The 115343-nt window shown below is 70.6% G+C and carries 94 protein-coding genes, 2 tRNA genes and 1 pseudogene (1 of these 97 running past the window's edge); 59 read left to right on the top strand and 38 right to left on the bottom strand.

All coding sequences use genetic code 11. From position 1 onward, the window contains the following. The 3 genes from ACIP8W_RS23290 to ACIP8W_RS23280 all read right to left on the bottom strand — a co-directional run. Positions 1 to 1085: the 5' portion of a serine/threonine-protein kinase gene (locus tag ACIP8W_RS23290; RefSeq protein WP_402204470.1), read on the bottom strand. 613 nt of this gene lie to the left of the window's left edge; 1085 of the gene's 1698 nt are visible here — the first part of the coding sequence; it begins with the start codon at positions 1083 to 1085; its stop codon lies off the left edge, out of view. Positions 1086 to 1174: 89 nt separating this feature from the next. Then, positions 1175 to 1657, bottom strand: a complete 483-nt coding sequence (locus ACIP8W_RS23285) for a MarR family winged helix-turn-helix transcriptional regulator (RefSeq protein ID WP_401955432.1) — start codon at positions 1655 to 1657, stop codon at positions 1175 to 1177. Further along, the gene (locus ACIP8W_RS23280) at positions 1654 to 2265 is read right to left on the bottom strand and encodes a type 1 glutamine amidotransferase family protein (protein WP_402204448.1); all 612 of its coding nucleotides are present in this window, start codon (positions 2263 to 2265) and stop codon (positions 1654 to 1656) included. The genes ACIP8W_RS23285 and ACIP8W_RS23280 overlap by 4 nt, the downstream gene beginning before the upstream one ends. 180 nt (positions 2266 to 2445) lie before the next feature. Here ACIP8W_RS23280 and ACIP8W_RS23275 point away from each other — a divergent pair, with 180 nt between their 5' ends. From ACIP8W_RS23275 to ACIP8W_RS23265, 3 genes are all read left to right on the top strand, one after another. Further along, positions 2446 to 3129, top strand: a complete 684-nt coding sequence (locus ACIP8W_RS23275) for a GntR family transcriptional regulator (RefSeq protein WP_401955434.1) — start codon at positions 2446 to 2448, stop codon at positions 3127 to 3129. Positions 3130 to 3158: 29 nt separating this feature from the next. Then, complete coding sequence (locus ACIP8W_RS23270; protein WP_402204468.1) at positions 3159 to 5828, top strand: dolichyl-phosphate beta-glucosyltransferase; 2670 nt, start codon at positions 3159 to 3161, stop codon at positions 5826 to 5828. A 245-nt stretch (positions 5829 to 6073) separates the two neighbouring features. Further along, positions 6074 to 6724: a hypothetical protein gene (locus tag ACIP8W_RS23265; protein ID WP_401955526.1), complete on the top strand. Its 651-nt coding sequence runs from the start codon at positions 6074 to 6076 to the stop codon at positions 6722 to 6724. Positions 6725 to 6847: 123 nt separating this feature from the next. Here ACIP8W_RS23265 and ACIP8W_RS23260 read toward each other — a convergent pair whose 3' ends face one another. Continuing rightward, positions 6848 to 7657: an SLATT domain-containing protein gene (locus ACIP8W_RS23260; RefSeq protein WP_401955435.1), complete on the bottom strand. Its 810-nt coding sequence runs from the start codon at positions 7655 to 7657 to the stop codon at positions 6848 to 6850. A 365-nt stretch (positions 7658 to 8022) separates the two neighbouring features. Between ACIP8W_RS23260 and ACIP8W_RS23255 the strand changes: the two genes are divergently transcribed. The 3 genes from ACIP8W_RS23255 to ACIP8W_RS23245 all read left to right on the top strand — a co-directional run bounded on the left by ACIP8W_RS23255 (position 8023) and on the right by ACIP8W_RS23245 (position 9694). After that, positions 8023 to 8358 (top strand): YbaB/EbfC family nucleoid-associated protein, encoded by a 336-nt coding sequence (locus ACIP8W_RS23255; RefSeq protein WP_401955436.1) that lies wholly within the window; start codon positions 8023 to 8025, stop codon positions 8356 to 8358. 78 nt (positions 8359 to 8436) lie between these two features. Next, positions 8437 to 9036, top strand: coding sequence for a recombination mediator RecR (recR, locus tag ACIP8W_RS23250; RefSeq protein ID WP_401955437.1), 600 nt, complete (start codon positions 8437 to 8439; stop codon positions 9034 to 9036). Further along, positions 9029 to 9694, top strand: a complete 666-nt coding sequence (locus ACIP8W_RS23245; RefSeq protein ID WP_401955438.1) for a DUF5063 domain-containing protein — start codon at positions 9029 to 9031, stop codon at positions 9692 to 9694. The genes recR and ACIP8W_RS23245 overlap by 8 nt, the downstream gene beginning before the upstream one ends. Positions 9695 to 9889: 195 nt before the next feature. Here ACIP8W_RS23245 and ACIP8W_RS23240 read toward each other — a convergent pair. Beyond that, positions 9890 to 10153, bottom strand: a pseudogene (locus ACIP8W_RS23240) (hypothetical protein); the annotation flags it as partial. A gap of 474 nt (positions 10154 to 10627) precedes the next feature. Further along, positions 10628 to 10825 (bottom strand): hypothetical protein, encoded by a 198-nt coding sequence (locus tag ACIP8W_RS23235; protein WP_402204466.1) that lies wholly within the window; start codon positions 10823 to 10825, stop codon positions 10628 to 10630. A 180-nt stretch (positions 10826 to 11005) separates the two neighbouring features. Between ACIP8W_RS23235 and ACIP8W_RS23230 the strand changes: the two genes are divergently transcribed. The 7 genes from ACIP8W_RS23230 (at position 11006) to ACIP8W_RS23200 (ending at position 18578) form a co-directional block, all read left to right on the top strand. Further along, complete coding sequence (locus ACIP8W_RS23230; protein WP_401955439.1) at positions 11006 to 11182, top strand: hypothetical protein; 177 nt, start codon at positions 11006 to 11008, stop codon at positions 11180 to 11182. A 315-nt stretch (positions 11183 to 11497) separates the two neighbouring features. Beyond that, positions 11498 to 12682, top strand: coding sequence for a hypothetical protein (locus ACIP8W_RS23225; protein ID WP_402204445.1), 1185 nt, complete (start codon positions 11498 to 11500; stop codon positions 12680 to 12682). 340 nt (positions 12683 to 13022) lie between these two features. Continuing rightward, positions 13023 to 13511: a hypothetical protein gene (locus ACIP8W_RS23220; protein WP_402204443.1), complete on the top strand. Its 489-nt coding sequence runs from the start codon at positions 13023 to 13025 to the stop codon at positions 13509 to 13511. 212 nt (positions 13512 to 13723) lie between these two features. Further along, complete coding sequence (locus ACIP8W_RS23215) at positions 13724 to 14995, top strand: aspartate kinase (RefSeq protein WP_401955442.1); 1272 nt, start codon at positions 13724 to 13726, stop codon at positions 14993 to 14995. Positions 14996 to 15010: 15 nt separating this feature from the next. Then, positions 15011 to 16069, top strand: coding sequence for an aspartate-semialdehyde dehydrogenase (locus ACIP8W_RS23210; protein WP_402148104.1), 1059 nt, complete (start codon positions 15011 to 15013; stop codon positions 16067 to 16069). Between the two features lie 587 nt (positions 16070 to 16656). Next, complete coding sequence (locus tag ACIP8W_RS23205; protein ID WP_401955444.1) at positions 16657 to 17232, top strand: SigE family RNA polymerase sigma factor; 576 nt, start codon at positions 16657 to 16659, stop codon at positions 17230 to 17232. A gap of 119 nt (positions 17233 to 17351) precedes the next feature. After that, on the top strand, positions 17352 to 18578 hold the full coding sequence (locus tag ACIP8W_RS23200) for a hypothetical protein (RefSeq protein ID WP_402204440.1): 1227 nt from the start codon (positions 17352 to 17354) through the stop codon (positions 18576 to 18578). A gap of 54 nt (positions 18579 to 18632) precedes the next feature. Here ACIP8W_RS23200 and ACIP8W_RS23195 read toward each other — a convergent pair whose 3' ends face one another. Together ACIP8W_RS23195 and ACIP8W_RS23190 are read right to left on the bottom strand one after the other, a co-directional pair. Next, complete coding sequence (locus ACIP8W_RS23195) at positions 18633 to 19385, bottom strand: SURF1 family protein (RefSeq protein ID WP_402148108.1); 753 nt, start codon at positions 19383 to 19385, stop codon at positions 18633 to 18635. Between the two features lie 158 nt (positions 19386 to 19543). Beyond that, positions 19544 to 21349 (bottom strand): S9 family peptidase, encoded by a 1806-nt coding sequence (locus ACIP8W_RS23190; protein ID WP_401955447.1) that lies wholly within the window; start codon positions 21347 to 21349, stop codon positions 19544 to 19546. An 81-nt stretch (positions 21350 to 21430) separates the two neighbouring features. On the opposite strand from ACIP8W_RS23190, the gene ACIP8W_RS23185 reads away from it, so the two are divergent. The 3 genes from ACIP8W_RS23185 (at position 21431) to mgtA (ending at position 25071) form a co-directional block, all read left to right on the top strand. After that, entirely contained in the window at positions 21431 to 21808 is a 378-nt protein-coding gene (locus tag ACIP8W_RS23185) for a twin-arginine translocase TatA/TatE family subunit (protein ID WP_401955448.1), read from the top strand. 139 nt (positions 21809 to 21947) lie between these two features. After that, positions 21948 to 22325, top strand: coding sequence for an ArsR/SmtB family transcription factor (locus ACIP8W_RS23180; protein WP_401955449.1), 378 nt, complete (start codon positions 21948 to 21950; stop codon positions 22323 to 22325). A 7-nt stretch (positions 22326 to 22332) separates the two neighbouring features. After that, positions 22333 to 25071: a magnesium-translocating P-type ATPase gene (mgtA, locus tag ACIP8W_RS23175; RefSeq protein ID WP_401955450.1), complete on the top strand. Its 2739-nt coding sequence runs from the start codon at positions 22333 to 22335 to the stop codon at positions 25069 to 25071. A gap of 31 nt (positions 25072 to 25102) precedes the next feature. On the opposite strand, the gene ACIP8W_RS23170 is transcribed toward mgtA, so the two are convergent. After that, positions 25103 to 26734 carry an LCP family protein gene (locus ACIP8W_RS23170; RefSeq protein ID WP_401955451.1) on the bottom strand — a complete coding sequence of 544 codons (1632 nt, stop codon included), beginning with the start codon at positions 26732 to 26734 and terminating at the stop codon, positions 25103 to 25105. 124 nt (positions 26735 to 26858) lie between these two features. Here ACIP8W_RS23170 and tatA point away from each other — a divergent pair, with 124 nt between their 5' ends. Beyond that, a complete protein-coding gene (gene tatA, locus ACIP8W_RS23165; protein ID WP_402148118.1) occupies positions 26859 to 27176 on the top strand; it encodes a Sec-independent protein translocase subunit TatA in 318 nt (105 codons plus the stop codon). A gap of 73 nt (positions 27177 to 27249) precedes the next feature. On the opposite strand, the gene ACIP8W_RS23160 is transcribed toward tatA, so the two are convergent. The 8 genes from ACIP8W_RS23160 to ACIP8W_RS23125 form a co-directional block, all read right to left on the bottom strand. After that, a complete protein-coding gene (locus ACIP8W_RS23160; protein WP_402204437.1) occupies positions 27250 to 27525 on the bottom strand; it encodes a hypothetical protein in 276 nt (91 codons plus the stop codon). A gap of 118 nt (positions 27526 to 27643) precedes the next feature. After that, positions 27644 to 31975 carry a TIGR02680 family protein gene (locus tag ACIP8W_RS23155; protein WP_402204435.1) on the bottom strand — a complete coding sequence of 1444 codons (4332 nt, stop codon included), beginning with the start codon at positions 31973 to 31975 and terminating at the stop codon, positions 27644 to 27646. After that, positions 31972 to 33309 (bottom strand): TIGR02678 family protein, encoded by a 1338-nt coding sequence (locus ACIP8W_RS23150; protein WP_402204434.1) that lies wholly within the window; start codon positions 33307 to 33309, stop codon positions 31972 to 31974. Before ACIP8W_RS23150 ends, ACIP8W_RS23155 begins: the two co-directional genes overlap by 4 nt. Beyond that, complete coding sequence (locus ACIP8W_RS23145) at positions 33309 to 34982, bottom strand: TIGR02677 family protein (protein ID WP_402204432.1); 1674 nt, start codon at positions 34980 to 34982, stop codon at positions 33309 to 33311. Before ACIP8W_RS23145 ends, ACIP8W_RS23150 begins: the two co-directional genes overlap by 1 nt. Before the next feature lie 60 nt (positions 34983 to 35042). Beyond that, the gene (locus tag ACIP8W_RS23140; protein WP_401955457.1) at positions 35043 to 36587 is read right to left on the bottom strand and encodes an ABC transporter substrate-binding protein; all 1545 of its coding nucleotides are present in this window, start codon (positions 36585 to 36587) and stop codon (positions 35043 to 35045) included. A 60-nt stretch (positions 36588 to 36647) separates the two neighbouring features. Next, the gene (locus ACIP8W_RS23135) at positions 36648 to 38723 is read right to left on the bottom strand and encodes a hypothetical protein (RefSeq protein WP_402204430.1); all 2076 of its coding nucleotides are present in this window, start codon (positions 38721 to 38723) and stop codon (positions 36648 to 36650) included. Positions 38724 to 38964: 241 nt separating this feature from the next. Next, the gene (gene htpG / locus ACIP8W_RS23130) at positions 38965 to 40887 is read right to left on the bottom strand and encodes a molecular chaperone HtpG (RefSeq protein ID WP_401955459.1); all 1923 of its coding nucleotides are present in this window, start codon (positions 40885 to 40887) and stop codon (positions 38965 to 38967) included. 153 nt (positions 40888 to 41040) lie between these two features. After that, the gene (locus ACIP8W_RS23125; protein WP_402204428.1) at positions 41041 to 45060 is read right to left on the bottom strand and encodes a hypothetical protein; all 4020 of its coding nucleotides are present in this window, start codon (positions 45058 to 45060) and stop codon (positions 41041 to 41043) included. 178 nt (positions 45061 to 45238) lie between these two features. Between ACIP8W_RS23125 and ACIP8W_RS23120 the strand changes: the two genes are divergently transcribed. The 6 genes from ACIP8W_RS23120 to ACIP8W_RS23095 all read left to right on the top strand — a co-directional run bounded on the left by ACIP8W_RS23120 (position 45239) and on the right by ACIP8W_RS23095 (position 51433). Then, positions 45239 to 45418: a hypothetical protein gene (locus tag ACIP8W_RS23120; RefSeq protein WP_402204426.1), complete on the top strand. Its 180-nt coding sequence runs from the start codon at positions 45239 to 45241 to the stop codon at positions 45416 to 45418. A gap of 818 nt (positions 45419 to 46236) precedes the next feature. Further along, positions 46237 to 47871: a type I-E CRISPR-associated protein Cse1/CasA gene (locus ACIP8W_RS23115; protein ID WP_402204424.1), complete on the top strand. Its 1635-nt coding sequence runs from the start codon at positions 46237 to 46239 to the stop codon at positions 47869 to 47871. Beyond that, positions 47864 to 48451, top strand: a complete 588-nt coding sequence (gene casB / locus ACIP8W_RS23110) for a type I-E CRISPR-associated protein Cse2/CasB (RefSeq protein ID WP_402204422.1) — start codon at positions 47864 to 47866, stop codon at positions 48449 to 48451. Before ACIP8W_RS23115 ends, casB begins: the two co-directional genes overlap by 8 nt. Further along, positions 48448 to 49806 (top strand): type I-E CRISPR-associated protein Cas7/Cse4/CasC, encoded by a 1359-nt coding sequence (locus ACIP8W_RS23105; RefSeq protein WP_402204420.1) that lies wholly within the window; start codon positions 48448 to 48450, stop codon positions 49804 to 49806. Before casB ends, ACIP8W_RS23105 begins: the two co-directional genes overlap by 4 nt. Beyond that, on the top strand, positions 49803 to 50684 hold the full coding sequence (cas5e, locus tag ACIP8W_RS23100) for a type I-E CRISPR-associated protein Cas5/CasD (protein ID WP_402204418.1): 882 nt from the start codon (positions 49803 to 49805) through the stop codon (positions 50682 to 50684). Before ACIP8W_RS23105 ends, cas5e begins: the two co-directional genes overlap by 4 nt. Beyond that, on the top strand, positions 50681 to 51433 hold the full coding sequence (locus tag ACIP8W_RS23095) for a type I-E CRISPR-associated protein Cas6/Cse3/CasE (protein ID WP_402204416.1): 753 nt from the start codon (positions 50681 to 50683) through the stop codon (positions 51431 to 51433). Before cas5e ends, ACIP8W_RS23095 begins: the two co-directional genes overlap by 4 nt. Before the next feature lie 429 nt (positions 51434 to 51862). Here the strand turns inward: ACIP8W_RS23095 and ACIP8W_RS23090 are convergent, their stop codons facing one another. From ACIP8W_RS23090 to ACIP8W_RS23075, 4 genes are all read right to left on the bottom strand, one after another. Then, positions 51863 to 52795, bottom strand: coding sequence for a hypothetical protein (locus tag ACIP8W_RS23090; protein WP_402204414.1), 933 nt, complete (start codon positions 52793 to 52795; stop codon positions 51863 to 51865). Beyond that, the gene (locus ACIP8W_RS23085) at positions 52792 to 53376 is read right to left on the bottom strand and encodes a DUF6932 family protein (RefSeq protein WP_402204412.1); all 585 of its coding nucleotides are present in this window, start codon (positions 53374 to 53376) and stop codon (positions 52792 to 52794) included. The genes ACIP8W_RS23090 and ACIP8W_RS23085 overlap by 4 nt, the downstream gene beginning before the upstream one ends. Positions 53377 to 53466: 90 nt before the next feature. Next, positions 53467 to 54510: a helix-turn-helix domain-containing protein gene (locus ACIP8W_RS23080; protein WP_402204410.1), complete on the bottom strand. Its 1044-nt coding sequence runs from the start codon at positions 54508 to 54510 to the stop codon at positions 53467 to 53469. Positions 54511 to 54747: 237 nt separating this feature from the next. Then, complete coding sequence (locus ACIP8W_RS23075; protein ID WP_401955466.1) at positions 54748 to 55221, bottom strand: ATP-binding protein; 474 nt, start codon at positions 55219 to 55221, stop codon at positions 54748 to 54750. 160 nt (positions 55222 to 55381) lie between these two features. Between ACIP8W_RS23075 and ACIP8W_RS23070 the strand changes: the two genes are divergently transcribed. The 6 genes from ACIP8W_RS23070 to ACIP8W_RS23045 all read left to right on the top strand — a co-directional run bounded on the left by ACIP8W_RS23070 (position 55382) and on the right by ACIP8W_RS23045 (position 59031). Then, entirely contained in the window at positions 55382 to 56260 is an 879-nt protein-coding gene (locus ACIP8W_RS23070; protein WP_401955467.1) for a helix-turn-helix transcriptional regulator, read from the top strand. Continuing rightward, positions 56257 to 56466 (top strand): DUF397 domain-containing protein, encoded by a 210-nt coding sequence (locus ACIP8W_RS23065; protein WP_401955468.1) that lies wholly within the window; start codon positions 56257 to 56259, stop codon positions 56464 to 56466. The genes ACIP8W_RS23070 and ACIP8W_RS23065 overlap by 4 nt, the downstream gene beginning before the upstream one ends. Before the next feature lie 109 nt (positions 56467 to 56575). Then, positions 56576 to 56767, top strand: a complete 192-nt coding sequence (locus ACIP8W_RS23060; RefSeq protein ID WP_401955469.1) for a hypothetical protein — start codon at positions 56576 to 56578, stop codon at positions 56765 to 56767. A gap of 13 nt (positions 56768 to 56780) precedes the next feature. Next, a complete protein-coding gene (locus ACIP8W_RS23055) occupies positions 56781 to 57149 on the top strand; it encodes a helix-turn-helix domain-containing protein (RefSeq protein ID WP_402204407.1) in 369 nt (122 codons plus the stop codon). Further along, on the top strand, positions 57146 to 57973 hold the full coding sequence (locus ACIP8W_RS23050; protein ID WP_402204464.1) for an ATP-binding protein: 828 nt from the start codon (positions 57146 to 57148) through the stop codon (positions 57971 to 57973). Before ACIP8W_RS23055 ends, ACIP8W_RS23050 begins: the two co-directional genes overlap by 4 nt. Continuing rightward, positions 57970 to 59031 (top strand): ParA family protein, encoded by a 1062-nt coding sequence (locus ACIP8W_RS23045; RefSeq protein WP_401955472.1) that lies wholly within the window; start codon positions 57970 to 57972, stop codon positions 59029 to 59031. The genes ACIP8W_RS23050 and ACIP8W_RS23045 overlap by 4 nt, the downstream gene beginning before the upstream one ends. A gap of 287 nt (positions 59032 to 59318) precedes the next feature. Here the strand turns inward: ACIP8W_RS23045 and ACIP8W_RS23040 are convergent. Both ACIP8W_RS23040 and ACIP8W_RS23035 read right to left on the bottom strand, forming a co-directional pair. Continuing rightward, positions 59319 to 59392, bottom strand: a tRNA-Pro gene (locus ACIP8W_RS23040). Between the two features lie 94 nt (positions 59393 to 59486). Then, on the bottom strand, positions 59487 to 60413 hold the full coding sequence (locus ACIP8W_RS23035; protein ID WP_402204405.1) for a metallophosphoesterase: 927 nt from the start codon (positions 60411 to 60413) through the stop codon (positions 59487 to 59489). 76 nt (positions 60414 to 60489) lie between these two features. Between ACIP8W_RS23035 and ACIP8W_RS23030 the strand changes: the two genes are divergently transcribed. Next, positions 60490 to 60954: a GatB/YqeY domain-containing protein gene (locus ACIP8W_RS23030; protein ID WP_402204403.1), complete on the top strand. Its 465-nt coding sequence runs from the start codon at positions 60490 to 60492 to the stop codon at positions 60952 to 60954. 143 nt (positions 60955 to 61097) lie between these two features. Here ACIP8W_RS23030 and ACIP8W_RS23025 read toward each other — a convergent pair whose 3' ends face one another. After that, a complete protein-coding gene (locus ACIP8W_RS23025) occupies positions 61098 to 63416 on the bottom strand; it encodes a transglycosylase domain-containing protein (protein WP_402204401.1) in 2319 nt (772 codons plus the stop codon). A gap of 397 nt (positions 63417 to 63813) precedes the next feature. On the opposite strand from ACIP8W_RS23025, the gene ACIP8W_RS23020 reads away from it, so the two are divergent. Further along, positions 63814 to 64158, top strand: a complete 345-nt coding sequence (locus tag ACIP8W_RS23020; RefSeq protein WP_030353248.1) for a WhiB family transcriptional regulator — start codon at positions 63814 to 63816, stop codon at positions 64156 to 64158. A gap of 295 nt (positions 64159 to 64453) precedes the next feature. On the opposite strand, the gene ACIP8W_RS23015 is transcribed toward ACIP8W_RS23020, so the two are convergent. After that, positions 64454 to 65905 (bottom strand): ArsA family ATPase, encoded by a 1452-nt coding sequence (locus ACIP8W_RS23015; protein ID WP_402204400.1) that lies wholly within the window; start codon positions 65903 to 65905, stop codon positions 64454 to 64456. Next, on the bottom strand, positions 65902 to 66867 hold the full coding sequence (locus tag ACIP8W_RS23010; protein WP_401955477.1) for an ArsA family ATPase: 966 nt from the start codon (positions 66865 to 66867) through the stop codon (positions 65902 to 65904). The genes ACIP8W_RS23015 and ACIP8W_RS23010 overlap by 4 nt, the downstream gene beginning before the upstream one ends. A 71-nt stretch (positions 66868 to 66938) precedes the next feature. On the opposite strand from ACIP8W_RS23010, the gene ACIP8W_RS23005 reads away from it, so the two are divergent. The 4 genes from ACIP8W_RS23005 (at position 66939) to ACIP8W_RS22990 (ending at position 69493) form a co-directional block, all read left to right on the top strand. Next, positions 66939 to 67100: a DUF4177 domain-containing protein gene (locus ACIP8W_RS23005; RefSeq protein WP_401955478.1), complete on the top strand. Its 162-nt coding sequence runs from the start codon at positions 66939 to 66941 to the stop codon at positions 67098 to 67100. Next, a complete protein-coding gene (locus ACIP8W_RS23000; RefSeq protein ID WP_401955479.1) occupies positions 67097 to 67567 on the top strand; it encodes a RidA family protein in 471 nt (156 codons plus the stop codon). The genes ACIP8W_RS23005 and ACIP8W_RS23000 overlap by 4 nt, the downstream gene beginning before the upstream one ends. 184 nt (positions 67568 to 67751) lie before the next feature. After that, the gene (locus ACIP8W_RS22995) at positions 67752 to 68666 is read left to right on the top strand and encodes an NUDIX hydrolase (protein WP_402148157.1); all 915 of its coding nucleotides are present in this window, start codon (positions 67752 to 67754) and stop codon (positions 68664 to 68666) included. After that, on the top strand, positions 68663 to 69493 hold the full coding sequence (locus tag ACIP8W_RS22990) for an MBL fold metallo-hydrolase (protein WP_402204398.1): 831 nt from the start codon (positions 68663 to 68665) through the stop codon (positions 69491 to 69493). Before ACIP8W_RS22995 ends, ACIP8W_RS22990 begins: the two co-directional genes overlap by 4 nt. A 254-nt stretch (positions 69494 to 69747) precedes the next feature. Here ACIP8W_RS22990 and ACIP8W_RS22985 read toward each other — a convergent pair whose 3' ends face one another. Next, complete coding sequence (locus tag ACIP8W_RS22985) at positions 69748 to 70422, bottom strand: Crp/Fnr family transcriptional regulator (RefSeq protein ID WP_015034542.1); 675 nt, start codon at positions 70420 to 70422, stop codon at positions 69748 to 69750. A gap of 315 nt (positions 70423 to 70737) precedes the next feature. Here ACIP8W_RS22985 and nth point away from each other — a divergent pair, with 315 nt between their 5' ends. From nth to ACIP8W_RS22970, 3 genes are all read left to right on the top strand, one after another. Continuing rightward, positions 70738 to 71604 (top strand): endonuclease III, encoded by an 867-nt coding sequence (nth, locus tag ACIP8W_RS22980; protein ID WP_401955482.1) that lies wholly within the window; start codon positions 70738 to 70740, stop codon positions 71602 to 71604. Between the two features lie 203 nt (positions 71605 to 71807). Continuing rightward, positions 71808 to 72512 carry an NUDIX hydrolase gene (locus ACIP8W_RS22975; protein WP_401955483.1) on the top strand — a complete coding sequence of 235 codons (705 nt, stop codon included), beginning with the start codon at positions 71808 to 71810 and terminating at the stop codon, positions 72510 to 72512. Between the two features lie 88 nt (positions 72513 to 72600). Further along, positions 72601 to 73800 carry a MarP family serine protease gene (locus ACIP8W_RS22970; protein ID WP_401955484.1) on the top strand — a complete coding sequence of 400 codons (1200 nt, stop codon included), beginning with the start codon at positions 72601 to 72603 and terminating at the stop codon, positions 73798 to 73800. 105 nt (positions 73801 to 73905) lie between these two features. On the opposite strand, the gene ACIP8W_RS22965 is transcribed toward ACIP8W_RS22970, so the two are convergent. The 6 genes from ACIP8W_RS22965 to ACIP8W_RS22940 all read right to left on the bottom strand — a co-directional run bounded on the left by ACIP8W_RS22965 (position 73906) and on the right by ACIP8W_RS22940 (position 82433). Then, positions 73906 to 74085, bottom strand: a complete 180-nt coding sequence (locus ACIP8W_RS22965) for a hypothetical protein (RefSeq protein ID WP_401955485.1) — start codon at positions 74083 to 74085, stop codon at positions 73906 to 73908. Between the two features lie 168 nt (positions 74086 to 74253). After that, positions 74254 to 75243: an alpha/beta fold hydrolase gene (locus ACIP8W_RS22960; protein ID WP_401955486.1), complete on the bottom strand. Its 990-nt coding sequence runs from the start codon at positions 75241 to 75243 to the stop codon at positions 74254 to 74256. Continuing rightward, positions 75240 to 75719, bottom strand: a complete 480-nt coding sequence (locus ACIP8W_RS22955; protein ID WP_401955528.1) for a phage holin family protein — start codon at positions 75717 to 75719, stop codon at positions 75240 to 75242. Before ACIP8W_RS22955 ends, ACIP8W_RS22960 begins: the two co-directional genes overlap by 4 nt. Before the next feature lie 199 nt (positions 75720 to 75918). Continuing rightward, positions 75919 to 77358: a Na+/H+ antiporter NhaA gene (gene nhaA, locus ACIP8W_RS22950; protein ID WP_401955487.1), complete on the bottom strand. Its 1440-nt coding sequence runs from the start codon at positions 77356 to 77358 to the stop codon at positions 75919 to 75921. Between the two features lie 139 nt (positions 77359 to 77497). Next, positions 77498 to 79456 (bottom strand): acetate--CoA ligase, encoded by a 1959-nt coding sequence (gene acs, locus ACIP8W_RS22945; RefSeq protein ID WP_401955488.1) that lies wholly within the window; start codon positions 79454 to 79456, stop codon positions 77498 to 77500. Between the two features lie 253 nt (positions 79457 to 79709). Then, positions 79710 to 82433, bottom strand: coding sequence for a bifunctional SulP family inorganic anion transporter/carbonic anhydrase (locus ACIP8W_RS22940; protein WP_402204394.1), 2724 nt, complete (start codon positions 82431 to 82433; stop codon positions 79710 to 79712). A 301-nt stretch (positions 82434 to 82734) separates the two neighbouring features. Here ACIP8W_RS22940 and ACIP8W_RS22935 point away from each other — a divergent pair, with 301 nt between their 5' ends. Beyond that, positions 82735 to 83991 carry a hypothetical protein gene (locus ACIP8W_RS22935; protein ID WP_402204392.1) on the top strand — a complete coding sequence of 419 codons (1257 nt, stop codon included), beginning with the start codon at positions 82735 to 82737 and terminating at the stop codon, positions 83989 to 83991. A 139-nt stretch (positions 83992 to 84130) separates the two neighbouring features. On the opposite strand, the gene ACIP8W_RS22930 is transcribed toward ACIP8W_RS22935, so the two are convergent. Beyond that, positions 84131 to 85117, bottom strand: coding sequence for an ATP-binding protein (locus tag ACIP8W_RS22930; protein WP_401955491.1), 987 nt, complete (start codon positions 85115 to 85117; stop codon positions 84131 to 84133). Between the two features lie 102 nt (positions 85118 to 85219). Here ACIP8W_RS22930 and ACIP8W_RS22925 point away from each other — a divergent pair, with 102 nt between their 5' ends. Beyond that, entirely contained in the window at positions 85220 to 86098 is an 879-nt protein-coding gene (locus ACIP8W_RS22925; RefSeq protein WP_401955492.1) for an oxidoreductase, read from the top strand. 371 nt (positions 86099 to 86469) lie between these two features. Here ACIP8W_RS22925 and ACIP8W_RS22920 read toward each other — a convergent pair whose 3' ends face one another. After that, entirely contained in the window at positions 86470 to 87306 is an 837-nt protein-coding gene (locus ACIP8W_RS22920; protein ID WP_401955493.1) for an HAD family hydrolase, read from the bottom strand. 510 nt (positions 87307 to 87816) lie between these two features. On the opposite strand from ACIP8W_RS22920, the gene ssd reads away from it, so the two are divergent. The 7 genes from ssd to ACIP8W_RS22885 all read left to right on the top strand — a co-directional run bounded on the left by ssd (position 87817) and on the right by ACIP8W_RS22885 (position 92775). Next, complete coding sequence (ssd, locus tag ACIP8W_RS22915) at positions 87817 to 88914, top strand: septum site-determining protein Ssd (RefSeq protein WP_401955494.1); 1098 nt, start codon at positions 87817 to 87819, stop codon at positions 88912 to 88914. Beyond that, positions 88911 to 90074 carry a TadA family conjugal transfer-associated ATPase gene (locus ACIP8W_RS22910; protein ID WP_401955495.1) on the top strand — a complete coding sequence of 388 codons (1164 nt, stop codon included), beginning with the start codon at positions 88911 to 88913 and terminating at the stop codon, positions 90072 to 90074. Before ssd ends, ACIP8W_RS22910 begins: the two co-directional genes overlap by 4 nt. Then, positions 90071 to 90928, top strand: coding sequence for a type II secretion system F family protein (locus ACIP8W_RS22905; RefSeq protein ID WP_402204388.1), 858 nt, complete (start codon positions 90071 to 90073; stop codon positions 90926 to 90928). Before ACIP8W_RS22910 ends, ACIP8W_RS22905 begins: the two co-directional genes overlap by 4 nt. After that, positions 90925 to 91701, top strand: a complete 777-nt coding sequence (locus ACIP8W_RS22900) for a type II secretion system F family protein (protein ID WP_402204386.1) — start codon at positions 90925 to 90927, stop codon at positions 91699 to 91701. Before ACIP8W_RS22905 ends, ACIP8W_RS22900 begins: the two co-directional genes overlap by 4 nt. A 123-nt stretch (positions 91702 to 91824) precedes the next feature. Further along, the gene (locus ACIP8W_RS22895) at positions 91825 to 92019 is read left to right on the top strand and encodes a DUF4244 domain-containing protein (protein ID WP_401955529.1); all 195 of its coding nucleotides are present in this window, start codon (positions 91825 to 91827) and stop codon (positions 92017 to 92019) included. Next, on the top strand, positions 92006 to 92395 hold the full coding sequence (locus ACIP8W_RS22890) for a TadE family type IV pilus minor pilin (RefSeq protein ID WP_401955498.1): 390 nt from the start codon (positions 92006 to 92008) through the stop codon (positions 92393 to 92395). Before ACIP8W_RS22895 ends, ACIP8W_RS22890 begins: the two co-directional genes overlap by 14 nt. Next, on the top strand, positions 92392 to 92775 hold the full coding sequence (locus tag ACIP8W_RS22885; protein WP_401955499.1) for an Rv3654c family TadE-like protein: 384 nt from the start codon (positions 92392 to 92394) through the stop codon (positions 92773 to 92775). Before ACIP8W_RS22890 ends, ACIP8W_RS22885 begins: the two co-directional genes overlap by 4 nt. On the opposite strand, the gene ACIP8W_RS22880 is transcribed toward ACIP8W_RS22885, so the two are convergent. Further along, positions 92693 to 95206 (bottom strand): DEAD/DEAH box helicase, encoded by a 2514-nt coding sequence (locus ACIP8W_RS22880; RefSeq protein WP_402204384.1) that lies wholly within the window; start codon positions 95204 to 95206, stop codon positions 92693 to 92695. The two genes, ACIP8W_RS22885 and ACIP8W_RS22880, sit on opposite strands and share 83 nt — an antisense overlap. A gap of 79 nt (positions 95207 to 95285) precedes the next feature. Here ACIP8W_RS22880 and ACIP8W_RS22875 point away from each other — a divergent pair, with 79 nt between their 5' ends. The 11 genes from ACIP8W_RS22875 to ACIP8W_RS22825 all read left to right on the top strand — a co-directional run bounded on the left by ACIP8W_RS22875 (position 95286) and on the right by ACIP8W_RS22825 (position 111944). Further along, a complete protein-coding gene (locus ACIP8W_RS22875) occupies positions 95286 to 95639 on the top strand; it encodes an STAS domain-containing protein (protein ID WP_401955501.1) in 354 nt (117 codons plus the stop codon). Positions 95640 to 95738: 99 nt separating this feature from the next. After that, on the top strand, positions 95739 to 96191 hold the full coding sequence (locus ACIP8W_RS22870) for an ATP-binding protein (RefSeq protein WP_401955502.1): 453 nt from the start codon (positions 95739 to 95741) through the stop codon (positions 96189 to 96191). Between the two features lie 277 nt (positions 96192 to 96468). Continuing rightward, positions 96469 to 98826 carry a sodium-translocating pyrophosphatase gene (locus tag ACIP8W_RS22865; RefSeq protein WP_402150438.1) on the top strand — a complete coding sequence of 786 codons (2358 nt, stop codon included), beginning with the start codon at positions 96469 to 96471 and terminating at the stop codon, positions 98824 to 98826. A gap of 239 nt (positions 98827 to 99065) precedes the next feature. Continuing rightward, positions 99066 to 99662 (top strand): small secreted protein, encoded by a 597-nt coding sequence (locus ACIP8W_RS22860; protein ID WP_401955504.1) that lies wholly within the window; start codon positions 99066 to 99068, stop codon positions 99660 to 99662. Between the two features lie 147 nt (positions 99663 to 99809). Further along, positions 99810 to 101315, top strand: a complete 1506-nt coding sequence (locus ACIP8W_RS22855; RefSeq protein ID WP_402204382.1) for a methyltransferase — start codon at positions 99810 to 99812, stop codon at positions 101313 to 101315. 221 nt (positions 101316 to 101536) lie between these two features. Beyond that, positions 101537 to 101734, top strand: coding sequence for a hypothetical protein (locus ACIP8W_RS22850; RefSeq protein WP_401955506.1), 198 nt, complete (start codon positions 101537 to 101539; stop codon positions 101732 to 101734). Between the two features lie 377 nt (positions 101735 to 102111). Next, positions 102112 to 104967, top strand: a complete 2856-nt coding sequence (gene topA / locus ACIP8W_RS22845; protein ID WP_402150441.1) for a type I DNA topoisomerase — start codon at positions 102112 to 102114, stop codon at positions 104965 to 104967. Between the two features lie 128 nt (positions 104968 to 105095). Next, the gene (gene tmk, locus ACIP8W_RS22840) at positions 105096 to 108659 is read left to right on the top strand and encodes a dTMP kinase (RefSeq protein WP_402204379.1); all 3564 of its coding nucleotides are present in this window, start codon (positions 105096 to 105098) and stop codon (positions 108657 to 108659) included. Positions 108660 to 108880: 221 nt separating this feature from the next. Next, the gene (locus ACIP8W_RS22835; RefSeq protein WP_402204378.1) at positions 108881 to 110086 is read left to right on the top strand and encodes a DNA polymerase III subunit delta'; all 1206 of its coding nucleotides are present in this window, start codon (positions 108881 to 108883) and stop codon (positions 110084 to 110086) included. A gap of 118 nt (positions 110087 to 110204) precedes the next feature. After that, positions 110205 to 111773, top strand: a complete 1569-nt coding sequence (locus ACIP8W_RS22830; RefSeq protein WP_402204376.1) for an alpha/beta hydrolase — start codon at positions 110205 to 110207, stop codon at positions 111771 to 111773. 97 nt (positions 111774 to 111870) lie between these two features. Continuing rightward, positions 111871 to 111944: transfer RNA gene (locus tag ACIP8W_RS22825), tRNA-Thr, on the top strand. A 615-nt stretch (positions 111945 to 112559) separates the two neighbouring features. Here ACIP8W_RS22825 and ACIP8W_RS22820 read toward each other — a convergent pair. Together ACIP8W_RS22820 and ACIP8W_RS22815 are read right to left on the bottom strand one after the other, a co-directional pair. Next, on the bottom strand, positions 112560 to 114173 hold the full coding sequence (locus ACIP8W_RS22820) for a tyrosine-type recombinase/integrase (protein WP_402204374.1): 1614 nt from the start codon (positions 114171 to 114173) through the stop codon (positions 112560 to 112562). After that, a complete protein-coding gene (locus tag ACIP8W_RS22815; RefSeq protein ID WP_402204372.1) occupies positions 114170 to 114829 on the bottom strand; it encodes a helix-turn-helix domain-containing protein in 660 nt (219 codons plus the stop codon). The genes ACIP8W_RS22820 and ACIP8W_RS22815 overlap by 4 nt, the downstream gene beginning before the upstream one ends. 91 nt (positions 114830 to 114920) lie before the next feature. Here ACIP8W_RS22815 and ACIP8W_RS22810 point away from each other — a divergent pair, with 91 nt between their 5' ends. After that, positions 114921 to 115208, top strand: coding sequence for a hypothetical protein (locus ACIP8W_RS22810; RefSeq protein ID WP_402204370.1), 288 nt, complete (start codon positions 114921 to 114923; stop codon positions 115206 to 115208). The last annotated feature ends 135 nt before the right edge of the window (positions 115209 to 115343 follow it).

The following is a 115343-nucleotide window of genomic DNA, read 5'->3' as shown; positions in this document are numbered from 1 at the left end:
TAGCGGTACGGGAGCGGCGGGGGCGGGGTCCTCGGTGGCGCCGACCGGGGGACCGGCGAGGGCGCGGGCTCCGGTATCGGCGCGGGCTCCGGTGCGGGTCCCGCTACCGGTGCGGGTCCCGCCTCCGGCGCCCGTATCCGGGCCGTCGGCTCCTCGTACTCCAGCAGCTCCACCGCGTGCTTGCCCAGCTGCGCCAGCAGCGCGCCCGGCAGCCACGGTTCGTCGGAGAGGCCCGCACCCGCGCTCGCACCCGTGGATCCGGCGACCTTCAGCAGGATGTCCCGGGTGGTCGGGCGGGCCGCCGGGTCCTTCCGGAGGCAGCCGCTTATGAGCGGGTAGAGGCTCGCCGGCAGGCCGGACAGGTCGGGTTCCTCCTGGGCGATACGGAACATCAGCGCGTGGACGCCCGTGTTCGCGCCGCCGAACGGCAGCTTCCCCGTGGCCGCGTACGCCAGGACCGAGCCCAGGCAGAACACGTCGCACGCGGCCGTCACCCGGTCCCCGCGTACCTGCTCGGGAGCCATGAAGCCGGGTGAGCCGACCAGCGCGCCGGTACGGGTCAGCCCCTCGTCGGCGGCCGTCTCCAGCGCGCGGGCGATGCCGAAGTCGATGACGCGCGGGCCGTCGATCGTCACCAGGACGTTGGAGGGCTTGAGGTCCCGGTGGATGAGGCCCGCCGCGTGGATGTCCTGGAGCGCGTGGGCGAGGCCCGAGGCGAGGAACTGGACGGAACGTTCCGGCAGGGGCCCGTGACCGCGCCCTCCCCGGCCGCCCGACACGACCGTGCGGAGGCTCGGGCCCGCCACGTACCCCGTCGCCAGCCAGGGCACCGGCGCTTCCGTGTCGGCGTCGAGCACGGGCGCCGTCCACGCGCCGCCGACCCGTCGCGCGGCGGCGACCTCCTGCCGGAACCGGCTGCGGAACTGTTCCTCCTCGGCCAGCTCCCGCCGTACGAGCTTGACCGCGACGGTACGGCCACGGTCCGAGCGGGCCAGATAGACCCGGCCCATCCCGCCCGTGCCGAGCCGGGCCAGCAGCCGGTAGGCGCCGATGCGCTGTGGATCGCCCGCTGCCAGTTTCTCCAGGGCCGCGCGGCCCCCTGCCCCGTATGTCACGCCCCGGATCATCTCGTATGAAGGGCGCGTGCCGTCGAGTGTCCCCGACGAAGGGCCGGTCAGCGGGCGGCCTGAGGCGTCCGGTCGGGGTCGGCCACCGTGTCCATGGCCGCCGACAGTCGCTCCAACACCCTTATGGTCTCGGCGAATTGCTCGGGGCCCAGCTCGGCCGTGAGCCGTTCCGCCAGCTCCGTGTATCCGGGGGTGATCCGCCGGACCGCTTCCAGGCCCTCGTCCGTGGGGCGCAGGAGCTTGGCGCGGCGGTGGGCCGGGTTCGGTTCGTACGCCGCGAGTCCGCTCTCCACCAGCAGGTCCGCGATCCGCTGCACGCTCTGCCGGGTGATGCCCATGGTGCGGGCGATGCCCGCGACGGGCAGGGGCCCGTTGAGTACGGCGCCGAGGACCTGCCAGCGGGCGGCGGTGAGCCCGGCGGGCCGGGCCATCTCCTCGAAGACGGCGAGGAACTGGCCGTTGAGGCGGAAGACGCCCAGGGCCGTCCCGCCGAGCAGCTCCTGGGGGCCGGGGGTGGGCGCCGGGCTCATGAGGACCCCTGGAGCACGTCGTACGCGCTCACGTCCGAGCGCTGGTACAGGCGGTACCAGGCGTCCAGCCGCTTGCCCTCGTACACCCCCAGCCGTCCGAACACCTCGCGCGCGAACGCGACGGGCTCGGTCGGGCCGGCCGTGATCAGGTCGCCGTCCGTGACGGCGTCCGCGTCGCGGTAGTGGGCGCTGCCCCGGTAGCCGGTGGCGGCGAGGTAGCGGGGGACGGCGCTCGTGTGCGCGCGCTCGTCCAGCAGCCCCTCGCGGGCCAGCCCGGCGGTCGCCCCGCAGATCGCGGCGACCGGTACGCCGGCGTCGAGGAAGACACGGGCGGTACGGGCGAACGGGGCCAGTTCGTCGCCGCTGTCCCAGAGGTCGGCGCCGGTGAGGATCAGCAGGTCGGCACCTTCCGGGCGGAGATCGGTGAGCGCCAGGTCGGGCTGGATCCGGAGCCCGGCCATGGTGGTGACGGGGTCGGTGGTGGGGCCGACGGTCCGCACGGTGAAGCCGTTGCGGGCGAGATGGGCGGTGGTGTGACCGGTCTCCCAGTCGGCGAAGGTGTCGTATACGGCCAGATAGGCGGTTCTGGTCTCTGTTCCGGCTTCCATGATTCCTCCCACGGCGCACCTGGGGCACGCAGTTATGACAGCAGGCTGTCACTTTGGAAGCATGCTGTCAATGAGCGTCATGCGTGCGCACTCCGTAATTTCCTGGCCAGAGCTATGCATGCCTTCTCCCCATACTGCTCGGTCTAAGGTGTCGGGAGCCGGACGAGGGGACGGAACGCCATGCCCGCCATCGGAGCTGTGACCCGCAGTACTTTGCGGCAGCAGATCGCGGACGCGCTGCGTGACGAAGTGCTCGCAGGGCGTTTACTGCCAGGCCATGAGTTCACCGTCAAGCAGATCGCCGAGCAGTACGGCGTCTCCGCCACCCCTGTCAGGGAAGCCCTGGTCGATCTCTCCGCGCAGGACCTGCTCGACTCCGACCAGCACCGGGGGTTCCGGGTCCACCGGTTCTCGGTCGGCGACTTCCGGTCCATGATCGAGGCCCGCGCGCTGATGGTGGACGCCGTCATCTGCAAGCTGGAGGCCGAGAGCCTGGCCGCCAGTGCGCACGGCGTGCCGCTGGTCTCCGTACGGCGGCGGTCCGAGGAGGCCGCGCGCGCGGCCGGGGCCGGGGATCTGAACGTTCTCATCGGCTACGACCTGCGGTTCTGGCGTGAGCTGGGCTTCCTGGTCGCCAACCGGTACGTATCGGACTTCCTGCACCGGTTGCGGGTGCAGGCGTGGGTGTTCTCCGTGCCGTTCCTGCGGGATGACACCGAGGGCGGGAAATGGCTGTGGAACGGCTACGGACAGCTCGTCGACGCGCTCACCCTCGGCGATGTGGCGGCGGTGCGTGCCGTGCTCGGCGAGTACAACAAGCACGCACTCGCCTGGGCGGACCGGCTGGAGCGTCCCCAGCGGTGACAAGCATCGAGGACGCGGGGGCAGCCCATATGGATATACGTACGAGCGACAGCGCCGTCTCCGCGGGCTCCGGCGCTGTCGACCTCACCGTCGTCGTCCCCGCGTACAACGAGGAGCGCCGCCTCCGCCCCACCCTGGACGCCATCCGCGACCACCTCCGCGCCAACCCGGAGCGGTGGGGCACGTGGGAGCTGATCGTCGTGGACGACGGTTCCTCGGACCGTACGGCCGCGGTCGCGGCGGACGCCGCCGCCGACGAGCCGCGCATCCAGGTCGTGACGGGCGGCGGCAACCGCGGCAAGGGCCACGCGCTGCGGCAGGGCGTGCTCGCCTCGCACGGCCGGCGTGTCCTGCTGACCGACGCGGATCTGGCGACCCCGATCGAGGAACTTGAGCTGCTGGACCGGCAGTTGTCGGAGCAGTCGGAGCAGTCGGAGCAGTCGGAGCAGTCGGAGCAGTCGGAGCAGTCGGAGCAGTCGGAGCGGTCCTGGCGGTCCTGGCGGTCGGAGCGGTCCGGGGGAGAGAGCGGCGGCGGTGGCGCCGCCATCGGCTCCCGCGCGCACCCCGACGCGAGCATCGAGGTGCGGCAACTGGCGGTGCGCGAGTGGCTGGGGAGGCTGGGGAACCAGCTGATCCAGCGGGTCGCGGTCGCCGGCATAGCCGACACCCAGTGCGGCTTCAAGCTCCTCGACGGCGAGCAGGCGCGGGCCGCGTTCGCCGATTCGCGGTTGGACGGCTGGGGGATCGACGTCGAGATCCTGCGGTTCTTCCGGCGCTCCGGCTGGCCGGTGACGGAGGTGCCGGTGCGCTGGGCGCATCAGCCGGGGTCGAAGGTACGGCCGCTGGACTACGGCCGGGTGCTGCTGGAGCTGGTGCGGCTGAGGACGAGGGGCGGCCGTACTCGTACCGTCGTGAGCGCCGGTGCTCGTACCAACCTCGCAGTGGCGGGGCTCTTCCTCCTCGCCTCCTTCCTCCTCTACAAGAACCTCTGGGCCGATCTCGACGGCGCCTATCTCGCCGACGCGGGCTCGGACCAGAACCAGTGGCAGTGGTTCTTCGCGGTCACCGCCGACAACGTGGTCCACCTGCGGAATCCGCTGTTCACCACGGTCCAGAACTTCCCCGACGGGGTGAACCTCATGGCGAACACCGTCATGCTCGGGCTCTCCGTCCCGCTCGCCCCGGTCACTCTGTTCCTCGGCCCGAGCGTCACGTGGGCGGTCGTCCTCACGTTCGGGCTCGCGGCGACGGCGTACGCCTGGTACTGGCTCTTCGCGCGCCAACTCGTCGACAATCGCCGGGCCGCCGCCCTCGGCGGGGCGCTCGCCGCCTTCGCGCCGCCGATGATCTCGCACGCGAACGCGCACCCGAACTTCCTGGTGCTGTTCATGATCCCGGTGATCATCGACCGGGCGCTGCGGCTCTGCGATCCGGAGAACGACAAGGTCGTACGGGACGGGCTGCTGCTGGGCCTGTTCGCCACGTACCAGATCTTCCTGGGCGAGGAGCCGCTGCTGCTCGCGGTGATGGGGACGCTGCTGTTCGCGCTCTCGTACGCGTGGGTACGGCGTGACCTGGCGCGGGCGGTCGTACGGCCGCTGCTGCGTGGGGTGGGGCTGGCGTTGCTGGTGTGTCTGCCGTTGGTGGCGTTCCCGCTGGGGTGGCAGTTCTTCGGCCCGCAGAGCTATCACAGCGTGCTGCACGGCGACAACGCGGGGAACAGCCCGCTCGCCTTCGTGGAGTACGCGGGACGCTCGCTCTTCGGCGACGACGCGACGGCCGACCCGCTGGCGATGAACCGCACCGAGCAGAACGCGTTCTACGGCTGGCCGCTGATCGCGCTTGCCGTGGGCATTGTGGTGTGGCTGTGGCGGCTCGCGGTGGTCAGGGCGCTGGCGTTCACGGCGGCCGGGGCGGCGCTGCTGTCGCTGGGGCAGCGGATCCGGATCCCGGGCACGGACGTGGTGCTGCCGGGGCCGTGGCGGATCCTCGCGCATCAGCCGCTGTTCGAGTCGGTGATCGAGTCGCGGGTGGCGATGATCTGCGCACCGGCGCTGGGGGCGCTGATCGCACTGGCGGTGGCCCGACTGCCCGCCGGTATCGGTTCCGTTTCCGGTTCCGTTTTTGGTGCGGGTACGGGTGCGGGTACGGGTACGGAATCGGCGGACCGGCGCAGGCACCGCACCGTCGCGCTGCTGGCGGTGGGCGCCGCGCTGCTGCCGATCGTGCCGACGCCGATTCCGGTACGGGAACGGCTGGAGATCCCGCGCTTCTTCACCGCCAAGATGTACAGCGGGTACGTCGCGAAGGGCGAGTCCGTCGTCCCCGTACCGCTGCCCAGCCCCGGCGACGCGGAGGCGCTGCACTGGCAGGCGGAGACCGGGTTCGGGTTCTCCGTACCGGGCGGCTACTTCAATGGGCCGTACGGCGACGACCGCACGGGCATTTACGGCGCCCCGCCCCGGCACACCTCGAATCTGCTGCGTGATGTCCGTTACAACGGCCAGGTGCCGGAGATCGGCGCCAACTGGCGGGCGCAGGCACGGGCGGACCTGGCGTTCTGGCGGGCGGGCGTGCTGGTGCTGGTGCCGCAGCCCAACGACGGGGCGCTGTACGCGACGGTGGAGAAGCTGCTGGAGCGGCCCGGGAAGCGGGTCGGCGGCGTCTGGATCTGGGACCTGCCGCCCCGGAAGGGATGAGAGCGGCGGGCGGGGTAGAAAAAGAGGAAACGGGATAGGTCTGTGGTGGGGGGCGGAGCGCGAACGAGGAAGCGGAAGGCGGATGTTTCCGGCCGTTTTCCTCGGTTTCCGTCGGTTTCCCGCAATTTTCCGGGTCTTCCGCGGATGAGGGGCCGACCGGGCCCTTCGCCGGACCGTGTCCACCGCATTACGCTGTCCCGACCATCGCGCGTATGCGTACGAACCCGTTGGAGAGCGAGCCTCCCTTGGCCTGTGACCTGTGGTTGGTCCCCCTCGTCGATGTGCTGTGCCACAGCCCCGACAACCCCTTCGCCGAAGAGATCGCCGTCTACGACAAGGCGCTCGGCGATGCCGGGCTGCCGTCCGTTCCCGTATTCGCCTATATGCCCGGCCTGTCGGGGGATGTCGCCCCGGTCGCCGGTTTCGACTACGACGCGCTGCACTTCCTGCGGCGCGCGTATCTGCTCCAGCTCTGCGGCCTCGCGGTGACGCCGGTCGGGGAACTGGGCGGTGACTACGAACAGTTGCTGGAGATGTTCGAGTCGACGGCTCAGGAATCGCATCTGGTCTGGCACTACGACCACGCGGGCGCGTACGTCCCCGTGGACTACGACGCGCCCCTCTCGAACGAGGAACTCCTCGCGGGCGGCGGCCCCTTGGGCTCCACGCAGGGTCTGCTGCGTGAACTGGCGATCGTCGCCCCGGCGATCGGCATCGACCCGGCCAACCCCCCGTCCCCCCCGACCCCGCCGGACCGCCCCACCTCCTTGGAGGAACCGGCGACCTCGATTCCGTACGACGACAGTCCGTTCGCCCGGGAACGGCATGTCTGGCTGGGGCTGCACGCGGCGGCGACGCGGAGCCTGGGCCAGGGGTCGATGATCATCTTCAGCTAGTGCCGGGCCGGGCAAAGCTTGCCGTGACGGCAACAGGGGCTGTCGGGCCGGCCTGGCGCGCGGACGGATCCATGACCGGCCCGGCGGGGCCCCTCCGGCCGGAGGGGCCCCGCCGGGCCGGCGTCACCGCGTCTCGGGCGGTCGCTGGCGCGGCATGTTGGGCCGGGTGCCGGGCAGGAGCGGGAAACGGCCCGGTGGCTGTACGGGGCCCTCCGGGCGCGTGCCGGCCATCGGCATCGACTGCATGGTCAGGGGCGCGGGGCCGGAGCGGAACTCGACCATCCAGTCCGCCGTCTCCACCCGTACCAGCTCCGTCACGTCCTCCGTGAACTTCCGCAGCACCGCGAGACACCGCTCCGCGGCCTCGCTGGCCGTGCCTTCGGTGGGGCCGAGAACCTCCCGTACACACTCCGACGCCCAGTCGAACTGGAGCGTCTGCAAACGGCGTTGCACCGCCTGTGCCGTGGCGACCGCCCGCATCCAGCCGGACGACAGCCCGCAGTACCGGTCGCAGGCCAGGCAGGCGGCGCCCAGCAGCAGCGAGACGTACCCCCAGCCCGCCGCGCCCGGCAGCGCGCCGGTCAGATCCAGCAGCGGCAGGACCGCGCCCGCGGCGACGGAGACGGCGGTGGCGGCGCGCAGGGCGCGGGCGAGGCGGCGTTTGCGTAACCGGTCGGCGAGGTACCAGTCGACCGTTCGCAGCGCGCCGGTCTCGACCCAGCGGTACAGCTCGTCGAGGCGCTCCGCGGGCTCGCCCCAGTCCCCGAGGGGGAACGGGCCGCCGGTCAGATCGCCGTACGGCGGGCCGGTCTCGCTCTCGTAGAACCGCTCGCCGGTTCCCTCCGGGGCCGGTGTCCCCTCCCCGGGCCCCTCGCCGGGCGGAGCCCCCTCCTCCCGGGCGGGCCCTCCGGGCTGCATCTCCGGCTGACTCACCGGGGTACTCCTCTGCGGTCGCGTACGCCTGCGGGTGCGTACGTGCGGCTGGTCACGGAAAGTGCGCGTGCGGATGCGCGGCGGATGTGCGGCGAGTGCGGTCGCGTATGCACTTCCTACCGCCAAATGGTGGGCTGTGTGCTTGAAATCCCGGCATTTCACCCTTGGTGAGGGCCGTGATCAGGTAGAGGAGCCGGAAGACTCTCACTCGAAAGAGTTCGCCCCGGTGGGGTGGGGCGCGCCGCGCGGTGAACACGTAGGCTCGGCGTACGGGCGGAGACACAGCCCGGGACCGTCATCGAAGACATCGAGATACCGGTCGAGACACCAGTCGAAAACAGTCAGTCGAGATACCAGGAGTGCCCGTGATTCCCGGTGGTGGCCAGCCCAACATGCAAGAGCTGCTCCAGCAGGCCCAGAGGATGCAGCAGGATCTCGCGCGGGCGCAGGAGGAGCTGGCGGCGACGCCGGTCGACGGCCAGGCGGGCGGTGGTCTCGTGAAGGCGACCGTGACCGGCGCGGGCGAGCTGCGCGCCCTGGTCATCGACCCGAAGGCGGTGGACCCGGAGGACACGGAGACACTGGCCGACCTGGTCGTCGCCGCCGTGCACGCGGCGAACGAGAACGCGCAGCGGCTCCAGCAGGAGAAGCTCGGCCCGCTGGCACAGGGTCTGGGCGGAATGCCGGGTCTGCCCTTCTGACAGGGCGGGACGGCGACTAGCGTACGTAGGGATACGTACCGGGATTCGGTCGGAACAGGCAGCAGGAAAGGCAATCCGTTGTACGAAGGCGTGGTTCAGGACCTCATCGACGAGCTGGGCAGGCTGCCCGGCGTCGGTCCCAAGAGCGCGCAGCGGATCGCCTTCCATGTCCTCCAGGCCGAGCCGACCGACGTACGCCGGCTCGCCCATACCCTTCTCGAGGTCAAGGACAAGGTCCGGTTCTGCGTCGTGTGCGGCAATGTCGCGCAGGAGGAGCGCTGTGGGATCTGCCGTGACGCGCGCCGCGATATGACGGTGATCTGCGTCGTGGAGGAGCCGAAGGACGTCGTCGCCGTCGAGCGGACCCGCGAATTCCGCGGGAGGTATCACGTGCTCGGGGGCGCGATCAGCCCGATCGAGGGCGTCGGCCCCGATGACCTGAGGATCCGCGAGCTGCTGGCGCGGCTCGCGGACGGGACGGTCACCGAACTGATCCTGGCCACCGATCCCAATCTGGAGGGCGAGGCCACGGCCACGTACCTCGCCCGCATGATCAAGCCCATGGGGCTGCGGGTCACACGTCTGGCCAGCGGTCTGCCCGTAGGGGGCGACCTGGAATATGCCGACGAGGTCACGCTCGGGCGTGCCTTCGAGGGGAGACGACTTCTCGATGTCTGACGCAACGCTGCACGCGGTCCACCAGGACCCGGACGACTTCGCGGTCCAGATCGCCGACCAGATCGAGAGCTTCATCGTCGCGGTCACGGAAGTGGCCAAGGGCGATGAGCCCGACAGCGCGGTGCCCTTCCTGCTGCTGGAGTTCTCCCAGCTCATGCTGGCGGGCGGGCGGCTGGGCGCGCACGAGGACATCCTTCCCGACGAACGGTACGAGCCCGATCTCGGCCCGGAACCGGACCTCGACGACCTGCGCGAGCGCTTCGCCGCGCTCCTCGAACCGATCGACGTCTACTCCGAGGTCTTCGACCCGTACGAACCCCGCAAGGCGCCGGTGCCGTCCCGTATCTCCGACGACATCGCCGACGTCGTCACGGACCTCCGCCACGGCCTGGCCCACTATCGCGCGGGGCGCACGACCGAGGCGCTGTGGTGGTGGCAGTTCTCGTACTTCTCCAACTGGGGCTCCACCGCCTCCGCCACCCTCCGCGCCCTCCAGTCCCTGGTCGCCCACGTCCGGCTGGACCAGCCCCTCCCGGCCCTCGACGGCCTCGACACCGACCAGGACCTGACCGACGACGCGGAAGCGGTCCTCGCGGAGGAAGCGGGCCGGGTCATGGCGGAAGAGATCGCGGGCCCCCTGGGCCTGCGGACGCCCTGAGCCTGTTCCTGGGCGCACTTCTGCGAGCGAGTGCTCTTGCGGGTCATCGATTTCCTCGAAGTGCTGGAGCCGCTCCAGCTTCCATGAATCGCCGTTATGGACCTCCGCTTCACGCTTCTGGAAGTCTTTTTTGTACATCTCGCGGGTGAGTCGCTCCCCCTGCTCGGTGGGGAGCGAAGGAGTACGCGGATCAAGCTCAGGAATGTCCGCTTTCGCCGCGCTCAACCTGTCGCCAGGAATGATCACTAATCGCTCAGCGGATCCGAGGATCACGCCTTCGGGCAGGTGCGGGCGGTAGTGAGCCGTGAGGTCCCGGCCGATGACGGCGATATCGCCGGTGTCGAGCTGCCAGATGTCGGGGCATTCGTCTCTGCCGGCGGAGTTGTTCAACTCCGCTGCCGATTTCCCCGGGCGTCGCGCGAACAGCGCTGATGGATCAGCCTCCCAGGCACGCCCCATGGTGACCTCCGCCCACCTGAATCGCTACGCACAGTAGTCGTTGCGATGCCCGGAGCGCTGTACGGGGGAAACTGCCTTACTGGCCATGCGCCGGCTTTCCTGGGGCCTGGGTTGCGTAGTTGGCGCCTGCCCGAGCCCCTTCCGGGACCCGGCCCACCGTGCGTTCCGGCTTCTGGCCCGCCGGCTCCCTGTGCGTACCTTCGTCGTCGTCCGGCGTTGATCGACCCGACCCGACCCGACCCGACCCGACCCGACCCGACCCGACCCGACCCGACCCGACCCGACGATGTCCTACTCGTCCTGGGCCCCGAAACTTGGTCGCGCGCTGGATTTCCTTGGGACGGGACCGGAGCCATGTGTGGGCCGAGGTGCGGCCGGGGCGCCCGAGGCCCTGCGCGCTGCTCGTTTCACCGAGCGTGTGGAAGCCCGCGTGGCCCCGGCGGAGAACGCTGTCGGGGCCACGCTGAGGGTGGCTCAGTTGGCCATGCTGAAGTCGCCGCCCACGGGGGCGGCGATCTTGTCGACGCCCGTCAGGGCGGTGAGCGAGGTGACCGGGGTGGTGCTGTCGGTGGTGGTGCCGTTGCCGAGTTGGCCCGAGGAGTTGGCGCCCCAGGAACGCACCGTGTTGTCGTTCAGCAGGGCGATTGTGTGGGCGCGGCCGCCTGCGACCAGCTGAATGCCGGTCAGGCCCGGTACGGGAACGAGCTTGTTGCGGGAATCAGTGGTGCCGTCGCCGCTTGGGTTCTAGCGGGCCGTTTTCGTGTTGCCTCGCAGGCGCTGAACAAGAGTCAGTTTAATGTTAAACTTGAAGTCAACTAGCAGTAAAAACTTCAGAGTTGGGGTGGCTGAGCCATGAGTCGAGAGACCGTTCTGGCCCTTGTCGCGGCAGTGGCGATCGGCTTCGCCCTGCACCCCGGCGGCGACATCACCTTTGCGCCGAGGGTGGCGATTACGACGGGCGACGTCGACATCCTGGAAGACGTCCTGGAGTACATCAACATCGGCGACGGTGTGATCACCGTCTTCTGAACGTCCCAGGTGGGCCCGGGGCTTGAGCCTTGGGCTGCGGGTCTCGGGGGGCGGGCTCCGGGCTTCGAGTCCTTCCATGGTTTTGGTGGTTGTTGGTTGGGTGTTGGGTAACCCACCTCCCTACCCGTCCTTCCGGAAGGGGGCGGCGGAGCAGAAAAGATGACTATCCGTGGTCGGCTTGCTGCGTAGCGTGGTGAAGGTTTAGCGTTCGCAGCATCTGCCGCATGAAGCGGCCCCGGCGGTGTGGCAACACCAATCCGGGGCCTGGCCTACGGGTCGAGTGCGGACGTCCGTCGACAAACGAGAGCACCGACCGTGGCTTCTGCCGACTCTAGCTCCGCCCTGCCCACTTACGCCCACCCCCACGCCAAACCGGGGTACGGAAAACGTTCCGCACCCGGTCAAACCCCGCGCGGGGAAGCGGACTTCGTACACCTGCGCCCCCGAGAAGCGGCTATCGCCGGCTATATCGACCGGCTGCCCGAGGGCGCCGCGATCGGTTACAAGCCCTTGGCCGCGAACATCGCCGCCTACGGCCAGCAGGCGTGCGCCAAGGCGCTGCGCTTCCTCTCGGACGCGGGCCATCTGCGGCTGGTGAAGGAGCACTTGCGGGTCGAGGACAACAGTTTCCGCTGGGTGACCCGGACGTACTTCTCGCGCACGGTACGGGACGACGCGTGGTGGAGGACGTTCGTGGCGAGCCTGCGCGGGGTCGATGTCACGGAGCGGGAGAGGCAACGGGAACGGGAGCGGGAGCGACAGCGGCAGCGCGCGGAACGCGAACGGGCCGCGCGGGAGCCCGGGGAGCCCGGGGAGTTCGGGGAGCCCGGGGAGGCTTCGGACGGCTGGGGCGAGCGCGAGGTGCGGGAGGCGCTGGAGCGGGCCATCGCCGGACCCGGTGCTTCCGTACCGAATGAGCCTGTTCCCGTTGCCGCCTCTGCTGCTCCCGACGCGCCCGTGGCGGGTGAGCGGTCCGACGCGTACCGCGTGCTCGCCGGGCTCAGCCGTACCGAACCGCTGATGACCCTGTCCGCCGCCGAGTGCTCCGCTCTCGAAGGGCTCGCCGCCGAGTGGCTGGCGCGCGGCGCGACGGCCGACCACCTCACCCGCGCTCTGACCACCGGGCTGCCGCAACCCCTGCACAGCCCGGGTGCCATTGCCCGTAAACGACTGGAGACCAAGATGCCGCCCGAACCGATCAGCCCGCCCCCTGCCTACGCCGACGAGGTGTGGATGGTCTGCATCAGCTGCGAGGCCGACGAGAGGACCACGCGGATCATCCGGGGCGTATGTGCCGAGTGCCGCGAGGACATGGAGACGTACGAGGCGGTCGACGACCCCGATTCGCCGGTCGGCGCCAACGGCGTCGTTCCCGGCTTCGTCCCCGAGATGTTCCGCGCGGGCCCCGCCGCTCGGCCGGAGGGTGGCGTCGATGTCGCCGCCCGAGCCGCCGAGGTGCGTGCTGCGGGTGGGTTGCGGACGTGGGTCAACCGTACATAAGCCCGAAACCCGAACGGGTGATTGTCGCCTGTTTAGCTGGATATCGACTGTCAGTTCCCCATAGATTCGTCGATATGGTCACATCAGCTCACGAGGCATCTCACCGGATCTTTCAGGAGCGGCCCGAGATCCTCGGTCCCGTCTTCGGCCTGCTGGGCGTGCCGATACCCGAGAAGATGATCGTCGAGGGGATCGGCGGCGATGCGACGGAGATCCGGCCGGTGTGGTCTGCCGCGACCGGGCGACCGCGAAGTGGGCGGCTGGGCCGTTCCGGTGCGAGGCCAGGGGCTGGACGGCGCTGAGCATGCATCCGCTGGTGCTGGGGCCGGACAATGTGCCCGTGATCACCGATATCGGGGAGGCGGCGCGGGATCTTGGGATGGCCGCCTTCTCGGTGCTGACACACAGCGACAGCCGCGAAGCCCCGGCCCTACTGGAAGCGCCGGCGCGGGCCCTGCGGACGACCGACGAGAAGACCGTTAGTTACTACGGAGACCTGGTGGATGTCGGCCTGGCGGACCTCCGGGCCCGGCAGAAATGGAGGGACCTGATGGCGTTCGTCACCCACTTCCCCGGCAGGGGCACGCTTCGCGAGGAGGCGTATTTGGAAGGCAGAGCCGAGGGGCAGGCGAAGATGGTTCTTCGTACGCTCGATCTGCGGTCGGTTGCTGTGTCGGATGAGGTCCGTGCACGTATCACCGAGTGCGCCGACCTCGACGTTCTCGATACCTGGTTCAACCGTGCGTTCAACGCGACCGAGGCCGAAGACCTGTTCGTCGACACCGACACCAGCGCCACCCCCAGCTCCTCCGTCAACACCGGCAAGTGATCTCACCCGATCGAGGCAACCCGAGCCGTGACGTAGGACACGTTTTCGCGTGCTCGGGGTTATCGGGGGCATGGATCCTGACCGGCGGCCGCAGTCCTTTTCGGTGATCACTTGGTGAGCGGCGCATCTCACGATGTGGTATTGCCGGGGCGTTGCGCGGCCGCTCGGTAAAATAAGCCGACAGTAGTAATGGACTGAGTCGAGGAGCGCACGTGGGCCTTGTCGTGCAGAAGTACGGAGGCTCCTCCGTAGCCGATGCCGAGGGCATCAAGCGGGTCGCCAAGCGGATCGTCGATGCCAAGAAGAACGGCCACCAAGTGGTCGTCGTGGTTTCGGCGATGGGCGACACGACGGACGAGTTGATCGATCTCGCCGGGCAGGTATCTCCTATCCCCGCCGGGCGTGAGTTCGACATGCTGCTGACCGCCGGAGAGCGGATCTCCATGGCGCTGCTGGCGATGGCGATCAAAAACCTGGGTCACGAGGCCCAGTCGTTCACCGGTAGCCAGGCCGGCGTCATCACCGACTCGGTCCACAACAAAGCGCGCATCATCGATGTCACGCCGGGCCGGATCCGTACGGCGCTCGACGAGGGCAACATCGCGATCGTCGCCGGGTTCCAGGGGGTGTCCCAGGACAAGAAGGACATCACCACCCTGGGGCGTGGCGGTTCGGACACCACCGCTGTCGCGCTCGCGGCCGCGCTGGAGGCCGAGGTCTGTGAGATCTACACCGATGTGGACGGTGTCTTCACCGCCGACCCCCGGGTCGTGCCGAAGGCCCGGAAGATCGACTGGATCTCCTTCGGGGACATGCTGGAGCTGGCGAGCTCCGGCTCCAAGGTGCTGCTTCACCGGTGTGTGGAGTACGCGCGCCGATACGATATTCCGATCCATGTCAGGTCCTCCTTCTCTGGACTGCCCGGCACATGGGTCAGCAACGAACCGCAAGGGGACCGCAAGGTGGAGCAGGCCATCATCTCCGGTGTCGCCCATGACACCTCCGAGGCGAAGATCACGGTCGTCGGGGTCCCCGACAAGCCCGGCGAGGCCGCGACGATCTTCCGTGCCATCGCCGACAGCGAGATCAATATCGACATGATTGTGCAGAACGTGTCGGCGGCGTCGACCGGTCTGACCGACATCTCCTTCACCCTCCCGAAGACCGAGGGCCGCAAGGCCATCGACGCGCTGGAGAAGACGAAGGCGACGATCGGTTTCCACTCGCTGCGCTACGACGACCAGATCGCCAAGATCTCGCTGGTCGGCGCGGGTATGAAGACGAACCCGGGTGTGACCGCCGGCTTCTTCGAGGCGCTGTCGGACGCGGGCGTGAACATCGAGCTGATCTCGACATCCGAGATCCGTATCTCGGTGGTCACCCGCGCGGACGAGGTCAAGGAGGCCGTGCGCGCCGTGCACACCGCCTTCGGGCTGGACAGTGACTCCGACGAGGCCGTGGTCTACGGAGGCAGCGGCCGGTAGAGCGGGAGCGGCGCGATGGACGGCAGGCCGACGCTCGCGGTCGTGGGGGCGACCGGGGCGGTCGGCGCTGTCATGCTCCGGATCCTGTCGCAGCACGCCGACGTCTGGGGCGATATCCGGCTGATCGCCTCGCCGCGCTCGGAGGGCCGCGAGCTTTCCGTACGCGGCGAGGCGACCGACGTCGTACGGCTGACCGAGGAGGCGTTCGACGGCGTCGACGTCGCACTGTTTCTCGTGCCGGACGACGTATCCCGCATGTGGGCGCCGGTCGTGGCGGCCAAGGGCGCGGTCGTCATCGACGGTTCGGCCGCTTTCCGTACCGACCCCGATGTTCCGCTGGTCGTCCCCGAGGTCAACCCCCATGCCGTACGGAACCGGCCACGTGGCATCGTCGCCTCCCCGGGCTGCGCCACGCTGTCGCTGATCGTGGCGGTGGGCGCGCTGCATGCCGGGTTCGGGGTGCGCGACCTGGTGATCTCCTCGTACCACGCGGTCAGCGCCGCAGGCAAGGACGGTGTCGCCGCGCTGCGCGACCAGCTCTCCCTTGTCGCCGGTACGGAACTGGGCTCGCACCCCGGCGATGTGCGCCGTGCCGTGGGCGATGCCACCGGGCCCTTCCCCGCGCCGCTCGCGCTGAACGTCGTGCCGTGGGCTGGCGTGCCCCGGGCGGACGGCTGGTCCTCGGAGGAGCTGGCGATACGCGAGGAGACCCGTAAGGTCCTGGACCTGCCCGAGCTGCGGATCGCCGTCACCTGCGTCCAGGTCCCGGTGATCACGGCGCACTCCATGGCCGTACACGCGCGTTTCGAGCAGGAGGTCACGGTCGGCCGCGCGCACGAGATCCTGGCTACCTCGCCGGGCGTGGTGCTGTTCGACAACCCGGAGACGGGCGATTTCCCCACCCCCGCCGATGTCGCGGGCACCGATCCGACCTGGGTGGGACGGGTGCGGCGGTCGCTGGACGATCCCATGGCGCTGGACCTGTTCGTCTGTGGCGACAACCTGCGCAAGGGCGCCGCGCTGAACGCCGCGCAGATCGCCGAGGCCGTGGCCGCGGAGCTGGCCGAGCGGTAGTGACGGCGGGCCGGCCTTGGGCGGTGGGACGTAGAGATGTGGTCCGTGGTGGTGGAGGACGGTCGATCGCCTGAAAATCTTCTCGTCCGGACGGTCCGGACTATCCGGATGGTGGGACGGCGGGTACGGGTCCGTGAGGATTCCGCAGGGGGGCAAATCCGCCCAAGTCGGTAACTCCGCTCGGTGGCGCCATAGTTGGCGGAATTCGGAAGTCGTGAATCCTCAAAGGTTTGTAGGATCGTTGTGAACATCCTGTGGGCAAGTCGGCTGTTATGGCACTTGAACTGGGGCGTTGCCATGTTCGACGATGCATGTGCGCCTTTCTGTGACAGCACTGCAACCGCCGGCCGGCCGGGAAGCGTCTCTGCGGTCGCCCCTGTGTGGTGCCGTAATGAATGGGGCATAGGGGGAGATCAGGTACACATGAGGGTATTTGGTGCAACGTCAAATGGGGTGGCGTATGCGTACAACCCTGGCCGGGGGAAGTGTGTCCAACAGGCGTGGCAGAGGTTCTCGACATCACAGCGATTGGCCCGGTACGCGGAGCGGTGCTCCCGCTCCGGCGGCCCCGCATGCCCGGCGGTGGGATGCCGGTGATCGCACCCATGCCTGCCGCGAGACCCACTCGTATACCGTCACCGCGCGACGGCGCTGACGGCGCGGTGGCGGCGGGAACCACCGTCGACCACCTGACCGAGACCTATCGCGCCCACTACCGGTCGCTGCTCGGTCTCGCCGCGCTTCTGCTGGACGACACGGCCTCCTGCGAGGACGTCGTCCAGGAAGCGTTCATCCGGGTGCACTCCGCGCGCAACCGCGTGCGGGAGCCGGAGAAGACGTTGGCGTATCTGCGCCAAACCGTGGTGAACCTGTCCCGGTCCGCGCTGCGGCGTCGCATTCTTGGTCTCAAGCTGCTGTCGAAGCCGATGCCCGACATGGCGAGCGCCGAGGAGGGCGCTTACGACCTGCTGGAGCGGGACGCGCTGATCAAGGCGATGCGCGGGTTGCAGCGCAGACAGCGGGAGGTGCTGTCCCTGCGGTACTTCTCGGACATGACCGAGGCACAGGTCGCCGAGACCCTGGGGATATCGCTGGGTTCGGTGAAGGCGTACGGCTCGCGCGGTATCAAGGCGCTGCGGGTCGCCATGGAAGCCACGAAATGAGTGGCCGCAAGGACCGGCGTGGATTCGGGCGTGGCGGGGGCCGTGACGAAGAGCGCGAGAACGAGCAGGACGGACCGGATACCACCGGACCGTCGCGCGACCTGACTGGAAACGGAATTGTGAACAACGGGCCGGAGAAAGAGCTGAACGGCCTTGGTGACACGGGCGCCGACCGTGCCGCCGCCGACGGGACCGTTGTTGGTGGTCCCTTTGGCGATCTGCGCAGTGTGCTGAACGGCGGCTCTGCCAGCGGTCTCGGCGGCGACCTGGACGGAAGCCTCGATGCCGGCCCCGACGGCGCTCTCGACGCCGACGAGCTGGCCCTGCGCCGTCTGCTGCACGGCGCCGTGGGTGGGCTGAAGCCGTCCGAGGGCGCCCTCGACCATCTGCGCAGGGCCGTGCCGACCCGGCGGGCCAGGAAGCGTCAGGCCGTCGTGGGCGCGGCGGCCGCCGCGCTGCTGTTCGGTACGGCGGTCCCGGCCTTCGTCCATGTCGCGAACTCCACCAGTACGTCGGAGGACAACTCCGTCGCCGCCGGTCATGGCGAGCGGTCGCACAGCGACGCGAGCACCGACACACGGCCGGACGACGGCAGGAAGGACGGCGAGGACACCCCCTCCGACAAGGTGTCGGAGGGCGGGAGCAGCTCCGTGGACACGACGGAGAAGCCGTCCGAGACGCCGTCCGACGCGGCGGCCAGCGGTGGCAAGGGCGACCCCGGTACGGCGTACGAGTCGGGCGGCGACGCCAAGAGCAGCGCCGCCGCGGCCTCGGCCTGCGACGCGAGCCGGCTCGCCGTGGCGTCCCAGGAGGTGGGCGCCCCCGACGCCACTGGCACGGTGTACGGGACCTTCCGCATCGCCAATACCTCCGACGCCGGCTGCGTGGTCAGCGGCGGCGGCTCGTTCGGCCGGTCCACCAGCGGCGCGGCCGACGCCACCAAGGTCGTCGTCGTCCCGCACGCGGCGGGCGACGCGGCGGCGGGCCTGCCCGACCCGTCCCTGTGGGCGGCGTCGCTGACGCTGGCGCCGAGCGCCTCGTACGAGGTGAAGTTCGCCTGGGTCCCCTCCGAGACCTGTCCCACGGTCGGTACGCCACCGAGCCCCACCCCCTCGGACGACGCCACGACGGGTACGTCCATGGGGACGGGCGCCACCACGGGCGGCGAGGACGGCGGCGGCTCCGGCACGGAGACCCAGCTCATGACCGACGAGGGCGTCCAGGACGGCAGCGTCACCGTGACGTACACCACGGACGCGGGGGCGCCGACCGCGGTGGCCACCATCCCCAATGCCTGCGCGGGCACGGTCTACCGGACGGGCCTCCTCGACACGTCGGCTCCGTAAACGGCGGGTGGTAGGCCGAGCCGGGGCGGGGCCCCGGCCGGGCGGGGGCGGCTCTCAGGCCGCCGTCTCCAGCCCCAGCGCCCGGTCCTTGAGGACCTCCGCCTCGCGCCGGACCAGCCGGAACCACATGAACACCACGAAGCCGGCGAAGACGAACCACTCGCCGGTGTAGCCGAGGTTCTGGAACGCCTTCAGATCCAGCCCGGTGTTCTGCGGCGCCGACGCGGGCACGGGCAGCAGCCCGTCCGACGCCTTGGTGACGGTCACCCAGGCGTTGTACACGTCGTACGGCACGACATTGACCAGCGAGGCCGCGCTGATCATCGCGAGCTGCCCCGGCGGCAGCCCGCCCCCGGTCCGCACCCCGTCCGACCCGACCGCCTCGGACGCCTGGAGCGAACCGGTCACGGTCACCTCACCCGCGGGCGCCGCGGGCGCCTTCCGCCCGGCGGCCAGCCAGCCGCGTACCACCGGCAGCGCCTTGCCGCCGTCGGTCCGCAGCATGGTCAGTACATACGAACCGTCCTTGCCGTCCAGCTCGCGGTCCGGGACCAGGAACTGGTCCTCGTACCGTCCGGCGGCCGTGACATGGCGGCCCGAGGTCTTCTGGTCGACCGGCAGCAGCGTGGTGAGCGGCACGGCGGTGCGCTCCGCGGGGTCCGGCACGGACTTGGCGGCCTCATGGGTGGCGAAGCGGTCCTCGAACCGCCCGAGCTGCCATGTGCCCATGAAGACGCAGAACGGGATCGCCAGCAGCACGAAGAGGTTGATCCCCCACCAGCGTGGAGTTACCAGGAACCGGTACACCCCCCCACCGTACGGAACGCCCTCCCGCCACCCGGTCCCGGGGCCCGGATCGGGCGACGGGGCGACGGGACCGGGTGAGGGGAGCCGGGTGACGGGCTGCCGGGAGACGCCGTCCGTCGGTCCATGCCGTCTTCGCCGTCTTCGCCGTCTTCCGTCGGTCAGTCCATGTTCAGGTGCTTCCTCGCGAAGTCCATTTCCAGTCGGACCTGCTTGATCCGCTCCTCCACCACCAGCGAGCCGTGCCCCGCGTCGTACCGGTACACCTCGTGGACCGCTTCGCGGGCCGCCAGCCGGTCCACGTAGTTCTCCACCTGGCGGATCGGGCAGCGGGGGTCGTTCACCCCGGCGGAGATGTAGACCGGGGCCTTCACCGCGTCGACGTATGTCAGGGGCGACGAGGCCGCGAAGCGCTCCGGCACCTCCTCGGGGGTGCCGCCCAGCAGCGTGCGGTCCATCGCCTTGAGAGCCTCCATCTCGTCGTGGTACGCCGTCACATAGTCGGCGACCGGCACCGCCGCGAGCCCGACCGCCCAGAAGTCCGGCTGGGTGCCGAGGCCGAGCAGGGTCAGATAGCCGCCCCACGAACCGCCCGACAGGACCAGCTTCGCCGGGTCCGCCAGGCCGGAGGTGACCGCCCACTCCCGGACCGCCGCGATGTCCTCCAGCTCGATCAGCCCGATCCGGTGTTTGAGGGCGTCCGTCCACTCCCGGCCGTATCCGGTCGACCCCCGGTAGTTGACCCGGACGACCGCGAATCCGTGGTCGACCCAGGCGGCCGGGGACGCGGCGAACGCGTCGCTGTCGTGCCAGGTCGGGCCGCCGTGGATCTCGAAGACCGTCGGGAACGGGCCGTCACCGGCCGGGCGCTGCACCAGCGCGTGGACCCGCCCGCCGGGGCTCGTGACCCAGGCGTCCTCCACCGGCACCGAGGCGGGCGCCCGCAGCCCCGGCGGATCCAGCACCACACCGCCCGCCGTGGACCGCAGCTCCGGCGGCCGGGCCGCCGACGACCACATGTACTCGACGCTTCCGTCCGGCCGGGCCGTCGCTCCCGACACCGTCCCGGCGGGGGTCTCCACCTGGCTCAGGGTCCGCTCGGCGAAGTCGTACCGCCACAGCTCGCCACGGGCCTCGAAGCTGTGGACGATCAGCAGCCCCGAGCCGTCCGGATACCACTCGGCGCTGACGTCGCCGGGCAGCTCGATCGCGAGCGGCGTCTCCTCGCCGGTCAGCGGATCCCAGACGACGGGCTCCCAGCGACCGCGCCGCTGGTGGCCGACGAGCAGCCTGCTGTCCCCGTCCACCGGGGCGAAGCCCAACACCTCCAGGCCCAGCTCGCGCGTACCGCCCTCGGTGTCGTCCAGCTCCCCGACCACCGAGCCGTCCAGCCGCAGCACCCGGACCGCCGAGTGCATCGCGTCCCCGTGCTCGGTGTGCTCGATGGCGAGCAGGGTGCCGTCATGCGACAGGTCCCCGACGCCGGCCGACTCCCGGTGCCGGTAGATCTCCACGGGCGCCTCACCGGGCCGGACGACATACAGCGTCGAGCCGTCCTCGTCGGTCGACCGCCCGACGACCGACGTGCCGTCCCGGCCCAGCGCGAGACCGGCCGGATAGGAGGGGTCGAGCCCCGGCGCCGCGGGCTCGTCCTGGCCGCCCGCCGCGAAGGGCTGCCGCATCCAGACCCCGAACTCGTCCCCGTCCGAGTCGGAGAACCACCAGATCCACTCGCCGTCCAGCGAGAGCACCCCGTCCGTCGTCCCGTTCGGCCGGTCCGTCACCTGGCGCTGCTCGCCGGTCGTGCGGTCCCACGCGTACAGCTCGTACGTCCCTGTCGCGTTGGACACGAAGAGGGCGCGCTCGGGCGCGTCCTCCGCCCAGTCGGGCAGGGAAACGCGCGGGGCCCGGAAGCGCTGCTCCCACGCGGGCATCGAATCCGGCGTCGAACCGGTGATCTCAGTCATGACCCCATTCTGCGCCGGGCGTCCGACATCGCGTCGAGGTCCGTCCCGACCTGTGGATAACTGCCTGTGGACAACCGTTCCGTGGACGGTCCGGCCCGCGCGAAGCGGCCCGAAGTCGCCCGCGAGCGGTGGGCTTGTTGCGGCGGGGTCCGTGCGGAATACTTCTACACAGTTGTAGACGCCGTGTGCGCGGTCACTTCCCGGGAGAGAGCAGATCTGATGTTCGGCTTGAGCGAGCTGGCCGTGATCCTCATCGTCATCGTCGCGATCCTCGCGGTGAAGAAGCTGCCCGAGCTGACCCGCTCCGCGGGCAAGGCGGCGCGCATCCTCAAGAGTGAGAAGCGCGCGCTGAAGGAGGAAGGGCGGGCGGATACCGCCGCTTCCGGAGAAGCGCAGGCGGGACGGCATGTCGTCGTCGGAAAGATCGTCGAGCGGAACGATCCTCCTGCTCGTTCCTGACACCCCGAGGGGCTGGCGCGTCCCCGTGGTGTGCCTCCGCGTCCGGTTCGGGACCCTAGACTGAGCCGCTGGATTCAGCTCGGTTATCGGGGAGCGGCGGGCCGCCGGGGCGACGGCCGCGCGGGACAGGAGAGCGATCGTGACGGCAGGTGTCGGCGGCTTCGTGGATCCTCCCGCCGAGGTGCTGGCGGACGCGGCCGCCGCGTTCGGACTGCTGGCCTCGTCGGCGCGGCTGCATATCGTCTGGGTGCTGGCGCAGGGCGAGTGCGATGTGACCGGACTCGCCGAGCGGGTCGGCGGCGCGCTGCCCGCCGTGAGCCAGCATCTGACCAAGCTCAAACTGGCCGGTCTCGTACGGTCGCGGCGTGAGGGCCGCCGCCAGGTCTACTTCGTCGACGACCCCGATGTGGTCACCGTGGTGCGGCTGATGGTCGGTCAGCTGACCGATCGCGCGGCGCACACGGCGCGCACTCCGGCGCAACGGCGTATCAGCGGCATCAGCGGCATCGGCGCTTGAGTCCGCCGTGCCCGTCGTGCCCGAGGCCGTACCCGATCCCCAGGGCGCGGACCGGGAAGCGGTGGACACGGTCCGTGACGGTACGGACCGGGTGGCGCGACCGGCGCGCGATCCGCAGGACCTGACCGGGCTCACCTCCCTCCAACTGCTGCGCCAGCTGGACAGCGGACCGCGCGGCCTCACCGACGCGCAGGCCGAGGAACGGCTGCTGCGGTACGGCGAGAACGCGGTGCCCGAGTGGCGTACGGCGTCCTGGTCGCGCCGCTTCCTGTGGAGCCTGCGGGACCCGTTCACCGCCGTACTGCTCTGCCTCGGGCTGGTGTCGGCGACGGTCGCCGCCTGGGGGACCGCGCTGGTCATCCTGGCGCTGGTCGCGGTCAGCTGTGTGCTGCGCTCGTCGGGGGAGCACCGCGCCGACCGGTCCATGGCCGGGCTGCGCGAGCTGGTGGCGACCACCGCGACCGTCCTGCGGCGCGGCGGCCCGGACGAGGGGCAGCGGGTCCGGGACATCCCCGTCGACCAGCTGGTCCCGGGCGATGTGATCCGGCTCGGCCCCGGTGATCTGGTGCCCGCCGATGTCCGGCTGCTGCGGGCGAGCGGGCTGACCGTACATCAGGCACCGCTCACGGGGGAGTCGGCGCCGGTCGCGAAGTACGCGGTGGACGCGCCGGGTCCGTACGCCGGAGCGGGGAGGTACACCGAAGCGGGCGCGTACGCCGGGGCGGGGGCGGAAACCGGGGCGCACGCCGGGGTGTTCGCGCAGCCGCAGCTGTGTTTCCAGGGCAGCAGCGTGGCCTCGGGCAGCGGCACCGCCGTGGTCGTCGCGACGGGGGCGCGCACGCGGTTCGGCGCCGCGCGCGGGCGCCCCGGCCGGCGTACGGCCAGCGCCTTCGACCGGTCGGTCAACGGGATCTCCTGGGTCCTCATCCGGTTCATGCTGCTGACCCCGCCGCTGGTCCTGATGGCCAACGCGGCGCTGCGCGGCCGTGGCCTGGAGACGCTGCCGTTCGCGGTGGCGGTGGCGGTCGGGCTGACCCCCGAGATGCTGCCCGTCATAGTGACGTCCGCCCTCGCCCGGGGCGCGGCCCGGCTCGCGCGCGACCACAGCGTCATCGTCAAGCGGCTGCCCGCGCTGCACGACCTGGGCGCCGTCGACGTACTGATGCTGGACAAGACCGGCACCCTCACCCAGGACCGGCCGGTCGTCGCGCGGGCGACGGACGCCCTGGGCAACCCCGATCCCGAGGTGCTGCGCTGGGCCGCCGTCAACGCCTGGTGGACGCTGCAACTGGCTGATCTGCCCGCGCCCGACGCCCTCGACGACGCGATACTCGACGCGGTCGGCGACGAGACGGCCGCCGAGGGCACCGAGGGGGTCGCGGCCCTGCCCTTCGATTCCGTACGGCGCCTCTCCACCGCCGTCGTACGGCGCCCCGGCCGGCTCGGCACCCACACCCTGGTCGTCAAGGGCGCCGTCACCGACGTACTGCAACGCTGCGCGCTCGACGACGACGAGCGCGCCCGGCTCGCCGCGCTCGCCGCGCGCGAGGCGGACAGCGGGCTGCGGCTGCTCGCGGTCGCCCGCGCCGAACGGCCCGCCCGGCACCGCGACTACACCCCCGCCGACGAACGCGGGCTGGAGTTCCTCGGCTTCGTCGCCCTCCGCGACGCCCTCGCCCCCACCGCCGCCGACGCGCTCAGGGACCTCGCCGCCCGGGGCGTCGCCGTCAAGGTCCTCACCGGCGATCACCCCGGCACCGCCGTGCGTGCCTGTCTGGACCTGGGCCTCGGCCCCGGCGAGATCGTCACCGCCGACCGGATCGACGGACTCACCGACCCCGAACTCGTCGAGCTGGCCCGGCGCACCACCGTCTTCGCGCGCTGCGCCCCCGAGCACAAGGCCCGCATCGTCACCGCCGTCCGCGCCGGGGGGCACACCACCGGCTTCCTCGGCGACGGCGTCAACGACCTGCCCGCGCTGTACGCCGCCGATGTCGGGATCTGCCCGCGCGACGCCGTCGACGTGGTCCGCGAGTCCGCCGATGTCGTCCTCGCGCAGAAGGACCTCACGGCGATCGACCACGCGATCACCGCCGGACGCCACTCCAGCGGCAACATCGCCACCTACCTGCGGATCACGCTCTCCTCCAACCTCGGCAATGTCATCGCGATGCTCGTCGCCGGGCTGCTGCTGCCGTTCCTGCCGATGCTGCCGGTCCAGGTCCTCGTACAGAACCTGTGCTTCGACGCCGCGCAGCTGGCCTTCGCGTACGACCGGCCGCGCTCCGAGGCGCTGCGTCGGCCGAGCGAGTTGCGGTCCCGCGCGTTCCTGCGCTTCATCACCGGCTTCGGGCTGCTCAACGCCACCGCCGACCTGGCGACCTTCACGGTGCTGGCGCTGGCGCTGCGTACCGCCACCGGCGCGGGTCCCGAGAGCGAGGCGGCCTTCCACTCCGGGTGGTTCACGGAGAACCTGCTCACCCAGGCGCTGGTCATGCTGCTGCTGCGGGCCGGCGCCGGACAGCCGACGGGCAGGCGCGCGCCGAGCCCGGTGCGCTGGGCCGCCGCCGGGCTCGCCGTGACCGGCATACTGCTGCCGCTCTCCCCGCTCGGCCCGGCCCTGGGCATGCCCGCGCTGCCCGCGCTGTACTACGGGCTGCTCGCCGTCGTCCTCGGGCTGTACGCGGCGGGGCTGGTCGTCGCCAAGAAGCGGTACGAGCGGCGCTACGCGGCCCGGCTGGTGTAGCGGCGCTACGCGGCCCGGCTGGTGTGAGGGGTCAGCCGTAGGACAGGTTCGAGCAGGGATCGTCGTCGGCCGACCGCGCGTCGTCGGCGACACCCGACGGTACGGAGGAGGTCCCGCCCGTCTCCGTACCGGCTGTGGGGTGGGCCGTGGGGTCGTCGGCGAACGAGGAGCCCAGGATGACGTTGATGCCCTCCGCCGCCGTCTGCCGGAGCTTCGCGCCGGGGAAGAGCCGCGCGGTGGTGCCCGCCCCGGCCTCCTCGCCGGGGCCGTACTCGATCACCGTGGTGCCGTAGTCCTGGGTGGCGGCGGTGGCGGTGCCGGTGACGACGAAACCGTGGTCCATGAGCGTACGGCCGCCGCGCGCGGCCAGTCCGGTGACCGTGGTGCCGTTGTAGACGGCGACGGCGATGCCCGCGCCGGACACCGGTCCGGCGGTGCTCCCGGAGGGGCCCGAGGGGGTCGGCTCGGCGGTCTTCTCCGCGCTGTCCTTGCCTTCCGTGCCCTTCTTACCGCTGGCGTCCGTGCCGTCGACCGTACGGTCGACCCTGAGCGCGGCCCAGAGCCGGGAGGCGTCCGGCTCGACGATGGCGACGCGCGCCCCCTGGTAGCGCCAGGGGATGGTGACGAACTTGGTGTTGTGCAGATCGATGTCCTTGAGCCCCATCATGAAGCCGAGCAGCTTGTCCGCCGAGCCGAGCCCGGAGTCGACGGTCATGGACCGGGTGGCGGCGTTGGCCAGGGGCAGCAGCTTGGTGGGGGTCAGCCCGTCGCTCTTGACCTGCTTGATCAGACTGCCGACGAACGCCTGCTGGCGCTTGATCCGGCCGATGTCGGAGCCGTCGCCGATGCCGTGCCGGATCCGTACGTAGTCCAGCGCCTTCACCCCGGAAAGGTTCTGGACGCCCTTCTTGAAGATGAGGTCGCCCCGGGTGGCGCGGTTGGGGTTGAGATCCCGCTGATAGATGTCCGTGGGCAGGCATACCTTCACACCGCCGACGACCTCGGTCATCTTCGCGAAGCCCTTGAAGTCGACCACGATCGTGTGATCGACCCGGAGGCCGGTGAGCTTCTCGACGGTGTTCTGGGTGCAGGCGGGGTTGCCCTTGGCGGTCTGCCCGACCGAGAACGCCGAGTTGAACATGGCGTTCGTCCGCTCCTCGGTCCAGCTGCCGTCCGGCAGCCGGCAGGGCGGTATGTCGAGGAGCGTGTCGCGGGGGATGGAGACGGCGACGGCGTGCCGGCCGTCCCCGTACACATGCAGCAGGAACGCGGTGTCGGAGCGGCCGATGTCGCCCTTGTCGCCGCCGCCGAGCGAGCTGTTCCCGTCGGTCCGCGCGTCCGAGCCGATGACCAGGACGTTCTGGCCCTTGGCGGTGGAGGGGGGCCGGTTGTCGGCGAGGCCCCTGGAGCTGAAGGTCTCGATGTTTCCGGTGAGCTTGAAGTAGACCCAGCCGATGCCTCCGGAGACGAGCACCAGGAGGGACAGGGCTATCGCGAGTGTGAGCCGCAGCCGGCTCCGCCTCCGCCGCCTGCTGTGGGAAGCGGCGGTACGGGCGCTGCGGGTACGAGCGTTGCCGGTACGGGCGTCGGCGCGGGCGTTGCCGGTACGGGCGTGGCTGGTGCGGGCGTCGCTTGTGCGGTCCTTCGCGCGGCTGCCTGGCATATGTGCGCCTTTACCCCTCCGGCCGACCCATGGTTGTACAGTTGCGCAATGTAGCAACTTTTATGAGGGGTGACGCCGGTGGGAGGTTGCCTCAGGGGTTCAACGAGAGGAAGGCGGGGCGAGAATGTTGCGTAACGGGTTGGAGCCCTGGCATCTGCTGGTCGTGGCCGTCGTGATCATCGCCTTGTTCGGCTCGAAGAAGCTGCCGGACACCGCGCGGGCCCTGGGCAAGTCCATGCGCATCCTCAAGAGCGAGGCCAGGGCGATGAAGGAGGACGGCGCCGCGCCGGGTCCCGCTTCGGCGGCCGCCGGTGCCGGTGTCGCTGCCGCTGGTGCCGATGTTCCGGCGGGGTCGGGTGCTCCTGTCGCTCCTGTCGCTCCTGTTGTTTCTGTCACTCCCGACCCTGTTACCCCCGTCACTCCCGGCGGCGCGGCCCGCTGAGGTTCCCGGGGTCGGCGTCCGGTGGGGCGCCGGCCCCGGGGGTGGGCTGTCTCCGGGCTGTCTCCCGGCTGTCTCAGGGGCTGGCCAGGTCGAGTCCGTACCGCAGGGGCTCGACCTTCACGCGCGGGTCCCTGCGGTAGACGAAGAGCGCGTCCACCTGGGCTCCGCCCGCCGGGCCGTCCAGCTCGCAGGGGTAGGTGACCTGCACGACGGACGGCCGGTCGGCGACCCGCATCCGCACTCCGTCCGCAGGCCCGCCGTCGAGCACCGCGGCCTCCCATCCCGTCGCAGAGCCCGGTTCTTCCGTCGCCGTCCGGGCTTCGGGTTCCGTTCTGCTGTCGTATCCCATGACAACACTTTAAAGGTTGCGCAATCTTTGAACTATAGGGATGGGTGACGCGGCGGGGCGGGGCGCCGGGTGGCCCGTTGCTTTCGGGCGGGAGCCCGTACCGCCGGCCCATACCGGCTCATACCGGCTCCAGGCGGCGTTGGCGGCCGTTCCATGTGTAGTGCAGCGTCGCCACGCCCCGTACATGCGGATCGCGCAGGCACTCGTAGATGTGCAGGGAGGGCACCTCGGGCCAGTTGCCCATCAGCCGCTCGCTGGTGAGGACGAAATCGAGGTCGAGGTCGACGAGGATCCGGCCGAGCCTGCCGTGGGTCGGCTCGTCGACCTTGGCGAAGGCGTCGTCCAGCAGGATCAGCCGGGGCGCGTGCGGCGCGGCCTCGCCGAGCGTGGTGAAGTGCGCGGCGGCGGCGGCGAAGAGCACGAGGTAGGAGAGCACGCGCTGCTCGCCCTGGCTGAGCCCGGTGCGCCCGGTGAGTCTGCGCTTGCGCTGCGGGGCGGCGTCCTCGACCACGAAGATGTGGAAGCGGAACCAGTCGCGATAGTCCAGCGCGGTCCGCAGATGCGCGGCGTAACCGGCCGAGGGGTCGGCTCTGCGGGCGTCCTCGATCCGGCGTTGCAGCACCTCGCGCAGGCGCTCGGTCTGCTCGCGGGTCCGCAGCCCCGAAGGGCTGCGCAGCAGCTCGACGGCGGCCCGCACATCCGCGTCCGCGTCCTCGTCCAGCTTCCACCGCAGCTCCACGCCGAGGCCGTGCGACGTCCGTACGGTCCGCAGCGTGTCGTTGAGCGCGGCGACCAGTTTGGCCGCGGCGATGACCTGCGCCGACAGATGGTCGCCCAGCTCGCCGGTGAGGAACCGCTGGAAGACCTCGCGCTCGCGCTCGGTGAGCCGCCCCCGGGCCTCGGCCGCGCGGTCCGCGATCCGCTCCCCGACGAGTGCCACATCGTGCGGCCCGTGGTCGTCGACCAGCCGGCAGACCTTGATGCCGTCGTGCTCCTCCAACTGGGCGTCGTAGCCGCCGGCCAGCTGGTCGCGCAGCTCCGTATGGCGGTTGAGCAGCGCGCTGTCGGACACCTCGCGTCCCGGCGCGGCCGGGCTCTCCCGGACCGCGTCGGCCAGCTCGCGCAGCGCCCGCACCCGGCTGCGGGCATCGGCGCCCGGCTCGTCCCCGGCGTGCGCGGGCAGGGTCCGCCGGTCGAGCCCGGCGCCGCGCACCACCTCGGGCCTGGCCAGGGCGGAACGCAGCCGGCCGCCCGCCGCTATGACCGCGGCCTCCTGGCCGATCAGCTCCTCGCGGCAGCGCTTCTCGCCCTCCTCCGCGCGCACCCGCTCCACCCGCAGCTCCTCGAAGGCGCGCTGGGCCGCGGGGAGGGCGCGGGCGGCGGTGGTGATCCGCTGCTGGGCCGCCTCCTCGCGGGCGAGGAGCTCGTCCCCGGCGGAGCCGACGGTCTCTTCGAGCGTCGTCAACGCCCTCTCGGCAGGGCGTAGTTGGTCCAGCCGTAGGCGGTACTCCTCCTCCGTCTCGGCCCGGTCCGCCCTGGCCCGGGTGTATCCCGCCGGCTCGGCGCGGCTGTCGTCGAGCCCCTCGGCCGTGGCGAGGACGGCGCGGCCCAGCAGGTCGAGACCGCCGAGCAGCGTCGTCAGCGCCGCCCGCACCCGCGCCAGCCCGTCGGGGGCGGTCGGCAGGTCGTGGGCGGTCGCGGTCGCCTCCGCCTCGCCGCGCACGGCGACCGCGTACGTACGCGCCTCCTCGGCGGCTCCGGTGGCCCGCGCCGTCCGGCCGGTCAGCTCCCGGACGGCGGACTCGTCGCCCTCCGCCCTCGTCCAGGCGCGGGCCAGCTCCTTCGCGCGGGGGAACTCCCGCCGGGCGAGGTCCAGGGCGCGCCGCCGGGCCTCGCTCGCGGCCAGCAGCTCCCGGTCTGCGGCGAGTCGACGGTCGGCCTCGGCGAGCCGCTCGGCCAGCTCCGCGAGCCCGCGGCGGCGGGTCGCGGCGCGCACGGCGGCGCCGACGTACTCCGCGCCGGCCTTCACGTACCGGCCGCGCAGCGCGCCCAGCCGCCAGCTGCCGTCGAAGAACACGGCGCTCGGCGGGGCCCCCGGCACGGTGACGGTCGGGGCCGTCGGGTCGAGCGCCACGGCGGCCAGCACCTGCTCCACCCGCTCCGCCGTGACCCCGCTCCCCGGATACGCGGCGGGCCGCAGCGCCATCCCCAGCGTCGGCCCCTGCGGCGCGCCCGGCGTCCCGAGCGGCACCGGCTGGAGCAGGGCGTCGCGGGTCGCCGGGTCGACCGGCGTGCCATCGGCGGTGATCCAGGCGTCGAGCAGCCCACTCGCCTCCAACGCCGCCTCCAGCCCCGCCCGCGCGTCGGGGGCCAGCCCCTCGGCGAAGTCGACCAGCCGGTAGAACGGCGCGCCGCTCCCCGGCGCGCGCTGTGCGACCCGGTGGTACGGAACCGGCGGCTCCGGATCCGTCCGCCGTTCCCAGGCCAGCCGCTCCCCGGTCAGCCGCTCCCGCTCCTCCTCGTGGCGCCGGACGGTGACCGCGAGGGCGTCGCGATGGGCGGTCAGCTCCTCGCCGTACGGGTCGAGCACCGCGCGGGCCGCCTCCTCCGCCCGCGTATCGACCCCGGCGGGCAGCACCCGCTCCGCGAACGGCGCGTACGCCGAGCTCTCGACCACGACCACGGCCAGGGCGGGGTCCAGCGGTGGGCAGCCGGGGCCGGTGGCGGACGCCAGGCGCCCGGCCCAGCCGGTCACCGCGCGGGCGTACGCGCCGCTCTCCTCGGCCACCGCCCCGCGGCTCTCCGCCAGCCGCTCCGCCGCCTGCTCCGTCTCCTCCTCCAGCCGCTCGCGCAGGGCGTCCGCGCGCGCGGCCTCGGCCCGCGCCTCACGGGCGCGCGCGGCCAGCCGGTCGACCTCCTCGACGGTCCTGACGCGGCCCCGCACCACCGTCCTGGCGCTCTCCAGCCGCTCCTTCCAGGCACGCAGCGCGGCCCCGGTGGCCGCCGCGTCCACGGCGGTCACCCGGCTGTGCCGTACGGTCGTGGCCGTCCCGTCCGGACCGATCAGCTCCGCCTCGAAGGCCCCGGCGGTGACGAAGGGACCGGCGGCGGGCGAACCGGCGGCGTGCGGTGGCGCGGCGCTCACGGCGGTCGGGGCCACCGGCTCCCCGAGATACCCGGTGGGCAGCCCGGCCCGCTCCGCCTCGGCGAGCAACACCCGGTGCTCCGTGGCCAGTTCGCCCAGCCGCCCGCGCAGCCGCGCCGCCCCGTCCGCCAGCCGCTCCGCCGCGCTCTCCTCGGCTCCGTGCGCGCGCAGCAGGGCGGTGAACGCCGTACCGGCCGCCGCGCGCAGCGCCACCACTGTCCTCCGGCGCTCCGCCAGCTCCTCCAGGCCGCGGTATCCGTCGCTCGCGCGCAGGGCGGCCAGCTCGGTGCGGGCCGCCGCGTGCTCCTCGCGCAGGGCGAGCAGCCGCCCGTCCGCCTCGCGCTCCCCGGTGCGCAGCCCGCTCGTCCGCTTCGCGGCGTCGCCGGTCTCGCGGCGGCGGCGGGCGAGGGTGTCCAGCTCCGCGCGCACGCCGTCCGCGCCCCTGAGGAGGACCCCGGCCAGATAGCGGCGATAGTCCGTGAGGAAGGTGCGCAGCGCGGTGTCGGTCCGCTCCAGCCGGCCCAGCTCGTCCCGTACCGCGTCGAGGTCGTGCAGATTGCGCGCGACCTTCTCGACGACCTCCTCGTCGAGCCCCGGGAGCGTCTCGCTGAGCAGGGGGACCAGCCCGCCGGACTCGATGCGGTCCCCGACCGTGGGACGGCGCAGCCGGTGCAGGAGCTGGGTGAGATTGCGGTAGCGCGTCGTATCGGTGATGCCGAACAGCTCGCGCGCCACCCTGGCGCGGTGTTCGACGGCGCGGTCCGTGACCTGGGCGGCTCCCACGGCCTCCTTGAGCCGGTCCAGGGGCAACGGCCTGCCCGCGTCGGCCAGATGGAGGTCCACGCCGATACGGAGCGGGGTGACGAAGAAGGACGGCACCGCTCTCCTGGTCGACCGCGAGGCGCGGATCGCGGCGCCCAGCGTGAGATGGCGCTCGCCGCCGTCCGGCGCGGTCATCCGGAACTCGACCCACAGATAGCCGAGGCGGTTCGTCCGCTCGAAGCCGTCGAGCATCAGCCACGCGAGCGTGGTCCGGCCCGTGCCCGTGGCGTCCAGGGCGCGGGAGTCGCCGTCCAGCAGGTACGGGAGCAGCATCTCCAGCGCCTTGGACTTGCCCGCGCCGTTCTTCCCGCGCAGCAGCAGCCGCCCGTCGCCGAACGCGAACTCCTGCTCGTCGTACTGCCATACGTTGTGGATGCCCGCGCGATGCAGCCGGAAGCGGTCACCGGCCCGCGCGCCGGAACGCTGCGGAGGGATGGCCGCGTGCCCGCCGGGGCCCGTGGCGGCCGTGGTGTCCTGGGTCATAGCGGCAGCTCCTGCTGTACGTCGTGGGGGGCGTCGGCGTCCGGGGCAGGCCCGGCGGCCCTCCGTACGGTGACACGCGTCGCGTACCGGGCGGCGGCGGCCAGCAGCACCCACTCCGCGCCGGGGCCGCGCGCCCCCCGGACGTCCGTGACCGCCCGGCCTTCGGGGAGCGGGGCCTCGTACCCCTCGGGCAGTCCGTGGCCGCCGGATCTGAGCGGTCCGGTCCGGGCCATCAGCCGCATCCGGACCAGCAGATCGAGGACGGCCTCCCGGAGCGCGGCGGGGTCCTCCAGATAGCCGCGCTGCCAGCTGCCCCGCCTGCCGTACTCGGCGACCGCACCGGCGAGCAGCTCCTCCACCAGCCCGTCCGGGACGGGCACCCCGACGACGAGCCGCCCGCCCGCCGCGGGATGGCCCGGATCGTCCGGGCGCAGCCGCTCCACCAGCCCGGCCACCAGGAGCAGCGCGGCCTGGGCGACGGTGCCCGTGCCGGGCAGCCGCAGATCGGTCAGCTCCTCCTCCGGATCCACCAGCACCACGCCCTCCGCGCGGATCTCGGACTCCAGCCCGAGCAGCTCGGAGAACGCCTGGGCCTCACGCCGCTGCCGGGTCCGCAGCCAGTCGCGCTCGGCGTCGGTCAGCTCGTCGAGATAGACGGCCGGTGTCTCCACCAGCCTCCGGCGCACATAGGTGCGCGGCCCGCCGAAGCCGGGATCCGCCGCCCGCCGGATCAGATCGGCGCCGTCCCTGCTCTGCGCGAGCGGTCCGGCGACCAGGGCGCGGGCGATCTCCCGGTCCACCGTGATCAGGGCCTCCCCGCCGTCCTCCCGCGCGACCGCGCCCACGCTGCCCTCGGTCTCCGTGAGCACGCCCCAGTCGACCAGCGCGCGCAGCGCCGCCGCCAGCGTCCGCTTCTCGGCCGCCCGGCCCGTACCCTCCAGCTCCACCCCGGCGTCGGCGGCGGCGGCCTTGAGGTCGGCGACGAGCCGGGACAGCAGCAACTGTTCGGGCGCGGTGACCAGTACGGAGAGGGCGAGCGCGAGGCACGCGTAGGTGTGCGGGGTGAAGGGCGTGCCGGTGGAGCGCTCCAGCCGGTGCCCCGAACCGGCGCCGAGACCGGCCTTGAACAGCCGGGCGTACGACGTGTCGACGAGCAGCCGGTACCCCAGCACCTGCTGGAAGCGTTTCCCCAGCCAGTCGGCGTGTCTGCGGATCAGCGGGAACAGATCCGCGTGCGGGCCGCCCGCCGTCACGAGCGGATGCGCGAGCAGCAGCCGCCCGGCGCTGCGGCGCTCGGCGGCCAGGGCGACATCGTGCGTCGAGGGCAGCGTCATCAGGTGTTCCCTTCCGGCTCTTCCGGCTCTTCCGGCCCTTCCGGTCCTTCCGGCTCTTCCGACGTGCTCTCGACGGTCAGCTCCAGGTCGTCCAGGACCAACTCCCCGTCGACCGACCGCAGTACCGTACCCGCACCGGGGACCCGCCGGACCGTGAGGCGTACGCCCAGCCCGGCGTCCCCGCTGCACGCCTCCTCCAACCCGAACCAGCCCCGCTCCCCGCCGTCCCCGTTCCGCCCCGCGCCCTGCCGCAGCCGGGCGTTGCCCAGCGCCGTCGCCAGCAGTTCGAGCAGCAGCGCCAGCGCGGCCGAGGACAGCTCGGCCCGGTCGAACACCCCGGACGCCGACCGCAGTTCGTCCGCGGCCTCGCGCCGCCGCGCCGCCTGCTCCCGCGCGGCCCGCTGTAGCGCCTCCTTCTGTACGGAGTGGTCCTCCACCGCCGAGGCCCGGCCCCGCTGCGCCCGGCTGCCCCGCTCCCGCAGCGCCACCGGCACCTCGACCACCGGGCCCGACCACCAACTGGTGTACGCGGGCACCATCTCGTCGGAGGCGGGCTCCACGCCCAGATGCCTCGCCCCGTACATGCCGAAGGCGGCGACCGCTATGTCGTGCGCCTCCTCGGGGCCCGCCTCGTCGAACCACCGGGCCAGCCGCAGCAGATCCTTGCGCCGCGACATCTCGCCCGACGCCGAGCGCAGCATCCGCTTGGCGTTGGCCAGCAGCGACTGCAACGCGCGCAGGGTGGCGTCCCGGAGCTGGTCGACCTGGCTGCCCTGACCGTCCGTATCGGCGAACCAGCCGCGCAGCCCCTCCCAGTCGGCGAGTACGCGGCCACGGCTGCGCTGCACCCGGGTCTCCGGCAGGGCGTCGCCCACCGCCCCCGACAGCCCCCGGGCATGGGCGTCGAGCCGCTCCAGCAGCGCGGGGAGCCGGGGCCACAGCCGGTCCAGCACCGCCGCGATCCGGGGCGCGCGGAACGCCACGTCCTCCGTGATCGCCTCCACGTAGTCGAGCAGCAGCTCCTTGAAGCCCTGGTACTCCGCGCTGTCCAGGTCGTAACGGGCCAGCACCTGCCCCAGGTAGGCGTAGAAGTCGCGGACGGAATCGGCGAACTCCGCGAACTGTACGAAGAGCGTGCTGACCCGCTCCAGCGCGTCCTGCGGCTCCACCCCACCGGGCCGCTCGACCCGCTCCGCCAGCTCGCGCAGCCCGCGCTCGACCAGCGCCAGCAGCTCGTTGCTCACCTCACGCGCCGCGTCCGCCCCGGTCAGGACCTCGTCGGCGTCCCGCTGGACGCGCTCGCCGACCTTCGACAACTGGTAGCGTGAGCGGGCCCGTTGGTACTCGGTGATGCTCGCGGCCCGCACCGTATGACTGCTGCGCAGCAGATTCCCCCAGCGCACCAGCTGCTCCAGCCGCGCGGTGAGCACCTCCGCCGTGGGACCGACAGCGGTCCCGGGCGCGGCCCCGGTCCCCGACAGCTTCGCCAGGATGTCGGGCACGGCCAGATCCGCCAGCAGGGTCGCGCAGAACACCCGCATGACCGCGACGTACTCCAGCCGCTCGGGGGCGCTGAGATAGGCGTACGCGGTCAGCCGCTGCCACGAGCCGTCGGCGTCCTTCTCCGCCCCCGCCGGCTCGTCACGCGTGACCTGTGCTGATTCCTGCCGCATGCCCAAGAGGTTACGCAGTGCCACTGACAGCGGCGCCGATCCCCGGCCAGGACCCGTCCCTCACCCCTGCCCCGCGGGCCTGTACGGTTCGCCGCTGCCCGCGCCGGAGAGGACGTCGACGGCCGTGGTCCTGCCGCCGGCGGCGATCTCGATGACGGGGATGGCCTTCCGCTCGGGGCTGCCGTTGTTCCTGAGCGAGATCCAGCCGCCGGCCCCCTCGACCGCGTTGGCACCGCTGAGCGCGGTCAGCATGTCCTTGACGCCGCCGCGCTTGACCTCCCAGCTGGTCTTCGCGTCGCTGTAGCTCATCCTGATGACCTTGACGGCGGTCCGTACGGCGTCGTGGCCCATGATGGCCTGCCCGTCGACGAGCTTGTCGTTGAAGCTCTTCCGGTAGATGCCGTCGGGCTCGCGGAAGGGCGCGACGGCGGCGGCGTCGAAGAACTCGGGTGCCAGCTCCCAGGCGTCGGGGTGCGCCAGCCCCGTATAGAGGAGCCTGATGTTCCCGTCCCGCAGGGACTGTTTGACGTCGTCGAAGCCGTCCGCCTGGAGGACCTGCGAGGTGTCGTCGCCGGAGATCACGGTCAGCCGGGTGTGTTTGCAGTGGCGGCCGGTGAGCGGGCCGAGGAAGTCCGGAAGGTCACGGCCCCGGCCCGCGAAGTAGACGACATCGGGCGCGGCGAGACAGAGATTGGACATCTGGTTGGTGAAGTAGGTCGCGATCTGACCTTTGTTGGCGGAGTCGTACTGCATCGTCTGGGCGTGGACGAGCCGGTTCCCGGGGAAGGTCCGGCCGAAGGAGGCGGCCAGTGACTTCGTATAGAGGTCGTCCTTGTTCGCGTCCTCGACGACGAGCACCTTCGTCGACCTGTACTCCGGTGTCCGCAGGAACTGTACGGCCGCCGCGGCCTGATCCGCGTTGGGCGGCGCGACCCGCACCAGACCGCGTATGGCCCCCAGCCGGTCGGCGGTGATGACGGAGCCGACGGACGCGATCTTCCAGGAGGCCAGCCGAGCGGCCATCTCCTCGGTGTCGGTGAGGCTGGTGCCGAGTCCGGCGATGGCGACGATTCTGGCCTCGGCGAGGCGCGCGTCGATCCGGCCCATGGTGTATTCGCGCTGCTCATCGGTGTTTCCGGTGTCGCCGAGCAGCAGCCTGATCTTCGGGGTGTCCCCTCCCTGGCGGTGGTGATTCGCCTGGTACTGCGCGGTGTACGCGCCCTCCAGCTCGTGGCGTACGGACTCGGGGTTCTTGCTGTCGCCCTTGCCGGGCTTCATGCCCATCAGGTACACGATGCTCACGTACGAGGCGGTGCCCTTCTCCGCGGCTCTCATGACGGCCCGGTTCTCCTCCTCGATCAGGCCGGCCACCGTCTTCAGGTTCTCGCTGAACAGGCTGCCGTCGTCGGTCAGCCCGACACAGTGCGCGCCGCCCGCCTCCTCGAACCGCTTCACATGCGGCGCGCAGCCGGCCGGCTCCGGCCGCATGAACCAGGCGAGGGAGCCGCCGACGAGCAGCAGTACGGTGAGCGCGGCGGCCACGTAACGCCACCGGGGGACGGGCGGGTTGGCGTCGGGTCCGTGCGGTGTGAGCGTTGATGTCATGGCACCGTGTCCTCTTCGTGAGGCCGCGTGGAGGCGTGAGCCGCGTAGTTTTCGTGGGGCTCATGGCCGGGGCTCGTACCTCCCCGCCTCCCGGAGGAGACCGGCGGCGCTGCTGCTGGGCAGGGCGGCGAGCCGGTGGAACATCGCCGCGATGGTGGAGTTCAGCTCGGGGGCGGCGTTCGCCACTCGGTTACGGGGATCCGCGGCCAGCCAGAGCGCGGTGACCAGCATGGTCAGCGACCAGTTCTCGGTGAGGGAGGTGGGCCCGAGCTGTCCGGCCAGCTCGCGGACCCGGTCGGACGGTGAGGACTGCGGCTCGTCGGGACCGAGCGGGACCACCGGCACGCGCATGGGCGCGGCGGTGATGGTGTACAGCTCGTACAGCCACTGATCGGTGGTGGGCAGGTCGGTGAACCGGTCGTGGAGATAGGCGACGGTCCCGTCGAGTTCGTTGAGGGCGAGGGAGTGGTACTGGGCGTCGAGCCGGTGTCTGCGGGCCCCTTCCCGGCCCTGATGCCAGGCTCGTAACGTCTGATGGGCGCTCTCCCAGCTCGCCCGGTCGCCGGCCGGCTGCGCCGCCAGGGCCTGGAGGAGGACGAGCCGCAGCCAGGGCTGGAGCGTCGACGGCGGTCTGTTCTCCTCCCGGCAGTACTCCAGATAGCCGCTGCCGCGCCCGCCGCGCGTGCCGGCGTCCTCGGGGACCGGCGGGATCAGCCAGAGCAGGGCGTCGATGTCCCGGTGCAGGCTGTCCTTGGTGTGCTGGTCGTACGCCTCCAACAGCCCGGCGTCGACGGCGGACTCGAAGGCGCGCGCGGCGGAACAGGCCACCAGGGCGCTCTGCTGGCTGGGGGAGAGGTCACGCAGGAGGTAGCGCCTGGCCGCCTCGTCGACCGTCCGGGGAACCTCCGGCGGTCCGGGGACCGACGTGAGCGTACGGAGCACCTGGCGCAGCTCGGGCGCCCCGCCGCCGCGCTCGACGATCGCGTACACGGCGTCGAGCAGGGTCCGCGCGCTCCACGGGTGTCCGTACGAGAGGCGGTGGACCAGCGGGGTCGTATGGACCGGGGGAGGGGCCAACTGCTCGGCCAGCACCATGATCTCGGGCTCGGTGAGATCGCGCAGCAGCACCGGGTACCAGTGCCACCGGGTGGTGGAGGCGGGGCGCGGAATGCTCCGCTCCCAGTCCGCGTACGACGCCTGCTCGGGGGTCCGGACGCGCAGCTCGGCCGGGAGCCCGGGGGCGTAGGGGCCGGGCACCGCGCGCGCGTTGGCGGCGGTCGCGACGACGAGCAGCGGATCGTGGACGCCGTCCGCGGCGGCGTTCGCGTCCCGGATCCGTACGAGCAGATCCAGGAACTCCCGCCCCTGCGGTACGTCGATGTTGTCCAGCAGCGCGACACACACCTTGTCGAGCGACTGGCCGTGGCGGGCGTCATGGGCGCGCAGATCCTCCAGGAAGGCCCCGCACAACTGCCGGTCGACCTGCGCCTTTTTCTCCGGCTCGTCGCTCTTGGCCAGCTGGTTCAGCGCGACGAGGGCGTCGACCGTACGGTGGGGAGTATCGCCGTACCAGGTCAGCCCGGCGCGCCACATCATCGTGACGGGCAGCCGGGGAAGGCTGAACTGCACCAGCCTCAGTACGAGGTTGATGCCGGGCAGCGGCACCAGATTGAGGTCCTGGAGGACCCCGAGCACCTCGCCCGCCTCGCCGACCGCCTCACGCGCCTCCGGACTCGACCGCGCCTGCCGCAGCCCGCGCTTCAGCTCGGCCCGCGCCTTGCGGGTGTCGGCGTCGTCCAGACTGAGCTGGAGCCGCGTCACCAGCAGCCCGAGCGCCAGCCGGGGGAACTGCACCGGAGGCTGCCTCGGGAACCGGTACGACAAGCCGAGCGCGAGCCGGGTCGCCACCTCGTGGGGGCGTTTGGCGGGCGCGGAGGCGAAGTCGTAGAACGCGTTGGGTCTGTTGGAGGCCAGATAACCGAGCCACCGGAGCGTCGTGGTCTTGCCACCGCCCCGCCGCCCGAGCAGCGCGACAACCGGCAACTCCCGGCCACCCGGCGCCCGTGCCCGGCACTCGCTGAACAGACGTACGACACCGTTGACGCCCTGAGGGCGCTCCTCGGGCATGGGCAGCATGCCGCCCCCTCCCCCGTTTTCTCTTCAGGTGTCCACCATGAGTGAGGACGTCCCGTATGGCCAGAGGGCGAGGGCGGTCGAACACCGGAAAACGCGAAACCCCTCCATAGGGTGATAACGCACCCAATGGAGGGGCTCAACGCCTCACACGGCCCCGGCCCGGTTCCGGCGGAGAGGCCCGCGCCGCACCTGGTCCTCAGCGCCTGACCCGGTCCTCAGCGCCTCACGCGGACCCCGACGGTCAGAGAGTGCGCTCCAGCCGATCGGCCATCAGCTTGATGAAGCGCGAGGGATCGCTCAGCTCGCCGCCGTCCGAGAGGAGCGCCATGCCGTACAGCAGCTCGGCGGCCTCCGCCAGCCCGGCGTCGGGCTCGCCCGCGGCGTGCGCCCTCCGCAGACCGCCGACCAGCCCGTGGTCCGGGTTGAGTTCGAGGATCCGCTTGATCCGGGGCACTTCCTGGCCCATCGCGCGGTACATGTTCTCCAGCGCCGGGGTCACGTCGTGGGTGTCCCCGACGATGCAGGCGGGCGAGACGGTGAGGCGGGAGGAGAGCCGTACCTCCTTCACCTGCTCACTCAGCTCCGACGTCATCCAGGTCAGCAGCTCGGCGTACTCCTGCTGCCGCTTCTCGCGCTCCGCCTCGACCTCCTTCTTCTCCTCGTCGGTGTCGAGGTCGACCTCGCCCTTGGCGATCGACTGGAGCTGCTTCCCGTCGAACTCCGGAACGGACTGGACCCACACCTCGTCCACCGGATCGGTCAGCAGCAGTACCTCGAAGCCCTTGGCCCGCAGGGCCTCCATGTGCGGCGAACTCTCGATGGCGGACCGCGACTCGCCCGTCATGTAGAAGATGTGCTGCTGGCCCTCCTTCATACGCTCCACGTACTCCCGGAGGGTGGTCGGCTTCTCCGCGTCCTGCGTCGAGGCGAACGAGGAGACACCCAGGATCGCGTCCCGGTTCTCGAAGTCGCTGAGAAGCCCTTCCTTGACGACCCGGCCGAACTCATTCCAGAACGTCGCATAGCCGTCCGGATTGGCGGACATCATGTCCTTGACCGTCGACAGCACCTTCTTCACCAGCCGCCGGTGCATCAACTGGATCTGCCGGTCCTGCTGGAGGATCTCCCGCGATACGTTCAGCGACAGGTCCTGCGCGTCGACGACACCCTTGACGAAGCGCAGGTATTCCGGCATGAGCGCTTCGCAGTCATCCATGATGAACACGCGCTTGACATAGAGCTGCACCCCGCGCTTGTGCCCCTGCATAAACAGATCCTGCGGGGCGTGCGACGGAATGAAGAGCAGCGCCTGATATTCGAAGGTGCCTTCCGCCTGCATGCGGATGGTTTCCAGCGGGTCGTTCCAGTCGTGGCTGATGTGCTTGTACAGCTCGTTGTACTCGCCCTCGGACACTTCGCTCTTGGAGCGGGCCCACAGCGCCTTCATCGAGTTGATCGTCTCGACCTCACGCGGAGTCCCGTCGACACTCTCGGACTCGGTGGACTCGGCGGCCATCCTGATGGGCCAGGTGATGAAGTCCGAATAGCGCTTGACGATCTCCCGGATCTTCCAGGCCGAGGTGTAGTCGAAGAGCCGGTCATCGGCGTCCTCCGGCTTCAGCCGCAACGTCACCGCCGTACCCTGCGGCACATCGTCGACCGACTCGACGGTATACGTTCCCTCCCCGCTGGACTCCCACCGGGTCCCCACGCTCTCCCCGGCCCGCCGCGTCACCAACGTGACCTCGTCGGCCACCATGAAACTCGCGTAGAACCCGACCCCGAACTGCCCGATAAGCTCCTCGGGAGCCGCCGATTCCTGACTCTCCCGGCTCTCCTTGAGCTCCTTGAGGAACTTCGCGGTACCGGAATTGGCAATTGTCCCGATGAGCTGTACCACCTCGGCATGCGACATTCCGATGCCGTTGTCCCGAATGGTGAGCGTACGTTCCTTCTTGTCGGCCTCGATGGCGATATGGAGGTCCGATACGTCTTCCGTCAGTCCGTCGTTCCGCAGAACTTCCAACCGGAGCTTGTCCAGCGCGTCGGAGGCATTGGAGATCAACTCCCGCAGAAAGACATCCTTGTTCGAATAAATCGAATGGATCATCATCTGGAGAAGCTGGCGAGCTTCCACCTGGAACTCGAATGTCTCGGTCGGCATGTGCGCGTTTCCCTTTCCTTGATAAACGGCCGGCACCTGCACCAACGCATTGCGCCGCCTCACATCGTATCCAGCCTCCCCTGCGCTGCGGATGTCTATGCGAGGACTGGTCCGAGGAGACCGTGGCCGTCGTGCGTCCCCGAAGCCGCTCGTTCACCCAGCGGTGTCACTGTCCGGGCGACCGTGGGCCAGTAGCAGCTCTCCGAGCGGTACGAGCGCCTCGGGCGCCAGCCGGGGGAGCAGCGGGATCGCGTACGCCCACCCCTCGCCTGCCGGCAGTACGCGTACGAGCCGCCGGGCCGCCGCCTCGTCGGGCGGCGGGCCGTCGTTCGCGGCGTGGGCGAGCGCCAGGCAGAGGCGGAGCGTCGCGTCTCCCGAGGCCCGGTCGACGGGGAGCGCGGAGGGGAGCGCGACGGTGATCGCGACGGTGATCGCGACGGGGACGCCCGCCAGGTGGGTGGCGACGGCGGCCAGGGCCGCGGCCCGCCCGTCCGGAGTCGGCGCTGCCTCGGCGAGGCGCTGGGCTTCGGAGACATCGCCCTCCACCGCTTTGAGGAGGGCCAGTTCGGCGTGGGGAACCTGATCCGGCGGCAGGGTCCGGGGCCACTCGCCGATCGTGTCGGCCACAGGAGGCAGCTCCAGCTCCGGACAGCAGTTGAGCCGCTCCAGCAGGGCGAGGAGCACGGCCGTCTGCGCGTCCCCTCGCCGACCGGGTTCCTGTGCGAACCGCGCGGCGTGCTGGAGCGCCGCGCCCAACCACGGTCCGGGCTGCCGTACATCGGGGAGGGGGAGCAGGAGGGGCACCAGCTGGGGGATCGGCTCGCGCAGGCCGTCCTGCACGGTGCGCCGGCTCAGCTCGGTCGTTACGGGCTCGATGAGCTGGGCGGCTGCTTCGGGGTGCCGACGAGCGAGCCCGGCGGCGACCGCCGTCACCGACCGGCGGATCTGGATCTTGAGCCGGGCGTTGGTCAGGGCGCCCCGGGGCTCTTCCCGCTCTGCCAGCTCCACAGCGTCGGCGGCATCCCCGGCGTGGGCCAGAGCCTGCGCGACCACTCCCCGCAACACGGGATCGGCCGCGCCCGCCACGAGGCCCGCCGCCTCCCGGGCGTACCGGCTCGCCTCGCCGTACCCGCCGCCCTGCGAACACCCCATCGATACGGCCGCCAGGTGCCGTACCCGGCTCTCCACGCTCTCCGCCTCGGGAAGGGCGGAGAGCAGCCGGTCCGCGTAGGTGAATTCCCCTACGGCGCCGAGCGCTTGGGCCATCAACAGCGTCCAGCCGCTGTTGATGGCCGCCGACGCGGTCGCAGGAGGCGAGCACCGTAGAGCCGCCTCCAGCCGTTCGCGGCCGAGCAGCACGTTGCCGTTCTGCAGCAGCCGATCGGCTTCTCCGAGCAGAGTGACGTGCTCCGGCTGCTGATCGTCGTGATCGTCCTCCGGTTGGTGCTGGGACGGTGTTCCTCCGCGCGGGGGCCGCCGCCTCTTGACCGGCTTCGGAGAGTCGTCGCGACGGCAGTCCTTGTGTCTCTGCTGTTCCGTTTTGAGCTTCAGGTCCTGCTTCCGGAGCACGGAGTCATCCCCGGCCCTGCGCTCGTCGGCCGCCTCGATGTTGGCCACTGCCCGATCCGTGAGGGTGTCGCCGAGCAACCCCGTACGCATCTCGTCGGGAAGTGCCGTCACCAACTCCTTGATCTCGTCCAGGGCGTGCAGACCGATGCCGGTGTCGTCGATGGCCCGGGTGAGGCGCTCCAGGGTGGTGGAGAGTTCACGCCGCAAGTGGGCCCGGTCGGCGGGGGAGAGGCTGTCCGGGTCGGTGAGCGCGGCCGACAGCCGGTCCAGGGCGGTCCTCGCCAAGCGGGCCGCCATCCTACGACTGGCCAGCGCGGAAGCGGCGAGGGCGAGGACGTCGACCGTCGCCAGCCCGTCCGACGGGTCCAGCTCCTCGCAGAGCCACTCGATGTGATCCCGGGCATGGGGACCGCGTGAGGGCCGCCCGCGGGCGATCGTCGCCCAGATGTCCACCGCGGCGGCCTGTGCCCGGGGGCCGCCCGCGCTCAGGGCGTACGCCTGCGCCGAGACCGCCGAGACCCAGTCCTCGCCGTCGCGCTCGCCGCAGTTTGCACCGCAGCCCTTGCTGTCCCTCCCGCTGTCCCCCTTGCTGTCGCTCTCGCGGTCGTCCTCGGCGTCGTCCTCGGTAAGGACGTTTACGGCCGTCATCAGCGTCTCGACGTCGGCCGTACCGCTGAGGACCACTGCCCGGAACAGGGCGCGCGCGGCATCGGGCTCCTCCAGCGCGCTGAGCGCGTGCGCGGATTGCGCGAGCGACGCATAGGCGTCCACGTCGTGAGCCGGCCGGGGGAGGACGAAGTCGGCGCGGGCCGCCCATTCCGCGGCCTCCTGCGCGACGGGGGTTGTCCCTTCCAGCTTCTTACGGCTCAGCTCCACCGAGACCTGTGCCAGGCGCGCTGCCTTGACCGCCGGTTCCGACGCCGAGCGGGCCAGCGAGCGGGCGCGCTCGACGTTGCCGAGCCGGACGAAGAGCGCCGGAGCCTCCGGCGGTACCTGGCGTGCCCGGTGCAGGAGGGAGGCGTGCGACACGGCGAGCCGCGCGGCCAATCCGAGAGAGTCGGCGTCTGCCGTGGTCTGGTCACCGAACGCCGAAGCCAGCGCGTCCACTTGCGCGAGGGCGACATCGTGACCGGCGGCGACGGCGGTGAGCCGCACTTGCCGTCGGCCGTCGAGAACGTACTCCGCCCGGTGCGTGGGGTCGTCCAGCAGACGGAGGTAGTCCGTCATCAGGTACGGAGGCGTCCCCTCGGGCCAGCCTGCGGTACGCCATGCCTCGGCCCAGACGTGCAGCCGCGCGGTGTGGCGCGCCACACCAGTCGGCCCCAACTCCCGCCGTACCGTACGAAGGACGTCGTCGTGGCCCAGCGCGTACGTCTCGGCATCGGTAGCGATATCGGTCGCCGGTTCGTCCAGCACGACGCACCGCCCGTCCGCGCTCTGGACGAGACGGTCGACCCGGTCGACGGGTGCCCCGGCCAGCTCCGCCAGATCCGCCACGCGCAGGCCCCCGCCCGCCACGGCGAGCAGGTCGGTGACGGTCCGGCCCGGCTCGCTCGCGCGTAGCCGGTCCGCGGCGGCCCGGGGTGTCGGCCCGGCCTCGGCAGCCCGTTCGGAGGGCCCCAGCAGACGCAAACACTCCCGCAGGCGCAGCGGATGGCTGACAGGTACGTCGTCGGGAAGATCTCCGGGAAGGCACAGACCTTGCCGTACGGAGACGACGATCCGCAGGTTGCCATGGGGCCGGGCGGGAAGCAGCGCCGCGATGCTCCGGCCGTGAACGGCCTCCCGCGTGGACCAGGCCGCGTCCTCGTCGAGGCCGTCGACCAGGAGGAGAAGCCGCCGTCCGCGCTCGGCGCTCTTGCGGGCGGCTTTACGGAGGAGAGCCGCCCATTCCCGGGGATTGCGCGGGCTCGGCACGGCGGGCTCGTCCGGGCCCAGGAACGACCCGATCTGCCGCCCCATCTCCGTGGCGAAGGCGGCACGGGTGTGGGTGCCTCGCGCCTCGGAGACGAAGAAGTTCAGGACATCGACGTTCGGCGGCGGCTTCCGTACGCAGTCGGCGAGCAGCGCGGTCTTCCCCGATCTGAGCCGCGTATGCCAGCAGAGGTACGACGGCGCGTGCGGCTCGTCGGCGCGGACGAAGGCGGCCAGTGCCGTCCGCTCCGCCTCCCGGCCGACCAGGACGTCCCGGATTCTCAGACCCGAGGGGTCCAGCGCCGAGGGTCCCAGCCCGGCGAGGTGGGGCCGTACGAAGTGCCCCTTGGGGTCGAGCCGTTCCGTAGACTTGCTTGCCGCGTAGCTTCTCCTGGCCGCGTCTCGCTGGGCCGCCAGGAGCGCGGCCTCCCACTCGCCCTCGCTGTACACGGAGTTACCGGCGGACGCCCGCAACGTCTGTACCAGCAACCAGAAACGCGCCGTGTGCTCCGCCGTCGCGGCTGGCACCGTCCTGCCTTCGAGCCAGTCCCGGAGGGTGCTGTGTCTCGGTCCGTTCTCTCCACAGGCGTCCACGGCTTTGCGCTGGCTGAGCCCTGACTCCTCCAGCAGCTTCTTCACCATCGCGCCGAGGAGCTTGTGCGGTGCTTCCGCGCTGCTCTGGTCGCTCACTTTCTCTTCCATTCTCCCCCGACAGAATGACGTCCCGAAAACCCGGTATTCCCCGCGCCGACCTGCACAGATCGTGGCTGCGCGGGGTGCGGTTCTGTCCGCACCGCACCTCGACGCCCGACGCTGGGGTCCTCACATCGAGGGGCCGCCTCTCACGGCCCGGACGGAAGGACACCCCGTGACCGTACTGCCCGAACTGCTCCACGCCGCGGCCTCCCTGACGGCCACTGTCGGCCTGCTGTACGGCGGCGTCGTGGCCGTTGTCGCCCTTACCTCGGTGCTGGCTCGCACCCCGGAACTCCGCCGCGACGCACGCTCCACGCTGACAATCCTCATCAAGAAGCGGCGGTCGGGGTAATGATGAAGTCCATCGCTTCGGTAACGGATCGGGCCGGCGCCCTCGCTGGCGAAGACGACGGCCCGAAGATCCCCGCTCACGCGGGGGGAACCCCAGCACGGCAACTGCTGCAGTCGACGGGCCATCCCGCTGCGCGGGAGTACCAACTAGCTGGTGACTGAAGACGATTCTGCCCATCGAATTCGCACCAGGCCAGGCTGAAGGGGTCGCATAGACTGGGGGATTGCCGACGCAGTCGGCGCCTCGGCACCGCTGTCCTGGTTCCACCCCGCAGATACGGGGTGGAACCAGGACAGCATGGCTGGGGTGGCCGTTCTCGACGCCGTCCACGCGTCGAGAACGGCCGACTGGCTACAGAACGTAGTCCAGAACCTTGGCCATCAGCGCGGAAGCGGCTGCCGCGATACAGATGAGCAGCAGCTCGCTTCTGTGTCGCTTCAGCCAATTCCGTTGCGGTGAGTCACGTGTCATGACAGCCCTTCCCCCTGCCTTGGCCTGGATGCCTAGAGCAGGACATGCCGATGCGAAGAGACCGCGAAGCTCACGCGCATTTAGCATCCCATAACTGTGCGCACGCCAGGGCTATTTGTGGGGAGAGGAGAGATTCGAACACCCGGACACTGCACCTGCTGCAGTCGACTAACCCTCACTTGCAGGAATCCATAGCAGTGCTACAGCAACAGTCGACTTCACCCGCGGAAGCCTGAAGGCGCCAAATCGCTCCACCTCTCTAATCATCAACTGTTAGCGTTCTTGTCGTTCCGGAACATCACCGCCATGCCCTGCTGGCGCATGATCCAGAAAGCGGTAGCCAGGCATTGCCCGAAGCACGGATCCCTGAAGCGCGCGTCCCCGAGGCGCCCACTCCCGACCAGCCCGAGCCGCGTCCCCGCTGGGACCCCCGGTCTCGCCCCTGCATCCCCGCCGTGGCTCTCGACGGTTCCACCGCCCACCACTCCCTGCGCGCACTCCTCACCGACGCCGACAGGCTGAGCACCATCAACTGCGCGACCCCCGGTGAGACCGTCGCCGTCATCGAGTACCTGATGGCCATCTGCTTCGCTTCGCGCATCTGCCCCTCCTCGCCCGAGGAGTGGCGCGCGTGGATCATCGGGGAGCACCCTCTCGGTCGGGCCGCCAAGTGGCTGGCCAAGGAGCCCGACGCCGCATGGGACCTGTTCCACCCCGAGGTGCCCCTCGGCCAGAACGCCATGCTCACCCCGTACATCGAGGAAAGCGGTACGGGCACAGCCCAGTTGGTCATCGAGCACGCGGGTGACTACAGCCAGCACTTCGACCACCACCACCTCGAACACAGCGAACCCCTCCCCGCCGCCGAGGCGTTCCGCGCTCTGCTCACCCAGCATGTGTACGCCCCGTACGGCCGCGCCCGTATGTCCGGCAAGGAACTCGGCGCGACCATCACCAACTTGGCCGCCGGCCGGCTCGCCGGGCGGATCCGTGTCGTCGCCCTCGGCCGTACGCTCGGCGAGACCCTGCGCCTCAACCTTTATCCGCCCGAAGGCCCCGGCCGGCCCGCCCTCAACACCTCATGGACGAGCGGCGCCATCCCGCGCCGGACCTTCGACGCGAAGGCCAAACCCCGGGTGCCCAGCAGTTCGGCCGACCTCCACAGCGCCCTCGGCCGTTCCATCCTCCTGCGCCCGACCCGGGGCCCGCACGGCCAGATCGTCGTTGACCGCGTCCTGATCGGTGCCGGCGAAGTCCTCGAACTCGATCCGGAACGCCACCTCCAGGACGCGGTGCTCAAAGAGATGCTGAACGGCCACGCGAAGCCCCTGTGGCCGTCCCCCACCCGGGCTCAGTGGCGGGACGCGCACGCGCTGTACGGCGCGGTGAAGGACGCCCAGACGGGGCTCTACGCACGGCTCCACTCCCTGCCGTACGAGAAGAAGGGCATCAGCGCTCCGTACCACCTCTGGGCGGTGGGCCTGCTGGCCAACCAGGCGCTGCCGGTCGCCTGGACGCAGGGCAGCTACCCGTACGCCCCCGGCATGGCCAGGCATCTGCACCACGCGTCCTACCGTGGCTCGGTCGTCGCCGAGTACGTGGCCTACAGCCTGAAGCGCGCGGCGGTCGTGGCCACGGAGATCGTCTATCCGGCTGTGCGTGCGGCCGATGCCGCCGCCCAGGTGGCGCGCTTCGACGCGCGGTGGAAGTTCTGGCCCGACGCTGCCCAGCCCTTCTACGAACTCCTTGACGAGGTGATCGAAGGAGGCGCGGAGGACGACGATCCGGTATCGGCGCCCCTCATCGCATACGCCGGCACGCTGGTCGTATCGGCCCGTACCCACCTCACCCACCGCCTCGACTCCCTCCCGCCCAACAAGCGGGGGCACCTCGCCCGCGCCCGCGCCGAGCAGTGCTTCGAGGACGAAATGAACAGAACCAAGGCCCCCGCCGAGCTCCGAGGGGAGACCGCGCATGACTGAGAACAGCCACTCCGAGGATCCCGCCGCCCGGACCTCCTTCCCGCACGACAGCACCGCCCTCACCACCTGGCTCACCACCCTCGTCCGCAACCGCGAGTACGGCACCCTCGCCGACCTGCGCCGTGCCAGGACCCCGACCAACGCCCACATCCGGGCCGGTTGGTACGGCGGCGACGAGCACCGCGAGCTGTTCGAGCGGATGGCCTTCCTGTTCGCGATCTACCACCAGGGCCGCCCTGTGCTCTCGTACGGGTACGGCAGCCTCGGCGGCGCGGCGCGCCGGATCGGCGACAACGCCCACCGTGGCCCCGACAACCCGGGCGCGCAGCGCCTCCTGGACCGTGTCGTCGCCAGCCGCCGTATCCCCTGGCGCCACCTCCAGCACACGATCACCCGGCTCCGGTCGTGCGATCAGGCGCCGCCGTCCTGGACCGAGCTGACCGAGGACCTGATCCGATGGCACGACCGCAAGGAGCGGATCGCCTACCAGTGGGCGGTCGATTTCCACACCCCGGCGACGCGGGGCGGGGCAGCACAGAGCAAGCAGCAGCAGATGCCACGAAAGGGCGCGACCACGTGACCGAGGATGTTCGAAGCCAGTTCCTCTCCCTGCACCTCCTCGAAACACTTGTCGCGGTTCTCCCGGTACGTGACGAGAACGGCCAGCCCAAAAGCCTGGTGTACGGCGGCGCCGAACGGCACATGATCACCAGTCAGGCCCGTCGGCGCGCCGAGCGCGTCCACGCCCGCAATCGCGCCAACGCCGGCCTCGGCGCCCTCAAGGGGCGGAGTATGGGCATCAGGACACGGGAGTGGGCGCTGCTGGCAGCAAGGGAGCTGGAGTCCGCGCACGGCTGGGAGCGGGAGGAGGCCGTCGCCACGGCGCGCGCGGTCATCGAGGCGAGCGGCCTGAAGTTCGGCGACCCGGGCAAGAAGACCGTGGCCAACCTGACGAAGGTCCTGATCTTCGCGCCCGCCGACGCCGGAGCGAGAATCGCCGCACACATCGTGGCACACGTGGACGAGCTCGGCGAATGGCGCGACGAATATCTCCAGGTCCAGGCCGAGGCGGCGAAGAAGCCCCGCCGGGGGGCCAAGAAGAAGGCGGACGCGCCGTCGCCGGAGGACGAGAGCGCCACGGAAAATGCCACGGAATCCGCCGCCGCGAAACTCCCGCCCCTCGCCAGAACCACCCGCGACGCCGTCCTCCTCGCCATCGCTCCCCGCGACGCCGTCGACATCGCCCTCTACGGACGTTTTCTCGCCGAGGTCCCGGACTCGCCGAACGTCGACGGGGCAGTCCAGAGCAGCCACGCCTTCACCGTGCACGAAGCGGAACAGATCGACGACTTCTACGCGGCCGCCGACGATGCGAAGCTGGACCGCAAGCGGAACGCGCTCAGCTTCCTCGACGCGGCGGACGACGCGGGCGCCGGCATGACGGGCTACCAGTCTCTGATCTCCGGAACCTTCTACCGGCACGCCGTCCTCGACCGAACCCAGCTCCGCACCAACCTGCGCGTGGCCGGAATGACGGAGGGCGAGGCGGAAGAAGCGGCCAACGCCGCCGAGAAGGAATTCGTGAACGCCTTCGTGGAGGCGTTCCCGGAGGCCAAGAAGAACTCCACCGCCTCTACCGGTTCGCTCCCCGCGCTGGTGCTCGCGTTTGAGGGCGAACGCCCCTACAACTACGCCGCTGCCTTCCAACTCCCTGTGGACGAGGCCCCCGAGAGCGCCGGTGGCGACGGACCTGCGGGCCCCGCTGCGGTCCGCAGGCTCCTGCGTCACCACGCCTTCGTCAGCCGCCGCCGCAAGGATCTGCGTACCGCACGGGTCCTCACCTACGATCCCCGCATCGACGACCTCCTGGGAGAGCTGAACCTGGCGGCGTCCGGCGCGACAGTGGTGGAGAACATCGAGGGCCTCACCCCATGAGCCAGACATACGTCCTGCTCATCCGACTGGCTGGGCCCTTGCAGTCCTGGGGTGTGTCCAGCCGGTTCGCACACCGCGATACACACTCCCGGCCCACCAAGTCCGGTGTGATCGGACTGTGTGCCGCAGCTCTCGGTCTCGATCGGGAACAACCCCTCGGTGAACTCGCCACGGTCCTCTTCGGCGTCCGCGCCGACCGCCCGGGCACCCCGCTGCGCGATTACCACACCGTCGGCGGCGGGACGTACCCGCTCCGCCCCCGCGACCTCGCTACGGACCACCGCCGGGCAGCGGCTGTGGAAGCGGGCACAGGTACGGGTACGGGCACAGGTACGGGTGATCAGGCCCCCGAGCCGTTCGGCCGCCAAGCGCTGGAAGCCTGGTACGGGGCGCCGAAGAAGATCGCGGCCGACCCGGTCTCGGGCACCCTTGTCTCGGGAGAGGTCCGCCGCCACGCCATGCTCACCGAGCGCTGGTATCTCGCCGACGCCGCCTTCCTCGTAGGTCTCCAGCACCTCGATCGTGCCCTCCTGGAACGAGTCGCACACGCCCTGGAGTATCCGAAGCGTCTGCTCTGGCTCGGCCGCAAGTCCTGCCCGCCCAGCGGCGAGTTGGCCTTGGGTATCGAGCCGGGCACGCTGGAGGAGGTATTCGAAAGGACGGCCCTTCTCCCCGCCGACGGCATCGCACCCACCTCGGAGACGGACAACCGCCCCTGGGCCTGGATCGAGAGTCCACACCCCCTTCCGGGTGTCGGCCCCGTCCACGACCAGCCCGTACGGTTCGACGCGAACGGCCCCGTCCACAGCCTCCGCTGGGAGACCCGCCACCGCGTCACCATCGCCCCGCACGCCCGCGAATGGGACATTATCCGGTGAACGACACCATGCCCACCACGCCCACCACACCCCCGACCCTCGTCACAACGGCCAGGTTCGTCGCCACGCACACCTTGCTGGCCCTGGACGCTCGGCACCCGTATGCCGCCAAGTCCCTGATTGATGCCCAGGACATGCACCGGACCGTCATGAGCGGCTTCAAGGGCTGGGTGGACGACGGCAGCCGGGACGCCCGTTCCCAGATGGGCGTCCTGTCGACCTGGACCGTCGACCTCCGGCGGGCCCAGCTCTCCCTCGTGGTGCAGTCCGGCGTCCCCGGTGACTGGAGCGGTGTGCCCCGGGCCGCGCTCGCCGAGAAACCGCACACCCTCACCATCGACCGTACCTTCCGCACCGGTGACAAGGTCGACTTCCGCGCGGTCGTCAACCCCGTACGCAGCCGTCCGCCCGCACCGGGGTCCCCCGAGAAGACGAGGGGTGTACGGGTCGCCCACACCACCCCCGAACACGTGAAGACCTGGTTCGCCCGCCGCCTCCAGCCGCTCGGCGAACCCGCCGTCGCCCCCGACGGAGTGACCCGCATCGGCGCCGACGCAGATACTGACCGGCTGGCCCTCCGTATGCTCCCCAAGGTCTCCAGCCCGGCGCCCCACAAGGGGCTCCGCATCGCCCGCGCGGAGATCAAGGGCACCTTCACCGTCACGGACCCGCAGGTGTTCGTGGCCGCCCTCACCCGCGGTATCGGCCATGCCCGCGCGTACAGCTGCGGGTTGATCCTGGTGCGGTGACGACGACGCGACTTCACCTACCGGCAGGACGACTTCACCTCCCGGTAGGAAACGTCTACCGCGACGTTGGCAGCGCCCAGGTGCGTGTCCCCGGTCCGTGGCTCAGGCAGTGGCGGGCGGCGGCGGGAGCGGGGCGATCTCGCGGTCGAAGAAGTCGCTGTACTTCTCTCCCCGGGCGTAGAGCTCGTCGAAGCCCGCCGAGGTCTCCGCGATCAACTCCGGGTCGGTTCACCGAACGATGAGCGGTGACATGGACGGCCGCGCCCAGGACAATGGCCGCGTCTACCAGACGACAGGCGACCAGCACATCACCGAGCATCACCACTACGGGAGCTGCGGTCCCGCCGTCGTGGGCGGACCCGATTCCGTCCGTCGCCCGGCGGTCGGCCACACGCCGGCCGAGTTCACCGAAGTCATGGGCGTTTCGGCTCAGAGGCCCAGAGGAAGCGAGGTCTGTTCCGCAGCCGGTCCCAGGTAGGTGTACTCGGTGGTCCGCGCGATACCGACGGAGTCCAGGTGCTGACGGAACCGGACCCGGAAATGGACGTTGTCCCCGAGCGTGGGACGCATGCGGAGCAATTCCTCGGATGCCTCGAAGTGAACGTCGTAGGCGGGGGCGTTCTTCGCTGTGCCCGTCTTGACCTTGACCCATCCGCTCTCCCGCAGTTCGGTGATACGACCGGAGACGGTGATCTCCTGATCGCGAGGCCTGGTGCCGCGGAGGCGTTCGACGTAGTGCCGACCGCGTTCGGTCAGCCGGGCGCTCCGCACGCCGCCGGAGGCGTCGTACCACGTCACACCGAGTTCGAGCTCGTATTTGTCCAGTGCGCGGGCGACCGCTTCCACCGCATCGAAGATCCTCACCCATTCGCGGACATCCTGTTCGGCCTCCAGTGCGTCCAGGAGCTTGGTGAACGCGTGCATGCCGGTGCTTGTCGCGGACGTGGCAGGAGCGTCCAGGACTGGCTGTTCCTGGGGATGTGCGGAGGAGACAGGGCGGGCGTGGATCACGGTGCTGCCCGCCGAGAGGCCGGTGAGTTCCAGCTGGATCGGAGTTCCCGCCGCGACGGAAACGGCCTTCTCCACGGGATCGAGCAGGGCGTCACCCCACTGGAAGCGCAGCGCGCCGCCCTCGGTGGCGGGGCCGGTGAGCCGAAGTCGGAGTTCTTCGTCGAGGCGAGCATCCGGCTCGTACTCGCGTGCCGCCGCCAAGCGGCTCATTCGGTGATCGGCCTCGACCTCGTCGTCGTCGCGTTCGTCCGTGCCCATCTCGTCGAGAAGCCGAGCGGCACGATCGGCGGCCGTGGAGTCTCGCGCCAGGTGGGCTCGCCTCTGGTCGCGCCAGCTTTCGCCGGTCGTCACAGCCGCACCTCCAGGTAACCGCGTGCCGGAGCGGCACTCTCCTCCGACGGGGAACGGTCAGCCCGGTCGGGTAGTCGGCAGCGCTGCCACCAATCGTCCCATACGCCACGTTCTGTGAAGTATGACCGCTCTTCCGACGACATGAGTTCAGGCCGGAAGACGTGGCTCACGGGTCGGTAACCCACCCTGACCGGGGAGACACCGAACTTCTCCTTCATACGGTCCCGGCTCTTGAACGCCGTGGTCAGCCACTTCGAGCCGGGTTTGCCGCGCACTGCGTGTTCGGCCCTGTTGTCGATCAGCAGGGTCACATCGATGTTGCGCGGGTCGCGCTTCGTACTGACGAAGCTGCCGCCCAGCCACACTCGGTGGACGAGTGCCACCCCGTTGAGGATGCCCGCGTGCGCGTCCTCCAGCACGAAGAAGTGGTCCAGATAGTCGTGGAGACCGTCCCACAGGCCTGGGCGCGTATCCGAGTCACGAAACTCCGGAGCATCGACCAGTGCGGCCCGTGCCTCCTGCACGGAGACGGAGTACCGGCCCAGCGGAAGGAATCCGTTCGCGGCGAAGGAAGGCAGCACGTGGGGTCCTGTCGGGTATGTACGTACAGATGGTGTCCGGATGGCGTCCTGGCCGTGCGCGTTCATCTTGCCGTCGCAGCGGTTGTGTTGTCAGGAAGTTTCATGATGTGACCCGTCCTGGCTCAGTCGGCAGTCGTGGCAGTAGCCGGGTTCGGGGGCGCGGTGGGCGCGGTCGCAGCGGTCGCAGTTCTGGAGGGGGTGTCGGACGGGGGGTGGGGTGGTGGGTGTGGGGAAGGTGGGTGCGGGTGGTAGTTGGTCGGTGAGGCGGTAGGCGAGGAGGGCGGCGGGGCGGCGTGGTCCTTCGGGTGGCAGGTCGGTGGTGAGGGCGTGGTGTACGGCGGTGGGTGGTACGTCGCGTTCCAGCCAGGCGGCGATGCCGGGGGCGAGGTGGGCGGTGTCGCGGGCGGAGAGGAGGAGGCGGGGGTCGTGGGTGCGCAGGCTGGTGAGGAGGTCGGTGGCGATGCGGAGGAGTTGGGGGGAGGAGTAGCCGGGTTGGGGTACGGCGGGCAGGGGGTGCTTCTTCCGGGGTGCGGGTGGTGCGGGTGGTGCGGGTACGGGCTGTGCCGGTACGGGGTGCTCGCGTGCCGGGGCCACTTGCGGGCGCGGGGCGCGGACGGGCGCGGTGGCAGGAATCGGTGTGGCGGCAGGAACTGGTGTGGCGGCAGGAACCGGTGTGGTGGTGCGAGTCGGTGCGGTGGTGGTGCGTTGTCGGGTTGCTCTGGGCTGGTTGCAGGAGATCGTGCGGGTGACGATCCGGCCGCCGGGGGTGCGTTCGCGGACCCGGCGCAGGTAGCCGTGTGCCTCAAGTTCGCGTAACCCGGTGGCGATACGGGTGGCGCCTTCGGGGAAGCGTCCGGTGAGGCTTTTGATGTCGATGAGGGCGCCGGTGGGCAGTGACTGGATGTACAGACCGAGGCCGATGGCGACGAGTGACAGCTCGCGGTGCTGGGCGAGGTGGTTGCCGACGACGGTGAAGCGGGTGGTGTGGCGGGAGTTGTCGTGCTCGACACCGGAGGGACGGGGCGCCGAAGCAGAAGCCCTCACACGGTGACGCGAGTGCGCCTGCGAATGGCGCTGACCGGCGAGTACGCCTGACGGGGCATGGGAAGGAACGCTAAGGTTTCGATTATCCATCGGGAAGTTGCTTCTTCCTCGGTGGTCAGGCCCTCGATCGGGATCGCGAGTCCCGGCCGGGGGCCGACTCATGTCTGCGGTGATGTGTCTGTGGTGGTGCGTCTGTTGCTCTGGCTGAGCGTAAGGCAGCTGGGGGACCCGAAATCCACCAGAACCAGATGGTTCACCCGCCCGAGTGAGTGTGTGCGACGGGCGGGTGGGGTGGGGCTTGGTGGGGGTGCTTTCTCCTCACGTTCCTTATGAAAGAGCACCGGCCCCACCGGAACCCGGCGGACCGGGTTCCGGTCGCGTGAGACGCACTTCCGCCCAGACGATCTTGCGCGGGAACAGACCTTCGATCACGCCCCAGCGGTCGGCGAGCGCGTCCACCAGCAGCAGACCGCGCCCCGACTCGCTGTCCGGGCAGACCCGTTGAAGTACGGGCAGGAGTTCCCGGCGCGTGTCGGCGACCTCGATACGCAGGACATCACCGGCAAGGCGAAGCGTGAGCCGGAAGTCCCGCCCGGCCACCCGCCCATGGGAGGCGGCGTTGGCCGCCAGCTCGGCCACGAGGAGCCGGGCGGGATCCGACGGAAGCCCCCAGCCCCGGAGTTGTTCGTCCGCGAGCAGCCGGGCGAGGCGGGCGCCCCGGGGTGTGGAGGAGAGCAGCACGCTGAAGGTGGGCGCGGCGTGGTCGAGTGGGGCCGTGGTCTCGGCGGTTTCATGAATCACATCACTCACAGTGGCCGAAACTGCCTACGCTGATAAGTGATGAAACGGTTGCGTACGGTCACTGTCCGGTGCTTGTCCGGTGCTGTCTTGGCTGTCCGAACGGTTCCTACGGGTAGGGCGAGGGCGCCGAGGAACGGCGCAGCGTGACGGAGGAGTGCGGATGTCGGTGGACGACGAGGCGGTACAACCGAAGGACGAGACGGACGAGCCGGGGTGGGAGGTGGACCCGGACGACGATTGGGGCGTGGCCGTCATCGCCACGGTGGGACGGCAGTTGAAGCTGCGACGAGAGTCGGCGGGCCTGCGCGCCTGCGAGTTCGGCAAGGCGGTCGGCTACAGCGAAGACATGGTCTACAAGATCGAGGGCGGGAAACGGATCCCTCGGCAGGACTTCCTGAACAAGGCCGACGAGGTGTTGGGAGCGGATGGCCTCATCGCGGCGACGTGGGAGGACGTGAAGAAGGTCCGGTACCCGAAGAAGGTACGGGCGCTGGCCAAGCTGGAGGCCGAGGCGGTCGAGATCGGGGTGTACGTGTGCAACAGCATCAGCGGGTTGTTGCAGACACCGGACCATGCGCGGGCGCTCTTCCAGGCGGCGCAGCCGCCGTACTCACGGGATGATGTGGAACGCATGGTGGCCGCTCGCATGGCCCGGCAGTCGATCTTCGAGCGGGACCCGGCTCCCTCTGTCAGCTTCGTGCTGGAAGAGGCGATACTACGCCGGGAGGTCGGGGGCACAATGGTGTGGCGACGCCAGCTCGAACGTCTGCTGGAGGTCGGGCACTTGCATAACGTCGCACTTCAGGTGATGCCGACGAAGAGTGATGCTCACCCCGGGGTGGACGGCAGGATTGAGATGCTGAAGTTCGAGGATGGTACGGCAGTGGGGCGATCTGAAGGCGCGTTCAACGGCCGACCGACCTCCGACCTGAAGCAACTGCGCATCCTTGAACTGAGGTATGGCACCATCCGGGCGCAGGCTCTCACGCCTCGGGAGTCGCTGGCCTTCATCGAGCAACTACTGCTGGGAGAAACATGATGCGCAAGGTTTCCGCCGGTGACGGCTTGGAACTGGCGTGGTTCAAGAGCAGCTACAGCGATGGCACCCAGGGCGATTCCTGCGTCGAGATTGCCACCACCCCCGGCACCGTGCATGTCCGCGACTCCAAGGACCTCGAAGGCCCCCGCCTGACGCTCGCCCCCGGAGCCTGGGCGACCTTCGTGCCGTACGCCGTGGAAGCCTGACGCCGCACAACGCCAACGCGCCCGCGCATGATCGCACCGGGTGCGGGGCACGTTGGCGTACGCCTCATGCTGCTGGAAGCGCCGGTGACGCTGGTGACGTTGGAAGGGGGTGGAATCCCTGGTGGCGGCGTACCGGGGCACCTGGGGATTCAGCGCCGCGGAGGCGCAAGGCCGGTGGCCGGACGCCGGTACGTGGACCTGGGCCACCCTCGCCCCTGGCAGCAGGGCCGCCCGACCGAAAGGCGTCATCACCGCCGCCGTGCCGCAGCGGGCACGGCGGCGCCCGACGACCATCGGCTGAGAGAATGCGTACCGTGAGCGAAGACGATCGGGCAGACATCCTCGGTACCCGAGAGAGCACGACGCTGGAGTTCAAGCGCACTGCCAAGCGTGAAGGCAAGCGTGGGGACGCCATCGCCAACGCCGTGTGCGCCATGGCGAACGACCTCTGCGGCAGCGGCGGAGGCGACATCCTCGTCGGGGTCGACGACAACGGGGACCCCATAGACGGCGTCGACACCGGTGATCGCGCCCTGCTGGCCCTGACGGACCTCCGCGACGACGGCCGTATTCTCGCGACCGACGGTCTCTCACCGTGCGTGCGGCCCGGTTCAAGGGCAAGCCCGTCGTACATCTGCGGGTGGAGGCGTCCGTCGCACCGCCCGTGCGGTGCGACGGCGTGATCTGGGTCAGGCCCGGCCCCACCACCCGGCGCGCCGGCCGCGAGGACGAACGCGTCCTGTCGGAGCGCCGCCGAGCCAAAGACGCTCCCTTCGACGCCCAGGCGGTGGCCCGTGCCACACGGGATGATCTCGATCTCGATCTGTTCCAGCGCTCGTATCTGCCTTCCATGGTCGATCCCCAGGTGATCGAGGAGAACGGCCGTCCGCTCGACGTGCAACTGTCCTCCTGCCACCTCGCCACCCCGGAGGGCGTGCCCACGGCGCTCGGCCTGCTGGCCATTGGGATCGACCCGTCGAGCGGGATTCCCGGGGCGTACGTCCAGTTCGTGCGGTACGAAGGCGCCGATCTCGGCGCGCCCATCGCCGATGAGCAGGAGCTGAGGCAGAACCTCATCGGGACCGCCGCCCGGCTCGAACCCCTGCTACGGAGCAATCTCCGGACCCGGCTGGTGGGGGAGGGGTTCCGCGAGACCCCGCACCCGGACTACCCGCTGGAAGCACTCCGCGAGATCTGTATGAACGCCCTGATGCACCGGAACTACGAGACCTCGTACGCTCCGACGCGCATTATCTGGTTCGACGACCGTATTGAGGTGACGAATCCGGGCGGGCCGTTCGGGCAGGTACGGGACGACAACTTCGACCGGGTCACGGACTACCGCAATCCTTCGCTCGCGGCGGCGCTGAAGGGGCTCGGATACGTCAACCGCTTTGGCCGGGGTATCGGTCGCGTCCGTGCCGCCCTGGAGCGCAACGGCAATCCGCCCCCCGAGTTTCAGGTCGACGACTCGTCCTGGGCCGTAACCCTTCGGAGAGCCACATGACGGCGACATCGATCGCGCTGTTCAACAACAAGGGCGGCGTCGGCAAGACCACGCTCGCCTATCACTTGGCCCACATGATCAGCCGGTTGGGGATGAGCGTCCTCGCGGTGGATCTGGACCCACAGGCGAACCTCACGTCGATGTGCCTGGACGAGAGCGAGATCGAGGACCTGTGGTCCAACCCTTCCGAGCTGATCGCGCAAGGCGCGGCCGTGGCGGGGTTGCCCGGGATGGGGCGGGTGCGGGAGGACCGGACCGTCGCCGACGCCGTGCGGCCCATCCTTGAGGGAACCGGGGATGTGGCCCTGGTCGAGCCCGTTTCACTCAAGCCGGGGCTGTGGCTGCTGCCCGGAAGCCTCGATCTCAGCCGCTTCGAGGACAAGCTCTCCAACGAGTGGTTCAAGTCGTTCGCCGGGGATGTCGCCGCGATCCGCACCACCACCGCGTTCCACCGCATGATCGAGTACGCAGCCGCGTCCGTCGACGCGGACATCGTCCTCATCGATGTCGGCCCCAACCTCGGCGCCATCAACCGGGCCGCGCTGATCGCGGCGGACAGCGTGCTGATGCCGCTGGCGGCCGATCTGTTCTCGCTCAAGGGGCTGAGCAACCTGGGGCCGACGCTACGGGAGTGGCGGCGGAACTGGCAGCACGTCGTGCTGCCCCAGGTGCCGCCCGGCATCTCCGCGCCGCCCGCCCGGATGACTCCGCTGGGGTACGTGATCATGCAGCCCGAAATGCGTCTCGACCGGCCGGTCAAGGCGTACGGCCGCTGGCTGGAGCGTATTCCGTGGGTCTACTCGGCCGCTGTACTCGACGACCCGGACCCGTCCCGCGATGACGATCAGTACCGCATCTCGACCCTGCGCAACTACCGCAGCCTGATGTCGCTGGCGCATGACGCCCGCAAGCCGATGTTCGAACTCAAAGCGGCGGACGGCGCGCTCGGCAGCACACAGAAGTATGTGCAGACGTGTTACCGGGAGTTCCGGGAACTGGCGGAGAACGTCCTGCGCCTGGCGGAGGCAAGGAAGCAGATGGAGGGGACCGCCGACTGAGCCGGACGGCTTGTGAGGCCAAGGCGGAAGCGGAGAGCTTTCACCACGGTCGCGGCGCTCTCTGCCCTCTCTGCCCTCTCGGCGCGTTGCCCGCTTCGGCAGCACCGGGAAGACCAGGGCTGGGATCGGCTCGTCGCTGGTGACGCGCGGGAGGAAACACGGTCTCGTCTTCATGCACGGCATTTTCAAAGCCGATCCGGACCGGTGGTCACTCAGATAGTCACGCACAAACGAATCAGGGCCACCTGGGAACGTTCCCAGGTGGCCCTGATCTTGTGTTTCAGCTGTCGGGGTGGCGGGATTTGAACCCACGACCTCTTCGTCCCGAACGAAGCGCGCTGCCAAGCTGCGCTACACCCCGATGTCGCCTTGTCGCTGCGACTTCGATTACTTTAGCCCACCGCTGGCCGGAGACGAAATCCGGTTTTGGGGGCCGAGGCCGGGGCCGACCGGGGTCAGGGACGGGCGGTCAGGGTCAGGAGGGTGACTTCGGGGGGGCAGGCGAAGCGGACCGGGGTGTAGCGGTTGGTGCCGCAGCCGGCCGAGACGTGGAGGTAGGCGGTGTGGCCGTCGGCGCGGTGGGTGGAGAGGCCCTTGACGCGGTCCGTGTCGAGGTCGCAGTTGGTGACCAGTGCCCCGTAGAGGGGGATGCAGAGCTGGCCGCCGTGGGTGTGGCCCGCGAGGATCAGGGGGTAGCCGTCGGCGGTGAAGGAGTCGAGGGAGCGCAGATACGGGGCGTGGACCACGCCGATCGAGAGGTCGGCGTCGGCTGCCGGGCCGCCCGCGACCCTCTCGTACCTGTCCCGCTTGATGTGCGGGTCGTCGACGCCGGTGAAGGCGATCTCGTGGCCGTCGATCTTGAGTCGGCCCCGGGTGTTGTTGAGGCCCACCCAGCCCGCCGCGTCGAAGACGTCACGCATCGGCTCCCACGGGTTGTGCACCGCGGAGACGGCCGGGGCGTTGCCGTTCAGGCCGTGGCGGCCCTGGGCCTTCTCGAAGAGGTAGCGGGCCGGGTTGCGGAGCTTGGGGCCGTAGTAGTCGTTCGAGCCGAAGACGTACACGCCGGGGAACTCCAGCAGCGGCCCCAGCGCGTCCACCACCTCCGGTACGGCATCCGGGTCCGAGAGGTTGTCGCCGGTGTTGACGACGAAGTCGGGACGCAGCCCCGCCAGCGACTGGAGCCAGCGCGCCTTCTTGCGCTGTCCGCTCACCATGTGGATGTCGGAGACCTGGAGGACACGGAGATCGCGCATTCCGCGCGGCAGAATCGGTACGGAGACCCTCCGCAGCCTGAACGAGCGGGCTTCGAATCCGGCGGCGTAGGCGAGCCCCGCCACACCGGCTGCCGCGATTCCCAGAGGTACTCCGTAGCGTGCGCGCATGCGCCCATCGTCGCAGACCCCGCACGAGTCGAAATCCGGGGGCGGGTACGACGTCACACCTGCCACACTTGGCCGTATGACCAGCCTCAAGTCCAAGCTGAAGGAAGACCTCACCGACGCCATCAGGGCGCGTGACGAGCTGCGCTCCGCGACGCTCCGGCTGACCCTCACCGCGATCACCAAGGAGGAGGTCGCGGGCACCTCGCCGCGCGTGCTCTCCGACGACGAGGTGCGGAAGGTGATCGCCAGGGAGGCGAAGAAGCGCCGCGAGGCCGCCGAGGCGTTCACCCTGGGCGGGCGCGCCGAGCAGGCCGAGCGGGAGAAGGCCGAGGGCGTCCTCCTCGACGCGTATCTGCCGCAGCAGCTGACCGACGAGGAGCTGGGCGCGATCGTCGCGCAGGCCGTCGGGGAGGCGAAGGCGGCCGGGGCCGAGGGGCCGCGCGCGATGGGCGCCGTGATGAAGATCGTGAACCCGAAGGTGGCGGGCCGCGCCGAGGGCGGCCGGGTGGCCGCCCAGGTGAAGAAGGCGCTCGCGGGTTAGCTCCGGGTTGGCTCCTGTCCGGAAGGACGGGTCCCGCTCGGGTGCCGAAACCTGACCCCACCGGCAGGGACGACGAAGAAGGGGCGCTCCATTTCCATGGAGCGCCCCTCCTCTTGTGACAGGTACGGATCACGAGCTACCGGTTACCGGAAGTTCCCGCCACCGTTCCCGTTCCCACCGTTCCCATAGCCACCGTTCCCACCGTTCCCACCGCTCCGGCCCCCGCCGATCAGGTCCGGCGGGAACGAGAGGCCACCGAACGGCGTCTCGGGGTCATCGCCGCCGCCGGTGGCGTTGCCCGGGTTCGAGTCGTCCCCCGTGCCCTGGTCGCCGGTGCTCCGGCCGCCGTCGCTGCGGCCGCGGTCGTTGCCGGGCCTGTCGGTCTCCCCGCCCTTCGGCGGGTCCGGGATCTCGACCGTCGTGAAGGGCGGCGCGGGCTTGTTCTCCAGCGCGCCGGTCACCGCGTCCTTCCAGATCGGTCCCGGCACCTGCCCGCCGAACACCTTGTCGTGGTAGACGCCACCGATGCTGATGTTCTCCATGTGCACCTGCTGGGATGGGCTGCCGACCCATACCGCGCCGGAGATGTTCGGGGTGTAGCCGACGAACCAGGCGTTCTTCCGCCCGTCCGTCGTCCCCGTCTTGCCCGCGTTGTCGCGGCTCGACAGGCCGGCCTGCTCACCGGTGCCGGAGTCGACGACGCCCTTCAGCAGGGTGTTGATCGTGTCGGCGGTGTTCTCGGACATCGCCCGCGAGCAGGACGACTTCGGGACCGTGAGGCTCTTGCCGGTCGCTGTCCTGATCGAGGAGATGGCGATCGGTGTGCAGTACGTACCCCGGTTCGCGTAGGCGGCGTACGCGGTGGCCATCCGCAGCGGCGAGATGCCCTGCGACCCCAGCGTGAGCGCCGACGGCGACTCCGGGAGCTTCTTGCCGTCGCCCTGGACGACCCCGAGCTTGGAGATCGTCTCCGTCACGGGGCAGAGACCGATTTGCCCTATCATCTGCACGAAGTACGTGTTGACCGACAGGGCCATCGCCTTCTTCAGCGCGTACGGCCCGACCTCGGACTCGTTCTCGTTCTCCGCCGTGTCGCCGCCGAGGTTGACCCACGGCTTTCCGCTGCACGTGGGGATCGAGCTCGGGTACGGCATCTGGTACGGGGACGGGTACGACTGCGTCGGCGGCACCCCGCGCTCCAGGGCGGCCGTCGCGAGGAACGGCTTGAAGGTCGAGCCGGTCGGGAAGCCGTAGTTCGAGCCGCCCATGGCGTGGTCGACCGAGAGGTTGATCTGGGTCTCGTTCTTGCCGAACCCGTACGGCCTGGACTGCCCCATGCCGAGGATCTTGCCGGTGCCGGGCTCGACCAGGGTGACCGCCGTGGCGACCTTGTCGCTCTGGTTGACGTGTTCCTTGATCGACGCCTGTACCGACTGCTGGGCCCTCGGGTCGAGCGTCGTACGGATCGTCAGCCCGCCCTGGGTCCAGATCTTGCTGCGTTCCTCGCGGGTCTTGCCGAAGGCCGGGTCGGTGAGGAAGGCCGAGCGCACGTAGTCGCAGAAGAACCCGGCTCCGCTGACCGCCGTGATGCAGCCGTTGTTGGGGCGGCTCACCTTGAGCCCGAGCGGCAGGGCCTTGGCCGTGTCGGCCTCCGTCTGCGAGATGTCACCGACGGCGGCCATCCGCTGGAGCACGATGTTGCGCCGCTTGGTGGCCTCCTCCTCGTCGTTGACGGGGTCGTAGCGGGTCGGTGACTGGACGATGCCCGCGAGCATCGCCGCCTCCTGCACCTCCAGGTCCTTGGCCGGCTTGGAGAAGTAGCGCTGGGACGCCGCCTCGATGCCGTACGCCTGCTGCCCGAAGAAGGTGATGTTCAGGTAGTTCTCAAGGATCTTCTTCTTGCCGAGCTCCTCCTCCACCTGGATCGCGTACTTCAGCTCCTGGATCTTGCGGCCCAGCGTCTGCTGGGTGGCCTGCGCGACCTTGTCCGGGTCGTCGCCGGCCTCCTCCACGAAGACGTTCTTCACGTACTGCTGCGTCAGGGTCGACGCACCCTGGGCGACCCCGCCCGACTGCGCGTTGCGGTTGACCGCGCGCAGCACGCCCTTGAGGTCGATCGCCCCGTGCTCGTAGAAGCGCGAGTCCTCGATCGCGACGATCGCCTTCTGCATGTACGGGGAGATGTCCTTGAGCGGCACGACGGTGCGGTCACGGAAGTAGACCGTGGCGATACGGCCGCCGTCGGCGTCCAGGATGGTGGTGCGCTGACTCAGCGGCGGGGTCTTGAGGTTGGCGGGGATCTCGTCGAACCCTTCGACCGTTCCCTTGGCCGCGAGCCCCAGTGCCCCGAAGGCCGGCAGGGCGATCCCCGCCAGAACCGCTCCCGCGAGCACGCTGACACCGAGGAATTTGGCGGCCTGCTGGGTCCCGGTCAGACCCCCGCCCGAGCGCTTTTTTGGCATGGGGGCAGCCTACGTTCTCAATCGCCGGACACGCGTCAAGGCTCTGGCCTAAGCTGCTCCCAGCTGTCACAGCGGTGCGGTTGTACAACAAGGCCGCCGATGAACTTCTGGTGAACCCGAAACCGCGAGAGACGATGTCCGAATCATTCGTTTCCGTTGGCGTAAGTCCGTTGTGACTCCACCTGAATATCCGGCTCTGTTCGGATTGGTCTTTTATGCCCCGCGGTCACTCCTCTGGGTGATCTGCCGCTTACGCATAGTCCGTTCGGGCCATTCAAGATTGGGCCCGAAGGGGGTGTTGCGCTGTCCCCACCTTCCGTAACGTCCTCAACTGGCAACGGTGAATATGCCGCTGCCGCCGTGGGGGAGCCTCGATTCGGGAGAGGACGGCGCCAGCATGGGCTGGGTAACCGACTGGAGTGCGCAGGCAGCATGCCGCACTACCGATCCAGATGAACTGTTCGTACAGGGTGCGGCGCAGAACAGGGCCAAGGCGGTGTGCACCGGATGCCCGGTGCGGACGGAGTGCCTGGCCGACGCGCTGGACAACCGCGTCGAATTCGGCGTGTGGGGCGGGATGACGGAGCGGGAGCGCCGTGCGCTGCTGCGCAGGCGTCCGACCGTCACTTCGTGGCGCCGGCTGCTGGAGACCGCGCGCACGGAGTACGAACGCAGCGCGGGCCTTCTGCCCGTGGGCTTGGAGGATGACGAGACGTACGAGACGTACGCGGCGGTGGGGTAGCCCCCGGGCCGACGCGCGGGCCACTTCCACAACACGCGTACCGGCGGTGGGCGGAGACGCTTCGAGGCATACCGAAGCGGCTGTCGCCCCGGCCGGACGTGCGCTGCCGGGTGAGCGCTGCCCGGCGCCCGTACCTTTGCCGTGCCCGCTTCCGTCGCCAGACGCCTGCTTCTGCGCACGGGCTTCTGTGTACGGGCTTCTGTGTACGGGCTTCTGTGCACGGGCGCGGCGGTACGGAGACGGCGCCCCGGCGTCGTACGGCTGAGGCGCACCGACCCCTGCGTACCGAAGGCGCCTACGCGCCCTCGCGGGCGCCGGGCCCGCCCGCCGCGAGGCGGTCGCCGATGGCGCGGAGTCCTGCCAGGTCGTGCACGTCCCCGGGCAGGGCTGCCACCTCGACCACCGCGACCTCGGGGTGGAGCGCGGTGAAACGGTCGCGGGTGCGCGCCTCGCGGGCGAGAACCTGCATCCGCTCGGCGTGCAGCCGCAGCAGACCCGCCGTCAGCTGTTCCACACTTGTGACAGAGGGCGTCGCGTCGGCGGGCTCCGACGAGGGTGCAGATGCGGGCGGGTCGGACATGGGCGATTCGGGCGCGGGCGGTTCGTCCGCGGGTGGCTCCTCCGCGGCCGAGGAAACAGCGGCCGCGGAAACAGCGCCTGAGGGAACGGCGGTTACGGGAACTGCAGTTGCGGATGGAGCGGGCGATGTGGGAGGGGGCTGGTGCGCCTCGGCGGCTTCGGGAGAGGAGCTGTCCGGTGCTGCACTGCCACGATCCCCATCCTTCCCGGCTCCCTGATCCACAATGCGGCCCTCTTCAAGATTTTCCGCGGCGGCCAGCGCCCGCTCCGCCGACAGCCGGGCGGCCCCGCTGCCGTGGACGCGGTTGAGGACCAGACCGGCCAGCGGCATCTCCTCGGCGGCCAGCCGCTCCACGAAGTACGCGGCCTCCCGCAGCGCGTCCCGCTCCGGCGCCGCGACCACCAGAAAGGCCGTGCCGGGCGCCTGGAGCAGCCGGTACGTCGCGTCCGCGCGCGTACGGAAGCCGCCGAACATCGTGTCCATCGCCGTCACGAACGTCTGTACGTCGCGCAGGAACTGGCCGCCGAGCAGCTTCCCGAGCGTGCCGGTCATCATCGACATACCGACATTCAGGAACTTCATCCCGGCCCGGCCGCCCATCTTCGCCGGGGCCATCAGCAGTCTGATGAACTTCCCGTCGAGGAACGACCCGAGCCGCTTCGGCGCGTCCAGGAAGTCCAGCGCGGAGCGGGACGGCGGGGTGTCGACGATGATCAGGTCCCACTCGTCGCGGGCCCGCAGCTGCCCCAGCTTCTCCATCGCCATGTACTCCTGCGTGCCCGCGAAGCCGGCCGACAGGGACTGGTAGAACGGGTTCTCCAGGATGGCCCTGGCCCGTTCCCCGTCCGCGTGCGTCTCGACGACCTCGTCGAAGGTCCGCTTCATGTCGAGCATCATGGCGTGCAGTTCGCCGGTGCCCTCGACGCCCTTCACCTGGCGCGGTGTGTTGTCGAGCGAGTCGATCCCCATGGACTGCGCGAGCCTGCGCGCCGGATCGATGGTGAGAACGACGGCCTTCCGGCCGCGCTCGGCCGCCCGTACGCCGAGAGCGGCGGCGGTCGTCGTCTTGCCGACCCCGCCGGAGCCGCAGCACACGATGATGCGGGTGGCGGGGTCGTCGAGCAGCGGATCGATGTCGAGCGGTGCGGCCGCGGAGCCCAGGGTCATGCGAAGACCTCTCCCAGTTGCCGTAGCTCTCCCGCCAGCCGGTACAGACCGGCGAGGTCCATCCCCTCCCCGATCAGGGGGAGTTCATGTGTGGGCAGTCCCAGGTTGGCCAGGACGGCCCGTTGCTCGCGCTCCAGTTCCACCCGCTGCGCGTGTTCGGCGGCCTGGTCGAGGAGCGGTCCCACGAGCTTGGCGGGGGCCGTCACGCCGGCCGTCGCGAGCGCCTTGGCGACTTCCCTGCGGCGGTTCCCGGAGGCGGCGCCGACGGCCGCCTCGTCGAGCAGATGGGGCCGCACCATGTTCACGATCACCTTGCCGACCGGCAGCTCGGCGGCCTTCAGCTCGGCGACGCCGTCGGCCGTCTCCTGGACGGGCATCTCCTCCAGGAGGGTCACCAGGTGCACCGCCGTCCCGGGGGACTTCAGTACGCGCATCACGGCCTGCGCCTGGTTGTGTATGGGGCCGATCCTGGCCAGCCCCGCGACCTCGTCGTTCACGTTCAGGAAGCGGGTGATGCGGCCGGTCGGCGGGGCGTCCATCACCACATAGTCATAGGTGAAACGTCCCTGCTTGTCCCGCCTGCGAACGGCTTCGCAGGCTTTGCCGGTCAGCAGGACGTCCCGTACCCCCGGCGCGATCGTCGTCGCGAAGTCGATCGCGCCGATCTTCTTGAGCGCCCGGCCCGCGCTGCCGAGCTTGTAGAACATCTGGAGGTAGTCGAGAAGAGCGCGCTCGGCGTCGATGGCCAGCGCGTACACCTCACCGCCGCCCGAGGCGACCGCGATTTTCCGTTCTTCGTACGGAAGGGCCTCTGTCTCGAAAAGTTGCGCTATTCCTTGTCTTCCCTCCACCTCGACGAGGAGAGTGCGTTTGCCCTCGGTCGCGAGGGCGAGCGCGAGTGCTGCGGCGACCGTCGTCTTACCGGTACCGCCCTTGCCGCTGACGACCTGGAGCCTGCTCACGTATTCGAGCCTAACCAGTAAGCCCGCGGGCTACGCACGAGGCTGCCGCGCGGTACGACTACAGTCGCTCCATGACCAAGTGGGAATACGCGACCGTGCCCCTTCTCGTGCACGCGACCAAGCAGATTCTGGACACCTGGGGCGAGGACGGCTGGGAGCTCGTCCAGGTCGTTCCCGGGCCGAGCAACCCCGAGCAGCTCGTGGCCTACCTGAAGCGGGAGAAGACCGCGTGAGCGGGGCGGTCGAGGCCACCCTCGCCGAGCTGGGGCTGACCCTCCCGGCGGTCGTACCGCCGCTGGCCGCGTATCAGCCGGCCGTGCGGTCCGGCGCGTACGTCTACACCTCGGGCCAGCTCCCGATGGTGGAGGGCAAGCTTCCGGTCACGGGCAAGGTCGGCGCCGAGGTCACCGCGGAGGAGGCCAAGGAACTGGCCCGCGTCTGCGCGCTGAACGCCCTGGCCGCCGTGAAATCGGTGACCGGAGACCTGGACCGCATCGCGCGCGTGGTCAAGGTCACCGGCTTCGTCGCCTCGGCCTCGGACTTCACCGGCCAGCCCGCCGTCATCAACGGCGCGAGCGAGCTGCTGGGCCAGGTCCTCGGCGACAAGGGCGTGCACGCGCGCAGCGCGGTGGGCGTGGCGGTGCTGCCGCTGGACGCGCCGGTCGAGGTCGAGATCCAGGTGGAGCTGACCGAGGACTGAGCGGGGACGCGACGGCTTCTCCGGGATCCCGTGCGGCGCGTGCGTACGCGCCGCACGGGATCTTCGTTATGCGGGGGTACGGGTAGGGAGTGCCGGGCGCCCGGGGTGTCCCGATGCCTTCGGATGCCCGGGTGTGACGCTGGGGCCTCTCGAACAACACGGCCCCAGCGCATAGCATCCGGCCATGCCCAATGGTCAGTGGTACCCGCCCGAATGGCCCGAGCGAATCCGTGCCCTCGCCGCCGGTGAGCTGACACCGGTGAGCCCCCGGCGGGCCGCGACCGTGATGCTCCTGCGCGACGGCCCGGACGGCCCCGCCGTCCATATGCTGCGGCGCAGGACCTCCATGGCCTTCGCGGGCGGCGCCTACGCCTATCCGGGCGGCGGGGTCGACCCCCGGGACGACGGGCGGCCCATCGGCTGGGCCGGGCCCAGCCGTGACACCTGGGCCGGGCGGCTCGGGGTCGACGCCGCGTCCGCGCAGGCCATCGTCTGCGCGGCGGTCCGGGAGACGTACGAGGAATCCGGCGTCCTGCTCGCCGGGGAGAGCGCGGAGACCGTCGTCGACGACACGACCGGCGACGACTGGGAGGCCGACCGCGCGGCCCTCGTCGACCGCGAGCTGTCCTTCGCGGACTTCCTCGACCGGCGCGGGCTGGTCCTGCGCGCCGATCTGCTCGGCGCGTGGGCGCGCTGGATCACCCCGGAGTTCGAGCCGCGCCGCTACGACACCTGGTTCTTCGTGGCCGCGCTCCCGGCGGGCCAGCGGACCCGGAACGCCTCCACGGAGGCCGACCGCACGGTGTGGATCAGACCGGCCGAGGCGACGGAGGGGTACGACAAGGGCGAGCTGCTGATGATGCCGCCGACCGTCTCGACGCTGCGCGCGCTCCAGCCGTACGGGTCGGCCGCCGAGGCGCTCGCCGGGGCGGCCGACCAGGACCTGGCGCCCGTACTGGCCGGGGCGCGGCTGGAGGACGGGGAGCTGGTGCTGAGCTGGCCGGGGCATGACGAGTTCACCAAGCGCATGGCCGCGCCCGCCCCACCGTCCGCCCACAGCACGCTCCCTTCCCCGAGTCGGACCGGAGGCCCCCGATGACCGAAGCCGCCGCCCTCCCCGGTCAGCCGCGCGGCGGGGTGCTGTCCGGCCCCGCCACCGCCCGAGCCGTCAACGTCCTCGCGCCGAACGCCTCCGCGATGACCCTCGACGGCACCAACACCTGGATCGTCTCCGAGCCGGACTCGGAGCTCGCCGTCGTCATCGACCCGGGCCCGCTCGACGACGTACACCTCAGGTCGGTCATCGGCACGGCCGAGAAGGCCGGGAAACGGGTCGCGCTGACCCTGCTCACCCACGGCCACGCGGACCACGCGGAAGGCGCGGCACGCTTCGCCGAGCTGACGGGTACGCGCGTACGGGCCCTGGACCCGGCTCTGCGCCTCGGCGACGAGGGGCTGGCGCCCGGGGACGTCGTCACCACCGGCGGCCTGGAGCTGCGGGTCGTACCCACCCCCGGTCACACCTCCGACTCGCTCTGTTTCCATCTGCCCGCCGACCGCGCGGTACTGACCGGGGACACCGTCCTCGGCCGCGGCACGACGATGGTCGCGCACCCCGATGGCAGACTCGGCGACTACCTGGACTCCCTCCGCAGACTGCGCTCGCTCACCGTCGACGACGGAGTCCACACGGTCCTGCCCGGCCACGGACCGGTCCTCGACGACGCCCAGGGCGCCGTCGAGTTCTACCTCGCCCACCGCGCGAACCGCCTCGCCCAGATCGAGACAGCCGTCGAGAACGGCTACCGCACCCCCTCGGAGGTGGTCGCCCATGTCTACGCCGCCGTGGACCGCTCGCTCTGGCCGGCCGCCGAACTCTCCGTGCGGGCACAGCTCGAATACCTGCGCGAGCACGGCCTGATCTGACCCGGGCACGATCGGTCTATCTGCGTTTGAAGGCGTCGGTGGGCAGCCCTCGAACTCATCGGCGATGCGTTCAGCCGTGCGCTGCAGGTCATCTACGGCGATCATGCTGGACCTCCCCCACCTGTGACGCCTCAGTGCAAGCAGAGTAGCCAGCCCCTCTGACAACCGGGCCCGGGCGACAACCGGGCCCGGGGAAAACCGAAGGGCCCCACCTCGGTGGGGCCCTTCGAACGTGCGTACGTGCCGTGCGGCGGTCAGCGCGAGCGCTTCGCGAGGCGCTCCACGTCCAGGAGGATCACCGCGCGCGCCTCAAGGCGGAGCCAGCCGCGCTGGGCGAAGTCGGCGAGGGCCTTGTTGACCGTCTCGCGGGAGGCGCCGACCAGCTGGGCCAGCTCTTCCTGGGTCAGGTCGTGGACGACATGGATGCCCTCCTCCGACTGCACGCCGAAGCGGCGCGACAGGTCGAGCAGCGCGCGCGCCACCCGGCCGGGTACGTCGGAGAAGACCAGGTCGGACATCTGGTCGTTCGTCTTGCGCAGCCGTCGGGCGACGGCGCGCAGCAGGGCCGTGGCCACTTCCGGACGGGCGTTCAGCCACGGCTGGAGGTCGCCGTGTCCGAGGCCGAGGAGCTTGACCTCGGTGAGCGCGGTCGCGGTGGCGGTGCGCGGGCCGGGGTCGAACAGGGACAGCTCGCCGATCAGCTCACCGGGGCCGAGCACGGCCAGCATGTTCTCGCGGCCGTCGGGGGAGGTGCGGTGCAGCTTGACCTTGCCCTCGGTGACCACATAGAGGCGGTCGCCCGGGTCGCCCTCGTGGAAGAGCGCATCACCGCGCGCGAGCGTCGCTTCGCTCATCGAGGCGCGCAGCTCCGCTGCCTGCTCGTCATCGAGCGCCGCGAAGAGCGGGGCACGCCGCAGAACGTCGTCCACGTGATTCTCTCCTTGTCGACCTGCTCAGGGAACGGTGGTCCCCACCTGCGCGGGGACCGTGGTCCCCATAATGCAGCACGTGCTTCATCTTCTCGGGTGGCCCGGCATTCTCGACCGCTTCGCCCGCCGCCGGATTCCGGGTGTCCGAAACAAGTGCGATCAGTCACAAGTTTGACGTACGGGCGTGCTCAGCCGTGCCCCGGGGGCCGATTCGGGTGGTGATCGGCCATGGCCGGGGCGGATGTCGGTGCCGGGCTCTACGCTGGCCGGGTGTTCAACTCGCCGGTGACAGCGCAGGCCAAGGGGGCTGGGAGAGTGTCCGTGGAGCGTAATTCCGCCGTGGGCGAACAGCCTTCGGTGCAACCGAAAAAAGCAGCAAAAGGGGCAGGTGCCGCATCGGGCGCGGCTGCGTCCGGGTCACGGCCGGAGTCGCGGCTCGCGATGGTCCGCCGGGCCCGCCGGATCAACCGGGAGCTGGCCGAGGTCTATCCGTACGCCCATCCGGAGCTGGACTTCCGGAACCCGTTCGAGCTGCTGGTGGCCACGGTCCTGTCCGCCCAGACGACCGACCTCCGGGTGAACCAGACCACGCCCGCCCTCTTCGCGAAGTATCCGACGCCCGAGGACATGGCGGCGGCCGTGCCGGAGGAGATGGAGGAGATCGTCCGTCCGACGGGCTTCTTCCGGGCCAAGACGAAGTCGCTCATAGGGCTGTCCACCGCGCTGCGCGACCGCTTCGACGGCGAGGTCCCCGGCCGGCTGGAGGATCTGGTGACGCTGCCGGGCGTCGGCCGCAAGACGGCCAATGTCGTTCTGGGCAATGCCTTCGGCGTCCCGGGACTGACGGTCGACACCCACTTCGGCCGGCTGGTCCGCCGCTGGAAGTGGACCGTCCAGGAGGATCCGGAGAAGGTCGAGGCGGAGATCGCCGCGATCTTCCCCAAGAGCGAGTGGACGATGCTCTCGCACCGCGTGATCTTCCACGGCCGCCGTATCTGTCACTCCCGGAAACCGGCCTGTGGCGCCTGCCCGATCGCGCATCTGTGCCCGTCGTACGGCGAGGGCGAGACGGACCCGGAGAAGGCTCGGAAGCTCCTCAAGTACGAGATGGGCGGCCGGCCCGGCCAGCGCCTCAGCCCGCCCGCCGGCTATCCGGGCGCGCCGGCCCCGGCCGCGCGTTGAGCAGCCGGGGCGCTCGTGCCGTATGACGTCGATAACGGCGTTGATACGGCATGGCGGACGATTCCGGTGGACAAGCTCAGTGGCGAGTGCGGTCCACCACGTGAACGGAACAGGGAAACGGGACGGAGAACACACGAACGAGTGGTGCCGGACACCGGCGGAACGATCCGTCCGGCGGCAGGCGTTGTACGACAGGGGTGCTCATGACGCGCGCTGAAGAGACTTGCGGCGATCCGACGACCGGGACCGCCGTCACCACCGACGGGCTGCCCGAGTGGCTCGCGCCCGTCGTGCGGGCCGCACGGACCGTGGCGCCGGAGCAGCTCAGCAGATTCCTGCCGCCCGAGGGCGGCGGGGGCCGGCAGTCCGCCGTGCTCATCCTCTTCGGCGAGGGCACCCGCGGCCCCGAGCTGCTGCTCATGGAGCGGTCCAGCAACCTGCGCTCGCATCCGGGACAGCCCGCCTTCCCCGGCGGCGCGCTCGACCCCGAGGACGGGGATCCGGCGACCACGGGCCCGCTGCGCGCCGCGCTGCGGGAGGCCGAGGAGGAGACGGGTCTCGATCCGGCGGGCGTCCAGCTCTTCGGCGTCCTGCCCAGGCTCTACATCCCGGTCAGCGGCTTCGTGGTGACGCCCGTGCTCGGCTGGTGGCGTCGCCCCTCCCCGGTCGACGCCATCGACCCCGGCGAGACCGCCCGGGTCTTCACCGTGCCCGTGGCGGACCTCACGGACCCGGCCAACCGCGCGACCGCCCGCCACCCGAGCGGCTACCAGGGCCCGGCATTTACGGTCGAATCCGCCCTGGTCTGGGGTTTCACCGCCGGGTTGATCGACCGGATCCTGCACTTCGCGGGCTGGGAGCGACCATGGGATCGCTCGCATCACGTCCCGCTCGATTGGCGCGCGTGACAGGCTGACCCAATGCTGTGCCCCCGGCGGCCGTGATCCCACCGGAGGGATCCGGAGACATATCTGCGAGCAAGCGAGGCTACTGACGGTGAACGTGCTGGACATCCTGCTGCTGCTCGCCGCCGTGTGGTTCGCGATCGTCGGTTACCGCCAGGGCTTCGTCGTGGGCATCCTGTCGGTGATCGGCTTCCTCGGCGGCGGTCTCGTCGCGGTCTATCTGCTCCCCGTGGTCTGGGCCAGACTCACCGCGGACTCAGAGGTCTCCACCACGGCCGCCGTCGTCGCGGTGGTCATAGTGATCGTCTGCGCCTCCGTGGGCCAGGCGTTCACCACCCATCTAGGGAACAAACTCCGCCGTCACATCACCTGGCAGCCCGCCCGCGCCCTGGACGCCTCGGGCGGCGCGCTGGTCAATGTCGTGGCCATGTTGCTGGTCGCCTGGCTGATCGGCTCCGCCCTCGCCGGGACCTCGCTGCCCACCCTGGGCAGGGAGGTCCGCAGCTCCAAGGTGCTGCTCGGGGTCTCCCGGGTGATGCCGCCCCAGGCGTCGACCTGGTTCACGGACTTCTCCTCCGTACTCGCGCAGAACGGCTTCCCGCAGGTCTTCAGCCCGTTCGCCAACGAGCCCATCACCGAGGTCAGCCCGCCGGATCCGGCGCTCGCGGGCAGCGCCGTCGCGGAGCGCGCCAAGAGCTCCATCGTCAAGGTCGTCGGTACGGCGCCGAGCTGCGGCAAGGTCCTCGAAGGTTCCGGCTTCGTCTTCGCCGACCGCCGGGTCATGACCAACGCGCATGTGGTCGGTGGCGTCGAGGAGCCCACGGTCCAGATAGGCGGTGAGGGCCGTCTGTACGACGCCAAGGTCGTCCTCTACGACTGGCAGCGCGACATCGCCGTACTCGACGTGCCCAACCTCCCGGCGACACCGCTCCAGTTCGCCGGCGCGGACGCCAGGAGCGCGGACGACGCGATCGTCGCGGGCTTCCCGGAGAACGGCGCGTACGACGTACGCTCCGCGCGCGTCCGTGGCCGGATAAGCGCCAACGGCCCGGACATCTACCGCCGCTCCGAGGTCCGCCGCGATGTCTACTCGCTCTACGCGACGGTCCGCCAGGGCAACTCCGGCGGCCCGCTCCTCACCCCGGAGGGGCAGGTGTACGGAGTGATCTTCGCCAGGTCGCTCGACGACCCGCAGACCGGCTACGCGCTGACGGTCGACGAGATCCGCGAGGACATCACCCTCGGCCGGACCGCCACCCAGCAGGTCGACACCGAGGGATGCGCGCTGTAGACGGCTCTGTCGACGAGCCCGACGAGCCCGACGAGCCCATCGGGCCCGTCGCGGACGGGCGCCGCTGCGAACGGCCGCGGCCAGGAGCCAGTGCCGGGAGAGGACCTACCCGCGCTGATGGCGCAGGCGGGCCGAGACCCAGCGGGCTCTGCGGCGGAGAATGCGGGAAATACCCAGCTGGGGATCGTGGCCCTGACCTTCGGGGCCGCCCCTTTCGCGGGTGGTCGGCGCAGAGGCCGAGCGGCGGTTGCGTACTGCGTCACCGTAGTCGTGCGTCCAGCCCATACCCCGACTTTTGCCCCCGGCCCATGGTCGGTAACCGCCGGGGAGACGGCCAATTGGCCTATGCGCGAGGCAATTGGCTGTTCGTAGGACAAGCGTTCCAGCGGCCGGGTGCCAAGGGCGGGGCGCCGACAGCCGGGCGACCCGTGACCGGACGCCGACGGCCGGGCCTCAGCGGTCGGGCTCGGGGTCCTTGAGCCAGTTGATGAGTTCCGAGGAGAAGGCCACCGGATCCTCCTCGTGCGGGAAGTGCCCCAGCCCGTCGAACAGCCGCCAGCGGTAGGGCGCTTCCACGTACTCGGCCGACCCCGCCGTGCTGCGCGTACGCATCGCCGGATCGAGTGACCCGTGCAGCTGGAGCGTCGGGACCCGCACCGGACGCTTCATCCGCCGGTTGAACTGGATCCCGTCGGGCCGCGCCATCGACCGCACCATCCAGCGGTACGGCTCGATCGCGCAGTGCGCCGTCGACGGGATGGTCATCGCGCGCCGGTAGACCTCGACCGCCTCGTCGTCGGGCAGCCCGGGCCCCGACCAGTCCCGGATGAGCCGCCCCACCAGCGCCGCGTCGTCGGCGACGAGCTGACGCTCCGGCAGCCAGGGCCGCTGGAAGCCCCAGATATACGACCCGGCCCGGCTCTGCGAGAAGTCCGAGAGCATCGCCGACCGCCAGCGGCGCGGATGCGGCATCGAGGACACCGCGAGCCGGCGCACCAGCTTGGGCCGCATCACGGCCGCCGTCCAGGCGAGATACCCGCCGAGGTCATGGCCGACGAGCGCGGCGTCGGGCTCGCCGAGGGAGCGCACCACCCCGGTGATGTCCAGGGCCAGGTTGGCCGGGTCGTACCCCCTGGGCGTACGGTCGCTGCCGCCGACGCCCCGCAGATCCATGGCCACCGCGCGATACCCGGCGTCCGCCAGCGCCGGGAGCTGGTGCCGCCAGGTCCACCAGAACTGCGGAAAGCCGTGCAGCAGCAGGACCAGCGGCCCGTCCCCCATCTCGGCGATATGGAAGCGCGCGCCGTTGGCCGCGACATCGCGGTGGGTCCAGGGACCCTCCAGACGCACGGCGGAGGCCGGCGTCGCTCCGGGGAGCGCGTCCGGGGGCGGGCCTGACACGGTGCCGGGAGTGCTGCCGGGGTCGGAATCGGGGGCGGTCATGTGGTCGAGCGTGCCACAGACTTCGAGGTTTCCCCGATCTCACGCGGGTGCGGCCGCACGTTCTGGAGGACGGCAGCCGACTCCTTGGCCGAGGCGATGGACCGCTCCGGCGGCTTCACCTTCTTGAACTTCATGACCGCCAGCGCCGCCAGCACCCCTGCCAGCAGCAGGAACGCCGCGCCCACGATCAGGAATGACCAGGCGAGGCCGAGGCCCAGATTGTGGATCCCGTACGCGGCGGCGAAGCTCAGCACCGGCAGGGAGAACAGGGCGAACACGCCCGCGATGATGAGGGCGACACTGCCCGTCACCCCGCGTTTGACGTCCTGCCGGATCTCGGCCTTGGCCAGGGCGATCTCGTCGTGCACCAGCCCGGACAGCTCGGCGGTCGCCGAGGCGACCAGCTGACCGATACTGCGCGGGGTACCGGCCTCGACGACGGGGGTGGCTCCGGCGACGGCGTCGGCGGAGACAATGGTGCCGGTCCGGACAGCGTCGGCGGTCTGCTTGCCGGGGTCGCTCACGGTGACTCCCTCTTCCTTCTCGCTCTTCTGGGGATACGGACGGGACGCGGATGGGATACGGACGGCTCGGCTCCGCCGACCGCTCGGCCAGGGCCGCTCCGGTCGGGGACCGCTCGGCCGGAGATCTCCCGGCCGCCGATCCGTTGTCCGATCATGCCGGACCGCCGCCCTCCTCGCGCGTTGCCCCCGCGTGTTCCGCCAGCCGCCGGTGCTCCGCCGCCCTGGCTTCGTACAGCGTCGCCATACGCAGGTGGTACGCCGGATCGTCCTGCTCGTAGATGTCGGGGATGCCGTCCAGATCCTCGTCGCGCTCCTCCTCCTCGTACAGAGCACGGTACGTACGGACCCTCAGTTTGAGCAGTACGGCGGCGAATACGGCCGCGGTCACGGAGCCCGCGAGCACCGCGGCCTTCACCTCGTCGGTGAGTCCGGGGTCGGTGGAGAAGGCCAGCTCGCCGATGAGCAGCGAGACCGTGAAGCCGATTCCGGCGAGCGTGGCCAGCGCGAAGACATCGGGCCAGGCGAGGTCCTTGTTCAGCTCCGCCCGGGTGAAGCGGGCGGCCAGCCAGGTGCCGCCGAAGATGCCGAGCGGCTTGCCGACCACCAGCCCGAGGACGACGCCGAGCGTCTCCGGCTGGGTGAAGACCCGGCCGAGCGCGCCGCCGGACACCGCGACCCCCGCCGAGAACAGGGCGAACAGCGGTACGGCCAGCCCCGCCGAGAGCGGGCGCACCAGATGCTCGATGCGCTCGCCGGGGGAGTGCTCCTCGCCCTCGCGCCTGGTGCAGCGCAGCATCAGCCCCATCGCGACCCCGGCGATGGTGGCGTGGACGCCGCTGTTGTACATCAGCCCCCAGATGACCAGGGCCAGCGGAACGTACACGTACCAGCCGTGTACGCCCTTGCGCAGCAGCAGCCAGAAGACGGCGAGCCCGGTGAACGCGCCGCCGAGCGCCAGGAAATTCAGGTCGCCGGTGAAGAAGACGGCGATGATCAGGATCGCGAAGAGGTCGTCGACGACGGCGAGGGTGAGGAGGAAGGCCCGCAGCGCGGACGGCAGTGAGGTGCCGATGACCGCGAGGACGGCGAGCGCGAAGGCGATATCGGTGGCGACGGGCACGGCCCAGCCACCCAGCGAGCCCCCGCCGACGGTGTTGACCAGCACATACACCAGCGCGGGCGCCGCCATACCGGAGAGCGCGGCGATCACGGGGAGCGCGGCGGCCCGCGGATCGCGCAGCTCCCCGGCGACCAGCTCGCGCTTCAGCTCGATACCGGCGACGAAGAAGAAGACAGCGAGCAGCCCGTCCGCGGCCCAGTGCTGTACGGAGAGGTCGAGGCCCAGCGCGGCGGGTCCGAGGTGGAAGTCGCGGACGGCCGCGTAACTGCCGCTCAGCGGGGTGTTCGCCCAGAGGAGGGCGGCGACCGCGGCGACGAGGAGGAGCATGCCGCCGACGGTCTCGGTCCGCAGCGCGTCCGCGAGGTAGTTCCGCTCGGGCAGGGAGAGACGTCCGAGGAACGTACGGGCGGTGGTGCGAGGGGTGGGCGTCGGCGCGGGCACGGGAGGGGCCTCCGGTCGGTCGGCGGGCATGGCGATTCACCTGCCGACCAGACTTCCCGGCGCACCTTGGAACTTTTTATTGAGATGTTGACGCGGCGCTCACTGTACCCGGATGGGCGGACGGGGCGCCGGTGTTGTGGATAACGACATCGGCGCCCCCTCGCGCTGCTCAGTCCTCGCTGGAGGCGCTGGGCAGCTGGGTCTGGATGAGATCCATGACGGACGAGTCGGTGAGGGTGGTGACATCGCCGAGTTCGCGGTTCTCCGCTACGTCCCGCAGCAGCCGCCGCATGATCTTCCCGGAGCGGGTCTTGGGCAGCTCGGCGACCGGGAGGATCCGCTTGGGTTTGGCGATGGGGCCGAGGGTGGCGCCGACATGGTCGCGCAGCTCGGCCACGAGACCGTCGTCGACGTCGGCGGTGCCGCGCAGGATGACGAAGGCGACGATGGCCTGTCCCGTGGTCTCGTCGTTGGCTCCGACGACGGCGGCTTCCGCGACCTTGGGGTGGGAGACGAGGGCGGACTCGACCTCGGTGGTGGAGATGTTGTGGCCGGAGACGAGCATGACGTCGTCGACGCGGCCCAGCAGCCAGATGTCGCCGTCGTCGTCCTTCTTGGCACCGTCCCCGGCGAAGTACTTGCCCTCGAAACGGGACCAGTAGGTGTCGAGGAAGCGCTGGTCGTCGCCCCAGATGGTGCGGAGCATCGAGGGCCAGGGCTCGGTGAGGACGAGATAGCCGCCGCCCCCGTCCGGCACCTCACGGGCATCGTCGTCCACGACGGTCGCGGAGATACCGGGCAGGGCGCGCTGGGCGGAGCCCGGCTTGGTCTCGGTCACACCGGGCAGCGGGGCGATCATCATGGCGCCGGTCTCGGTCTGCCACCAGGTGTCCACGATGGGGGTCTTTCCGGCGCCGATGTGCTCGCGGTACCAGATCCACGCCTCGGGGTTGATGGGTTCGCCGACCGAGCCCAGCACCCGCAGGGAGGACAGATCGAACTTGGCGGGGATGTCGTCGCCCCACTTCATGAACGTACGGATCGCGGTCGGCGCGGTGTAGAGGATCGTCACCCCGTACTTCTGGACGATCTCCCAGAAGCGCCCCTGGTGCGGGGTGTCGGGGGTGCCCTCGTACATGACCTGGGTGGCGCCGTTGGCCAGCGGCCCGTACACGATGTACGAGTGTCCGGTCACCCAGCCGATGTCGGCGGTGCACCAGTAGACGTCCGACTCGGGCTTGAGGTCGAAGACGGCGTGGTGGGTGTAGGCCACCTGGGTGAGATAGCCGCCCGAGGTGTGCAGGATGCCCTTCGGCTTACCCGTCGTACCGGACGTGTAGAGGATGAAGAGCGGGTGCTCCGCGCCGAACGCCTCCGGGGTGTGCTCGGCGGACTGGCGGGCGACGATGTCGTGCCACCAGACGTCCCGGGAGTCGTCGAACGCGGTGTCCTGGCCGGTCCGGCGTACGACGAGGACATGCTCGACCTGCGGGCACTTGGCGACCGCCGCGTCGATGGCGGGCTTGAGCGCGGCGGGCTTGCCCCGGCGGTAGCCGCCGTCCGCGGTGATGACCAGCTTGGCGTCCGCGTCCTGGATACGGGAGGCGACGGCGTCGGCCGAGAAGCCGCCGAATACCACGGAGTGCGCGGCGCCGATACGGGCGCAGGCGAGCATGGCGACCGCGGCCTCGGGGATCATCGGCAGATAGACGGCGACCCGGTCGCCCTTCCGCACGCCCAGCTCGGTGAGCGCGTTGGCGGCCCGCGACACCTCGTCCTTCAGCTCGGCGTAGGTGATCGAACGACTATCGCCGGGCTCGCCCTCGAAGTGGATCGCCACCCGGTCCCCGAGGCCGGCCTCGACATGACGGTCGACGCAGTTGTAGGCGACGTTCAGCTCGCCGTCCGCGAACCACTTGGCGAACGGCGGGTTCGACCAGTCCAGCGTCTCGGTCGGCTCGGTGACCCAGGTGAGCCGCCTCGCCTGCTCGGCCCAGAAGCCAAGCCTGTCCGCCGCGGCTTGCTCGTACGCCTCAGCCGTCACATTGGCGTGTGCGGCCAGCTCGGCCGGCGGCGCGAACCGCCGGTCCTCCTTGAGCAGGTTGGAGAGGGAAGAAGCTTCGCTCATACTCCCGTCTCCTCCTTGAGCAGGTTGGCCAGGCTTTCGTTGCTCACGACATCTCCCTTTCCCCGGGCGTCTTCCCAGGGCGTCCTATGCGTCCCGGCCATAGCTCATCAGCCGGATGCCGACGTGACAAGGGTCTTCCCCCCCTCATAGTCACTTCGGACCTGTGCGGGGGTCCGGCGGGGTAACGGTCCGCTCCCCCGGGGCGCGTGGGGAAGCGGGCCACACATTCTCACGGATGCGGTACGGGTACGGTTCAGGCGCGCGCCTCCTCGAACGCGGTCGGGGCCACCCGGTTGAACACCTCCTCGTCGCCACCGGGGTCGTGACCGGCGCCGAGACCGTCCGCCAGCAGATACGCCTGGGCCTCCCCGACATGGAAGTACATTCCGTGCAGCTCCAGCCGGCCCTCGGACAGGCCGCGCGCTACCGCTTCATGGGCCCGTAGATTCTCCAACTGCTGGACCACATTGGTCAGACAGAGCTGCTCGACGGCATCGGCGGGCAACCGCCCGGAGATCCTGGCACACGGGTGACGCCGGCTCTTCATCCGCTCCAGGCTGGGCTGCCCGTGGCGCAGCCAGCGGCGCAGCGGAGTCGGGGGCTCCCCGGTGCCGTCGGGCGGGTTCAACAGGGCCTGCATGGCGCCGCATCCCGAGTGCCCGCAGACGGTGATGGACTGCACCCGCAGCACATCCACGGCGTACTCGATCGCCGCGGCCACGGAGTCGTCCGCGCCCGCGGCCTCCGGCAGTGGCACCAGATTGCCCACATTGCGCACGGTGAAGAGATCGCCCGGACCGCTGGAGGTGATCATGCTGGTGACCAGCCGGGAATCGGCGCAGGTGAGGAAGAGCTGCGAGGGCCGCTGGCCTTCGCGTGCCAGCCGCGCCAACTCGCCACGTACCAACGGGGCCGTATTGCGCTGGAAGGAGCTGAGCCCGCTGGCGAGTTGACGGCCCCCCGAGGAACGGACCGGGCCACTACCGGTCCGGGCACCCGCCGGACGGCTGTCCGCCGCTGGGCTGTCCGGCTTCCCGCGAACGGGCTCTCTGTAGGAAGTTTCTCCGTGGGCCGTCTCCCCGTGGCCCGTTTCTCTGTGGCCCGTCTCTCCGATGCCTGTCGATGCCGTGCCGACCGGACCCGCGCCGGAAGACTCCGTAACGGTCCCGGCACCCCCGGAGATCTCCGGGGTCCCCGCAGCCCCTGAGGTCTCTGTCGTACCTGCTGCTGTCTCTTGTTGCTCGACCATGGACTCCCCGACTTCCGGCCGCCCGGCGGCGGACTCGCTGACTCTGGACTCTTCGGTGGTGGACCGCTCGGCGGGATGTTCACCGCAGTGGTGGTTGCGCCAGGGCGTCCAGGGGCGGCAACAGAGCTGGGGCTCGTCGGCGGGCTTGGCGATCCTGCTGCCCGCCCGCCCGGTGAACGAGGCCGTACCCCCCTGCGCGATATGCGCCGTCTGCCAGTCGTGCAGCGCTTCGTACGCCGCGTGGTCCATGAAGGAGCCGTCCAGCTCCACCACGCACGGGGCGTTCTGCGGCACCTGGTGCAGCATCCGGCTGAGCCTCGGCACCGCGAGGAAGGTCAACTGGCCACGGGCGTGTACGCGGTGGACCCCGTCCCGCTCCTCCGTGGTGATCCGGGTCCTGGTCAGCCGGTGCAGCGCGACGGCCACCGCCACCGCGATCCCGATCACGACACCTTCCAGCACCCCGGTGAACACCACGGCGGTCAGCGTCACCGCGTACACCAGCATTTCGCGGTTGCGCCGGATGGTGCGCAGACGGGTGAGGCTGACCATCTGGACCCCGACGACCATCACCAGCGCGGCCAGGGCCGCCAGCGGGATCAGATCGAGCACGGGCACCAGCAGCAGGGCGGCGACCGCGATCCACAGGCCGTGCAGCATCGTCGCGTGTCTGCTCACGCCCCCGGCTGCGACATTGGCGGCGCTGCGCACGGCGACCCCGGTGATGGGGAGCCCGCCGAGCGCGCCGGAGACGACGTTCCCCGCGCCCTGTCCGGCCAGCTCCCGGTCGAGCCGGGCCCGGGGGATCCGGACGGGCGGCTCCTTGCGCGCCGCCGTCAGCTTGTCCACGGCGACCGCCGACAGAAGTGATTCGACGCTGGCGACCAGCGTGACGGTGAGGACGGCGGCGAACAGCCCGAGCACGGGCCCCTCGGGCAGTTCGGGCAGGGCGTGGCTGCTCCAGGAGGGCAGATCGACCCGCTCCAGCCGGATCCCGGCGAGTGCGGCGAGCGCGGTCGCGATGGCCACCGCGGCCAACGCCGCCGGGATTTTCCGTACGGTACGGCCGACGCGCCCCGGAACGCGCGGCCAGAAGAGCAGCATCGCGACCGTCAGGGCGCTCACGGAGAGCGCGCCGGGATGCAGGTCCGCCAACTGGGCCGGCAGACCGCGCACATTGTCGACGGCGGAGCTCTGTGGCGTACCGCCGAGCACGATATGGAGTTGGGCGAGGGCGATGGTGACCCCGATGCCGGCGAGCATGCCGTGCACGATCGCCGGACTGACGGCGAGCGCCGAGCGGGCCACCCGCAGGGCCGCGAGGCCGAGTTGGGCGAGACCGGCGCAGATGGTGATCGCGCAGGTCGTGCGCCAGCCGTACCGCTGGATCAGATCGGCCGTGATGACGGTGAGTCCGGCGGCGGGTCCGCTGACCTGAAGCGGGGTCCCGCCCAGCCTGCCGACGACCAGACCGCCGACCGCGGCGGCCACCAGGCCCGCCTGGAGCGGCGCGCCGGTGGCGAGCGCGATGCCCAGGGAGAGCGGCAGCGCGATCAGGAAGACGGAGATGGAGGCGGACAGATCGCTTCCGGCGATCCGGAAGCGCGGGCGCCCCGGCGGTGGGCCGTGCGGTCTGCGGAAGCGCGGGATCCGGGAGAAACGGGTTCGGGTTTCGGTGGGGGGTGTGGGGGGCGTGAGGTCAGAGCGAGTGGTGACAACGGAAGACATGTTCCCGTCTCCTCCGGGGCAGCGCGGTCGCGGTATGTGGGTCGCGACCGGGGGCACGGCGTGCAGTGGCGGGATGCGTTATTCAACTCTCAGTAAATGGATCGTAATGCAGAGTAAAGACTAGGACATAACTTTTCGGGCAAATGGTGCAAATATTCACTCGGACTGGTGATTAGTAATTTTGTCCGGCTTGTCGTTTATTCATCTCTTCATATGTGGTGCGAGGTTGTCGGTGCTCGGCGCCGTGCCGGCAGTCGCCGCTCGGCACTTCGGTACTGAACCTGAAGGAAGAGGTGGGCGGATGCTGGCCGCCACACAGAGAATCGCCTTCGGCGCCGCCGTCGTGGCGCTCGCCGCAGGCCTCGCCGGATGCTCCGGCTCCGGAGCGCCGGAGGCCCAGAAGGGCGCCCCCGGGGCGAAGAAGGCCCCCGGCGCCCCGAAGGAAGCGGTGCGGCTCATCGGTGACGGCTCCACCGCGTTCACCGGACTCCAGCCGCACATGACCACGCCGCGGAAGCTGAAGCCGGGCCAGAAACCCCCGCAGTTCGTGGTGTTCTCCTGGGACGGCGCGGGCGAGGACAGCCAGAAGCTCTTCTCCCACTTCCGGGGCGTGGCCAAGAAGTACGACGCGAAGATGACGTACTTCCTGAGCGGTGTCTATCTGCTCCCCGAGGAGAAGGCCAAGCTGTACGACCCGCCGCAGCACTTGGCCGGCAGCTCGGACATCGGCTTCAACGACGCCGTGGGAATCAAGGACACCCTGCGGGAGGTGCGCGCGGCCTGGCTGGAGGGCAATGAGATCGGCACCCACTTCAACGGCCACTTCTGCGGCAAGGACGGCGGGGTCGGCACCTGGTCCGTCGAGGAGTGGAAGAGCGAGCTGAGCCAGGCCAAGTCCTTCGTCAAGAACTGGAAGACCAACGCCGGTCTGCCGAACGAGGCGCCGCTGCCCTTCGACTACGACAAGGAGCTGATCGGCGGCCGGACCCCCTGCCTGGAAGGGCAGAAGAACATGATGCTGGCGGCCCGGACGATGGGCTTCCGCTACGACTCCAGCGGCATCGGCAACCAGGTCTGGCCGAAGAAGACCGAGGGTCTCTGGGATCTGCCGCTCCAGTTGGTCCCGGTGCCGGGCCGCGAGTTCGAGACGCTCGCGATGGACTACAACTTCATGTACAACCAGTCGGGAACGGTCAAGGGCGATCCGGACCAGCACGAGTACTGGGGCGATCAGATGCGTGACGGCCTGATCCAAGCTTTCGACCGCGCGTACGAGGGGAACCGTGCCCCGCTGATCATCGGCAACCACTTCGAATCCTGGAACGGCGGCACGTACATGCGCGCCGTCGAAGAGACGATCGCGGCGGTCTGCGTCCAGAAGGACGTCCAGTGCGTGACGTTCCGCCAACTCGCCGACTGGCTGGACGCGCAGGACCCGGCGACCCTGAAGAAACTGCGCACCCTCGACGTCGGAGAAGCCCCCAAGAACGGCTGGCCGGCCTTCACCACCACCGCCGCCTCACCGGCACCCCCGGTCTCCCACGCCGAGAAGCACTGACAACAACCCCCAGCCCCCCGCCGCCGGGCCCCCGCCGGGCGGCGCCGGGGCGGTCTTCCGGTTTCGGGGCGCTGCGCCGGACTCCGTCCGTCGGGTGACGGCGGGCGGCCGGCGCGTCTTCCGGGCCCGGCTTTGTCCGTCAGGTGGGTTGGGGTACGGCGTGGGCTTCGCTGAGCACGAAGGCGGGGTCGACCTGCGATGCCAGGTCGATGCCCGTCTTCGCGTTGCCCCAGCTCTCGGCGTTCCTGAGGTGGAAGTGGACCATCTGATGGGTGTACCGCTCCCAGTCGCGGTGTTCGTACGAGTCCTCGGCCGCGTCCTGGAGGGTCTGGAGCGCGCAGCGGTTGTCCGCCTCCAGTAGTTCGAAGCGGGCGGGGCGGCCCTTCTCCATCGCGCGGACCCAGTCCGAGTGTCCGACCGTGACGAGCAGGTCGTCGCCCACCTCCTCGCGGAGGAAGTCCAGGTCGTCCTGGCCCTGTACCTTGTTGCCGACGACCTTCAACGAGACGCCGTAGTCCCGCGCGTACTCCTTGTACTGGCGGTAGACGGACACCCCCTTACGGGTCGGCTCCGCCACCAGGAACGTCATGTCGAACCGGGTGAACATCCCCGAGGCGAACGAGTCCGACCCCGCTGTCATGTCGACGACCACATATTCGTCGGGTCCGTCGACCAGATGGTTGAGGCACAGTTCGACCGCGCCGACCTTGGAGTGGTAGCAGGCGACCCCGAGGTCGGCCTCGGTGAAGGGGCCCGTGGCCATCAGACGGATATCGCCGTCATCGAGCCGGACCGTACGCGCGCAGGCCTCGTACACCGGATTGTTCTCGGCGACACGGAGCAGCCGTGACCCTTCGCCCGGCGGGGTCGTCTTGATCATCGCGTCGGCGGAGGCGATCCGCGGATTGCTGCCCCGCAGATAGTCCTTGATCAGGGGCAGATGCGCCCCCATCGCGGGCAGCGCGGCGGCCTCCGCCTCGTCGAGGCCGAGCGCGGCCCCGAGGTGCTGATTGATATCGGCGTCCACCGCGACGACGGAGGCTTCGTTGGCGGTCAGATGACGGATGAAAAGCGAGGACAGCGTGGTTTTGCCACTGCCGCCCTTGCCCACGAAAGCGATCTTCATGTTCACGTAGCGTAGTGGTAGTTTCGCGCAAGGTGAGGGGCTTCCGTGAGGAAGACCACTCCAAGGTGGGACGCGGGTCCCGGGCGCGTAGCCTCCTTACTTATGAGTACGACTGCCTCCGCCGTCCCCTCCGCGCCGCGACCGGAGGACCCCCTGGTCGCGCTGGCCGCCCTGCCGGGCGTTCCGGACGCGGTGGATTCCATGCGCAAGGCCGTCGACCGCGTCTATGGCCACCGGGTGATGCGGCGGCGCAGCAGCGAGGTCACCTCGGAGGCCGCCCTGCGTGCCGCGCGTGGCTCCGCGGCGCTGTCCGGCGCCGACTGGGCGCTCGAAGAGGTGCGCAGGCGCAGCGACTTCGGCTCGGAGGCCGAGGCCCGTACGGTCGGCGCGGCTCTGCGGCTGAACGCCGAGGCCGGTCAACTCCTCTCCATCTGGGCGCAGTCGCCGGTGCGGGTGCTGGCGAGGCTGCATCTGGTGGCCGCCGGGGGGGCGGGTGTCGACGATGTGACGGTGGGGCGGCCCCGGCTGGCGGGCGAACCGGTCGTGGAGACACCCGGTGCGGAAGGGGTCGATCCGCTCGCCGGGGCCCCACTGCTCGGCGCGGGCGAGGTGGCGGGGCGGCTGGGCGGACTGTCGCGGCTGGTGGTCGCGGCGAGTTCGGCGCCGGCGCTGGTGAAGGCGGCGGTGGTGCACGGTGAGCTGCTGGCGCTGCGCCCGTTCGGCTCGTACAACGGGCTGGTGGCGCGGGCGGCCGAGCGGATCGTACTGATCAGCAGTGGCCTTGATCCCAAGTCGATCTGTCCGGCCGAGGTCGGCCACGCGGAGTTGGGGCGCGCGGCGTACGCGGCGGCGTTCGAGGGCTATCTGTCGGGGACGCCGGACGGTATGTCGGCGTGGATCACCCACTGCGGACACGCGGTCGAGCTGGGGGTACGGGAGTCGACGGCGGTCTGCGAGGCACTCCAGCGCGGCGCCGCCTGAGCGGGACCCGGGCCGGGCCGGCTTCGGGCAGAGTTGCGGCGGCGCCCCGTATGGGCACCGCCGCTGGCATGTCCGTCGAGTTACCAAGCGTCCTCGTTGTATTGCCCATCAGGTCGGGTACTTTGCCCGTCGCCTGGTGCGGCTGGCCCGTAATCGACGGGTCGACGTCGCGTGGGTGCTCGGCTTCCATGCTCGGTCCGTGGGGCCTGGTGCGTAAAAGGTGATCCTCTCGGATGTCCTTGGTCTCGCGGGCCGTTGAGTCCTTTGTACTCCTGTCCGCGGGGATGCGGAACCCCTCGCTTCAGTTCTTTACTTTTATCTTCAAATAGGGGCAAAGGGTGCGGGCGGGGAATGGGGGGCGTGGGCCGGGGTCAGAGGGGCGGGGGCTGCCTGTGCCGGCTCGCGTACCAGACCAGCCCGGCGGTCACGGCGGCCGCGCCCATCGCCGCCGCCGCGAGCAGCGCCGGTCGTGGCGGCATGGAGAAGGCGGGCAGCCGCTGCTTCAGTCGAACGGGTCGGCTGAAGACGAGAACCGGCCATCCGCGGGCCGTCGCCTCGCGGCGCAGCGCGCGGTCCGGGTTGACCGCGTGGGGGTGGCCGACCGATTCGAGCATCGGCACATCGGTGATGGAGTCGCTGTACGCGTAGCAGCGGGACAGGTCGTATCCCTCGGACGCGGCGAGGGTCTTGACCGCCTCGGCCTTGGTCGGCCCGTACGCGTAGTACTCCACTTCGCCCGTGAAGCAGCCGTCAGCGCCGACGACCATCCGGGTGGCCACGACCCGGTCGGCTCCGAGCAATTCGCCGATCGGCTCGACCACCTCGGCGCCGGAGGTGGAGACGATCACCACATCACGTCCGGCGATGTGGTGGTTCTCGATGAGGGAGGCCGCCTCGTCGTAGATGATCGGGTCGATCAGGTCGTGCAGGGTCTCGGCGACGATCTCTTTGACCTGCTGGACGTTCCAGCCTTTGCAGAGCGCGGAGAGATACTCCCGCATCCGCTCCATCTGGTCGTGATCGGCGCCTCCCGCGAGGAAGACGAACTGCGCGTATGCGGTTCGCAGTACGGCGCGGCGGTTGATCAGGCCGCCTTGATAGAAGGACTTGCTGAAGGTCAACGTCGATGACTTCGCAATGACCGTCTTGTCCAGGTCAAAGAAGGCTGCTGTGCGCGGCAAGGAGTGGTTTTCCACGAGGCAGAGCATATGCGCCCACCATTCGGCGTAAGCTCTGTCGCGTGGGTTTGCCTGAGAAGGCTCTCGGGTACACCATGGAAGTCACGGATCGTTCGCGACCGTGCTAACCCGGTCCGGCTCCTCCCCCCCCCGAGTCGGCCGAGGGACGACCCCCGCTCTCCCCCCCGGCGGGGGTCGTCGCATGTCCGGACGCGTTTCGGCTCTCGAACCATGTCGTCCTCCCTTTCCGTGCCTTGGTGCGCGATGTCTCTCCACCCAGCATGCCCGTCACTCTGCGTGGTTGATGTGCTGCGCTCCGGAAGTCACCGGTATGAGCTACCGGGATATTCACAACCGATGAGTTGTCCACAGTTTTCAAGCAAGATCCACAAGATTTCCCGTTCTCCCGCAAGGTGATTCCGGCCGCGAAGTTCGCGGCAGCCGGAATGACGGATACCGGATCAGTGCGAGATCGCTGAGAGAAGCGCTCGGATACCGGATCAAGACAGGGATTAGGGGGCGGAGATTGTGGCTGGATCCATGACATCCGATCGGTCACCCGTGGCCGGGGAACGCTGCGCGGGACCGTTGATCGTCACCGAGGACGTGGAGTTGCTCGACGATCTGCTGCGGTTGTGTGCCGCGGCCGGTGCCGAGCCGGAGGTGCACCATCGGGTGCCGGAGCGGAAGGGGAGCTGGGAGGACGCGCCGATGGTCCTCGTGGGGGACGACGCGGCAGCCCGCTGCCGGGGCGTCTCCCGCAGGCGGGGGGTGATGCTCGTCGGGCGGGACCAGGACGACCCGGACGTATGGCGGCGTGCGGTGGAGATCGGCGCCGAGTGTGTGCTGCGGCTGCCCGACGCGGAGGGCTGGCTCGTCGACCGGCTCGCGGACGCCGCCGAGGGGGTGGGCAGGCCGGCGCTCACCGTCGGAGTGATCGGCGGACGCGGTGGCGCGGGAGCCTCCACACTGGCCTGCGCCCTCGCGGTCACCGCGGCGCGGGGCGGCCGGCGCACGATGCTCATCGACGGGGACCCGCTCGGCGGCGGACTCGATGTGCTGCTCGGCGGAGAGCAGACCGAAGGTAGACGCTGGCCGGATTTCGCTGTCTCCAAGGGGCGCGTCGCGGGCGGTGCGCTGGAGGAGTCGCTGCCCCGCCTCCATCAGCTGCGGGTGCTCAGCTGGGATCGCGGCGACTCCGTACTCGTCAGGCCGGAGGCCATGAGGTCCGTGCTGGCCGCCGCCCGTCGGCGCGGCGGTGTGGTGGTCGTGGATCTCCCGCGGCGGGTGGACGAGGCCGTGGCGGAGGCTCTGGCCCAGCTGGATCTGGGGCTGCTGGTGGTCCCCGCCGAGCTGCGGGCCGTCGCGGCGGCCGGCCGGGTGGCCTCGATGGTGGGCATGGTCCTCCCGGACCTGCGGGCGGTGGTCCGCGGTCCGTACGCGGCGGGGCTGGACGAACAGTGGATCGCCGACGCCCTCGGGCTCCCGCTGGCGGGTGAACTCCCCCTGGAGCCGGGGCTGGCGCAGGACCAGGACGGCGGAGTGCCACCGGGATCCCGGGTGCGCGGGCCGCTCGCCGCGTTCTGTGCGGCTTTCTGGGAGCGGGCGTTCGCCGAGGAAGGAAGTGTGCCGGCATGAGCGCGATGACCACGGCGGGCGGGCTGCTGGACGCCGTACGGCAGCAGCTCGCGGAGAGCGGGGCCGACCCGACACCGGCGAAGGTGGCGGCGGCGTTGCGGGCCCGGGGACGGCTGCTGGGGGACTCGGAGGTGCTGGGCGCCGCCGAGGAGCTGAGGTGCGAGCTGGTGGGCACGGGGCCGCTGGAGCCGCTGCTCGCCGACCCCGCGGTGACCGATGTGCTGGTATCGGCGCCCGACCGGGTGTGGGTGGACCGGGGAAGCGGCCTCGAACGGACCGCTGTCTCGTTCCCGGACGCAGCCTCCGTACGGAGGCTGGCCCAGCGGCTCGCCGCCGTGGCCGGGCGACGGCTGGACGACGCCCGGCCCTGGGTGGACGCCCGGCTGCCCGACGGGACCCGGATGCACGCGGTGCTGCCGCCGGTGGCGGTCGGTTCCACGTATCTGTCGCTGCGGGTGGTGCGGCCCAAGGCGTTCTCCCTGGCCGAGCTGGTCGCGGCGGGGACGGTGCCGCCGGGAGGGGAGAAGGTGCTGCGGGCGCTGATCGAATCGCGGCTGTCCTTCTTGATCAGTGGCGGCACGGGGACAGGAAAAACCACACTGCTCTCGAGTCTGCTCGGCCTGGTCGGAGCGCGCGAGCGGATCGTACTGGCCGAGGACTCGGCCGAGTTGAGGCCCGACCATCCGCATGTGGTCCGGCTGGAGGGCCGCCCGGCCAACCAGGAGGGGGCCGGTCTGGTGACCCTGCGGGACCTGGTCCGCCAGGCGCTGCGGATGCGGCCCGACCGGCTGGTCGTCGGAGAGGTCCGGGGGCACGAGGTGACGGAATTGCTGGCCGCTCTCAATACCGGGCACGAAGGTGGCTGCGGCACTGTTCATGCCAATACCGCGGCGGACGTTCCCGCGCGGCTGGAGGCCCTGGGGACGGCCGCCGGTCTCGACCGGGCCGCGCTGCACAGCCAGTTGGCGGCGGCTCTGGCGGCCGTGATCCATCTCGTGCGGGACCGTGACGGGCGGCGCAGGATCGCCGAGGTGCATGTGCTGGAGCGGGACGCGGCGGGGCTGGTGGTGCCGGTGCCCGCGCTGCGCTGGGGCGCGGAGGCATTCGCGTACGAGCGGGGCTGGCCACGGCTGCTGACGCTGGTCGGAGGTGTGCTGTGACGGCGGTGTCGACGGCCGTCGCCGGGGCGGCGGCGGTGTGTGCCGGGGGCGCGGGCTGGCTGCTGGCGGGCCATGAGCGAGGGGCGCGGCGGGCGGGACTGCTGTTCGCGCGGGGTGCCGGGGCGCCGCCCTGGGAACGGTGGCCGTCGAGGGCGCGCGGCTGGGCGCTGAGGCTGGGCGGGCAGTGGTGGTGCCTGCCACCGGCGGTGCTGCTCGCGGTGGCGGGCGAGTCGGTGCTGCCGCTGATCGGGGGCGCGTTGGCGGTGCCGCTGGTGGGGCGGCGGCTGCGGGCCCGAGGGTTGAGGAAGGCGCGGGAGCTCCGGGCCGAGGGGGTCGTCGCGCTGTGCGGGGCGGCCGCCGGTGAGCTGAGAGCTGGTCTGCAGCCCGTTCCGGCGCTGCTGGCCGCCGCGGGGGCGACCGGTGGGCTGGGCGGCGCCGAGGCGTCGGTGCTCGCGGCGGCGCGGTTCGGCGGTGATGTGCCCGGCGCGCTGCGTGAGGCGGCGCGCGAGCCGGGCGCCGACGGCCTTGTGGGGCTCGCGGCCTGCTGGCGGGTGGCCGTGGACGGCGGGGCAGGGCTGGCCGCCGGACTGGACCGGCTGGAGGCGGCGCTACGGGCGGAGAAGGACCAGCGCGAAGGGTTACGGGCCCAGTTGGCGGGGGCCTGGTCGACGGTGGTGGTTCTCGCGCTCCTTCCGGTGGTGGGTCTGCTGATGGGCTGGGCGCTGGGCGCGGATCCGCTGCGGGTGCTGTTGCACACCCCGGCGGGGCTGGGATGCCTGGTGGTCGGCGGGCTGCTGGAGGGTGTGGGCCTGTGGTGGGCCGCCCGTGTCGTACGGACGGGGGAGGCGGCATGACCGGGGCGTTCACCCCGCTGCCGTGGGCGGTGGGTCCGTCGCTCGCCGCCGTCTGGGCTCTGGGCCTCGCGGTGGTGGCCGGGCGGCGTGAACGGCGGGCGCGCGGGCGGCTGGTGGCCCTGCTGGGGGCGGGGCACAGGCGGCGCCGTCCGCCCCTGCCGGTGGCGCGGTGGGCGCGGTGCTGGGGTCCGCCGCTGGGGGCGGTGATCGTCGGCTGGGCGCTGGTGGGCGGGGTGGCGGGCTGGGCGGTGGGGTGCGCCGGGGCGTACGGGGTCCGTCGCTGGCTGCGGACCAGGGCGCCGGACGCCGCCGCCAGGACCGGGGCCGAGGAGGTGGCGCGGCAGCTTCCGCTGGCCGCCGATCTGCTGGCCGCCTGTGTCACGGCGGGGGCGGGGCCGCGCGAGGCGGCGGAGGCGGTCGGGGAGTCGCTGGGCGGTCCCGTCGGTGACGGGTTGGCGCGGACGGCGGCCGAGCTGCGGCTCGGCGGCGAACCGGCCGAGGTGTGGGGGAGGTTCGGCCGGATACCGGGCGCGGCGGGGCTGGCCCGCTGTCTGGAGCGGGCCGGTGCCACGGGGGCGCCCGCCGCGGAGCCCGTGACCAGGCTGGCCGAAGGCTTCAGGGCCGAGCGGTCCCGTAACGCCGTGGCGCGGGCGCAGCGCGCCCAAGTGCTGATCACCGCGCCGGTGGGGCTCTGCTTTCTGCCCGCCTTTCTCGCGGTGGGGGTGGCGCCGGTGGTCATCGGCCTGGCGGGCGGGCTGCTGAACGGCGGCTGATCCTTCGGCGGTGTCTTGAACGATTCCTCTTTCAACTTCCCTTTCAACTTCTCTTTCGACCAGCTTCATTCAGCTCATTTCGGCTATTTCTGCGGGGAGACCGGCATGTGGATGACGACACGGATGTGGACCCGGCGAACGCGGCGCGGGTGGCTGCGCCGGGTGCGTACCGATACGGGAATGACAACGGCCGAGTACGCGATGGGCACCATCGCCGCCTGCGCGTTCGCGGCGGTGCTCTACAAGGTGGTGACGAGCGGGGCGGTCTCGGGCGCGTTGCAGTCGATGATCGGGAAGGCGCTCGATGCGCAGTTCTGAGGCGGATCGGGGGTCCGTGACGGCGGAGGCCGCCGTGGCGGTGCCGGCGCTGGTGGTGTTCACGATGGCCCTGGTCTGGGCGCTGACGGCGGCCTCCGCACAGATCCAGTGCGTGGACGCGGCGAGAGCGGGCGCGAGAGCGGCCGCCAGATCGGAGCCACGGGCCCTCGCGGTGGCCGCCGCCCGTTCGGCGGCCCCGGCAGGCGCCAGGGTCGTCCTGGGGCGTACGGACGGTCTGTGGCGGGTGCGGGTGGAGGCGCCCACGCCGGGGCCCGGCGCGCTGGCCCTGACGCTCACGGCGGAGGCGGTGGCGCCCGCGGAGGACATCCCGGTCGCGGACGCCGGTGGGCCGGGGGCCGCGGAGTTCGCGCCATGACCCGGGACCGGGGGTCGGCGACGGTATGGGTGGCCCTGGCGGCGGCCGCGATGTGCGCGGTGTTCGCGGTGGTGCTCGCCATGGGGCAGGCGGTCGTCGTACGGCACCGGGCGGGCGCCGCGGCGGACCTGGCGGCCCTCGCCGCGGCCGATCACGCGCTCCTGGGGCCTGCCGCGGCCTGTGGCCGGGCGGCCGGGGTGGCGGCGGCCCAGGGGGCGGAGGTGGTGCGCTGCGCGCTGAGCGGGCAGATCGCGGACGTCACGGCGCGGGTGGCCTTCGGACCGTACACGCCCACGGTCAGGGCGCGGGCGGGCCCGTGGTCCGAGCAGGCTCCGGAGCCCGTCCCGCCTCCGGTCCGGGAGTCCCGGGCGCCGACCTGAGCAGCTCGGTCAGCAGCTGTACGGCGCCGCGCTTGTGCAGGGGTTCGTTGCCGTTGCCGCACTTGGGTGACTGGACACAGGACGGGCAGCCCGCCTCGCACTCGCAGGAGGCGATGGCCTCACGGGTGGCGGTGAGCCACTCGCGGGCGGTCCGGAAGGCCCGCTCCGCGAACCCGGCCCCGCCGGGGTGGCCGTCGTACACGAAGACCGTCGGCAGCAGGGTGTCCGGGTGGAGGGGGACGGAGACGCCGCCGATGTCCCAGCGGTCGCAGGTGGCGAAGAGCGGCAGCATGCCGATGGAGGCGTGTTCGGCGGCGTGCAGCGCGCCGCCCAGCTGCTCGGGGTTGACGCGGGCCGCGTCGAGCTGGTCCTCGGTGACCGTCCACCACACGGCTCGGGTGCGCAGGGTGCGTGGTGGCAGATCGAGTCTGCTCTCGCCGAGCACTTCGCCGGTGATGAGTCTGCGGCGGAGGAAGGAGACGACCTGGTGGGTGACCTCGACGGAGCCGAAGCAGAGGCGCCCGTCGCCCCAGGGGACCTCGGTGTCGGTTTCGAGGACGGAGAGGGCGGTGGTGTCGCGGGCGGTGGTGGAGTACGGCGGGTTCGCCTCCTCGACCAGGGCGACGGAATCCGTGAGGTTCAGCTCGCGCACCAGATAGGTGCGGCCCTGGTGGAGGTGGACGGCGCCCTCGTGGACGGAGGCGTGGGAGGCGGGTTCGTCGACGGTGCCCAGCAACCGGCCCGTGTCCGCCTCGACGATCTGGACGGGACGGCCGCCCTCACCCCGGATGTCGGCCAGGTCGGCGGCCCGTTCGCGGCGGGTCCAGTACCAGCCGGAGGCGCGGCGGCGCAGCAGTCCGGCGGTCTCCAGCTGCGGGAGCAGCCCGGGGGCGGCCGGGCCGAAGAGGGGCAGATCGTCCTCGGTGAGGGGAAGTTCGGCGGCGGCGGCGCACAGATGGGGGGCGAGGACATACGGGTTGTCAGGGTCGAGGACGGTGGATTCGACGGGCTGCTGGAACAGGGCCTCGGGGTGGTGGACGAGGAAGGTGTCCAGCGGATCGTCCCGGGCGATCAGGATGGCCAGCGCACCCTGCCCGGAGCGGCCCGCGCGGCCCGCCTGCTGCCACAGGGAGGCGCGGGTCCCGGGGTAGCCGGCGATCAGGACGGTGTCCAGCCCCGAGACGTCGATGCCCAGCTCCAGGGCGGTGGTGGCGGCGAGGCCGAGGAGCTCGCCGGAGTGCAGGGCGGTCTCCAGGGCGCGGCGTTCCTCGGGGAGGTAGCCGCCGCGATAGGCGGCGACGCGGCGGGCCAGGGCGTGGTCCACCTCGGCCAGGCGTTCCTGGGCGATGACGGCGACGAGTTCGGCGCCGCGCCGGGACCGTACGAAGGCGACCGTACGGGCGCCCTGGACGGTCAGGTCGGTGAGGAGGTCGGCGGTCTCCGCGGTCGCGGAGCGGCGGACGGGGGCGCCCTTCTCGCCGGTCAGGTCGGTGAGCGGGGGCTCCCAGAGGGCGAAGACCAGCTCGCCGCGCGGGGAGGCGTCGTCGGCGACCTCGTGGACGGGCAGTCCGGTGAGACGGCCGGCCGCCGCCGCGGGGGCGGCGGCGGTGGCGGAGGCGAGGAGGAAGACCGGGTCTGACCCGTAACGGGCGCAGACGCGGCGGAGCCGGCGCAGCACCTGGGCGACGTGCGAGCCGAAGACGCCCCGGTAGGTGTGGCACTCGTCGATGACGACATAGCGCAGGGAGCGCAGGAAGGAGGCCCAGCGGGGGTGGGACGGGAGTATGCCCCGGTGCAGCATGTCCGGGTTGGTCAGCACGTAGTTGGCGTACTGCCGGACCCATTCGCGCTTCTCGACGGGGGTGTCGCCGTCGTAGACGGCGGGGCGCACCCGGTTGCCGAGCGGGGCCGCGAGGGCCTTGACGGCGCGGCACTGGTCGGCGGCGAGGGCCTTCGTCGGGGCGAGGTAGAGCGCGGTCGTGCCCCGGCCGTTGGGCGCTTCCGAGCCGTCGAGGAGCGTGGTGAGTACGGGGGCGAGGTAGGCCAGGGACTTCCCGGAGGCGGTGCCGGTGGCGATGACGACGGACTCGCCGTCCAGGGCATGCTCGGCGGCGGTCGCCTGATGGGTCCACGGATGGTCGATCCCGGCCCGTTGAATGGCGTTGATCACTTCCGCGCGGATGCGATCGGGCCAGACCGCATGACGACCCTCTCGCGGGGGCAGGTGCTCCGTATGGGTGATGCGCGCAGCACGGTCCGCCCCCGTGGCGAGCCGGTCGAGGACGATACGGGGAGAGGGCCGGTTGCCCCCGCTCTGCGGGGGTCCACCGGCGCGGTGATTCCTGGCCATCGGCACCGAGTCTGTCACTGGTGTGACGGACAATGGTCCGAAGGCGTCGTACATGACTGCCGGTAAGTGATTGAATGCCATCGCGGCTGGCGATACGTCCCCTGGCTCCGTCGGGGAGACCCGAGGGGCGACCGCTCGATAGCAAGGTGCTGGAGGATCCGTGGACCTGTCCCTGTCGACTCGCAATGTGTCCGGCCCTGGTGGCGACCGTATGGTCGTCGAGGTCGGTGGCGAGATTGATGTGTATACCGCGCCCAAGCTGCGCGAGCAGTTGGTCGAGTTGGTGAACGACGGCTGCTACCACCTGGTAGTCGACATGGAGGGCGTGGACTTCCTGGACTCGACGGGTCTCGGTGTGCTCGTCGGTGGGCTGAAGCGTGTGCGTGCCCATGATGGTTCGCTGCGTCTGGTCTGCAACCAGGAACGCATTCTCAAGATCTTCCGGATCACCGGTCTGACCAAGGTGTTCCCGATTCACCAGACGGTCGACGAGGCCGTATCGGCCACCGACTGAGGTCGGTGGCGGTCTTCCGGAAGAGAGGCAGAGGCACCGGGCGTTCCGCCCGGGTGCCCCCGCCCGAGTTTGCACGCTCATACGTTCGAGGGGGATCGCATGGCCACCGTTGAACTCCGCTTCAGTGCCCAGCCCGAACACGTCAGGACGGCCCGTCTGGTGGCGGCCGCCGTGGCGCGCCGGGCAGGCGTCGACGAAGCTGTGTTGGACGAGGTCAGACTCGCGGTCGGCGAGGCATGCAGCCGGGCTGTCGGCCTGCATCGCAGCCATGGCATCACCGCCCCGGTGAGAGTCGCGCTGATCGAGGAGGAGAAGGCGTTCTCCATCGAGGTCGGCGACGGGGTGACCGGCGCGGGCAGTGGTGGCGCCGGGACCTCGGACGGCGGTGGGGGAGCCTCCTCGGGCGATTCCTACGACGGCGACGCCGAGGGCGAGGACGAGATGGGGCTCGCGGTCATCAGCGGACTCGTCGACGATGTGGAAGTCACCTCGGGCGACGACGGCGGTGTGATCCGGATGAGCTGGCCGACCATCGCGACCGCCCCCTCATGAATTGACTCGAATGGGTGATCCATTCACCGGAAAGGCCCTGCCGAGCAGGGTCTTTCTTGTTTTACCGGATCTCTCCCGGATCTCTCCCGGGTCGTCGCCGGGCTTCCCTCGCCGGGCTTATCCGGATCTTGCCAAGGTTCTTCCCCGGATTTTTATCGGGTCTTTTATCGGGTCATTTTCCGTTCGCTTCCGGATTACTTGTGGCGCACCGGTGTTTTGATCGTCTTTCGCTCCCTACAATCCGTCCATCCTGAACGCTGAGCGTCAAGGAGGACGAATGGCGGGATACTTCGATCCACAACTGTCCGAGCACCCCACCTCTCTCGCTGCCGTGGTACTCACGGACGACAACCGGCTGATCGTGATCGCCGTCGCCGTTGTGGCGCTGGCCGCCCTGGTCGTCGCCCAGCTGCTGGTACGTCAGGTGCTGGCTGCCGACGAGGGCACCGATTCGATGAAAGAGATCGCGGCCGCTGTGCAGGAGGGCGCGAATGCCTATCTGGCCCGGCAGTTGCGTACCCTCGGCGTTTTCGCCGTTGTGGTGTTCTTTCTGCTGATGGCGCTGCCGGCCGACAACTGGTCGCAGCGCGCCGGGCGTTCGCTCTTCTTCCTGGTGGGTGCGGGATTTTCGGCGGCCACCGGTTACATCGGCATGCGTCTCGCCGTACGCAGCAATGTGCGGGTGGCCGCGGCGGCGCGGGCGGCGACGCCTGCCGAGGGCGAACCGGAAAAGGATCTGACCGAGGTTTCCCACCGAGCCATGAGAATCGCCTTCCGTACGGGCGGTGTGGTCGGCATGATCACGGTGGGCCTCGGCCTGCTCGGCGCCTCCTGCGTGGTCCTCGTCTACGCAGCCGACGCGCCCAAGGTGCTGGAGGGGTTCGGTCTCGGCGCCGCGCTGATCGCCATGTTCATGCGGGTCGGCGGCGGTATCTTCACCAAGGCGGCGGACGTCGGCGCCGATCTGGTCGGCAAGGTGGAACAGGGCATCCCCGAGGACGATCCGCGCAACGCCGCGACCATCGCCGACAACGTGGGCGACAACGTCGGGGACTGCGCGGGCATGGCGGCCGACCTCTTCGAGTCGTACGCCGTGACGCTGGTCGCCGCGCTCATCCTCGGCAAGGCGGCGTTCGGGGACCTCGGACTCGCCTTCCCGCTGATCGTTCCCGCGATCGGGGTGGTCACCGCGATGATCGGCATCTTCGCGGTCGCCCCGAGACGTACCGACCGCAGCGGGATGAGCGCCATCAACCGCGGGTTCTTCATCTCCGCGGTGATCTCGCTCGTGCTGGTGGCCGTGGCGGTCTTCGTCTACCTGCCGTCCTCCTACGCCGCGCTGGACGGGGTCACCGACCCGGCGATCCTCGGCCACAGCGGCGATCCGCGGGTGCTGGCGCTGCTCGCGGTCGCCATCGGCATCGTGCTCGCGGCGCTGATCCAGCAGCTCACCGGCTACTTCACCGAGACCACCCGACGCCCGGTCAGGGACATCGGCAAGTCGGCGCTGACCGGCCCCGCCACGGTGGTGCTCGCGGGCATCGCCATCGGTCTGGAGTCCGCGGTCTACACCGCGCTGCTGATCGGGCTGGCGGTGTACGGGGCGTTCCTGCTGGGTGGTACATCGATCATGCTCGCCCTCTTCGCGGTGGCACTCGCGGGCACCGGGCTGCTCACCACCGTCGGTGTCATCGTCGCCATGGACACCTTCGGCCCGGTCTCCGACAACGCCCAGGGCATCGCCGAGATGTCCGGCGATGTCCAGGGCGCGGGCGCGCAGGTGCTCACCGACCTGGACGCGGTGGGCAACACCACGAAGGCGATCACGAAGGGCATCGCCATCGCCACGGCGGTGCTCGCGGCGGCGGCGCTCTTCGGCTCGTACCGCGACGCCATCGCCACGGCGGTCGGGGAGGTGGGGGCGCGGGCGGGGGAGCTGACGCTCAGTCTGGACATCTCCCAGCCCAACAACCTGGTGGGGCTGATCCTCGGCTCCGCGGTCGTCTTCCTCTTCTCCGGGCTGGCTATCAACGCGGTGTCCCGGTCGGCCGGGGCGGTGGTCTACGAGGTGCGGCGGCAGTTCCGCGAGCACCCCGGGATCATGGACTACACGGAGAAGCCGGAGTACGGCCGTGTCGTCGACATCTGTACCAAGGACGCGCTGCGGGAGCTGGCCACTCCGGGGCTGCTCGCCGTGCTCACACCGATCGCCGTGGGCTTCTCGCTCGGCGTCGGGGCGCTCGGCTCGTTCCTGGCCGGGGCGATCGGCACCGGCACGCTGATGGCGGTCTTTCTCACCAACTCCGGTGGCGCCTGGGACAACGCCAAGAAGCTCGTCGAGGACGGTCACCACGGCGGCAAGGGGAGCGACGCGCATGCCGCGACGGTCATCGGGGACACGGTCGGCGATCCGTTCAAGGACACGGCGGGTCCCGCCATCAACCCGCTGCTGAAGGTGATGAACCTGGTGGCGCTGCTCATCGCCCCGGCGGTCGTGCGGTTCAGTTACGGGGCCGACGCGAACGCCGCCGTCCGGGCGCTGGTGGTGGTGCTCGCCCTCGGCGTCATCGTCGGCGCGGTGTATGTCTCGAAACGGCGCGCGGTCGTGGTGGAAGACGATACGGTCATGACGTAGATGAAAATCACATCATCGAGGGATGTGATGCGTCATTCCTCGATCGGTGATTGATCAATAAGGGAAAATACCGGTCGGCCGTCTCGCGTTCCGCCCGACGCGAACGCGAGACGGGCGTGAGGCGTCTCTCCCCTGGTGCAAATGGCTGCAATAACCCATCGATCGGACGCCCGGCACCTGGTTGCCGTCCGCCCGGCGTGTATGTTCCGGGGCCGAGAGCCTTGGAAGGGACCCATCCGGTGAACAAGAAGCTTGTGGCCGCGCTGTCCGGCGGTGCGGTACTGCTCATGGCGCTGTCCGGTTGCAGTAGCAGCGACGACAGCGACAGCAAGGTCAACGACTGGGCCAAGAAGGTCTGTGACCAGGTTCAGCCCCAGCTGACCAAGATCGCGAGCGCCAATACCTCCATCCAGCAGGCGACCTCGGACAGCAGCAAGCCCGCTGACGTCCAGAAGGCCGACTCCGCCGCCTTCCAGGCCATCTCCGAGGCGTACAAGTCGCTGGGCGCCGCGGTGAACAGCGCCGGACCCCCGCCCGGAAAGGACGGCGGGACCACCCAGCCGGAGGCCGTCAAGGAGCTGAACGCCACCTCGACGGCGTACGCGGGCCTCAAGACGAAGGTCGACGCGCTCGACATCAAGGACCAGGCGAACTTCGCCGACGGTCTCAAGGGCGTCGCGGACGAGCTGGAGAAGCTCAGCAAGAGCGGTGACCAGGCGCTCCAGCGGCTCCAGTCCGGCGATGTCGGCAAGGCGATGGCGAAGCAGCCCGGCTGCCAGAAGCCGTCCGCCACGGCGGGCGGTTCCGGCGCCCCGGCGGCGGGTGGCCAGTCGTAACCCCCGCCACGGCACCGCGCCCCCATCCGGCGCGACGGCTCACGGCATCCGCTCTCGGACGCTCTCGGACCTGACTTCCGCGGCCCGGCTCCCCCGACGGGGACCGGGCCGCGGGCCGTTGTCAGTGGGACCCGCCACAATGGGCGGGTGAGTACGACCAGCCTTCCCACGCCCGACCACGCGCCCCGACTCCGCGAGGCCCTGCTCGCCGCCGACTTCACCGCCGACGGCCTGCTCGACCTGCTCGGTGCGCCCGCCTATGCCGCGCTGGCCCGCAGTGAGACCGTGCCCGCGCTGCGCGCCACCCGCGGCGACACCCCGCTCGAAGCGCTCGTACGGCTCTTCCTGCTCCAGAGCCCCGTCCCCGAGGAGCGCGCCGCCGCCGCGCTGCCGCTCGCCGAGGCGCTGGAGAGCGGCTGGGTCGTGCGGGACGAGCGCTCGATCCGCGCCACGGTGGACGTCCGGCCGTACGGCGGACCCGAGGGGCAGGACTGGTTCATCGTCTCCGACCTGGGGTGCGCGGTCGGCGGCGCCTCGGGGGCGAGCGGCCAGGGCGAGGGCGTGGTGCTCGGAGTCGGCGGCGCCTCGACGACCCTGGCCGGGCTCACCGTCCGTACGGCGGTCGGCAGGGCGCTCGACATCGGCACCGGCTCCGGCATCCAGGCCCTGCACGCGGCCCAGCACGCCACCCGGGTCACCGCCACCGATCTGAACCCGCGGGCGCTCGGCTTCACCCGGCTGACCCTGGCACTCTCCGGCGCGCCCGCCGCCGAGTTGCGCGAGGGCTCCCTGTTCGAGCCGGCCGGGGACGAGACGTACGACCTGATCGTCTCGAACCCGCCGTTCGTCATCTCCCCCGGCGCCCGACTGACCTACCGGGACGGCGGGATGGGCGGCGACGACCTGTGCCGCACGCTCGTCCAGCAGACGGGGGCCCGGCTGAGCCGGGGCGGGTTCGCGCACTTCCTCGCCAACTGGCAGCACGTCGAGGGGGAGGAGTGGCAGGACCGGCTGCGCTCCTGGGTGCCGCGCGGCTGCGACGCCTGGATCGTGCAGCGCGAGGTGCAGGACGTGACGCAGTACGCCGAGCTGTGGCTGCGCGACAGCGGCGACCACCAGCGCGCTCCGGAGGCGTACGCGGCGCGGTACGAAGCCTGGCTGGACGAGTTCGAGGCCCGCAGGACCAAGGCGGTCGGCTTTGGCTGGATCACGCTCAGGAAGACGGACGCCGAGCGGCCCTCCGTGATCGTGGAGGAGTGGCCGCACCCGGTGGAGCAGCCGCTCGGGGAGACCGTCCGGGCTCATTTCGCGCGGCAGGACTTCCTGCGGACGCACGACGACGCGGCGCTGCTCGCGGGCCACTTCGTCCTGGCGCCAGAGGTGGTCCAGGAGCAGGTCGGGCTGCCCGGCGCGGAGGATCCCGAGCATGTGGTGCTCCGTCAGAACCGGGGCATGCGCAGGGCGACAAAGGTCGACGCGGTCGGGGCCGGGTTCGCCGGGGTCTGCGACGGGACCCTGAGCGCCGGGCGGATTCTGGACGCGATCGCCCAGCTGATGGGGGAGGACGCGGTGCTGCTCCGCGACCGTACGCCGCAGGCGATCCGGCTGCTGGTGGAGGAGGGCTTCCTGGCACCGGCACCGGCGCCTCGTTGAGCGGGCACACCCCGAGGCGTACGCGAGGCCCGTCCCCGAGGCGTACGCGAGGTCCGTACCCCGGGGCCGACGCGGGGGAGCGGCGGACGCGTGGCTGCCATCGGGTGAACGGGCGCGTGGCGTTCACCCCGGGTTCGCGCCGGTGACTCCCCGGGGTGTCAGCCTCGGCCTCCTGGATTCTCGGCTCCCCGCGAGGGGGCCCGGACGAACGGGGCGCGGTTATGGAGAGCGGACCGGCGATCTTCGCGGGCACGGTGTTCACACTGTTCGGTGCCGTGCTGCTGCTGTGGACGGGGGCGCGGGTCCTGCACCGCGCCCCGGTCGCCCATGGGGTCGGGCCCGCGGTCTCCATCACGCTGGCGACACTCTCGGGCGTGGTCTTTCTCGCCCTGGGCGTGTGGTGCTTCGGACGTATCTGAGCCACCCGCCGCCCCGCCGTACCGGAACGTCCGGACGATGATCGCCACGGCCTGCGATCCGGCGCCGCCACCGCCCCGGACCTGCGTCGGACGGGTCGCGGCGGCCCGCCCGGGGAGCCGCGCCGGGACACCGTGCGGAATCCCCTCCGGGACGGCCCGACGCGACGGGCCCGGGGGTCCGGGCGGCGGGAACGGCTGGAGTCGGGTTACGGTTCGAGGGGCTGTTGCGGGCTTTGCCGTTTGACACGGGGGCGGGTTGTACCGTCACACTCCGCAGCGAAGCAGCGTCACCGCTGGGCCGTGCCAGGTCCCCGCCGTGCCGCACTGCCGTACTGCCGTACGGGCCCACCGAGCGTCGACCGGAGAGAAGAGCGAAGTTGTCCCCGACCAGCGAGACCGCACACGGCGGCCGCCGACTCGTGATCGTCGAGTCGCCTGCCAAGGCGAAGACGATCAAGGGCTACCTCGGCCCTGGCTATGTCGTCGAGGCGAGCGTCGGGCATATCCGTGACCTCCCGAACGGCGCCGCCGAGGTGCCCGAGAAGTACACCGGCGAGGTGCGCCGTCTCGGCGTGGATGTCGATAACGACTTCCAGCCGATCTATGTCGTCAACGCCGATAAGAAGGCCCAGGTCAGAAAGCTCAAGGAGCTGCTGGCCGAGTCCGACGAGCTCTATCTCGCCACCGATGAGGACCGCGAGGGCGAAGCCATCGCGTGGCACCTCCAGGAAGTCCTCAAGCCCAAGGTCCCCGTCCACCGGATGGTCTTCCACGAGATCACCAAGGACGCGATCCGGGCCGCCGTCGCCAATCCGCGCGAGCTGAACACGCGCATGGTCGACGCCCAGGAGACCCGCAGGATCCTCGACCGGCTGTACGGGTACGAGGTGTCGCCGGTCCTCTGGAAGAAGGTCATGCGCGGCCTCTCCGCGGGCCGCGTCCAGTCCGTGGCCACCCGGCTCGTCGTCGAGCGGGAGCGCGAGCGCATCGCCTTCCGCTCCGCCGAGTACTGGGACCTGACCGGTACGTTCTCCACGGGGCGCGCCGGAGATCCGTCCGACCCGTCCTCACTGGTCGCCCGGCTCAACTCGGTCGACGGGCGGCGGGTCGCCCAGGGCCGCGACTTCGGCTCGGACGGCCGGCTCAAGTCCGGCCAGGTGCTGCACCTGGACGAGGCGAACGCCCGCGCGCTGGCCGCGGCCCTGGAGAACGCCTCCTTCTCCGTACGGTCGGTCGAGTCCAAGCCGTACCGCCGCTCCCCGTACGCGCCCTTCCGTACGACGACCCTCCAGCAGGAGGCCTCGCGCAAGCTGGGCTTCGGGGCGAAGTCGACGATGCAGGTGGCGCAGAAGCTGTACGAGAACGGCTTCATCACCTATATGCGTACGGACTCCACGACCCTCTCGGACACGGCCATCTCGGCGGCCCGTGCCCAGGTCACGCAGTTGTACGGCGCGAGTTATCTGCCGGAGAAGCCGCGTACGTACGCCGGGAAGGTCAAGAACGCCCAGGAGGCGCACGAGGCGATCCGTCCTTCGGGTGATCGTTTCCGCACCCCGGCGGAGACCGGGCTGACCGGCGACCAGTTCCGGCTGTACGAGCTGATCTGGAAGCGGACCGTCGCCTCCCAGATGAAGGACGCGGTCGGCAACAGCGTCACCGTCAAGATCGGCGGCGCGTCGAGCGACGGCCGGGACGTGGAATTCTCCGCCTCCGGCAAGACGATCACCTTCCATGGCTTCATGAAGGCGTACGTCGAAGGCGCGGACGACCCGAACGCCGAGCTGGACGACCGCGAGCGCAGGCTGCCGCAGGTCGCCGAGGGCGACGCGCTGTCCGCCGAGGAACTGTCCGTCGACGGCCACGCCACCAAGCCGCCGGCCCGCTACACCGAAGCCTCGCTGGTCAAGGAGTTGGAAGAGCGCGAGATCGGCCGCCCGTCGACGTACGCCTCGATCATCGGCACCATCCTCGACCGCGGCTATGTCTTCAAGAAGGGCACGGCGCTCGTCCCGTCGTTCCTCTCCTTCGCCGTCGTCAACCTGCTGGAGACGCACTTCGGCCGGCTGGTCGACTACGACTTCACGGCCAAGATGGAGGACGACCTCGACCGCATCGCGCAGGGCGAGGCCCAGGCCGTGCCGTGGCTGAAGCGTTTCTACTTCGGCGAGGGCGACGACCGCGCGGGCGCAGCGTCGAGCGCGGGCAACGGCGACGGGGACCACCTCGGCGGCCTCAAGGAACTCGTCACGGACCTCGGCGCGATCGACGCCAAGGAGATCTCCTCGTTCCCCGTCGGCGACGGGATCATGCTGCGCGTCGGGCGGTACGGCCCGTACGTCGAGCGCGGCGAGAAGGACGCGGAGGGCCACCAGCGCGCCGATGTACCGGAGGAGCTGGCCCCCGACGAACTGACGGTCCAGTACGCGGAGGAGCTGCTGGCCAAGCCCAGCGGCGACTTCGAGCTGGGCGCCGACCCGGTCAGCGGCCACCAGATCGTGGCCAAGGACGGCCGGTACGGCCCGTACGTGACCGAGATCCTGCCGGACGGTACCCCGAAGACCGGCAAGAACGCGGTCAAGCCGCGGACCGCCTCGCTCTTCAAGTCCATGTCCCTGGACACGGTCACGCTCGCCGACGCGCTCAAGCTGATGTCGCTGCCGCGCGTGGTCGGCGCGGACGCCGAGGGCGTCGAGATCACCGCGCAGAACGGCCGGTACGGCCCGTATCTGAAGAAGGGCACGGACTCGCGGTCGCTGACCAGTGAGGACCAGCTCTTCGACATCACGCTGGAAGAGGCGCTGGCGATCTACGCCCAGCCCAAGCAGCGCGGCCGGGCCGCGGCCAAGCCGCCGCTGAAGGAGCTGGGCACGGACCCGGTGAGCGAGCGCCCGGTCGTGGTGAAGGACGGGCGGTTCGGTCCGTACGTCACCGACGGCGAGACGAACGCGACGCTGCGGACCGACGACAGCGTCGAGTCGATCACTCCCGAGCGGGGGTACGAGCTGCTCGCGGAGAAGCGCGCGAAGGGCCCGGCCAAGAAGACCGCGAAGAAGGCGCCCGCCAAGAAGGCCCCGGCGAAGAAGGCCCCGGCGAAGAAGGCGACGACGGCGGCCAAGAAGACGGCAGCGAAGACGACGGCAGCGAAGACGACGGCAGCCGTGAAGAAGACTGCCGTGAAGAAGACGACGGCCGCCAAGAAGACCACGGCGGCTGCCAAGAGCGGCGAGTAGCGACGCGTACGTACGAGGAGGGATCGGAGGCCCGGAGCCGTGGTGCTGCCGGGCCTTCGGCCTTCCCGCCTGGTTCGTACGTTCGAGCGGGGACCCGGGGAGCCCGCCGCTGCGGATAGGCTGGGCGGATGACGCGAGCCGAGCAGCCAACGGTCGTGAGCCCCACCTCCGACTCCACCGATTCCGGCGCACTCGCCGCAGACTCAAGAGAGCGTGCCGTACGGTCCTTGCTGCGCCTCGCCCCGATGCGGCGGCTGTGGGGTGCCCAGCTCGTCGGCGGGGTCGGCGACGTGCTCGCCATTCTCGTACTTCTGCTGCTGACGTTGCAGGCGGCGCTCGCCGAGGATGCGTTCGGTGCCGGTTACCGGGGCGCGGCGTTCGCCGTCGCCGCTGTGTTCGGCGCGCGGATCCTTGCCACGCTGCTGTTCGGGGCGGTGCTTCTCGGGCCGCTGTCGGCGCTGATCGCGCCGCGGACCGGCGGCGGGAAGGCCGCCGGGGCCGTGGTGCTGGTGAAGGCGGAGAAGCCGGGCAAGTCGGGCAAGCTGGGTAAGTTCGGTAAATCCGATGGCAAGACCGGGAAGTCCGGGGGCGCGGACCGGGACGGCGGGCCGCTGGACCGGCGCTGGACCATGATCGTCGCCGACGTACTCCGTCTCCTGTTGCTCATGATCGCGCCGCTGTGGCTCGACTGGACGCCCGGCCGCGCTCTTCCGATCCTCCTCGGCACGGTCTTCGTGCTCGGCGTCGCGGAACGCTTCTGGACGGTCGCCAAGGAGAGCGCGGCCCCCGCGCTGCTGCCGGCCCCGCCGCTGGAGGGCGACGCGGTGCGCCCGCTGCCGGACCACCTCGACGCGCTGCGCCGGCTGTCCCTCCGTACGACCTTCCTCTCCGTGCCCGGCGCGGCCGGGGTCCTGCTGGTCGCGATGGTGATCAGCGATCTGCTGGGGACGGGCGTCGACTGGTTCTCGCTGCATCAGGCGGCGCTCGGCTCGTATGTCGCGGCCGGGCTGTTCGCCGCGTCGGTCTCCACCCTCTACTTCCTGCACCTGCCCGACGGTGCCACGCCCCGGCCGCGCTCCCCGCTCGAAGGGCTGCGCAGCCCTTCGGCGGGCGGCGGCGACGGCGGGCGCGACAAGGGCCGTACGGGCGTGGTGCCGCTGCTCGTCCTGGCCTGCGGGGCCATCGCCGGAGCGGTCTCGGCCGCCGTGGCCGTCTCCGTACTCCAGGCCAAGGACCTCGACGGTGGTCCCGTCGCCTTCGCCCTGCTCGTCCTCGCGCTGACCGGCGGTACGGCGCTCGGTATCCGCGGCGCGGCCAAGGTGCTGCCCGCGCTCTCCAGGCGCCGGCTGTTCGCGCTGGCCATCGCGGTCACGGGCGTCGCGCTGCTGGCCCTGGGGCTGGTGCCGGACACGGCGACGGTGCTGTTCATCGCGCTGTTCACCGGCTTCGCGGCCGGGGTGGTGGCGAATACTGGACACGCTCTTATCGACGTGGAGACAGAGGACTATCGTCGTCAGAGAGTCACCGAACACCTGCACGCCGTTGTCAGGGTCTTCGTCGCGCTCGGCGTGGTCATCGCCCCCCTCGTCGCCGCGGCCATCGGCCCGCACCGCCTCGCCAGCGGTACGTTCGTGTTCGCGCACGACGGCGCGGCGTTCACGCTGATGCTGGTGGGCGCGCTGCTGCTGCCCCTGGCGGCGGTCGTCCTCGCCAAGACGGACGACCGGTCAGGCGTGCCGCTGCGCCGCGATCTGCGCGACGCGGTGCGCGGCGGCGCCGACCCGGCGCAGCTCCCGGCCGCGACCGGATTCTTCCTCGCGCTGGAGGGCGGCGACGGCGCGGGCAAGTCCACGCAGGTGGAGGCGCTCGCGAGCTGGATCCGCGCCAAGGGCCACGAAGTGGTGGTCACCCGCGAGCCGGGCGCCACCCCGATCGGCAAGCGGCTGCGCTCGATCCTGCTGGACGTGTCGAGCGCCGGTCTGTCGAACCGCGCGGAGGCGCTGCTGTACGCGGCCGACCGCGCCGAGCACGTCGACTCGGTCGTGCGTCCGGCGCTGGAGCGTGGCGCGATCGTCATCTCCGACCGCTACATCGACTCCTCCGTGGCCTACCAGGGCGCGGGCCGGGACCTCTCGCCGACCGAGATCGCCCGCATCAACCGCTGGGCGACCGGTGGTCTCGTACCGCATCTGACCGTGCTGCTCGACGTCTCCCCGCAAGCGGCGCGCGAGCGCTTCACGGAGGCGCCGGACCGGCTGGAGTCCGAGCCCGCCGAGTTCCACCAGCGGGTACGGTCCGGCTTTCTGACCCTGGCCGCCGCCGACCCGACCCGCTATCTCGTCGTGGACGCGGCGCAGGAGCCGGAAGAGGTCACCACGGTCGTACGCCACCGGCTCGACCAGCTGCTGCCGCTCTCCGAGGCCGAGATCGCGGCCCGCGAGGAGGCGCGGCGGGCCGCCATCGAGGAAGCCCGCCGCAAGGCAGAGGAAGAGGCCGCGCGCAAGGCGGAGGAGGAGCGGCTGGCACGCGAGCGCGAGGCGCAGCTGGCCAAGCTCCGGGCCGAGGAGGAGGAGCGCAAGCGCCGCGAGCTGGAGGAGGCGCGGCAGCGTGAGGCCGAGCGGCAGGCGGAGGAGGCCAGGCTGCGCGCCGAGGAGGAGCGCAGGAAGGCCGAGGAGGAGCGCCTCCGCCGCGAGGCCGAGGAGCGGGCGCACGAGGCGGAGCAGGAACGGCTGAGGAAGCAGGCCCAGGAAGAGGCCAGGCTGCGCGCCGAGGCGGAGGAGCGGCGCCGCGAGAAGCAGCGCAAGGCGGAGGAGGCGCTGCTCCGGGCGGAGGAGGCGCGGCGGGTCGCCGAGGAGGAGGCCGCTGCTGCGGTTGCTGCTTCGGCTTCGGCGGAGGTCTCACCGGCCGAGATCACGGTGCCCACGCCGGTCGTCCGGCCGCCGGTGGCCGATCCGGACGATGTGACGCAGGAGGTCCCGGTAGTACGCCCCGAGGACCTGAGGCCGAGGCCGGGCGCCGACACGGGCACGGGCGCTGGTCCGGACGCGGCGGAGACGGCGGTGCTCCCGCCGGTACGGGACCGGGCCGACCGGAGCGTTGACGAGACGGCGGTGCTCCCGCCCGTACGCGACCGGGCCGACCGGAGCGTTGACGAGACGACGGTGCTCCCGCCGGTACGGGACCGGGCCGACCGGAGCGTTGACGAGACGACGGTGCTCCCGCCCGTACGCGACCGGGCCGACCGGGACGCCGACGAGACGACGGTGCTCCCGCCGGTACGGGACGAGCCGAAGGGCTCCGGCGGTACGGGGAAGCGGGCGCCCGGGGAGGTACGGGACACCGGAGGCACGCGGGACGCACGGGACGCGCGGGCGGCTGATGAGACCGCCGTGCTGCCGCCCGTACGGACCGGGGATCCGGCCGACCGGGTGCCGCGCGGCATCTTCCGCGACGACGCTCCGCCGAACCGCGCCGAGGGCGTCAACGAGCGGACCCGGGAACTGCCTCGGATCGGCGGCCCGAACGCCGCCGGCCCCTACGTCACAGGACCGGGCACCGAAGGGCCCCGGCGTCCGCGCCGGCGGTCGGACTGGGCGGAGGAGACTCCGCTGGACGACCTCCCGACCCTGGCCGACGAACTGCTCGGTCGGCGCGACGACGGCGACGGGGGCCTGGGCGGGCGCCGGATCTGAGGGCTCTCCGGATCCGGCTGCGGATCATCCGGATCCCCGGCTGCGGCCAGGTGCTTCCAGGGGCCTTCGGGCCTTCAGGTCCTTCGGTCGGGCCGGATTGTCAGACCCCGGCCCCACAATGGAATCCGAGCCGCACGGCAGGGGCGCCCTTGGGCACCCCTGCGCGGACGGCCGGGACCACAGGGCTTGAGAGCACACGGCACGAAGGCGGGTGACGGCACATGACCGTATGGGACGAGCTGGTCGGGCAGGACCGTGTTCAGGTGACGCTCGCCGCCGCCGCGCGGGACGCCGACGGGCTGGTGACGGCCATCGCCTCGGGCACCGCGCCGCCCGAGGCGTCGAGGATGACGCACGCCTGGCTGTTCACCGGGCCGCCGGGGTCGGGGCGGTCCACCGCCGCCCGCGCCTTCGCCGCCGCCCTTCAGTGCACCAGCCCGGACCGCGCGCACGGCGGTGAGCCGGGCTGTGGCTTCTGCGACGGCTGTCATACGAGCCTGATCGGGACGCACGCCGATGTCGAGGTGATCCGTACCGATCTGCTCTCCATCGGTGTCAAGGACACCCGTGAGCTGGTCCGCCGGGCACAGCTCTCGCCGGCGGTCGGGCGCTGGCAGGTCATCGTGCTGGAGGACGCCGACCGCCTCACCGAGGGCGCCGGGAACGTGCTGCTGAAGGCGGTGGAGGAGCCCGCTCCTCGTACGGTCTGGCTGCTCTGCGCGCCCTCGCTGGAGGACGTGCTGCCCACTATCCGCTCCCGCTGCCGCCATCTCGTGCTGCGCACCCCGCCCGTGGAGGCGGTCGCGGACGTCCTGATCAGACGGGACGGGATCGAGCCGGAGGCCGCCCACGCCGCGGCTCGGGCGACCCAGGGGCATATCGGCCGGGCCCGTCGCCTCGCCACCGACGAGCGGGCGAGAGCCCGCCGGTCCACCGTGCTCAAGATGCCGCTCCGGGTGGACGACATCGGCGGGTGCCTCAAGGCCGCCCAGGAGCTGATCGACGCGGCGACGGAGGACGCCAAGCAGGTCGCCGAGGATGTCGACGTCAAGGAGACGGAGGACATGAAGGCGGCGCTCGGTGCCTCGGCGGGCGGCCGGATGCCCCGGGGTACGGCGGGCGTGATGAAGGATCTGGCCGACCGTCAGAAGCGGCGCTCCACCCGTACGCAGCGGGACAGCCTCGACCTCGCGCTCACCGACCTGACGGGGTTCTACCGGGATGTGCTGGCCATCCAGCTCGGCTCGCGGGTCGCGCTCGCCAACGGCGACGTACGGGACTCGCTGGACCGGATCGCCAGGGCCTCGACCCCGGAGCGGACCCTGCGCCGGATAGAGGCGATCGGCGCCTGCCGCCAGGCGCTGGACCGTAATGTGGCGCCGCTGCTGGCGGTGGAGTCGATGGCGGTGTCGCTGAGGACGGGCTGAGGGGACTGGCCGCGGGCCGGTTCGTACGGACCCGTAGCGGGCCGCCGTACGAACAGACGGACTCGTCCGTATGAGTGGTCCGAGGGCGGCGCGGAGGCCGGGCGGCTAGGCTCCCCGAATGGATTCCAGGCGTCTGTTCCGTGTCTCCGCCGTCGCGTTCGTGTCGGCCGGTCTGCTGATCTCCGGTTGCAGTTCCGGCGGTTCGGGCGGTTCGCCGGCCGAGGCATCGGACTCGGGATCGCCCTCGGGACCGTCCGCGGGGACGGTGTCCGTGGATCCGGCCGCCCTGAAGAAGTTCTACGACCAGAAGCTCACCTGGCGCGCGTGCGGAGTTCCCGACTTCCAGTGCGCCACGATGAAGGCGCCGCTCGACTACGAGAAGCCGGACGGGACCGAGATCGACCTGGCGGTGTCCCGGAAGAAGGCCACAGGACCCGGCAAGCGCCTCGGCTCCCTCCTCGTCAACCCGGGCGGCCCCGGCGGCTCGGCCGTCGGCTACCTCCAGGCGTACGCGGGCATCGGCTACCCCGCGCCGGTCCGCGCCCGGTACGACATGGCGGCGATCGACCCGCGGGGCGTTGCCCGCAGCGAGCCCGTCGAATGCCTCACCGGCAAGGAGATGGACGCCTACACCCAGCTCGACCAGACCCCCGACGACCGGGCCGAGATCACCCGGCTCACGAACGGCTTCAAGGACTTCGCCCGGGGCTGCGAGAAGCGCTCCGGCGAGATCCTCCCGCATGTCTCCACGGTCGAGACGGCCCGCGACATGGACATCTTCCGTGCCGTCCTGGGCGACCGGAAACTGTCGTACGTCGGAGCCTCGTACGGCACCTTCCTCGGCGCGACCTACGCGGAACTCTTCCCCGGGTACACCGGCCGCCTCGTCCTCGACGGCGCGATGGACCCGTCGCTCCCGGCCCGCGAGCTGAACCGCGACCAGACCGCCGGTTTCGAGACGGCCTTCCGGTCGTTCGCCGAGGACTGCGTCAAACAGACCGACTGCCCCTTCGACACGAAGTCCCCGGCCGAGGTCTCGACCCGGATGAAGGCGTTCTTCGCGAAGCTGGACGCCAAGCCCGTGCCGACCGGCGAGAGTCGTGAGCTGGGCGAGTCCCTCGCCACGACCGGTGTGATCGCCGCGATGTACGACGAGTCGGCCTGGCAGCAGCTCCGCCAGGCGCTGACCGGCGCGATGAACGACGACGGTGCGGGCCTTCTCACCCTCGCCGACTCCTATTACGAGCGGGACAGCGACGGCTCGTACGCCAATCTGATGGCCGCCAACTCCGCCGTCAACTGTCTGGACCTCCCGCCCGCCTTCAACGGCCCCGAAGCCGTGGCCGAGGCGCTGCCCTCCTTCGAGAAGGCATCCCCGATCTTCGGCAAGGGCCTCGCCTGGGCCTCCCTGAACTGCACCTACTGGCCCGCCAAGGCCACCGGCTCACCGCACCGCATCGAGGCCAGGGGTGCGGCCCCCATCGTCGTGGTCGGCACCACCCGCGACCCGGCCACCCCCTACAAGTGGGCCCGCTCCCTGGCCGGCCAGCTCTCCTCCGGCACGCTCCTCACGTACAACGGCGACGGCCACACCGCGTACGGCCGGGGCAGTGACTGCATCGACACGGCGATCAACACGTACCTCCTCGACGGCACACCCCCCGCCAACGGCAAGAAGTGCTCCTGACCTGCCCGAAGACCCCCACCGCTGGTGTGTACGAAGCACCCCTCGGGACTGTGTAGACTGGCTGCGCTGCTGATCGCACCAACGGTGCACACGGCGCGCCGCCTTAGCTCAGTTGGCCAGAGCAACGCACTCGTAATGCGTAGGTCTCGGGTTCGAATCCCGAAGGCGGCTCGGATTAGCCCCAGGACTCACTCGCCGTGACCTGGGGCTTTTTCCATTCCGTGACCTAATTCCTGTCGGCGCGTCAGCCCAGAGGCTCCGCCAGGCGGCCCCTGGTGGCCGACCGGTGGCCAAACGTGCAAATGGCGTGCAGCGGCGGTGGCCGGGAGTGTCGACGAGTGCGGGCGGACAGCAGCTTGGTTGTTGTTCCATCCCTACAAGCCTTCGTCCGGCATCGCCGCCTGGGAAGGCTTCGGTCAGGTCCAGGGGCCTGAAGTCGTGTGCCGAGGAGGCAGGCGGCACACTTCCGCGTAGCTGCCAGGGATTCCTCTTCATGTTTAGCCGCACGGACACCGAGTCCCACCTTCGGCTGCGACGGCAACGGCTCGAGCGCGAAGCGGAGCTGGGGCCTACGGAGGGCGATGGGCTGGTGGCTCACCCATGGCCGTTCAGCGGACGCCGATTGAGCCGCGCACGAAGCGGAGCGTGCCTGGATTGGCTGTCCGTGGGGAGGGAAAGAGTCACGCTATGCGATCACTCGCGGGCCACTGTGACTATTGAGTGATGTCCATCACATGCCGGAGCCCCGGTCAGATATCCGCTGACCGGGGCTCCTTCACGCCTGAATCAGGCGGAACGTTCTTCCTTGGCCTCGTCGCTCTTGCGCGGAGGCGTCATCCTGGGCCGGCGGGGACAGGCCGTCGACTCCCCGTCCTTCACCGCAGCCAAGGGCCTCCGGGCGTGCGGCACGAGCTGCACGACCTTCTCGGCGGCGTCACGAGCGAGATCGTCCAGAACCGACTGGTAGATGTCCCGGGTGATCCGCGTGTCCGAGTGGCCGAGCGTTTCGGAGACCACCTTGATGTCGACCCCGGCGGCGAGCATCAGCGTCGCTGCGACGTGGCGAAGATCGTGGAGCCGGATCGGAGGAAGGCCAGCGGCTTCCACCAGACGCTCGAAAAGGTCGCTGACCTTGCCAGGGTGAAGAAGGGAGCCATCCTCCTGGGTGAAGATCCGACCGGTGTCCTGCCAGCCCTCGCCCCATGCCTCCCGTTCCCGTTGCTGGCGGGCCTTGTGAGATAGGAGGTCCTGGTTCGTCTCCTCGTCGAGTGCGATCAGGCGAAAGCCGCTGTCAGTCTTAGGGGCACCCTCGTGGACCTCCCAGCCGTCCTGCACGAGCTGGGTGGCGATGGCGAGCGAGCGAGCCTTGGCCGAGTGATCTTCCCAGCGGACGCCGCACCCTTCGCCGCGCCGTGTCCCTCGGAAAGCGATGATCCGCCAGAGCACGTACAGCCGGTCCTGCTCGACGAAGTCGAGGAATGTGCCAGCCTGCTCGGGGGTCCAGACCATGATCGGCGAAGGCTTCTCGCCGGTCTCTTTCCAGCGCGCGATGCGCTCGTCGCTCCAGACCAGCGCCTTCGGCTTCGTGCCCGGCAGCAACTCGACGTGTGCCGCCGGGTTGAAGGCGGGCATTACCTGCTGGGCGATGGCGACGTTCAGCGCGGCGCGCAGGGTGTCCCGGATATGCGGCTGCGTGTTGAGGCCGGTGATCCGCCGGAAGGGAGGCATCGCATCGAGCTGAGCACGCAGCCAATGACGCCGGGCACGGTTCTCGGCACCCTTGTTCGGCGTGGCCTTGAGGTCGTCGCGCACGACGCGACGCTGGGCGTTCTGCTCCTGGATCTCGATGTTGCGCTCGTTGATCGCGTCGAACATCGAATCGATGTGGTGCACGCGGAGCTTGTCGAGGCGCAGGTGCCCGAGATGCGGCTTCAGGTGGACGCGGATATCGCACTCGTAGCGGGTCGCCCCACCGCGCCGCAGACGCTTACGCCCCGCCAGCCAGGTGTCGAGCCACTCCGCCACGGTGACCTTGGAGTTCAGGGACTGCCCTGTCTTGAAGCGGCGGCGGGTGTCGTCGTAGTCCGGGACCGGGTCCTTGTCCTTGACGCAGTTCTCCAGAAGGTCGCTGATCTGGGTCTTGCCCCAGGCGTCGTCCTCCTCAGGAATGGCCATGAGGGCACGGACCTTGTCCAGCTCCTCCTGCGCCTTGGTCGAGGTCTCGAAGCCGCCACGACGGAACCGCCTGCGGTCGCCGTTTTGGTTGGGTTCGAGTTCCTGGACGGCGGTCCAGGTGCCGTGTCGGCGTGAAGACTTGAGCTTGGGGCAGGAAGCGCCGTACTCCTTCTTGGTCTTCGGGTCCGTGCACCGGCACCGTCGTATGAGGTTGCCGTTTTTCACTCGCTGTCCTCCGAGGGGGTCGGTGTTTCGGGCTGGTCGACGAAGGCCAGCTCGTCGGGCAGGGACGGAGGGGTCAGGTCGCGGTCACGCATCCGACCACGGAACGTGCGCAGTTCCTGACAGTCCTCGAACGCGTGCTCCTCGTAGCCCTCGGCGCGCTGCAGGAGGGTGGCTCTGCGGGCCCGGTCCAGCGTGGTGCTGGCCGCCCGTCGCCTCTCCCTGGCCAAGGAGTGGGAAGACATCGCGGCGGCCACCAGGTCACCGTGCTGACGGAAGAGGTCGAGGATGCCCCGAGCAGAGCCTTCGGGAGCGGGCTCGGCCAAGGGCGACTCGCCCGTGAACCATGAGACCGCATCCCAGGTGGAGACTTCACGACCGGGGAGGACCTCGACCGTGGCTGAGGACCCGAGCGGGAAGAGGAGAGTCACCGGCGGGACACTCAGGACGGCAGCCAGCACGACGACCTCCGCGACGGTGATGCTCGTCTTACGCCCGGACTCCAGGTTCTTCATCGAGTGCTCGGTGAACTCCGGCAAGCCGCGGTCGGCACAGCCCTGAGCGACCTCGGCCATCGTGAGGCCGGCGGCCTTGCGGGAGTCCCGCAGGCGCCGTGCGATCCGACCGGTGAACGCTGTCGGCCATTGATCAGGTGTCATGGTGACACTTTAAGAGACTAGAAGGTGCTGCTGCAACTTCGTGATACACCTACGGCGTCACCGCGACACGAGATATTCCCAGGAGGGCACCATGGCGGCATCCGATTCGTCCCGTGAGACACGAGGGCTGACGGGCGACGAGCTGCTTGCTCTCCCTGCCGTGATCGACCTCGACACCTCGAACCGAGCGCTGATGATCGGCCGATCAACGGGATACGGACTCGCTAAGCAGGGGGAGTACCCGGTCAAGGTGTTGCGCCTCGGCAACGCCTACCGGGTGGTGACGGCTGACCTGCTGAAGTTGCTGGGCCTGGAGCGTCCGCAGGCAGGTGGAGATCAGGGCGACGGCAGAAGCGAGCGTCACGGGCTCGCTGCCTAGTAGGGCTTGGTCATGTGCGGTCTGTGATGGCGTGTCTTCTTGATCGGTCGTGTCGTTGATCGGGTGTGCTGAGTGAGGAGTTGGCTGCGGTCCGGTGTGATCTGGAGGACTTCGCGGCGGAGATGTTCGAGCCGT

The sequence above is a fragment of the Streptomyces sp. NPDC088554 genome, assembly GCF_044752945.1.
Lineage (GTDB): Bacteria > Actinomycetota > Actinomycetes > Streptomycetales > Streptomycetaceae > Streptomyces.
Note: the sequence above shows the minus strand (reverse complement) of the source record. Positions and strands in the feature narration are given on the sequence as shown.

What these genes read in the sequence shown, in the direction of transcription:
- ACIP8W_RS23285 (WP_401955432.1), bottom strand. Translation starts at nt 1,657, where the DNA reads ATGAGCCCGGCGCCCACCCCCGGCCCCCAGGAGCTGCTCGGCGGGACG.
- ACIP8W_RS23280 (WP_402204448.1), bottom strand. Translation starts at nt 2,265, where the DNA reads ATGGAAGCCGGAACAGAGACCAGAACCGCCTATCTGGCCGTATACGAC.
- ACIP8W_RS23275 (WP_401955434.1), top strand. Translation starts at nt 2,446, where the DNA reads ATGCCCGCCATCGGAGCTGTGACCCGCAGTACTTTGCGGCAGCAGATC.
- ACIP8W_RS23270 (WP_402204468.1), top strand. Translation starts at nt 3,159, where the DNA reads ATGGATATACGTACGAGCGACAGCGCCGTCTCCGCGGGCTCCGGCGCT.
- ACIP8W_RS23245 (WP_401955438.1), top strand. Translation starts at nt 9,029, where the DNA reads ATGTCTGACGCAACGCTGCACGCGGTCCACCAGGACCCGGACGACTTC.
- ACIP8W_RS23230 (WP_401955439.1), top strand. Translation starts at nt 11,006, where the DNA reads ATGAGTCGAGAGACCGTTCTGGCCCTTGTCGCGGCAGTGGCGATCGGC.
- ACIP8W_RS23210 (WP_402148104.1), top strand. Translation starts at nt 15,011, where the DNA reads ATGGACGGCAGGCCGACGCTCGCGGTCGTGGGGGCGACCGGGGCGGTC.
- ACIP8W_RS23205 (WP_401955444.1), top strand. Translation starts at nt 16,657, where the DNA reads ATGCCGGTGATCGCACCCATGCCTGCCGCGAGACCCACTCGTATACCG.
- ACIP8W_RS23190 (WP_401955447.1), bottom strand. Translation starts at nt 21,349, where the DNA reads ATGACTGAGATCACCGGTTCGACGCCGGATTCGATGCCCGCGTGGGAG.
- ACIP8W_RS23170 (WP_401955451.1), bottom strand. Translation starts at nt 26,734, where the DNA reads ATGCCAGGCAGCCGCGCGAAGGACCGCACAAGCGACGCCCGCACCAGC.
- tatA (WP_402148118.1), top strand. Translation starts at nt 26,859, where the DNA reads ATGTTGCGTAACGGGTTGGAGCCCTGGCATCTGCTGGTCGTGGCCGTC.
- ACIP8W_RS23160 (WP_402204437.1), bottom strand. Translation starts at nt 27,525, where the DNA reads ATGGGATACGACAGCAGAACGGAACCCGAAGCCCGGACGGCGACGGAA.
- ACIP8W_RS23155 (WP_402204435.1), bottom strand. Translation starts at nt 31,975, where the DNA reads ATGACCCAGGACACCACGGCCGCCACGGGCCCCGGCGGGCACGCGGCC.
- ACIP8W_RS23150 (WP_402204434.1), bottom strand. Translation starts at nt 33,309, where the DNA reads ATGACGCTGCCCTCGACGCACGATGTCGCCCTGGCCGCCGAGCGCCGC.
- ACIP8W_RS23145 (WP_402204432.1), bottom strand. Translation starts at nt 34,982, where the DNA reads ATGCGGCAGGAATCAGCACAGGTCACGCGTGACGAGCCGGCGGGGGCG.
- ACIP8W_RS23140 (WP_401955457.1), bottom strand. Translation starts at nt 36,587, where the DNA reads ATGACATCAACGCTCACACCGCACGGACCCGACGCCAACCCGCCCGTC.
- ACIP8W_RS23135 (WP_402204430.1), bottom strand. Translation starts at nt 38,723, where the DNA reads ATGCTGCCCATGCCCGAGGAGCGCCCTCAGGGCGTCAACGGTGTCGTA.
- htpG (WP_401955459.1), bottom strand. Translation starts at nt 40,887, where the DNA reads ATGCCGACCGAGACATTCGAGTTCCAGGTGGAAGCTCGCCAGCTTCTC.
- casB (WP_402204422.1), top strand. Translation starts at nt 47,864, where the DNA reads ATGACTGAGAACAGCCACTCCGAGGATCCCGCCGCCCGGACCTCCTTC.
- cas5e (WP_402204418.1), top strand. Translation starts at nt 49,803, where the DNA reads ATGAGCCAGACATACGTCCTGCTCATCCGACTGGCTGGGCCCTTGCAG.
- ACIP8W_RS23080 (WP_402204410.1), bottom strand. Translation starts at nt 54,510, where the DNA reads ATGGATAATCGAAACCTTAGCGTTCCTTCCCATGCCCCGTCAGGCGTA.
- ACIP8W_RS23070 (WP_401955467.1), top strand. Translation starts at nt 55,382, where the DNA reads ATGTCGGTGGACGACGAGGCGGTACAACCGAAGGACGAGACGGACGAG.
- ACIP8W_RS23065 (WP_401955468.1), top strand. Translation starts at nt 56,257, where the DNA reads ATGATGCGCAAGGTTTCCGCCGGTGACGGCTTGGAACTGGCGTGGTTC.
- ACIP8W_RS23045 (WP_401955472.1), top strand. Translation starts at nt 57,970, where the DNA reads ATGACGGCGACATCGATCGCGCTGTTCAACAACAAGGGCGGCGTCGGC.
- ACIP8W_RS23035 (WP_402204405.1), bottom strand. Translation starts at nt 60,413, where the DNA reads ATGCGCGCACGCTACGGAGTACCTCTGGGAATCGCGGCAGCCGGTGTG.
- ACIP8W_RS23030 (WP_402204403.1), top strand. Translation starts at nt 60,490, where the DNA reads ATGACCAGCCTCAAGTCCAAGCTGAAGGAAGACCTCACCGACGCCATC.
- ACIP8W_RS23025 (WP_402204401.1), bottom strand. Translation starts at nt 63,416, where the DNA reads ATGCCAAAAAAGCGCTCGGGCGGGGGTCTGACCGGGACCCAGCAGGCC.
- ACIP8W_RS23020 (WP_030353248.1), top strand. Translation starts at nt 63,814, where the DNA reads ATGGGCTGGGTAACCGACTGGAGTGCGCAGGCAGCATGCCGCACTACC.
- ACIP8W_RS23015 (WP_402204400.1), bottom strand. Translation starts at nt 65,905, where the DNA reads ATGACCCTGGGCTCCGCGGCCGCACCGCTCGACATCGATCCGCTGCTC.
- ACIP8W_RS23005 (WP_401955478.1), top strand. Translation starts at nt 66,939, where the DNA reads ATGACCAAGTGGGAATACGCGACCGTGCCCCTTCTCGTGCACGCGACC.
- ACIP8W_RS22995 (WP_402148157.1), top strand. Translation starts at nt 67,752, where the DNA reads ATGCCCAATGGTCAGTGGTACCCGCCCGAATGGCCCGAGCGAATCCGT.
- ACIP8W_RS22990 (WP_402204398.1), top strand. Translation starts at nt 68,663, where the DNA reads ATGACCGAAGCCGCCGCCCTCCCCGGTCAGCCGCGCGGCGGGGTGCTG.
- ACIP8W_RS22975 (WP_401955483.1), top strand. Translation starts at nt 71,808, where the DNA reads ATGACGCGCGCTGAAGAGACTTGCGGCGATCCGACGACCGGGACCGCC.
- ACIP8W_RS22965 (WP_401955485.1), bottom strand. Translation starts at nt 74,085, where the DNA reads ATGGGCTGGACGCACGACTACGGTGACGCAGTACGCAACCGCCGCTCG.
- ACIP8W_RS22960 (WP_401955486.1), bottom strand. Translation starts at nt 75,243, where the DNA reads ATGACCGCCCCCGATTCCGACCCCGGCAGCACTCCCGGCACCGTGTCA.
- nhaA (WP_401955487.1), bottom strand. Translation starts at nt 77,358, where the DNA reads ATGCCCGCCGACCGACCGGAGGCCCCTCCCGTGCCCGCGCCGACGCCC.
- acs (WP_401955488.1), bottom strand. Translation starts at nt 79,456, where the DNA reads ATGAGCGAAGCTTCTTCCCTCTCCAACCTGCTCAAGGAGGACCGGCGG.
- ACIP8W_RS22940 (WP_402204394.1), bottom strand. Translation starts at nt 82,433, where the DNA reads ATGTCTTCCGTTGTCACCACTCGCTCTGACCTCACGCCCCCCACACCC.
- ACIP8W_RS22935 (WP_402204392.1), top strand. Translation starts at nt 82,735, where the DNA reads ATGCTGGCCGCCACACAGAGAATCGCCTTCGGCGCCGCCGTCGTGGCG.
- ACIP8W_RS22930 (WP_401955491.1), bottom strand. Translation starts at nt 85,117, where the DNA reads ATGAAGATCGCTTTCGTGGGCAAGGGCGGCAGTGGCAAAACCACGCTG.
- ACIP8W_RS22925 (WP_401955492.1), top strand. Translation starts at nt 85,220, where the DNA reads ATGAGTACGACTGCCTCCGCCGTCCCCTCCGCGCCGCGACCGGAGGAC.
- ACIP8W_RS22920 (WP_401955493.1), bottom strand. Translation starts at nt 87,306, where the DNA reads ATGCTCTGCCTCGTGGAAAACCACTCCTTGCCGCGCACAGCAGCCTTC.
- ssd (WP_401955494.1), top strand. Translation starts at nt 87,817, where the DNA reads ATGACATCCGATCGGTCACCCGTGGCCGGGGAACGCTGCGCGGGACCG.
- ACIP8W_RS22910 (WP_401955495.1), top strand. Translation starts at nt 88,911, where the DNA reads ATGAGCGCGATGACCACGGCGGGCGGGCTGCTGGACGCCGTACGGCAG.
- ACIP8W_RS22900 (WP_402204386.1), top strand. Translation starts at nt 90,925, where the DNA reads ATGACCGGGGCGTTCACCCCGCTGCCGTGGGCGGTGGGTCCGTCGCTC.
- ACIP8W_RS22895 (WP_401955529.1), top strand. Translation starts at nt 91,825, where the DNA reads ATGTGGACCCGGCGAACGCGGCGCGGGTGGCTGCGCCGGGTGCGTACC.
- ACIP8W_RS22890 (WP_401955498.1), top strand. Translation starts at nt 92,006, where the DNA reads ATGCGCAGTTCTGAGGCGGATCGGGGGTCCGTGACGGCGGAGGCCGCC.
- ACIP8W_RS22885 (WP_401955499.1), top strand. Translation starts at nt 92,392, where the DNA reads ATGACCCGGGACCGGGGGTCGGCGACGGTATGGGTGGCCCTGGCGGCG.
- ACIP8W_RS22880 (WP_402204384.1), bottom strand. Translation starts at nt 95,206, where the DNA reads ATGGCATTCAATCACTTACCGGCAGTCATGTACGACGCCTTCGGACCA.
- ACIP8W_RS22870 (WP_401955502.1), top strand. Translation starts at nt 95,739, where the DNA reads ATGGCCACCGTTGAACTCCGCTTCAGTGCCCAGCCCGAACACGTCAGG.
- ACIP8W_RS22865 (WP_402150438.1), top strand. Translation starts at nt 96,469, where the DNA reads ATGGCGGGATACTTCGATCCACAACTGTCCGAGCACCCCACCTCTCTC.
- ACIP8W_RS22850 (WP_401955506.1), top strand. Translation starts at nt 101,537, where the DNA reads ATGGAGAGCGGACCGGCGATCTTCGCGGGCACGGTGTTCACACTGTTC.
- tmk (WP_402204379.1), top strand. Translation starts at nt 105,096, where the DNA reads ATGACGCGAGCCGAGCAGCCAACGGTCGTGAGCCCCACCTCCGACTCC.
- ACIP8W_RS22835 (WP_402204378.1), top strand. Translation starts at nt 108,881, where the DNA reads ATGACCGTATGGGACGAGCTGGTCGGGCAGGACCGTGTTCAGGTGACG.
- ACIP8W_RS22830 (WP_402204376.1), top strand. Translation starts at nt 110,205, where the DNA reads ATGGATTCCAGGCGTCTGTTCCGTGTCTCCGCCGTCGCGTTCGTGTCG.
- ACIP8W_RS22815 (WP_402204372.1), bottom strand. Translation starts at nt 114,829, where the DNA reads ATGACACCTGATCAATGGCCGACAGCGTTCACCGGTCGGATCGCACGG.
- ACIP8W_RS22810 (WP_402204370.1), top strand. Translation starts at nt 114,921, where the DNA reads ATGGCGGCATCCGATTCGTCCCGTGAGACACGAGGGCTGACGGGCGAC.